Below are 96,475 nucleotides of genomic sequence, written 5' to 3' on the forward strand. Positions count from 1 at the left end.
CGGCTGGGCTCCGGCGAACGGGAACTGCACGGCGGCGTCCGTGCGGTTGACGAAGGTCTGGCGGGCCCCGGTCGCCTCGGCGGAGACCGCGCCCAGCGCCTCGAGCGCCGCGCCGGCGGGGATCGGGGAGCCCGTGCTCGACAGGCGCTGCACCGAAGCGGCGCTCCAGTCGTCCTCGCCCGCGGCGCCGGTGCCGGGGAGCGCGATGGTCAGCACCAGGCCGCTCGCGCAGAGGATCGCCGATGCGGACGCGATCACCCGACGCGCCGGGGGAGTGCGCGATTCCGGCGCCGGACGCGGCAGGCTCCGCACTGCCCTCGGCGGCGGTGGCGGGACGGTGCTCGGAAGCACTGAGAACCGAGGATCCGCCCGCTCGCCCGAGGTCCGATCCTCTGCCTCGCGCAGGCTCCGCCGGGACGGATACACGCGCTCGCGCGAAGCATCACCTTGGAGCATTCGGGCCCTCTCGACGGACGGTGGTCGGGCCGATCCCCGCGGAGGATCCCGGGGCGGCCGGAGGAAGAATAACGAATACGTTACAGCCTCGCCGTCCGCGGGACAACCCGTGCGCGCACGGGGAGCCTCCGCGGGTCATTCGGGCTCCCGTTCGCCGACGGTCAGCGACGCGTCGCCGGACGCGGCGCGATCGGGGCGTTCGGGCCCCCTCGCCTGGATCCGCCCCGGCTCGAGGGTGCGGCGCACGTCCGAGGGGGAGACCTGCTCGATGGGCCCGGTCGTCGCCTCGACGTACCACTCGGTGAGATTCGGATCCTCGCTGTCGAAACCGGCCCCCGCGCCCTCGTCGGAGGGGACCTCGCTCGTGCCGAAGACGAAGTCGTCGCCGTACTCGTCGATGCCACGGCGCACGCCCTGCGCGATGGCCGCGCGCGCGTACTTCCGACGGATCGTATAGGGGTCGGTGCGCAGGTCGCGCGACCAGGCGATCATGATCCCGATGACCACGAATGCGAACGGGAGCGCCGAGACCACCATGATGGACTGCAGCCCCGAGAGCGTGTCCCTGCCGCCCGCGAGCAGCAGCGACACCGCGATGAGGCTGAGGAGCAGACCCCACATGATGGTGACCCATTTTGAGGGCTCCGGCCGGCCGCCCTGCGACATGGAGGCCATCACGATGGATGCCGAATCGGCCGCCGTGACGAAGAAGACCACGACCGCGATCATGGCGATGATCGAGGTGATGAACCCGAAGGGCAGGCGCTGCAGGACCTGGAAGAGCACCTCCTCGCCCGAGCCGCCGGACTGCAGTTCCGCGCCGCTCATCGTCATGTAGATCGCCGTGCCGCCGTAGATCACGAACCAGCCGACGACGATCGCGGTGGGGACGAGCACCACGGCGGTGACGAACTCGCGCAGTGTGCGGCCGCGAGAGATCTTCGCGATGAACATGCCGACGAACGGCGTCCACGACACCCACCAGGCCCAGTAGTACGTCGTCCAGGTGGCCAGGAACTCGGAGGCGCTCTCGCCCTGATTGGGGTTGCGGGCGAGCATCGCGGGGAGCTGCTGGAAGAACTCGATCACCGAGGCGGGGAGGTAGTTGAGGAGGAACACGGTCGGGCCGACCACGAGGACGAACAGCGCGAGGCCGCCGGTGAGGAACATGTTGAGGTTGGAGAGCCGCCTGATGCCGCGCTTCACCCCGGACACCGCCGAAGCGATGAACGCCGAGGTGAGCAGGGCGATCGCCCCGATCAGGAAGGCGTTGCCCATCGGCCCGAGCCCGGTGACCAGCCGGAATCCGCTCTCGATCTGCAGCGCACCGATCCCGAGGGAGACCGCGGTGCCGAACAGGGTGACGACGATGGCGAAGATGTCGATGATCCTGCCGAGCACCCGGTTGCTGCCGCCCGGGAAGACCGGTTCGAACAGGGCGGAGATGAGCGGGGCGCGGCCGCGCCGATACGCGCTGTAGGCGATCGCGCCGCCGACCAGTGCGTAGAAGGCCCAGGCGATGGGGCCCCAGTGCAGCAGCGTCTGCGCGAACGCGGGCAGAGCGGCCTCGGCCGACCCGGGCTCCGCCGAGACGCCCGGCGCGGGGGAGAGGAAATAGGTGAGCGGCTCGAGCGGCCCGTAGAAGAGCAGGCCGATGCCCAGTCCGGCGGCGAAGAGCATCGATATCCAGGACGGGGTCGAGAACTCGGGCTCCTCGTCATCGGCGCCGAGACGGATGCCGCCGGTGCGGCCGTAGCCCACCACGAACATGAAGACGGCGACCGCCACCGCGAGCGAGCCGAACAGCCAGCCGAAGTTGGTGCTGACCCAGGCCAGCGACGCGGATCCGACCGCGGAGAGATGGTCGGGCGCGAGGAACGCCCACAGGATCACGCCGATGGTCAGCGCGGCCGCCGTCCCCAGGACCAGCCAGTTGGTCGGGAAGCTGACGCCGGTCCGCTCGACGCCGATGCCGGGGATCAGGCCGGGGTGCGGGGGAGGGGCGGGAATCCGTTTGGCGAGGTCTCGTGGATGGGTTCTGTGTGGCATTGCCGAATCACTCCTGGAGATTGCGCACGACGTCGGTCGCACCCGAACTACCGTAGCAACACCCTTCCCGGCGGCTTCGCGGAGTGCTATCTTTCTCGTGGATGTGACCGCTTCGGCGGCTTCGGACATTACTGAGCATGATCGACGATTCCGACGAGCAGGTGTGGGAGCGCGCACGCAGGCATCATCCTCCCGCCTTCGGCCTGATCTGGGACCGGCACCATGCCCGGGTGTTCCGGCACCTCGTCGCCGCCGGGCAGACGGCGCACGAGGCGGAAGATCTCACCGCGACCGTCTTCCTGGAGCTCTGGCGCCGGCGGTCCGCGGTGCGCTTCGTCGACGGATCCGTGCTGCCGTGGCTGATCGTGACCGCACGTAACGTCGCCCGCAACTCCGCCCGCGCTCGACGCAGGTATCGCCGCTTTCTCGCCGCGCTTCCCGCGCCCGAACCGTCTCCGGATCCCGCGGAACGCATCGCGGAGGCCGATGACCCGAGAATCGCCGGGCTCAGGCGGGAGCTGTCCGGGTTGCGGCCTGCGGAGAGCGAACTGCTCGCGCTGACGGCGCTCGAGGGCTTCACCGTCCGCGAGGCGGCGGCGGCGCTGGGGATCTCCACCTCCGCGGCGAAGATGCGCCTGTCGCGTCTGCGGTCCCGCCTCGCTATCGCGATCGATCCCGAGACCGTCCCCGAAGGGAGACCGAGATGAACGTCTACCATCCCGAGCGTGCCGCTGCGGTGAGAGCGCAGCTGATCTCGCATGCGTCCGCGCGGCGGAGGTTTCCGAACGTCCTCCTCGCGATCCTCCTGGTCGTCTCAGGAGCGCTGGGTGGCGCCGGCGTGGCGGTCGGCGCGTACGCCGTGAGCGGCGGGATCTCTCCCGAGCTCGCCGCGGAACCCTCTACGGATCCCGATCGCGTCGACGGGCTCGACGCACCCGGGGGCGTCATCCCGGGCACGCCGATCATCTCCCTGCTGGGCGAGCCCCAGAGCCACACCTTCGATGATGAGGATCTCGAGATCGATCTGCTGCCAGACGCTCCGCACGGTGCGACGCACGCCCGCGTCACGCTCCAGGGCACCGCGGCCGGGACGGTGGCGTTCGGCGTGGACCCCGGAGGCGACAACCCCTCGGCGAGATGGGACGCGACGGACATCGGGAATCCGCGCTCTTCCGCCTGGGAAGACATCCTGCTCGACCGGGACCGGCGGATCCTCTACCTTTCCGCCGCTGGGGCAGCGGGAGTGGCGACGATCCAGTTCGTGAGCCACGTGCCGACCGAGCTCGGGGTGAACGCCAGCGGCGAGACCTACGGGGTCGGCGACTTCGCCGAGGGCGAGCCCGATCTGGTCGCGGTCACCGGCGTCGGGCCTGACGGGGGAGCGGTGCTCGGCTACGCCCGCGCCACGGATCTGGAGGCGTTCAGCCCCGATCATCCGGGCCTTCCCTCCGATCCCGACCAGGCGACCGCGTGGCAGGCGGAGCGGGACGCGAAGTATCCGAACGGATGGGAGGTGCCCGTCTACGAGTCGGATGGCACCACCGAGATCGGATCCTTCCGCGTCGGATGACCTCGCATCCGGCGCGTCGTCGGCGGAGGCGTGCGGTCACAGCCCCCGGCGCTAGTCTGGACATCGTGCCGCTCCGAGGTGGACCCGCTCGCGCAACGGCTCCTCCGACACGCCGAAAGGATCGACAGTGACGCACGCAGTGATCGTCTCGCAGGGAAGAGTCGCGGATCGCACCGCCGGAGCGCTGACCGGCGCACGCCTCACGGGGGAGGCGCTCGGAACGTACCTGGGCGTCCGCCCCGTCGTGATCGGGAACCCGAGCGCGCCACAGGAGGACCGGTGGGAGGAGAGTCTCCCCGCCGCGAAGCCGGTGCTGGACGGTCTCCGGAAGGCGCTGAGGGCGGCGCTCGACGCGGGGGAGACCCCCGTGCTCGCCACGAACACCTGCGCGGCCAGCCTCGCGACCCTGCCGGAGGTGGCGAGCCGCGAACCCGAGGCCGTGGTGCTGTGGATCGACGCGCACGGCGACTTCAACACGCCCGAGACGACGGAGTCCGGGTATCTCGGAGGCATGGTGCTCGCGGCTGCGTGCGGACGGTGGGAGAGCGGACACGGCGCCGGACTCGACCCGAAACGCGTGGCCCTGGTGGGGGCGAGGGACATCGACCCGCAGGAACGACGTCTGCTCGACGACGCCGGCGTGCGCATCCTCGGCCCCTCTGAGAGCACTCCGCAGAACGTGACCGAGTTCGTCGACGGCCGACCGGTCTGGATCCACGTGGACTGGGACGTGCTGGAGCCCGGGTACGTTCCCGCGGCGTATCGGGTACCCGAGGGGCTGTTCCCGCATCAGGTGGCCGAGCTGTTCGCCGCGATTCCTCGCGAGCTGATCCGCGGCGTCGAGTTCGCCGAGTTCGAGGCCGTCGAACTCGACGACGTCGGCCTCAACGGTGCCGGCCTCGACGGCGGCGTACCTCAGCATCTCAGCGTCGAGCTGATCCTCGAGACCTTCCAGCACCTCGTCGCCCCGAGGTAGACGGGGAGCGGGGCGGCCGATCCCGGCCCGAGTGCTGAGTCGTGCAGGGTGCGCAGTGTCGCAACCGTGCACGACTCAGCACTCGGCGGCGTCGCCGACGATAACTGACATAATATAGATTATCCACGCACCGCGGTGGAGCCGCGGCGCGGATGGTCTCCGCCGGATGCCCACGGGCGGCGGCCTGGATAACCGACGGGCATGGAGCGAGCGACGAAGAGTCGGGCGCACGGCGGGAGATCTCAGGAACAGCGACGGGATCGCCGCGCCGAGAACCGACTCGGAACCGCTACCTGGCCAGGGCCGAGAAGACCGTCGCGGTGAGCGCCGCGGTGCCGACCAGGGCGACCTCTCCGGCGGCGAGCAGCAGCGAGTCCGAGCCCAGGTTCGCGGCGACCAGGCTCAGCACCAGACCACCGAGCACCAGGACGACTCCGGTGACGCCCAGCGCGGCACCGATCACGCGATTCGCCGCCATGGTCCCGGATCCCGGGTCGCGCGAGCCGCCCCGCCCGCGCGGGCGCAGCGCGGCGGCCAGCGAGAACGCGAGCAGCGCGAGCGCGAGCGCGCCGATGACGTCGCTCGGCCGGTGCCAGCCGTAGTGCAGAAGCTGCCAGGCGACGACCCCCATCAGCGTCGCGGCGCCGATGGCCGTGACCCCTTTCAACCTCGCGGGAACCGCCCAGATGAGCGCACCGCCGAGCGCGGCGAACACGGCCATATGTCCACTCGGGAATGTGTTCACGGCATCGAACTCGAAGAGGTCCGGGCGCACCAGCACCCGCTGCTTGAGCAGCTGGGACGCGACGATCGTCGCCACCGACACGCAGAGTATCGTGAAGGCCCGGGCGAATCCCCGAGCCGCCCAGGCGAGCGCGCCCAGCGCGACCAGTGCGATCAGCACCGCGGGGATCGACACCAGTCCGAGCGGCGCGGGAGGATCGTAGGTGAACTCCGCGGCGTCCAGCACGCTCGCCTCGGCCCGCTGGCCCAGGACGCTGCCGACGCCCAGAGCGTAGGATCCCCAGCCCGCCGCCAGCGCCAGCAGGGCGCACAGAACCGCCCGCCCTCGTCCGCTGCTGCGCTCGCTCATATCCCGATCCCCCGCATGCCGCGGTCTCGCCTCGTAGTCGTCCTGTCGAGCCTAGACCCGGCGGCTTTCATCACCCTGAACGCCCGGACCCCGCCCGATCGCCGGCGCGCACCGCCCACAGCGCGACCGCCGCGGCGGTCGCCACGTTGAGCGAATCCACTCCGTGATCCATCGGAATCCTGACGCGCCGCGTCGAGGACGCGAGCGCGCGTCGAGAGAGCCCGGCGCCCTCGGTGCCGAAGAGCAGCGCCAGTCGTTCGGGAAGCGAACCGACGAAGTCGGCGAGGTCCTCGCTCTCCTCCCCCAGCGCGAACGCCGCGAGCTCGTATCCCGCCTCCCGGATCAGCGGCCCGGCCGACGGCCAGTCCGGCAGCCTCGCCCAGGGGATCTGCAGCACCGCCCCCATGCTGACCCGGACCGCCCGCCGGTAGAGCGGGTCGGCGCACGCCGGGCTCAGCAGTACGGCGTCGGCGCCCAGCGCGGCGCACGACCGGAAGATCGCTCCGACGTTCGTATGGTCGGCGAGGTCCTCGAGCACCACCACACGACGCGAGGAGCGCAGCAGTCCGAGCGGATCGCGCTCCGCGGGACGATGCATCGAGGCGATCGCCCCGCGGTGCAGATGGAAACCCGTCAGGGCCGAGAGCTGCTCGGCCTCCCCCACGTACACCGGCACCTCGGGATGCGCCTCGAGCAGCCCACCGATCTTGGGCAGCCAGTCCTCGAGCAGCAGGACCGAACGCGGCAGATGCCCGGATCCCAGTGCTCGCTCGATCACCTTCGGCGACTCCGCCAGATAGAGTCCCTCCGCCGGCTCGCGCACGCGTCTGAGCTCGACATCCGTGAGCTGCGTGTAATCGGCGAGCGCGGGGTGCTGGAGATCGTCGATGCGGACGATCCTCATCCGGCGCCCCCGGAACCCGCGCGCAGGAAGACCGTGATCTCGTCGGCGGCGTCCTCAGCGGCCTCGTAGTGGATGAGATGCCCCACACCGGGCGCGATGCGCAGGCGGGAACCGGGGACTCGGTGCTGCAGATCGAGCTGAGCCGTCAGCGGCGTGATGTCGTCGCGGTCGCCCGCGATCAGCAGCGTCTCCGCGGGGAGGGAGGCGGCGTACTCCCCCACCGTGTGCGACACCGAGGCGCGGAACGCCTCGAGCAGCGTCGTCGTATCGGCGAAGGAACTGAAGTACCGGCCGTGCTGGTCGTGGATCCAGGCTCGGAGCTCCCGATCCCCCGTCTTGGCCATCACCGCGCTCATCGCGCGGACGATCAGCGGATGCCCGAGAAGTCCCCTCGCCGCGCGCTCCGGCAGTGCCTCTGCCGCCCGGTAGTAGAGGGTGGCGAGGGCGGTCAACAGTGCCTGCGGACCTTCGAGCGCCGGAGAGGAGATGGGATTGACGAGGATCACCGAGTCGGGATCCAAGCCGCCCGCGAGCGCATTCGCCACGACGAGGGATCCGAAGCTGTGCCCCAGGACGCCCGTGGATCCGGGCGCCGCGCGCGCCGCGAAGAGACGCAGCCACTCCCCGTAGAGCTCGAGATCATGCGGCCTTCCCGGAACCGCGGGGGTCGCGCCGAACCCGGGCAGGTCGGGGACGAGAACCTTGAGCCCGGGTCGGCGCGCGGCGATCGCCGACGCCAGCTTCTCCAGTCCGTGATGATCGCCGCGGAAACCGTGCACGAGGACGAGGACGGAACCGTCCGGATCGCCGTACTGCCACGTTCGGGTGCCGATGCCGAGCGTCTCGATCACGAGGTCCGGGGGCGCTGCGGTCATGCCCCGATTCTACCGGCGGCCGACTGCGCGGCGGCTCAGCCGTCGCTCCCGGTGCGGCGCAGTAGGCTGGAGCCGACGAAAGGAGCCCACGTGACCCCAGCACTCCCCCTATGGGCCGAGCACCTGGCGGTCTTCGACACGGAGACCACCGGCGTGGACACCTCCCAGGCCCGTATCGTGAGTTCGACCATCGCGCTCCTCGGCAGCAACGGCGAGGTGCTCGAGCGCTACGATTGGCTCCTCGACCCGGGCGTGGAGATCCCGTCGTCGGCTTCCGCGGTGCACGGCATCACGACGGAGGTGGCCCGCGCGAGCGGGGTCGAGGCGCCGGTCGGCATCGCTCAGATCCTCGCCGGCGTGGGCGACATGCTGGAACGGGGGTTCCCCGTCGTCATCTACAACGCCCCCTACGATCTCACACTTCTTCACGCGGAGACGGTGAGGCACGGGCTGAACTGGCCCGGCGCGCTCTCCCCGATCGTCGATCCGCTCATCATCGACAAGCAGCTCGACCGGTACCGCAAGGGCAAGCGCACGCTCACCGCGGTCGCCGCCCACTACGGGATCGGGCTGGAGGCGGCCCACGACGCCGGAGAGGACGCTATCGCCGCGGGCCGGGTGGCGCAGGCGATCGCGCGTCGCTACGGTCAGCAGCTCCCCTCGGATCCCTCTGAGCTCCATGCCGCGCAGATCGGCTGGGCCGCGGCCCAGGCGGAGAACTTCCAGGAGTACATGCGCCGGGTTCGCGATCCCGGCTTCGTCGCTGACGGCGCCTGGCCGCATCGGTGACGCCTGCGACGGCTCCGCTCGGGCACGCCCTCCGGGCAGGCCACGGATCCGGGCGAACCGCACCGGAGAACGCGAAACGGCGGGCGGCCCGAAGGCCCCCGCCGCTTCACCGAACGTTCCAGAGGTTCAGGCGCCGAAGCCCTTGAAGCGCTGGTTGAACTTCTCCACGCGACCGGCGGAGTCGAGGATGCGCTGCTTGCCCGTGTAGAACGGATGCGAGGCGCTCGAGATCTCGACGTCGATCACCGGGTAGGTCTCGCCGTCGAGCTCGATCGTCTTCTCGCTGGTGAGCGTCGAGCGGGTCAGGAAGGTGGTTCCCGAGGCCAGGTCGCGGAACACGATGGCCCGGTACTCGGGGTGAACGTCGGTCTTCATGGTGGATCCTTCAGAAATCGTGGGGTCTCGCGACGCGCACGCGATCACGCGCCGCCGCACCGAAGGAATAGTCTATCAGATCGCTCCGGCGCTGTCTGCCCCGTCGGCGGCGCCCCGGGCGACTGCGGCGTAGCGTCCGCGGCTGCGGCTCAGCTCGAACGGCAGGCCGAAGGTCGCCTCCAGGTTCTCAGCGGTCAGCGTGGACTCGAGCTCTCCGGCGGCCTGGATCTCGCCCTCGCGGATGAGGAGCGCGTGGGTGAAGCCGGGAGGGATCTCCTCGACGTGGTGCGTCACCATGATCATGGCCGGAGAGCTGGACGACTCCGCGTAGCCCGAGAGCAGCCGCAGCAGCCGTTCCCGCGCCCCGAGGTCCAGGCTGGCGCTCGGCTCGTCGAGGAGCAGCAGCTCGGGGTCGGTCATCACCGCGCGGGCGATCGTCGCCCGCTTGCGCTCGCCGTCGCTGAGCGTGCCGAAGCGGTGCTCGGCGAACCCTCCGAGCTCCCACTCGTCGAGGATGCGATCCGCCTGCCGCAGGTCGATGCGATCGTACTCCTCGTTCCATCTGCCCTCGACCGAGTAGGCCGCCGTGAGCACGACGTCCCTCACGGTCTCCCCCGCGGGGATCCGCCGAGCGGTCGCGGACGAGGCCATGCCGATGCGGTTGCGCAGCTCGAAGACGTCGACCCGGCCGAGGGTGCGCCCGAGCACGGTCACCGTGCCCGACGTCGGGAACTCGCCCGCCGAGGCCAGCCGGAGCAGAGTCGTCTTGCCCGCGCCGTTGGGGCCGAGGATCACCCAGCGCTGATCCTCCTCGACCGTCCAGTCGATGCCGTTCAGGATCGGTCGGCCGTCGCGCACGTAGGAGACGTCGGAGAGGCTCAGCACATCGCTCATGCGCCCAAGCCTACTGAACGGATCCGCCGACGGAGGCACGTATCGCGAGGTGTCGGCCCCGTAGACTTGGCGCATGAGCCGTTCCCCCGCCGTGCGCCCGCTCGTCGTCCTCGACTGCGACTCGACGACGATCCAGGATGAGGTGATCGAGCTGCTGGCCGACGCGGCCGGCACCCGGGAGCTCGTCGCCGAGGTGACCGAGCGGGCGATGCGCGGCGAGCTCGACTTCGCCGACAGCCTGCGCGAGCGGGTCGCGACGCTCGCCGGAACCCCGGAATCGGTGTTCGAAGAGGCATATCGGCGGGTGCGCCTCTCCCCCGGCATCCGGGAGCTGATCTCGGCCGTGCGGGGCCTGCACGGCCGCGTGGGCGTCGTCTCCGGCGGATTCCACGAGGTGCTGGATCCGATCGCGCGCGATCTGGGGCTCGACTTCTGGCGTGCGAACCGTCTGGAGGTCGACGCGGGCGTGCTCACGGGACGGGTGCGCGGCCCCATCGTCGATGCCGAGGCGAAGGCCGAGGCACTGCGCGAGTGGGCCGACGAATCCGGTGTTCTGTTGAGTGCGACGGTCGCGATCGGCGACGGGGCGAACGATCTGACCATGATGTCGATCGCCGGGCTGAGCGTCGGATACAACGCGAAGCCGATCGTGCGGGAGCGCGCCGACGTGTCGATCGAAGACGATCTGGCGCGGGCGATCCCCCTGCTCGACCGGCTTCCGGCCTGAGCGGACCCTCCCGGTCGCGGGAGCCTCAGAAGTCGTTGAGCTTCTCGGTGTCCTCGGGGATCGCGCCGTCGGCGAGCAGCGACTCGCCGAGCCGCTTCAGCGCGGTCAGCGCGACGTTCTGCGTCATCGGCCCGTAGGAGATGCGCGCGACGCCGAGTGCCTCGTACTCGGCCGCCGTGAGGGCGCCGGGCAGGCCGATCACGCTCAGCTTGCCGGCGCCGAGTCCGTCGACGAGCGTCCTGGTGTCTTCCGCGTCGAGCACGCCCGGGACGAACACGCTCTGCGCACCCGCCTCGAGATAGGCCCGGCCCCGCTCGATCGCGTCGGCGAGGCTCTCCGCACGCGGACGATCCCCCGCCTTCACGATGGCGTCGGTGCGGGCGTTGAGCACGAAGCGCACCCCCTCGCGCTCACCGGCCTCGATGGCGGCTCGCACGACAGCGACGGACTCGTCGAGCGGACGGAGCCGATCCTCGATGTTGGCTCCCGACACGCCGACGCCGATCGCGCGGCGCACCGTCTCGCCGGTATCGCCGAATCCGCCGTCGAGGTCCGCCGTGACGGGGAGGTCGGTGGCGGCGACGATGCGCTCGATCGCGGCGATCAGCAGGTCGAGGGGGATCTTCTCGCCGTCGGGGTAGCCGTGGGAGGCGGCGATGCTGTGCCCCGCCGTCGCGATGGCCTGCGTGCCGGGAAGCTGCGCGACGAGGCGCGCGCTGACGGCATCCCATACGTTGACGAGGCGCAGGATCTCCGGCGCTTCGTGCAGCTCGGCGAGCTTCACGGCATCGACCGCGACGCGGGTGGTGGACCTGGGGTGCTCGATCGAAGTCATGCCGTCCAGCCTACGCGGGACTCGCCGCCGCGAGAAGGGGTCGCCGCACTCGCACACCGCATTCGGAGCATCGGCACGGAGTTCTCAATGCCCCATGCCAAGGCCCCCGTCGACCGGGATCACGGCGCCGGAGATGTAGGCGGCGTCGTCGCCCGCCAGCCAGGCCGCGGTCGCGGCGATCTCGTCGACGCGGCCGAAGCGACCCGCGGGGATCGACGCGAGGTAGGCCTGCTGCTGCTCCTCCGGCAACGCGGCGGTCATGTCGGTCTCGATGAAGCCGGGGGCGATGACGTTGGCGGTGATCCCCCGCGAGCCGAGCTCGCGCGTGAGCGACCGCGCGAAGCCGACGAGCGCGGCTTTGGAGGAGGAGTAGTTGATCTGTCCCGGGGAGCCGTACAGCGCGACCACGCTGGAGATGAGGATCACCCGACCGAAGCGGCCCTTCAGCAGCCCTTTGGCCGCCCGCTTGACGACGCGGAAGGTGCCGGTGAGGTTGGTGTCGACGACCTCGGTGAAGTCGTCCTCGCTCATCCGGAGCAGGAGGGTGTCCCGCGTGATGCCGGCGTTCGAGACGATCACCTCGACCGGTCCCAGCTCCTGCTCGACCCGGGCGAAGGCCGCGTCGATCGACGCGGCGTCGGTCATCTCGGCCCGCACGGTGAGCGTGCCCTCCGGCCCCTCTCCCGAGCGCGCGGTCACCGCCACGCGGTGCCCCTCCGCGACGAGTCGTGCGGCGATGGCGGCGCCGATGCCGCGATTGCCGCCGGTGACGAGGACGGTGCGGGAGGTGGTCATCGGGGTTCCTTTCGACGAGTATCCCCAGCCTATAGCCCGGCCGCAGGAGTAGTCTGGTCGGATGGCCGAGCAGTACGACGTGACATCCGTCGGCGCGAGTCCGGCCGAGGATCGCGCCCACCGTATGCGCGTCTACTTCATCGCCATGAGCATACGGGTGGCCTGCGTCGCCTCGCTCTTCTTCGTGCGCGGATGGTGGATCCTCGTGGTGGGCGCCGGTGCGGTGCTCCTCCCCTATTTCGCGGTGCTCTTCGCCAATCAGGCCGCGCACGGCGGCGGGCGCACGCCCGAGGCCCCCGCGCCGCTCGAGCTCACCGGAGCGGATTCCCCGCCCACCGGCGGCGCCTCCGATCCGGCGGCGCCCGGCCCCGCTGGGTCGGAGACCCTTCTGGTCGTCGATGTCCTGGCGGAGCGGCGGGCGGCGGACGAGGATCCGCGGTGATCGGCGTGCTGTCCGGCTCCCTCGGCGCCGCGCCCGCCGAGCGACATCTGTGCAGCCGTGCCGGATGCCCGGAGACGGCGGAGTGGGCGATCGAGTGGCGCAACCCCAAGATCCACGCGGAGGATCGCCGCAAGACCTGGCTCGCCTGCCCGGAGCACCTCGAGTTCCTGCGCGACTTTCTGGCGCTCCGTTCCTTCCCGCTGACGGTGCGACCGCTCGAGTCCTCGGAGGCGTCGGCATGAGCCTCACGACCTCCGCCCCGTCCGAGAGCGTCGCTCCCCCGCAGGACGCCGCGCCGGTGCCGGTGGGGTGGAGCTTCCTGCGCAGCCGCCGCTGGCTGGGCTATTCCGCTCTGCTCGTGGCCTTCTCCCTGGCCTGCGCCTGGTTCGGCAACTGGCAGTTCGACCGCAGGGACGAGGCGCAGGCCGAGATCGCGCGCATCGATCTCAATTACGACGCCGCGCCGGTGCCGCTCGGCGATGCGCTGACGGATCGTGCGGGCTTCGACGAGGATCGGTTGAAGTGGCGCACGGTGGAGGTCGTGGGCGAGTACGTCGGCGATCCCGTCCTCGCCCGGAACCGCCCGGGCAATGGAAGCGTGGGTTCCGATCTGATCCAGGCCCTGGAGCTGCCCGATGGGAGCGTCTTCTTCGTCGATCGCGGTTGGATCCCCGTGTCGGGGACCGACGATGCGCCGGAGACGCTTCCGACTCCGGCAGCGGGCGAGGTGACGGTGCTCGCGCGGCTGCGGGCGAGCGAGCCGGGCATCGCGGGGCGCGAGGCCTCCGGGAGTTCGGTGCCCAGCATCGACGTGCCGCTCCTGGCCGGGCTCACGGGGGTGGGAGATCGCGCGTATCTCGGCGCATACGGCCAGCTGGTTGCGGAGACGCCCGCTGGAGAGACGGGGGTGCTCGCGGTCCGGCCCGAGCGCGACGAGGGACCGCATCTCTCCTACGCGCTGCAGTGGTACGTCTTCATCCTGATCGCGATCATCGGCGTCGGATACGCGGCGCGGCAGGAGTACCGCGCTCTCAACCCGGAGAGCGACTCGGTGCGGCGGGAGGATCGGAGGCGCGAGGCCCGGAGCCGGCGCCGCGGCCCCAGCGATGCCGAAGAAGAGGACGCTCTCCTCGACGGGTGAGCGCACGAACCGTTGCGCCGCAGCTCTGCGAAAGCGGATCCTGTGCACGAAACCGCATCGTTTGCACCGCGCACAGGATCCGCTCTCGCGCACAGGATCCGCACTCGCGGGTGTGCAGCGATAGGATCTCACGCGTGCAGTCTCGAACGGGTTCGCTCACCGCAGCCATCGCGGTGATCCTCGTGTGCCTGCTGACCGGATGCGCGCCCGACCCCGCCCCCGAAGACATGCGCGAGTCGCTGATGGAGGTCGTGGAGGATCCGACTCCGCCGAAGGCCGCGGAGACCTACGACGCGCGGCTTCATCCCGATCCGATCGCGGATCCGGTCGAGTGCGCGCCGTATCTGGTCGTGACGGCGAGAGGCACCGGCGAGTCGTCCGAGGAGCACATGCTGTCGCCCCTCACGCGCGTCGTCTCGGATGCGCGCCCCGGTGAGGTGCTCACCCTCGATCTCGACTATCCGGCCGATTCCGATATGAACGAGGGCGGCACCCGAGGCGTGCGGCTGCTCATCGACACCCTGGGCGTGCAGGCCGAGGCCTGCGCGGAGCAGCGTTTCGTGCTGATCGGCTACTCCCAGGGGGCCATGGTGGTCGGGGATGCGCTCGCCGCGCCGGCCACGAGGCTGGTGGGCGCCACGACGGGCGAGCTGGCGCCCGGGGTCGCGGATCGGATCCTCGCGGTCGTGCTCTACGGCAATCCCCGATTCACCAGCTCGGAGACCTACAGCTTCGGCACCTTCGACGCCGGGGTGGACGGACTCCTGCCGCGCCAGGCGGGAAGCCTCGCCGGGTTCGCGGATCGCCTGCGCGACTACTGCGTGGCCTGGGACTTCGTGTGCCAGCGCAGCCTCGATCTCGACGGCGGCGCCCACGGCACCTACTACGACAACGGCATGCTGCTCGACGGCGCGGCCTTCGTCATCGTCCGCCTGCCGCTCCTCGATTCTGCCCCCTCGGCGGCGGACCGAGCCGAGCCGCGAGATCCCGGATGAGCGCTTCGCGCTCGATCGGCCGGCGCGGCGCCGCTACGCCAGCTCGATGAGCTCCAGGTACTCCTTCGACCAGTGATCCTCGGTGCCCTCCGGCATGATGAGCACGCGCTCCGGGTTCAGCGCCTCGACGGCCCCGGGATCGTGCGAGACGAGCACGACGGCGCCGCTGAAGTTGGCGAGCGCGTCGAGCACCTCCGCCCGGCTGGCGGGATCGAGGTTGTTGGTGGGCTCGTCGAGCAGCAGCACGTTCGCACTCGACACCACGAGCATCGCCAACGCGAGCCGGGTCTTCTCCCCGCCCGAGAGCACGCCCGCAGGCTTGTGCACGTCGTCGCCGGTGAAGAGGAAGGACCCGAGCACCTTGCGCGCCTCGGTCTCCGTGAGATGCTGCGACACGGCGACCATGTTCTGCAGCACGCTCGCCGAGACGTCCAGCGTCTCGTGCTCCTGAGCGTAGTAGCCGATCTTCAAGCCGTGCCCGGCGACGATCTCGCCCGCATCGGCGGCGTCGATCCCGGCCAGCAGCCTCAGCAGCGTGGTCTTGCCCGCGCCGTTGAGCCCCAGCACGACCACCTTCGCCCCCCGGTCGATCGCGAGATCGACCCCGGCGAAGATCTCCAGCGAACCGTAGGATTTCGACAGCCCCTCCCCCATCAGCGGGGTCTTGCCGCAGGGCGCCGGATCCGGGAACCTGAGCTTCGCGACCCGATCCGACTGGTGCTCGTCCTCGAGGCCGGCGAGCATCTTCTCCGCGCGCGCGACCATCTGGTGGGCGGCGGCCGCCTTCGACGCCTTCGCGCCGAAGCGAGCTGCCTGCTGCTGCAGCGCCGACGCCTTCTTCTCGACGTTCGTCCGCTCCTTGCGGCGGCGCTCCTCGTCCGCCGCGCGCTGGCGCAGGTAGAGCTTCCAGCTCATGTTGTAGACGTCGATGACCTGACGGTTGGCGTCGAGGTAGAAGACCCGGTTCACGGTCTCGCCCACCAGGTCGATGTCGTGGCTGATCACGATCACGCCGCCCTTGTAGGCCTTCAGGAAATCGCGCAGCCAGACGATGCTGTCGGCGTCGAGGTGGTTGGTCGGCTCGTCGAGGATCAGCGTGTCCGCATCGCTGAAGAGGATCCGCGCCAGCTCGATTCTGCGCCGCTGCCCGCCGGAGAGCGTCTTCAGGGGCTGGTCGAGCACGCGATCCGGCAGGCCGAGGTTGTTCGAGATCGAGGCCGCCTCTGCCTCGGCCGCGTACCCGCCGAGCGCGTGGAAGCGATCGGTCAGCGTGCCGAAGCGGCGCATCGCCTTCTCGGCGATCCGAGGATCCTCGCTCGCCATCTGCTCCGTCGCCCGCGCGATGTCGGCGGTGAGGGTGCCGAGCCCGCGCGCATCGAGGATGCGGTGCCGCGCGATCTGCTCCGGATCCCCCGTGCGCGGATCCTGGGGCAGGAAGCCGAGCTCGCCGGCCACGACGATCCGGCCCTCCGCCGGCTGCAACTCGCCCGACAGCGTGCGCGTCAGCGTGGTCTTACCCGCGCCGTTGCGCCCCACCAGGCCGACCTTGTCGCCCGGGTTGACACGGAAGCCCACCCCGCCCATCAGCCGGCGCGCGCCCACATCGATGGCGAGGTCCTCTACGGTGATCACCGTCTATCCCTCAACTCTGCAAAAAATATCAGCGCCGCCTACCGGCGGGGCGCTTGGTTGAAACAGCCCACTGGGCTGTTTCCGATCGCGATATGAGAGCCAGGCTCTGCACCCACGAGTTTGTGCATAATCTCAGCGCCGCCTACCGGCGGGGCGCTTGGTTGAAACAGCCCACTGGGCTGTTTCATTGCGATCTGAGCCGCAGGCTCAGATCGCAAACCCAAGCGCCCTCATCATATCGCGGCCGTCCTCGGTGATGCGCTCCGGCGTCCACGGCGGCATCCACACCCAGTTGATGCGGAAGGCCCGGACGAGCCCGTCGAGCGCCTCGGCGATGTCGTTCTCGATCACGTCGGTGAGCGGGCACCCCGCGCTCGTCAGCGTCATGCTGACCACGAGGGCGTCGTGCTCCTCGTCGAAGGCGAGGTCGTAGATCAGGCCGAGATCGACGATGTTGACGCCGAGTTCGGGATCGCTGACATCCTTCAACGCCTCGAGCGCCTGCTCGCGGAAGTCGGGGTCGATGGATACGACGTTCACGGTCTCGTTCATGATGGCCAGTCTACGCCGCGTCGCTCAGAAAGCGATCGTAGCCCTCCTCCTCCAGCCGGTCCGCGAGCTCCGGCCCGCCCTGCTCGGCGACGCGCCCGTTCACGAACACGTGCACGAAATCGGGCTTGATGTAACGCAGGATGCGGGTGTAATGGGTGATGAGCAGGAGACCGAGCCCCGTCGTCTCGCGCGCGCGGTTGACGCCCTCGGAGACGATCTTCAGGGCGTCGACGTCGAGACCGGAGTCGGTCTCGTCGAGCACCGCGAACTTCGGCTTGAGCAGTTCGAGCTGCAGGATCTCGTTCCGCTTCTTCTCGCCGCCCGAGAACCCCTCGTTCACATTCCGCTCGGCGAAGGAGGCGTCCATCCGGAGGTTCTCCATGGCGCCCTTGACCTCCTTCATCCAGGTCCGGATGGCCGGGGCCTCGCCGTCGATCGCGGTCTTCGCGGTCCGCAGGAAGTTGGCGTTGGTGACGCCCGGGATCTCGACCGGGTACTGCATCGCGAGGAAGAGACCGGCCTGGGCGCGTTCATCGACCTCCATCTCGAGCACCTCCTCGCCGTCGAGCAGGATCGAGCCCCCCGTCACCTCGTAGCGCGGATGTCCCGCGATCGCGTAGGCGAGGGTCGACTTGCCCGAGCCGTTCGGCCCCATGATGGCGTGCGTCTCCCCCTGGCGGACCGTGAGGTCCACGCCCTTCAGGATCGGTTTGGAGCCCTGCTCGGTCTCGACGCTAACGTGCAGATCCTTGATCTCGAGAACGGAAGTCATGCGGCAATCTCTTTCGTGACAGTGGGGTCGATGTATACGTCGTCGCCGTCGATCTCGACGACGAAAACCGGGACCGGCTCATAGGCCGGAAGGTTCTGCGGGATGCCGGTGCGGAGCGAGAAGGCCGATCCGTGCGCCCAGCATTCGAGGGTGTCGCCCTCGACGAATCCCTCGGAGAGACTGATCTGGCCATGGCTGCAGGTGTCGCCGATCGCGTGCACCTCTCCGTTCGAGTCGAGCACCACGGCGATGGGCACCCCCTCGAGCTCGACGCGCACGGCCTGGTCCTGCACCAGATCGCCGAGCGAGATGGCCCTGATCCGCGCCATCAGCGAGCGGACGCCGACGATGAGGCGAGTTCGGCTTCGACGGCCTCCTGCAACCGCGCCTCGGTCTCGGCATGGCCGATATGCGCGATCACCTCGAGGAGGAAGCCCCGCACCACGAGCCGACGCGCCTCCTCCTCGGGGATGCCGCGGCTGCGCAGGTAGAAGAGGTGCTCGTCGTCGAAGCGGCCGGTCGCACTCGCGTGCCCGGCGCCCGCGATGTCCCCGGTCTCGATCTCCAGGTTGGGGATCGAGTCCGCCCGGGTGCCCTCGCTGAGCACGAGGTTGCGGTTCTGCTCGTAGCTGTCGGTGCCCGTCGCGGTCTGCCGGATCAGGACGTCACCGATCCAGACGGTGCGCGCGCCCTCGCCCTGCAGCGCCCCCTTGTAGGTCACGCGGCTGCGGGTGTGCGGCGCCTGGTGGTCGAGATAGACCTGGTGCTCCAGGTGCTGACCGGCGTCGGCGAAGTAGGCGCCCAGAGCCTCGCCGTTGCCGCCCTCGTGATCGAGGTGGATCGACGGGTTCACCCGCACGACCTCGCCGCCCAGCGACACGGTGATGTGCGTCAGCGACGCGTCGCGGCCCACCGTCGCGTAGTGGCTCGCGAGATGCCTGGCGCCGTCATCCCACTGCTGCACGCTCACCACGGTGAGCTTCGCGCCGTCGCCGAGTACGATCTCGACGTTCTCACTCAGCTGGGCCGAGCCGCGATTCTCGAGGATCACCAGTCCCCTCGCGTGGGGCTTCGCCTCGATCACGGTGTGGGCCGCCCGGGGCGAATCGCCCAGACCGTCCCGGGTCACCGCGACGGTCACCGGCTCTTCCGCGGCCAGCGTGACGAGGTGCGCCTCGCCGAAAGCCGACCAGGCCGCTGCTGCGCCGCGCTCCTCGGGAATGCCCGCTCGTCCGATCCGCGCGTCATCCCTCGGGATCCACTCGGCGGTCACTCCGTCAGCCGGACTCGTCTCGACCGGCGTCCGCGATCCATCGAGCTCTCCGTGCAGCAGTGCATCGAGCTTGGCGACGGGACTGAACTTCCAGACCGCCTCGCGCCCGGTGACCGCCGGAAAATCGTCGACCTCGGTGCTCTTCGGCCGCTCGGATCGGGTCTGGACCGGAACCCGGTTCGCCCAGTCGCCGTCCGAGTGCGCGCGGAGCCCGTGCTGGTCCGTTCCGCCAGGGGCGGCCTGATTCTCTGCGACAGCCTGCGACATTATCCGACGGATCCTTCCATGCCCATCTCGATGAGCTTGTTCAACTCGAGCGCGTATTCCATCGGCAGCTCGCGTGCGATGGGCTCGATGAAGCCGCGCACGATCATCGCCATCGCCTCCTCCTCGGCGAGGCCGCGGCTCATGAGGTAGAACAGCTGCTCCTCGCTCACGCGGGAGACGGTCGCCTCGTGCCCGAGCTCGGCGTCGTCGGTGCGGATGTCGATGGCCGGGTAGGTGTCGCTCCGCGAGATCGTGTCGACGAGCAGGGCGTCGCACACCACCGAGTTCGCCGCGTGATGAGCGGTCGAGTCGACGCGCACCTCGCCCCGGTAGCCCGTCCGCCCGCCCCCGCGCGCGATGGACTTCGCGAGGATCGACGACTTCGTGTGCGGGGCCAGGTGGATCATCTTGGCGCCGGTGTCCTGGTGCTGGCCGGGGCCGGCGAAGGCGACCGAGAGGGTCTCGCCCTTCGCGTGCTCGCCCGTCAAGAAGATCGACGGGTACTTCATGGTGACCTTCGAGCCGATGTTGCCGTCGACCCACTCCATGGTGGCGCCCTCCTCGGCCATCGCGCGCTTGGTCACCAGGTTGTAGACGTTGTTCGACCAGTTCTGGATCGTCGTGTAGCGCACGCGCGCGCCCTTCTTCACGATGATCTCGACCACGGCGGAGTGCAGCGAGTCGCTCTTGTAGATCGGCGCGGTGCATCCCTCGATGTAGTGGACGTAGCTCCCCTCATCGGCGATGATCAGCGTGCGCTCGAACTGGCCCATGTTCTCCGTGTTGATCCGGAAGTAGGCCTGCAGCGGGATCTCGACGTGGACGCCCTTCGGCACGTAGACGAAGGATCCGCCAGACCACACGGCGGTGTTCAGCGCGGCGAACTTGTTGTCGCCGGACGGGATCACCGTGCCGAAGTACTCCTCGAAGAACTCGGGATGCTCCTTGAGCGCGGTGTCCGTGTCGAGGAAGATGACGCCCTGGGCCTCCAGATCCTCGCGGATCTGGTGGTAGACCACCTCGGACTCGTACTGAGCCGCGACGCCGGCGACGAGGCGCTGGCGCTCCGCCTCGGGGATGCCCAGCCGCTCGTAGGTGTTCTTGATCTCCTCGGGGAGTTCCTCCCACGTCGTCGCCTGGCGTTCCGTGCTCCGCACGAAGTACTTGATGTTGTCGAAGTCGATGTCGCTCAGGTCGGCGCCCCAGCCCGGCATGGGCTTGCGGTCGAAGATCTGCAGCGCCTTCAACCGGCGCTGCAGCATCCACTCCGGCTCGCTCTTCAGCCCCGAGATGTTGCGCACGACCGACGCGTCGAGACCGCGCTCGGCGGAAGCGCCGGCCTCGTCCCGATCGTGCCAGCCGAACTCGTATACTCCCAGACCCTCGAGCTCGGGCCGGTCAATCAGTACCTCTGGCATCGTCCCTACCCCTCTTTCGTCCCGTCGCGGGGAATCGTCGCGCATGCGAAAAACGCACATGCATCCGATTCCCTGCAGCGGTGCAGTAGTGTGGGCGTCGAAGCGCCCGTCCGCTCGCGCACGCGGCGCTGAGCTACAAAGTCCCAGTCTACAGCCTCCTCCCGGAAATGTCAGCGACGGAACGCACGCATCCGTGGGGCGGCCCGAAAGGAAACCGTTGTCTGACGGAAACAGCCCCGACGGTACCGGTACCGAACGCGAGCGCCTGCCGCGTCTCCTGCCGGTGGCGGCCTGGGCGTCATTCGTGCTCAACGTCCTCATCATCGGCACCGGGGGCGCCGTCCGTCTCTCCGGTTCCGGTCTCGGCTGCTCCGACTGGCCCCTCTGCACCCCGGAGTCGCTCTTCCCCACGCCCGAGCAGAGCTATCACAGCCTCATCGAGTTCGGGAACCGCACCATCTCCGGACCCATCCTCCTCGCCGCGGTGATCGTGTGGATCCTCTCCTGGCGCCTCCGCCGCGAGCGGCGAGATCTCCCGGTGCTCGCCTCCCTCGTGCTCGGCGGAGTGCTGCTGCAGGCGCTGATCGGCGGCATCGTCGTCTGGATGCACCTCAACGCGAACCTGGTGGGCGTCCACTACTTCCTCTCCGTCGTGCTCGTCTGCCTGACCGCGGCGTTCCTCGCGCGCATGCGCGAGGAACCGGGTCCGCGCATCCGGTCGGCGCCGAAGCCGTTCGTCATCCTCACCCACGCGACCAGCGCGGTGCTCGCCGTGACCGTGATCTTCGGGATCCTCACCACGGGCGCCGGGCCCCACTCGGGCGATGTGGGCATCGAGCGCGACGGCTTCGACGCCACGCTGCTCTCGCACATCCATGCCTGGCCGGGCTACCTCTTCGCCGCGCTGATCCTCGTGCTGCTCGTCTGGGCGGCCAGAGCTCGTCTGCGGCCGCTGCCGTGGCTCGTCGCGCTGCTCTGCGTCACGGTCGTGCAGATCGTCGTCGGCGTCTGGCAGGCCCGAGACGGCCTGCCGGAGATCCTCGTCGGCATCCACATGGTGCTCGCGGCGATCAACGCGGCGGCCATGACCGTCGTGATCCTGCGCCTCAAGCGCCCCGCGCCCGCGCCGGCGCCGGCACAGCCGTCACCGATTCCCCATACCACCTGAGACCCACCAGAGGAGATCAGCATGTCCGATCACATTTCCGCCGACTTCGCGACGCTCGCGCCCCTGAACAAGCAGCGTATCCAGCTCGCCCTCGACCGTCAGGAGGTGACCCACGGCGTCGACGACGACGGGGACATCGTCGCCGCGTTCGACAGCGGCATGTTCTGGTTCGTGACGCTCGGCAACGAGGGAGAGATCTTCGTCTCCCGCGCCGCCTGGCGGGCCTGGGTCCCGGGCACGCTCCGCTTCGAGGCTCTGGAGGCCGTCAACGAGTGGAACGACACCCGGCTGTTCCCCGCCGCGAGCACCTCGGTGGACGACGACGGCGACGTCCAGTTCTCGGCCGTGCGCACCACCGACATGGAATACGGGATCACCGACGAGCAGCTGCGCCACGAGGTGCACACGGCGATCTCCGCGTCGCTGCAGTTCTTCGAGTTCCTGGAGGCCCGCTTCCCCGGCGCCGTGGAGCAGGCCGAGGCGTACCGGCGCGCTCAGGAGGAGCAGGAGGACTGAACCTCCCGCTCCCCCGTGCGGCGCAGTGCGCTCAGTGCTGCACCGGCGGCTCCGCGCCGTAGCCGGTGAGCGCGCGAACCTCCATCTCGGCGGCCAGCCGCTTCGATTCCTTGCGATGATCGAGCAGCGAGCCGAGCCAGGCCAGCAGGAAGCCGACGGGGATCGAGACGATCCCCGGGTTCTTCAGCGGGAAGAGCGCGAAGTCGATCGACTCGCCCAGCACCGCCGTCTCGTTTCCCGAGACCACCGGCGAGAAGACGATCAGCACGACCGCCGTGGTGAGGCCGCCGACCATGCTCAGCACGGCGCCCCGGGTCGTGAACCGGCTCCAGAAGAGCGAGAACAGGATCGTCGGCAGATTGGCGGACGCCGCTACCGCGAAGGCCAGCGCGACGAGGAACGCCACGTTCTGCCCCTGCACCCCGATGCCGCCGAGTATCGCGATCGCACCGATGACGAGGGTCGTGATGCGAGCGACGCGCACCTCCTGCTTCGCCGAGGCGCCGCCCTTCTTGATCACGCTGTTGTAGATGTCGTGCGCGAAGGAGGCGGAGGCCGTGATGGTGAGCCCGGCGACCACCGCCAGGATCGTCGCGAAGGCGACCGCCGAGATGAAGCCCAGCAGCAGCGGCCCCCCGAGCTGGAAGGCCAGCATGGGCGCCGCGGAATTCTGCCCGCCCGGAGCCGAGGCGATCGTGTCGGGCCCGACCATCGCGCCGGCGCCGTAGCCGAGCACGAGCGTGAAGAGGTAGAAGATCCCGATCAGCCAGATGGCCCAGACCACCGATCTGCGCGCCTCCTTCGCGGTCGGAACCGTGTAGAAGCGCATGAGCACGTGCGGCAGCCCAGCCGTGCCCAGCACGAGGGCGAGCGCGAGCGAGACGAAGTCCAGCGGGTTCGAGCCGTACTGCAGACCCGGCGCGAGGATCGCGTCGCCGTTGGCGTTCTCGGGGTTGTTCACCGCGGAATCGAGCAGCGCGGCGAAGTTGAAGCCGTTGAGCGCGAGCACCCACACGGTCATCACGGCGGCGCCCCCGATCAGCAGGACGGCTTTGATGATCTGCACCCAGGTGGTGCCCTTCATCCCGCCGATCAGCACGTAGAGGATCATCACCACGCCGACCACGACGATCACGAGCGACTGCCCGAAGCCGTCGTCCACGCCGAGGAGCAGCGAGACGAGGCCGCCGGCGCCGGCCATCTGCGCGAGCAGGTAGAAGAACGACACCGCGAGGGTGGTGAGGGCCGCCGCGACCCGCACCGGGCGCTGCTTCAGCCGGAAGGAGAGCACGTCGGCCATCGTGAACTTCGCGGTGTTCCGCATGAGCTCCGCGACGAGCAGCAGCGCCACCAGCCAGGCGACCAGGAAGCCGATCGAATAGAGGAAGCCGTCGTAGCCGTTGATCGCGATCGCTCCCACGATGCCGAGGAACGAGGCGGCGGAGAGGTAGTCGCCGGCGATGGCGATGCCGTTCTGCCTGCCGGTGAAGGAGCGTCCGCCCGCGTAGAAGTCGGCAGCGCTCTTGTTCGTGCGGCTGGCGCGGATCACGATCACCATGGTGACGGCCACGAAGGCCAGGAAGATCGCGATGTTCAGCACCGGGTTCTGCTCGGCGGAGGCGGTGTTCTGGAGGATCGGCAGGCTCATCGTCCGTCGCTCCCCTCGTCCGCGGCGGACCGCTCCTGCTCCTCGAGCTCGGCGCGCAGAGCGCTCGTCCTCGGATCGAGTCTCCGATTCGCGAAGGAGACGTACCACATGGTGATTCCGAAGGTGGTCACGAACTGCAGCAGCCCGAGGAGGATGCCGAGGTTCACGAAGCCGGGGACCGGTGCGGCCATCACCTGCGGGAAGAACGCGCCGAGGACGACGTATGAGAGGAACCACAGCATGAACGCTGCGGCGAGCGGGAACACGAAGCGCCGATAGCGGCGTTTGAGATCCTGGAACTCCGGCCTGGCGCGGAACTCCTCGTAATCGATTGGCGAGCGAGCATCGTTGCTCATACGACCTCCTTGTCGTGGCATCGCCGACTCGCGGGCACGAGTCGATCACCGAGAAGTCTGAAGGATATATTTGGGATCTGTCAAGATATATTTCAAAGATCGCCGCGTCGCAGCCCGCCCCCGAGCCGGCGCCTCCCGCGGGTCAGCCGCCCCTGCGGCACACTCCGGCCCCGGCGCGGCCCGGCCGCCCGGGTCGATCAGAACGGGAGCAGCGGGTCGATCGCGATCGCGATCGACAGCACCGAGAGATAGCTGATACTGCCGTGGAAGACGCGCATCGGGCGGCCCTCCCGGCCCCGGATCGCGCTGCCGTAGAGCCGGTGCGCCTCGACGATGAACGCTGCGCCCACCACGAGCGCGGTGACCGTGTAGACCCACCCCATCTGCGCTATGGGGACGAGCAGCAGACTCGAGGCCACCGTGGCCCAGGTGTAGAGGATGATCTGGAGACCGACCGTCGTGCGCCCCCGCACGACCCCGAGCATCGGCACGCCGGCGGCCGCGTAGTCGTCGCGGTACTTCATCGAGAGCGGCCAGTAGTGCGCCGGGGTCCAGAGGAAGATGATGAGGAAGAACACCCAGGCCGGCCAGTCGAGCGATCCGGTCACCGCGGCCCAGCCGATCAGCACCGGGAAGCAGCCGGCGATGCCTCCCCAGATGATGTTCTGCTCGCTGTGCCGCTTCAGCAGCATGGTGTAGACCACGACGTAGAAGAAGATGGCCGCGGCGCCCAGGACGGCGGCCAGCCAGTTCGTGGTCGCCCACAGCCAGATCACGGAGAGAAGGCCCAGCACCCAGGAGAAGATGAGCGCATTGCGGTCGGAGATCTCGCCGGTGACGAGCGGACGGCCCTTGGTCCGCTGCATGCGGCGATCCATGTCCCGGTCGAGGTAGCAGTTGAACGCACCGGCGGAACCGGCGCTCATCGCCCCGCCGAGCAGCGTCGCGAGCACGAGCCACAGGTTCGGGAAGCCCTGCTCGGCAAGGATCATCGCCGGAACCGTGACCACGAGCAGAAGCTCCATCACGCGCGGTTTGGTCAGCGCGACATAGGCGCCGACGGTGCGCCAGAAGCCTGCGCGCTCGGGACTTCTGGGAACCGTGGTCAAAGCATCGGACTGAGCGGACATCGCCTCCCATCGTACCGTAGGCTGGTGTTCGATGCGCGGGCGGACCGCCCGCCCGAACACTCCGCAAGAGAGGCTGGGTCTTGGCTGACGAACTGCAGTGGAACGAACTCGACGAGAGGGCCGTCGATCTGGCGCGAGTGCTCGCGGCGGACGCGGTGGAGAAGGTGGGCAACGGCCATCCCGGAACCGCCATCAGCCTCGCCCCCGCTGCCTATCTGCTCTACCAGAAGATCATGCGGCACGACCCGGCCGATCCCGACTGGATCGGCCGCGATCGCTTCATCCTGTCGGTCGGTCACAGCTCCCTGACCCAGTACGTGCAGCTCTACCTGGGCGGTTTCGGGCTCGAGCTCGAGGATCTCCAGGCGCTCCGCACCTGGGGATCCAAGACTCCGGGGCACCCCGAGTACGGTCACACCCGCGGTGTCGAGATCACCACCGGCCCCCTCGGGCAGGGCCTCGCCTCCGCGGTCGGCTTCGCCTATGCGCAGCGCTACGAGCGCGGCCTGTTCGACCCCGATGCGGCGCCGGGCACGAGCCCCTTCGACCACTTCACCTACGTGCTCGCGGGCGACGGCGATCTGCAGGAGGGCGTCACGAGCGAGGCCGGCTCGCTCGCCGGGCACCAGGAGCTCGGCAACCTCATCGCGATCTACGACTCCAACCAGATCTCGATCGAGGACGACACCGACATCTCGTACAGCGAGGATGTGAGGCTCCGCTACGAGTCATACGACTGGCAGGTCCTGGAGGTCGACTGGCGAGGCGCCGGTCAGCAGGACGCGGCCGGCTACGCAGAGGATCTGCCCGCGCTGCACCGGGCGATCCGGGAAGCGCAGGCCGAGACCTCGCGCCCCACGCTCATCATCCTGAAGACCATCATCGGCTGGCCCTCCCCCGGCAAGCAGAACACTGGGGGCATCCACGGCTCTGCCCTCGGCGCCGACGAGCTGGCCGCGCTCAAGGGCGTGCTCGGCTTCGATCCGGAGCGCAGCTTCGACGTCGCTCCCGAGCTGATCGCGCACACGCGGGAGCTCGCCGACCGCGGCGCGGCCTCCCGCGCGCAGTGGCGGGAGTCGTTCGACCGCTGGGCCGCGGATCATCCCGAGCGCAAGAGCCTGCTGGATCGTCTCGAGCGCGGCGAGCTGCCCGCCGAAGCGCTCGCCGCCCTGCCGCGCTTCGAGGCCGGCACCAGCATGGCCACGCGCGCCGCGAGCGGCAAGGTCATCAACGCGCTGGCTCCCGTGCTGCCCGAGCTCTGGGGCGGATCCGCGGATCTCGCCGGCTCCAACAACACCACCATCTCGGGCGCCGCCTCCTTCGTCCCGGCCCGCCGTTCGACCAAGGCCTGGCAGGGCGATCCCTACGGGCGCGTGCTGCACTTCGGCATCCGCGAGCACGCGATGGCGGCTATCCTCAACGGGATCCAGCTGCACGGCCTCACCCGCAGCTTCGGCGGGACGTTCCTGCAGTTCGCCGACTACATGCGCCCCGCGGTGCGACTCGCCGCGCTGATGAACGTGCCCAGCATCTTCGTGTGGACCCACGACTCCATCGCCCTGGGCGAGGACGGTCCGACGCATCAGCCGATCGAGCATCTGGCGTCGCTGCGCGCGATCCCCAATCTCGCCGTGGTGAGGCCCGCCGACGCGAACGAGGTGTCGGTCGCGTGGCACGAGATCCTCAGCCGGCACGGCGGCCCCACCGGGCTGGCTCTCACGCGTCAGAACGTGCCCGTGTTCCCGCGCGGCGACGGCCCGGCGGCCGGAGACGCCTTCGCCTCGCCCGAGGGCGCGCGTCGGGGCGCCTACGTGCTCGCCGAGTCCCCGACCGGGACCACGGACGTGCTGCTGATCGCCACCGGCAGCGAGGTGCAGCTCGCGGTGGAGGCCCGTGAGCGGCTCGCGTCCGAGGGCATCGGCGCACGGGTCGTCAGCGCGCCGTGCCTCGAATGGTTCGCCGAGCAGCCCGAGGACTACCGGGAGCAGGTGCTCCCCCGCGAGGTCACCGCGAGGGTCAGCGTCGAAGCCGGGCTCTCCCTCGGGTGGAGAGAGTTCGTCGGTGACCGCGGACGCTCGGTCTCCATCGAGCAGTTCGGCGCCTCGGCCGACTACCAGACGCTGTTCCGCGAGTTCGGCATCACCACCGAGGCGGTCGTCGAAGCCGCCCGCGCCTCCCTCGCGAACTGACCGAGAACGAGAGAAGGGCCCCCACCATGAGCAACGCACGCACCGCAGAACTCAGCGCGGCGGGGGTGAGCATCTGGCTCGACGACCTCTCCCGGCCGAGGATCGAGAGCGGTGAACTCGCCGCCCTGATCGGTTCCCACGACGTGGTGGGGGTGACCACCAACCCGACGATCTTCGCGGGAGCCATCGGACGTGGCACCGGCTACGGGGAACGGATCGCGGAGTGCGCGCGCCGCGGCCTGGCCGCCGAGGCGACGATCGAGGAGCTCACCACCGCCGACGTTGCCGACGCCTGCGACATCTTCGCGGAGGTGTTCGAGCGCAGCGGCGGTCGCGATGGGCGCGTGTCGATCGAAGTGTCGCCCGAATACGCGCACGACACCGCCGCCACGATTGCCCAGGCGCGTGCCCTGTGGGAGCGCATCGCGCAGCCGAATCTGATGATCAAGATCCCGGCGACGGTGGCGGGGCTCGAAGCGATCAGCGCGGTGATCGCCGAGGGCATCAGCGTCAACGTGACGCTGATCTTCAGCCTGGGACGCTACCGCGAGGTCCTGAACGCCTACCTGAGCGGTCTCGAGCGGGCGCGCGCCGCCGGTCTGGACATCTCGCGGATCCACTCGGTCGCCTCCTTCTTCGTCTCCCGACTCGACACCGAGATCGATCGACGGCTCGGCGACATGGGCACCCCGGAGGCCCTCGCTCTGAAAGGCCAGGCCGGGCTGGCCAACGCCCGCCTCGCCTACGACGTCTTCGAGCAGTCCCGGACGAGCGAGCGCCTGCGGCTGCTGCTCGGCCTGGGCGCGAACGCCCAGCGCCCGCTCTGGGCGTCGACCGGCGTGAAGGACCCCTCCCTGCCCGACACCCTCTACGTCACCGAGCTCGTCGCGCCGGATGTGGTGAACACGATGCCCGAGGCGACGCTGCGCGCGCATGCCGACCACGGCGAGGTGCGCGGGGACACGATCACCGATCAGTATCTCGAATCGAACCAGCTCCTGAACGCCATCGACGGGCAGGGCATCGACTACGCCGAAGTCACCGCGCAGCTCGAGGCCGAAGGCCTGCAGAAGTTCTCGGCGTCCTGGGACGAACTGCTCTCGACGGTCGCCTCGGCGCTGGAGGACGCGCGATGACCGCGACGGTTCGCCTCGAGCCGGGCCGCGCGTTCGACGCGGGCCGGCGAATCGATGAGCTCGTGCGCGATCGCGCCGCCTCGCGCCTCTTCTCGCGCGACGCGACCCTCTGGGGCGCGGAGGCCGAGGCGGAGTCGAGCCGGCGTCTGGGATGGGTCGACCCGCTCCCCCTGGCGGATGCGCTGGTGCCCGAACTCGACCGTCTGCGGGAACGGCTGAACTCCCTCGGGCAGGACCGGGTGGTGCTGTGCGGGATGGGCGGCTCGAGCCTCGGGCCGGAGGTGATCGCCCGGCGCGACGACGCCCCGCTGGTGCTCCTCGACTCGACCCACCCGGACGACGTGCGGGCCGCCCTGCGGGAACTCGACCGCACGGTCGTGGTCGTCAGCTCGAAGTCCGGCTCCACGGTCGAGACCCGCAGCCAGCTGGCCGCGTTCGAGTCCGCCTTCGCCGCCGCCGGCATCGATGCGGGCGGCCGCGTGATCGTCGTCACCGACCCGGATTCAGCGCTCCACGAGCACGCGCTGCAGAACGGGTATCGCGTGTTCCTCGCCGACCCGACCGTGGGCGGCCGGTACTCGGCTCTCACCCCATTCGGGCTGGTGCCGTCGGTGCTCGCCGGAGCGGACGGCGCAGAACTCCTCGACGAGGCCCGGGCCGTTCTTCCCGCTCTGCGCGCGGACACGCCGGAGAATCCGGCGATCGCGCTCGCCGGAGCGCTGGCGAGCAGACTGCCGCAACGCTATGCGGCGCTGACCTTCGAGGATCCGGCGAAGAGCATCGGCCTGGCCGCATGGATCGAGCAGCTCGTCGCGGAGAGCACGGGCAAGCAGGGGCTCGGCCTGCTGCCGATCGAGGTGCCGGCCGATGCCCCGGAGCTGACGGACGGGCTTCCGTCCAGCGCCTTCGCCGTCGACCTCTCCGACGGCCGGGCCGGGACCATCGCCGCCGACGAGACGATCCGGGTGCTCGCCCCGCTCGGCGCGCAGTTCGTGCTCTGGGAGACGGCGACGGCGCTGCTCGGCCGCCTCGTCGGCGTGAACCCCTTCGACCAGCCCGACGTCGAGTCCGCGAAGGCCGCCGCCCGTGCGCTGCTCGCCGATGCTGGGAGCGACGGGCGCGCGACGCCGTCGCTCACCCCGGAGGAAGTGGCGGCCGAGCTGCGAGCACGGGTCGAGGAGCACGGTTACGTGGCGATCCAGGCATATGTGAGCCGCGCGGCCGGAGCGCCTCTGGCCCGCCTGCGCGCCAGGCTGAGCGAGACGCTGCGCGTGCCCGTGGCACTGGGCTTCGGGCCCCGCTACCTCCACTCCACCGGGCAGTTCCACAAGGGGGGCCCCGCACTCGGGGTGTTCCTGCAGATCGTCGATGCGTCGGCGACGGAACTGGCGATCCCCGGCTCCGACGCCGGTTTCGGCGCGCTCATCGCCGCTCAGGCCCGCGGTGACCGAGCGGTGCTCGAGGGCAACGGTCGGCCGGTCCTCGTGCTGGACCGGAACGACGCGGAGGCGCTGCTCGCCGCCTGGTGAGGCGTCTCCGGGCTTTCCGAGAGGCGAGAAGCGGCACCCCCCCCCCTGGATCAGGAGGAGGCGGGCTGGGCCTGACCGCGCCGTGCACGAAGCTTCTGCAGCGCCTGCTCGAGCAGCTCCTCGGCCTCCTCGGGCGTGCGGCGCTCCTTCACATACGCGAGGTGGGTCTTGTAGGGCTCGTTGCGCAGGAGCTGGGGCGGATTGCTCCGGTCCCGGCCGGCCGGCAATCCGCTCTGAGGAGAGTCGATCTGCTCCGGGATGTCCTCCTCGGGCACGTCCGCGGCGAAGTATCGCACCGTCTCGTTGCCCAGTGCGTCCCAGTAGGAGATCTCGATCCGCTCGGCGCGGATCCCGTGATCCTTCTCCCCCATCGGCCCCGAGCCGACGCGTGCACCACGAATAGCGTTACTGCCAGACAAGCTGGTCCTCTCTAGTTATGCGATCCCGACGATTCCGAACCGATGGGTCGACGATCTCCCCGGATCGGGTTCAGACGATCGAGAACCGTGCGATGAGCCCGAGGCCCACGATCGAGGCGAACCATACGAGCGAGACGACCACGGTCAGCCGGTTCAGATTGCGCTCGGCCACTCCGGACGAGCCGAGGCTCGAGGTCACTCCGCCCCCGAACATGTCGGAGAGCCCGCCGCCCCGGCCCTTGTGCAGGAGGATGAACAGCGTGAGCAGAAGGCTCGTGATCACCAGCACCACGATCAGGGCGATCTTCAGAATAAGCACGGAGTGAACCTTTCGGGGGTCGGAAGCCCGTGAGGGCCGAGGACTATGCTATCAAACTCCGCCGCAGTCGACGGCCCGACAGCGGTCATCCGGCGATGACGTGCTTCTTGAACTGCACGATGCGGCTGAACTCGTCGGCGTCGAGACTCGCGCCGCCGACGAGGGCGCCGTCGATGTCCGGCTGCCGCAGGAACGCGGCGACGTTCTGGGAGGTCACCGATCCTCCGTACAGGAGTCGCGTCCGGGCCGCGGCGTCGTCGCCGTGAGACTGCCGCACGCGAGCGCGGAGCTCCCCGATCACCTCCTGCGCCTGCTCCGGGCTCGCCGGCTCACCGCTGCCGATCGCCCAGACCGGCTCGTACGCCACGACGAACTCGGCGCCCGCCTCGAGGGAGGAGAGTGCGACGTCGAGTTGCGCGAGAGGCACGGCGGCCGCGCCGCTGGCCGCCCGATCCTCGGCGGTCTCTCCGACGCAGATCAGCGGCGCGATACCGGCCGCGGCGGCGGCGCGCGCCTTGGCCGCGACCGTCGCGTCGTCCTCGCCATGCCCCTGACGGCGTTCCGAGTGCCCCACGATCACGTAGTCCGCGCCCAGCTTCGACAGGAAGGAGGCCGCGACGTCGCCGGTGAAGGCCCCCGGTGCGTTCGGCGACACATCCTGAGCGCCGAGTCGCAGTGCGAGTCGATCGGCCGCGAGCAGGGTCTGGACCGAGCGGAGATCCGTGAAGGGCGGGAACACGGCGACCTCCACGGTGCCGTAATCGTGCTTGACGTCCTTCAGCGACCATGACAGTTTCTGCACCAGGGCGATCGCCTGAAGATGATCGAGGTTCATCTTCCAGTTGCCCGCGATCAACGGAACCCGTTCGACGACGACGGGCGCCGGGACCTCCGGCTGCGCGGACTGCGCCGATTGCTCCGCCTGCTCGGGGACGGCCGGGGCGCTCGCGGTCTTCTTCGACTTCTTCCCGAAGCTCATGCCAGTACCTCCAGTCCGGGCAGCGTCTTGCCCTCCAGATACTCCAGGCTGGCGCCGCCTCCCGTGGAGATGTGGCCGAAGCTCTCGTCGTCGAAGCCGAGCGAGCGCACCGCCGCAGCCGAATCCCCGCCGCCGATCACGGTGAAGCCGCCGGTCCCGGCGAGTGCCTCCGCGACCGCGCGGGTGCCCGCCGCGAAGGCCGGGAATTCGAACACGCCCATCGGCCCGTTCCAGAACACCGTCGCGGATTCGCCGATCGCTTCGGCGAAGGACCGAGCGGTATCGGGTCCGATATCCAGGCCGATGCCCTCGGCCCCGAAACGGCTCGACTCGAAATCGTCCGCCGGCACCACCTGGTGCTCGGCGTCCTCGGCGAAGGACGCGGCGGCGACAACGTCGCCGGGCAGCACGATCCGAACTCCGCGTCGCTGCGCCTCGGCGAGATATCCGCGGACGGTCTCGATCTGGTCCGCTTCGAGCAGGCTGCGCCCGACTCGGTGCCCGTTCGCCGCCAGGAAGGTGAAGAGCATGCCTCCGCCGATCAGGAGGGTGTCCACGCGCTCGAGCAGATGCGCGATGACTCCGAGCTTGTCGCTGACCTTGGAACCGCCCAGCACCACCGTGTAGGGCCGCTCGGGATGCTCGGTCAGACGCCGGAGCACCTCGAGCTCGGCGGCGACCAGTCTTCCGGCCGCGCTGGGCAGGGCCTCCGCGAGCTCGGTCACGCTGGCCTGCCGCCGGTGCACCACCCCGAAGCCGTCCGAGACGAACGCGTCAGCGCCGCGTGCGAGCTCCGCGGCGAAGGCGCGCCGCTCGGCCTCGTCCTTGCTCGTCTCCCCGGGATTGAATCGCAGGTTCTCGAGCAGCAGCACCTCGCCGTCGCGGAGCGCGGCACGAGCGCGCTCCGCCTCGTCTCCGACGGTCTCTCCGACGAAGCCGACCGGAGCCCCGAGCAGCTCCTCCAGTCGCGCTGCGACCGGGCGCAGGGAGGCGTCCGGATCCGGTGCACCGCCGGGACGCCCGAGGTGGCTGACCAGGACGATCCGCGCCCCCGCCTCCCGCAGCTCGCGGATCGTGGTGAGCGAGGCGCGGATGCGCCCCTCGTCCGTGATCTCTCCGTCGCGCAACGGCACGTTGAGATCGCAGCGAACGACGACTGATTTCGAGCGCAGATCCCCCAGGGATTCGAGTGTGCGCACGGGCGGCCTCCTTCGGCGTGGTGACATGCCGGGCGGGCCGATCCTCCTCCGGATCGGCCCGCCGCGAGTGGAATCGGTCAGATGAGACCCGGCGTCTGGGTGCGCGCGGCCTCGAAGCGCTTCGCGACGTCCTGCCAGTTCGCGATGTTCCAGAAGGCCTTGACGTAGTCGGCCCGGACATTGAGGTAATCGAGGTAGTAGGCGTGCTCCCACACGTCGAGCTGCAGCAGCGGGATCGTGCCGGCAGGCAGGTTGCCCTGCTGGTCGAACAGCTGCACGACGTTCGCGCGCTGGCCGAGCGCGTCCCAGGCCAGCACCGCCCATCCCGAGCCCTGCACGCCGAGCGCCGTCGCGGTGAAGTGCGCCTGGAACTTCTCGAAGGAGCCGAAGAACTCGTCGATGGCGGCCGCCAGCTCGCCCTCCGGCTTGCCGCCGCCCTCCGGGGACAGGTTGCTCCAGAAGATGGTGTGGTTGACGTGCCCGCCGAGGTTGAAGGCCAGGTCCTTCTCCAGCTTGTTCACCGCGGCGAGGTTCTCGCCGTCGCGCGCCTCGGCCAGCTGCTCGAGGGCGGTGTTCGCACCGGTCACGTAGGCCTGGTGGTGCTTGTCGTGGTGAAGCTGCATGATCTTGCCGCTGATGTGCGGCTCGAGCGCGGCGTAGTCGTAGGGCAGATCGGGCAGGGTGTAAGCGGTCATGGAGTTGCTCCTTCGGGTGCGTCGATGAGGATCTTCACTTCACCCACCAGTCTATTCGTCGCGGGTGAAAGATTCATGGTCGTCTCGCTGGGTTACATGCCCGAGTACTCGTCGGGGAGGCCCGCCTCCGTGTCGGGGATGCCGCGTTCCCTCGCCGCCTTGTCCGCCATCGCCAGCAGGCGCCTGATGCGCCCCGCGATGGCGTCCTTGGTCAGCGCGGGGTCGGCCCGTGCTCCCAGTTCGTCGAGACTGGCATCGCGATGGGCGAGGCGGAGCTCGCCGGCATAGCGGAGATGCTTGGGTATCTGCTCGCCGAGGATGTCGAGCGCGCGCTCCACCCTCGCGCACGCGGCGACGGAGGCCTGCGCCGATCGACGCAGATTCGCGTCGTCGAAGTTGACCAGCCGATTGGCCGTGTTGCGCGTCTCGCGCGCCTGCCGCAGGGATTCCCATTCGCGACGGGAGGCCGGAGCCCCCATCGCGTCGAGCATCGCGCCGATCGCCTCGCCGTCCCGGATGAGCACCTTCTGCTGCCCGCGGATCTCGCGGCTCTTGCCCGCGATGCCGATGCGGGAGGCGGCGCCGACGAGGGCGATGGCTGCCTCGTTGGTCGGGCACACCACCTCGAGGCTCGCGGATCGGCCCGGGGGCGTGATCGAGCCGCGCGCGAGGAAAGCGCCGCGCCAGATCGCCGAGAGTTCATGGGGCGCTCCGGTCGTGAGCCGATTGGGGAGACCTCGGATCGGCCGACGGCGCTGGTCGAGCAGCCCGAGCTGCCTGGCGAGCGTCTCGCCCTCGAGCACGCGCACCACGAACTGAGGGGCGCCGGGCCGGGTGCTCGCCGCCGGCATCTGCTTCGCCTCCGCGCGGACGCCGTAGATCTCCGCGAGATCACGACGGACCCGCTGCACGATGGCGGGGGTGTGCAGCTCGGCTTCGAGCGCGATGCGCCCCGAGATGGTGTGGAGCCCCCCCGCGAGCCTCAGAATCGTCGCGACCTCAGCGACGCGCTCCCCGGTGTCGTTCGTGGCGACGCGGACGAGCTCCTTCTTGACGTCTGGGGTCGAGGGCACGGATATCCTTTCTGGCATGGGCGGGCTACTCGCGGCCCAGATCTCGGTGACGCAGGCTGACGCTGACGCCGGGAAGAGCCGCCAGGCGATCGGCGAGTTCGCGCGCCATCGCCACCGAGCGGTGCTTGCCGCCGGTGCAGCCCACCGCCAGCGAGACGTGCCGCTTGTTCTCCCGCTGGTAGCCGGCGAACACCGGTTCGAGCGCTCGCACGTAGTTCTCGAGGAACTCTCTCGCCCCCTCACGGCTGAGCACGAAATCCTTCACCTCGGCGTCCACCCCGTTCAGCGAGCGCAGCTCCGTCTCCCAGAACGGGTTGGGCAGGAACCGCATATCGGCCATGAGGTCCACGTCGGTGGGAACGCCGTACTTGAACCCGAAGCTCTGCACGGACAGTTGCAGCCCGGGCGTCTCGTCGTCGCTGAAGAGCTCGCGCGTCGCGGTCGAGAGATCGTGCACGTTGTAGCGCGAGGTGTCGATGACCACGTCGGCGGACGCTCGCAGCTCCTGAAGCCTCTCGCGTTCGAGGCGGATGCCCTCGAGCAGCGTTCCGGCGGCCTGCAGCGGATGCGGCCTGCGGACCGATTCGTAGCGGCGCACCAGGATGTCGTCGGTCGCATCGAGGAACACGACGCGGACCGAGGCGCTGCCGCGCAATTCGGACACCGTCTCCTGGATGTCGGCGAACAGGTCGTGCCCGCGGATGTCCACGACCGCCACGATTCTCGGCAGGGCGCCACCCGAGCGGTCGGCCATGTCGGCGAGCGTCTTGAGCATGGGCAGGGGCAGGTTGTCGACCACATACCAGCCGAGGTCCTCGAGCGCGTTCGCGACCGTGCTGCGCCCGGCTCCGGACATGCCAGTGACGATCAGGATCTCCTGCCCCGCCGTGCGTTCAGCCACCGACCGCCCCTTCCGCATCCGATCCGCCCTCTTCCCCCTCCAGCTTAGCCGTCGGAGCCGACGATTCGCGCGGCTCGGAACTCCGGGCGGCCCGGTCGAGATGTGCGCGGACGGTCTCGGCGAGAGCCGGCCCCACGCCCGGTGCCGCGGCGATCTCCGCCGTGGTGGAGGCCCGCAGTCGGGAGACGGAGCCGAAGTGGTTCAACAGGGCGCGTACCCGCTTGGGGCCGAGGCCCGGGACCTCCGCGAGTTGAGACGCGATCGCCGTGCTGCGCCGCTGCCTCTGGAACGTGATGGCGAAGCGGTGCGCTTCGTCGCGCAGCCGCTGCACGAGGAAGAGGGCTTCGCTTCCTCGCGGGAGGATGACGGGGAAGTCGTCTTCCGGGAGCCAGAGCTCCTCCAGACGCTTGGCGACACCCGCGAGCGCGACGTCGTCGATCCCCGCCTCGACGAGCGCGCGTCGCGCGGCCGCGACCTGCGGAGCACCGCCGTCGACGATCAGCAGCTGCGGCCGCTCGCGATACCGGCGCAGGGGCGGCGTCTGGCTCCCGTCATCCGACCGGGCCGCGTCCCGCAACTGCGCGGCTCGCCGCGAGACGACCTGGTAGATGCTGTCGGTGTCGTCGCTGGTGCGCTCGATCCGGTACTTCCGGTACTCCCCCTTGGCCGGGAGCCCGTCCTCGAAGACCACGAGCGAGGCGACCACGTCGCTGCCGTGCAGATGGGACACGTCGATGCACTCGATCCGCAACGGCGCATCGGTCATGCCCAGCGCGCGCTGCAGCTCGGCGAGCGCATCGGTGCGGGCCGTCACGTCCGCCGCGCGCTTCATCCGGTGGCGCAGGAGATGCTCGCCGGCGTTCAACGTGGCGCGCTCCATGAGCTGCGCCTTGGCACCGCGCTCCGGCACCCGCACGCGCACACGGCCGCCGCGCGGGCGGCGTGCCCTGAGCGCCGCTTCGAGCGCGGCGGAGCCCTCCGGCAACGTCGGCACGAGGATCTCGGGAGGGGGTTCGCGCTCCCCCTCGTACGCGCTCTGCACGACCTGTTCGAGCAGCGTATCCGGCGCGCCGTCGAGTTCGACGTCGACGATCCAGCTCCGCTCCCCCCGGATGCGCCCACCGCGAATGATGAACTGGTGGGCGGCAGCGCTCAGCTCGTCGGATTTCAGGCCGAAGACATCGAGGTCGACGTCGTGCGGGAGCGCCACCGCGTTCCGCTCCATCACGTGCTCCACGGAGGCGGTCTGGTCCCGCAGTCTCGCGGCGTCCTCGTAGCGCTGCTCGGCGGCGGCGGTCCGCATCTCGCGCTGCAGGGCCCGCAGGTAGGAGACGTCGCCGCCGCTCAGGAACGACACCAGCTCGTTCACCCGTTCCCGATGCGCCTCGACGGAGATGCGCCCGCTGCACGGCCCGAGACAGCGACCGATCTGTCCGGCGAGGCAGGGACGGCCCGTCTGCACGGCGCGCCGGTAGTCGGCGTCGTTGCAGGTGCGGATCGGGAACACCTGCTGCAGCAGCGCGGCCGTCTCGCGCACCGCCCACACCTTGGGGTAGGGGCCGAAGTAGCGCGCCCCCCGGATCTTCTCGTTCCGGGTGACGAGCAGTCTCGGGGCTTCATCCCGCAGCGTGACCGCGAGATAGGGGTAGGTCTTGTCGTCCTTGAACTGGACGTTGAACGGCGGCTGGAACTCGGTGATCCAGGTGTGCTCGAGGACGAGGGATTCGGTGTCGGTCGCCACGACCGTCCAGTCCAGCCGGGCGGCGAGCATCAGCATCCGCTGCGTGCGCGGGGCGATGGAGCGGAGGGGCTGGAAGTAGTTGCTCAGTCGGGCCCGCAGGTTCTTCGCCTTGCCGATGTAGAGCACCCGTCCGTGGCGGTCGCTGAAGCGGTAGACCCCCGGGCTCGTGGGGATCTCGCCCGGCGCGGGGCGGAACGAGCTCCGGGGGTCGTCCTCGGACATCAAGACGGCGACCGCCCGGCGACCGCCGTGCCGCTCGTGCGGCGCGAGGCCGTGCGCTTGGCGGGCGCGCGCTTCGCTGCCGGCCGCCGCTGCAGCGCCTCGGCGAGGAACTGCCCGGTGTGGCTCTCCGCGACCTCGGCGAGCTGCTCGGGGGTGCCCGTCGCGAGCACGGTGCCGCCGCCGCTGCCGCCCTCCGGACCGAGGTCGATCACCCAGTCGCAGCTGCGGATGACGTCGAGGTTGTGCTCGATCGTGATCACCGTGTTGCCCTTGTCGACGAGCCCGTTCAGCACGAGCAGCAGCTTGCGCACGTCCTCGAAGTGCAGACCGGTGGTCGGCTCGTCGAGCACGTAGATGCTGCGGCCGTTCGACCGCTTCTGCAGTTCGGTGGCGAGCTTCACGCGCTGCGCCTCGCCGCCGCTCAGCGTGGTCGCGCTCTGCCCCAGCCGGACGTAGCCGAGGCCCACGTCCACGAGGGTCTTGAGATAGCGGTGGATGCTCGAAACCGGCTCGAAGAACTCCGCCGCCTCGGCGATGGGCAGGTCCAGCACCTCGCTGATGTTCTTGCCCTTGTAGCGGACCTGCAGCGTCTCGCGGTTGTACCGCTTGCCCGCGCAGACCTCGCAGGCCACGTACACGTCCGGCAGGAAGTTCATCTCGATCTTCAGCGTGCCGTCGCCCGAGCAGGCCTCGCAGCGCCCGCCCTTGACGTTGAAGCTGAAGCGCCCCGGCAGGTAGCCGCGCACCTTCGCCTCGGGGGTCTCGGCGAAGAGCGTGCGGATCTTGTCGAACACCCCGGTGTAGGTCGCCGGGTTGGACCGCGGCGTGCGCCCGATCGGCGCCTGATCGACGTGCACGACCTTGTCGAGATGCTCGAGGCCCGTGATCCGGGTGTGCTTCCCGGGCACGAGGCGCGCGCCGTTGAGCTGGTTCGCGAGCACGCGGTAGAGGATGTCGTTGACCAGCGTGCTCTTTCCGCTGCCGCTGACCCCCGTCACCGCCGTCATCACGCCGAGCGGGAAGGCGACGTCGACTCCCTTGAGATTGTTGGATCGCGCGCCGACCACCTTCAACTCGCGGCCGCGCTGCCGCTTCCGGCGCTTCGCGGGGGTGTCGATGGCCCGGCGTCCCGCGAGATAGTCGGCGGTGATCGACGATGCGTTGCGGAGCAGGGCCGCGTAGTCGCCGGAGTGCACGACCGTCCCGCCCTCGACCCCGGCGCCCGGTCCGATGTCGACGATCCAGTCGGCCGCCTCGATCGTCTCCTCGTCGTGCTCCACCACGATCAGCGTGTTGCCGAGGTTCCGCAGCTTGACGAGCGTCTCGACCAGGCGTCGGTTGTCGCGCTGGTGCAGGCCGATGCTGGGCTCGTCGAGCACGTAGAGCACGCCCGTGAGGCCGGATCCGATCTGGGTGGCGAGGCGGATGCGCTGCGCCTCGCCGCCGCTGAGCGTTCCCGCGGCGCGCGCGAGCGTGAGGTAGCCCAGACCCACTTCGATGAGGAAGTCGAAGCGCAGACGGATCTCGCGCAGCACCTGCGCGGCGATCCGCGCCTCCCGCTCGGTGAGCTCGACCTCCTCGAAGAAGCGCTGGGCGTCGAGCAGGCTGAACTCCCCGACCGAGGCGATCGACTCGCCCTTCACGGTGATGGCGAGCACTTCCGGTTTGAGCCGCTGCCCGTGGCAGGCGTGGCAGGGCACCTCGCGGAGGAACTCGGCCCAGCGTTCGCGCCGGTTGTCGCTCTCGGCCTCGGCGTACTGGCGCTCGATGAAGGGGATGACGCCCTCGAAGCCGCTCGTGTACTTCACCTCGCGTCCGAAGCGGTTCTTCCAGCGCACGTTGACCGTGAAGTCGTTGCCGTAGAGGACCGCCTGGCGGACGTCCTCGGAGAGATCCCGCCAGGGCGCCTTCAGGGAGAAGCCGAGATCCTTCGCCAGACCGCGCAGCAGCTTGGCGTAGTAGTTGTAGAGGCTCTTGCCCTGGCTCGTCCAGGGGACGATGACGCCCTCCTCGATGCTGAGCTCCGGATCCCCGAGCACGAGATCCTCGTCCACCGACATGCTGGTGCCGAGGCCGGAGCACGCCTGGCAGGCGCCGAAGGGGGCGTTGAACGAGAAGGTCCGCGGCTCGATCTCGGTGAGCGACACCGGGTGCCGGTTGGGGCAGCTCAGGCTCTCGCTGAAGGTCCGGGTGCGATCCGATGCGGTCGCCTCGAGGTCCACGAAGTCGACGGTGACGATCCCTCCGGCGAGCTTCAGCGCGGTCTCCAGGGAGTCGGTGAGGCGCCCGAGCGTGTCCGGCCCGGCCACCAGCCGGTCGACGACCACCGAGATGTCGTGCTTGACCTGCTTCTTCAAGGTCGGCGGATCGCTGAGCGAGACGGTCTCGCCGTCGACGATCGCGCGGCTGTAGCCGCTTCCGGCGAGCTCCTGGAAGAGATCGACGAACTCGCCCTTCTTCTTCGAGACGACCGGGGCCAGCACCTGGTAGCGGGTGCGCTCCGGCAGCTCCATCAGGGTGTCGGCGATCTGCTGCACGGTCTGGGAGCGGATGGGCTCGCCGCAGACCGCGCAGTGCGGCACGCCGATGCGCGCCCAGAGCAGACGCATGTAGTCGTAGATCTCGGTGATCGTGCCCACCGTGGAGCGGGGGTTGCGGTTGGTCGACTTCTGGTCGATCGAAACGGCCGGGCTCAGTCCCTCGATGAAGTCGACGTCGGGACGGTCGACCTGGCCGAGGAACTGCCGGGCGTAGGCGCTCAGGCTCTCGACGTAGCGGCGCTGCCCCTCCGCGAAGATCGTGTCGAAGGCGAGGCTCGACTTGCCGCTCCCCGAGAGGCCGGTGAACACCACCATCGAGTCGCGCGGGATCTCGAGATCGACGTCTCTCAGGTTGTGCACCCGTGCCCCCTGCACGCTGATGCGCGTGTGCGAGGCTGAGGATCTGGCCGGCGCGATGCTCTTCGAAGTCACCGCTTCATCCTACCCTCGATTCGCTGAGCATTCGAACATATGTGCGAGTGTCTGCGGCAGCGGATCGCGTCGGCGCCGCGCGCGGCGCAGACGGATCTACACTGGCTTGCGTGCGTGTTCTCCTCGGCTGCCTCCTCGTGTTCTGCGGCGGCGCGATCGGCACGGGGCTGCGGGCGGCCCTCGGCCTCGTCGGCCCGGGCGCGGGCTCCGGAGGTGCCGCCGCGATGCTGCTCGCGATCAATCTCTGCGGGGCGTTCGCCCTCGGCCTGCTCGGCTCCGCGCCGACCTCCTCGCCCCGGCACGAGCGTCTGCGGCTGTTCCTCGGCACGGGACTGCTCGGAGGGTTCACGAGCTACAGCGCCCTCATCCTCCTGGCGCTGCCGCAGGGGGGCGAGTGGCCGTCGGGGCTCGTCCTGGGCGCGGCGACGATCCCGCTGTCGATCGTCGCCGCGAGCGTCGGCCTCCGGGCGGGGCGAGGTCTGCGGGACGGCGAATCCCGGGGCCGCGCGGGAGGATCGCGGTGAGCCCGCTCGGCTGGTCGCTGCTGCTCCCCGTCGCCCTCGCGGGCGGGGCCGGCGCGGTGCTGCGCTACCTGGTCGATCTGGGGGTGCGGCGGAGGTACGCCGGCGGGCCGCTCGGCATCTTCGTCGTCAACGTCACCGCCTGCGCGGCGCTCGGCTGCGTGGCCGCGCTCGCCGCCGCGGCGTGGCTCGACGACCGCTCGGGACTGATCCTCGCGACGGGATTCGTCGGCGGGTACTCCACGCTCAGCACGGTGGCGGTGGACTCGGCGCAGCTGTTTCGGACGCGGCGCCGCGCGTGGCTCGCGCTGAACACCGTCGGCCTGTTCCTGGTCTCGCTCGGAGTCTGCTGGCTCTCCTGGAGCCTCGTCTCGGGCCTTCCCGGCCCGACCGGCTGAGCGGCAGCGGCCGCCGAGCGGCTCCCAGCCGGCATCGAGAAGAGGGCGATGCCGCGTTCCGGAGTTCCACGTGGCGTCCGCGAGACCCGAAGGCCTCGGACCGTGCCGACGCTCAGGCCTCGGGCAGGACGGACGGCAGCGGATCCGCCGCGGCCTCGGGACGCAGTCCGCGGCGCGCGATCGCGAGCTGACGCCGCCACACCCCCGGCAGCCCGATCTGGTCGAAGCCCACCAGCGAGACGAGCGCCGTCGGCACCATCACGAGATCGTTGGCCGTCACGTCGGCGGCGAGTGCGCCGTCGGCCTCGGCCGCGGCGCGCAGCTCTTCGAGCAGCTCCTCGAGTCGCGGATCCACCGTGCGCGCCGGGTGCAGCGCGAGACCGCGGGCGGCGAGCGCGGGATAGCAGGGGTGCCGCATGAACGCGGTCGTCAGCCCCTCGAGATAGGCGTCCAGGCGATGCTGCGGAGAGCCCTCGCTCGACTCGAGGATCGCGATCGCGGCGCGCTCGACGGCCGAGACCTGTTCCTCGTAGACGGCGATCAGCAGCGCGTCGCGCCCCGCGAAGTGCCGGTACAGGCTCGCGATGCTCACGTCGGCCCGCACGGCCACGTCCTTGAGCGGCGCGGCGACGCCCTGCTCGTCGAACACCTCGACCGCGGCCTGCAGCAGTCGCTCATGATTGCGCCGCTGATCTCGGCGACCTCCGGGTCGCGGCGCAGAGTCGGGAGTCGAAGCCATAGGAGCGAGCATAGCCTGGTGCGTACGCGTCGCCGGCGCGCCGGCTCAGCGGTGCCCGGCTGCGTCCATGCTGCGCAGCTCGCGCTTGAGCTCGGCGACCTCGTCGCGCAATCGGGCGGCGAGCTCGAACTTGAGCTCATCGGCGGCGGCGAGCATCTGCTCGGTCAGCTCGGCGACCAGCTCCTCGAGCTTCGCCGCGCCCTCGGCCCCGATCGCGCCGGCGCGCGCCGCAGCCTTGCCCTTCGCGCGCTGAGGCGAGCCCTTCTGCGCATGTCGAGAGCCCCGCGCGCCCAGCACCTCGTCGGTGTCGGCCGCCTCGCGGGCCAGTATCGCCGTGATGTCGCCGATCTTCTTGCGCAGCGGCTGCGGATCGATGCCGCGCTCGGCGTTGTAGGCGATCTGCTTCTCCCGGCGGCGGTTCGTCTCGTCGATCGCCGCTCGCATCGAACGGGTGACCGTGTCGGCGTACATGTGCACTTCACCGCTGACGTTGCGGGCGGCGCGGCCGATGGTCTGGATCAGCGAGGTGCTGCTGCGCAGGAACCCCTCCTTGTCCGCGTCCAGAATGCTCACCAGCGAGACCTCCGGCAGATCGAGCCCCTCGCGCAGCAGGTTGATGCCGACGAGCACGTCGTACACACCGGCGCGGAGCTCGGTGAGCAGCTCGACTCGGCGCAGCGTGTCGACGTCGCTGTGCAGATACCGCACCCGCACTCCGGCCTCTTCCATGAAGGTGGTGAGCTGCTCGGCCATCTTCTTCGTGAGCGTGGTCACGAGCACGCGCTCGTCGCGCTCGGCGCGGAGCCGCACCTCCTCCAGCAGGTCGTCGATCTGCCCCTGGGACGGCTTCACGATGATCTGCGGATCCACGAGCCCCGTGGGCCGGATGATCTGCTCGACCACGCCGTCCGCGCGATCCAGCTCGTAGGCGCCGGGCGTGGCCGAGAGGTAGACCGTCTGGCCGACGCGCTCGGTGAACTCGCTGAACTTCAGCGGACGGTTGTCGAGCGCGCTGGGGAGGCGGAAGCCGTGCTCGACGAGCGTGCGCTTGCGCGAGGCGTCTCCCTCGTACATCGCTCCGATCTGCGGAACCGTGACGTGGGATTCGTCGATCACGATGAGGAAGTCGTCCGGGAAGTAGTCCAGCAGGCAGTGAGGCGCTTCCCCCGGGGACCGCCCGTCGATATGGCGGGAATAGTTCTCGATCCCCGAGCAGAAGCCGATCTGCTCCATCATCTCGAGATCGAAGGTGGTGCGCATCCGCAGCCGCTGCTCCTCGACGAGCTTGTTCTGCTGCTTCAGCTCCTTCGTGCGCCGGTCCAGCTCCTCCGAGATGGTGCCCATCGCGCGGTTCATCACCTGACGGCTGGCGACGTAGTGGGATCCGGGGAACACCGAGACGGTCTCCACCCGCTTGATGACCTCGCCGCTCACGGGGTGCAGGTAGTAGAGGGCCTCGATCTCGTCGCCGAAGAACTCGACCCGGATCGCCAGCTCCTCGTACATCGGGATGATCTCGACCGTGTCGCCGCGCACCCGGAAGTTGCCCCGCACGAACTCGATGTCGTTGCGCTGGTACTGCATGTCCACGAATCTGCGCAGGAGCACGTCGCGGTCGAGGCGGTCGCCGACCGCCAGCGGAACCATCGCCTCGTAGTACTCCTCCGGCTTGCCCAGGCCGTAGATGCACGAGACCGTCGAGACGACCACCGTGTCACGGCGGCTCAGCAGCGCGTTGGTGGTGGAGTGGCGCAGGCGCTCGACCTCGGCGTTGACCGAGGAGTCCTTCTCGATGAAGGTGTCGGTCTGCGGCACGTACGCCTCGGGCTGGTAGTAGTCGTAGTAGGAGACGAAGTACTCGACGGCGTTGTTCGGCATCAGCTCGCGGAACTCGTTGGCCAGCTGCGCCGCGAGGGTCTTGTTGTGTGCGAGCACGAGAGTGGGTCGCTGCACCGCCTCGATGAGCCAGGCGGTGGTCGCGGACTTGCCGGTGCCCGTCGCGCCGAGCAGCACGACGTCGGTCTCGCCCGCGTTGATCCGCTGCGCGAGCTCGGAGATGGCCTGCGGCTGGTCGCCGCTCGGCTCGTACTCGCTGACCACCTCGAAGGGGCGTACGCTGCGCGTGGGTTCCATGGGTTCGACACTACTCCGCACCACCGACACGCGCGCCTCGTTTCGCCATCGGCGCATCGTCCTGGCGATGCATCGGCCCTCGATGGCGGGCCGGTGCCCGCACGGATGCACCCGAACTGCCCTTCCACGCCCACGAAGGGGCACTCGGGGCCCACGCGATGCGCCCGAACCCCGACGCACGGGCCGCGGCAGCCCTCCGGCTCCACAGCGCGGGGCGATGACGACCGGCCCGCGGAGCGCCTGCCACACTGGTCTGCGTGGATCGCTCCTTCTTCCAACCGCCGGCGCTCGAGGTGGCCCCGAGGCTGCTGGGCGCCCGGCTGACCGTGCGCGCCGAGGGCGTGGAGGGCGACGCGGCCGCGGTCACCATCCGCATCACCGAGGTCGAGGCCTATCACGGCGTGGGGGTGCCGGGGCCCTACGACGCCGGCTCGCACTCGCGGGACCGCAGGACCGAGCGGAACGCCTCGATGTTCGGGCCTCCCGGCCACGCCTATGTGTACCTGAGCTACGGCCTCCACTTCGCGCTCAACCTGGTCTGCTCGCCGGCGGGCACCGCATCGGGGGTACTGATCCGTTCGGGAGAGGTGATCGACGGACGCGGGGCCGCCGAGCTGCGCCGGGCGCCGGCACGCGGATCCGCTCCGGTGCCCGCGCACCGTCTCGCACGCGGACCGGGAAACCTCGCGCGCGCGCTCGGCATCACCCGGGAGACCCACGACGGCCGCGATCTCTTCGACTCCCCGTTCCACCTGCACGGGGCCGGACCCGCAGACCTCCGGAGCGCGATCGCGAGCGGCCCCAGGGTGGGGGTGAGCGGCGAGGCCGGAGGGCCCGCGTTCCCCTGGCGCTTCTGGATCTCGGGCGACCCGACCGTCTCCGCCTTTCGTCGCGGACGAGGGGCGCCGCGTCCGCCGGAACGATAGGCTCCGATCCGAGACCGTTACATCATGTAATTAAGTGATAATGTAACGACTGTGACCGGAAGCCCGACCACCCTCGACCGACTGCTGGCGCTCGCCTCGCTGTTCCAGCAGGACATGCGGCGCTCGTTCGCGGGCACCTCGCTGACCGAGACCCGGCTGCATGCGCTCTGGGTGCTGCATCACGGAGGCGCTGCCACCCAGCAGGCGCTCTCCCACGCGCTCGGGATCACCCCGCGCAGCGTCTCGGCGCTCGTCGACGCACTCGTCGGCACCGGGTATGCCGAGCGTCGCGCCCACCCGACGGATCGCCGCGCGGTGCTCGTCACGCTGACGCCCGCCGCCCAGCGCACGATGGCCCGGATGGCCGAGGACCATCGCCGCCTCGATCAAGAGCTCGTCTCCGCGGTCGACCCCGCCGACCTCGAAGGGTTCGAGCGAGGCCTCGAAGCGGTGAGGAACCGCCTGGAGCGGTTGATGCGCGACGAGTCGGTCGACTACTCCGAGATCGAGCGCGATCGGGCCGAACCGGAATGAGCGCCCCGCCCGCGGCGGAGCGCCCCGCATCGTTCGGCGCACGACTGCGCGACCTCGCGCGCCGTGCGCTCCTCATGGAGCTCCGGGTCTACGAGAGCCTGTGGCGCGCGATCGCACGCAGGCCGAAGTTGGCCGCGGGATCGATGGGCTTCCGATATCACCGACCGGTTCTCACCGCGCTCATCGTCTTCCTGGTGCTCTCCGCCGTCGAGATCCCGATCATCGACATGATCGTCCACCGCTGGGTGCCGGTGCGGATCGGCTTCCTGATCCTCGGGATCTGGGGTCTCACCTGGATGGTCGGCCTGCTCTGCGCCTACCTCACCCGACCGCACGCCGTCGGCGCCGAGGGCATCCGCGTGCGCGAGGGACTCGAACTCGACCTGCTCGCGCCCTGGCGCGAGGTCGCGGAGATCAGAGCGCACCGCACGAGCCGGGATCCGAGCGATCCCGACCGCGAGCGCGGTCGCGTGTTCGACGAGGACGGGAGCCGCGTCTGCGCGATCCGGATCGGGAACGAGACCAATCTCGAGATCGTCTTCGAGCGGCCCTTCGAGGCGCACCTGCCCGGGCTCCCGCCGAAAGGGGGCCCGCAGCCGATCGACCGGCTGCGCTTCTGGGCCGACGATCCGGACGGGCTGCTCCGGGCCGCGGGCGAAGCCGTGGACCGGTGAGGAGCACGGGCGACGGTCCTGGTGCCGGGGCACCGGATGTGCTTTCATGAGTGCATGGTCGCCACTCCCCCACGTGGATGCGCGGTGGCGCTCGCAGCGGTCCTGCTCCTCGGCGGCTGCGTCGACGCCTCCGCTGAGCAGGCGCCCCCGGGCTCTGAGGAATCCGAGTTCGGCACCGCGATCCTGTCCGCGCTCGAGGACTCCGGGATGCCGGGCGGCGCGGTGGCGCTGGTCGAGGGCGACGACCGGGGAGAGTTCCACGCCTTCGGCGATGCCGCGCCCGGGCTGACCGCCGATGCGGACACGAGGTTCGCCTACCGCAGCATCACCAAGTCGTTCGTCGGCACGGTCGTGCTGCAGCTCGCCGACGAGGGGGCGATCTCGCTCGACGACACGGTGTCCGACCACCTCGACGACGTGCCCGGCGGCGACGCGATCACCCTGCGGGAGCTCGGGACGATGCGCTCCGGGCTGCCGAACTACTCCGCCGCACCCGGCTTCGCCGCGGCCTTCGGCCCCGACCCGGAGCGCGAGCCCGCCACCTCGGAACTGCTCGCCATCGCCTTCGCCGAACCGTCGTCCTTCGAGCCGGGGCGCGCGTATCAGTACTCGAACACGAACACGCTGCTCCTCGGAGAGATCATCGAGAAGGCGACCGGCAGCTCGTGGCAGGACGAGGTGCGGCGACGGATCGGCGAGCCGCTCGGCCTGACGAGCCTCGAGTACGGCTTCGCGACGCCGACGGCGGATGCCTCGGGATTTCAGATCGGTGGCGCCCCGGCCCCCGAGGAGCTCCCGGACGTGGCACCGGGGTGGTTCGGCGCCGCGGGCGGCATGACCGGGACGGTGAGGGATCTCGCGCGATGGGGAGAGGCGCTGGGCAGCGGCGAGCTGCTGAGCGAGGAGGCTCAGCGCGAGCGCCTGAAGACCCTCGGGTCGACGTCTGACGATGCCGACAGCCCGGTCTACGATCGCTACGGCTTCGCGCTGGGCGAGATCGACGGCTGGGTCGGCCACACCGGTGCCGGTCTCGGTTTCCAGTCGCTGGTGATGTACGACGCGCAGACCGGCCGCACCGTCGCGATCCTCCTCAACGGCACCGGCGAGAACCAGGATCTGCCCGCCGAGATCTTCGCGCGGCTTCTCGAAGACGCCCGTTAGCGGCATGTCGAACGGCACTCCGCGTCGCAGGGATCTGCGCCTCGGCGCAGCCCCTACAGTAGATGGCATGCCCGCGAACGCGCTCCCGAACGACACGATCGCCGCCGGCGCGGACGGCGCGCCCGCCGGCGTTCGGGATCTCGCGCGCCGGATCGCGGTGTCCCTGGGGCGGGTGCTGAACGGCAAGCCCGATGTCATCGAGACCACGATCACCACGCTCCTCGCGGGCGGGCATCTCCTCCTCGAAGACGTGCCCGGCGTCGGGAAGACGACCCTGGCGACCGCGCTCGCACGGTCGATCGACGTCGATGTCCGCCGCATCCAGTTCACCTCGGACATGCTTCCCACCGATCTGACGGGCCTGTCGATCTACGATCAGGATCGGCACGAGTTCCGTTTCCATCCCGGTCCCGTCTTCACGAACATCGCGATCGGCGACGAGGTGAACCGCGCGACGCCCAAGACGCAGTCGGCGCTGCTCGAGGCGATGGGCGAGCGCAGGGTCACCGTCGACGGGCGGACCCATCAGCTGCCCGAACTCTTCATCGTCATCGCCACGCAGAACCCCCAGGACATGGAGGGCACCTTCCCGCTGCCCGAGGCGCAGCGCGACCGCTTCATGGCCAGGATCTCGCTCGGCTACCCCGATGCGGTCTCGGAGCTGTCGATGCTCAAGGCCCGCGGCGGCTCCGATCCGGCGGCGTCGGTCTCGCCGATCGCCACCGCCGCGGAGGTGCTCGCGGCGCAGCGCGCCGTATCGCGCGTGCATCTCGCCGACGCGGTGGGCGCCTACCTCGTCGCAATCGTCTCCGGCACGCGGACGCACCCGGGCATCGCTCTCGGCGGCAGCCCGCGGGCCACCCTGCATCTGGCGAGCATGGCCAGGGCCAGGGCGGCCGTGCGCGGACGGGATTTCGTCTCCCCCGACGACGTCGCCGCGCTCGCCGGGACGGTGCTGCCGCATCGGCTGGCTCCGAACGGCCGATTCGCCTCCGACGGCGACGCCCACGCCGCGGCGACGAGCATCGTGGCCGAGATCGTCGCTCGCACCGCCGTCCGATGACCCTTCCGATCGCGCTCACCCGCAGGGGATGGGGTCTGCTCATCGGCGCCGCCGCGCTCTGGGCGGCCTGGCTCGTCATCGGGATCCGGGATATCTGGTACCTCATCGCGATGCTCGTCGCGCTGCTGCTGCTCGGGATCTCCGCGGCCCTCGTCCTGCCGGCGCTGGCGAGGTTCGAGGTGGCGCTCTCCCCCACGGACCCCACGCCGACCGCGGGCGAGACGGTCCGGCTCACCGCCCTCGTCAGGCATCGCGCCCGCTCGGCTCTGCGGTGCCGAGCACTCTGGTCGATCGCGGGGCGACGAGACGCGACGCCGCTGCAGGTCGATCCCGGGGAGCCTGCTCTCGCGCAGCGCGGATGGGAGGCGATCGGCCGCGGTCCGGTGCGCGCACGGGTGTCCGCCATCACCGTGTTCGACCCGCTGGGCTTCATCGCGAGGAACGTGCGCGCCGGGGCCGAGACCGAATTGCTCGTGCTGCCGCGGACGCTCCCCGCGCTCTCCGAACTGTTGAGGGACGCGGGCCGGGTCTCCGGCACCGGGTCGTCGAGCGGCACGCGGATGTGGAGGAGCGACTCCGGTGCGCCCGCGGGTTCCGTCCGCGACTACCGCAGCGGCGACTCCCTCCGGCAGATCCACTGGAAGCAGACCGCGCGCCAGGGCGAACTGCTCGTGAAGCTGCACGAGACCGCGAGCAGCGCATCCCGTTCGCTGCTCCTCGTGACCGCGTCCGACGCCTACGCCGATGACGACGACTTCGAGCTCGCCGTCGCCGCCGCCGCGACGCTCGGATCGCTCTGGCTCCGCGACGGCCACCTCGTGGAGCTCCGTCTCGAGGCCGGCCGGCCGCTGCTCTGCGCGAGCGAAGGAGAACTGCTCCGCGCGCTCTCCCACGTCCAGCTCCGGCACGACGACCGGACCGCGCCGGCCTCCGATCTGGCGTCGGCGCCGCAGGCCGTCGTGACCGGGGAGCTGGATGAACGACTCGCGCTCGAACTCGCACGGCTGGGCCGCGGCGGGCTCCTGCTCGCCAGACGGCGCCGGATCGGGGCGGCTGCGCCGATGGAGTGGTCGTTCATCGGGATCCCCGGCCCGGCGGCCTCCGCAGAGCGGGCGGCCGAGGCAGCGGAGGCGCCGGAGGGATGACCGCGCGACGGAGTCCGGCGCAGCGGCGAGGCGCGGGGCGTGCCCATGGAGCCGAGCGCTCCGGCGCTCCCGACCCCGGCGGTTCTGCCCTCCCCCGGGCCGTCGGCCGGCTCGTCCTCGGCGGGGTGCTGGTCGTGCTGCTCTGGACGCTCGTCCTCGCCGCGTTCATGCGGATCTTCGCCGCGGGCCCCTGGTTCTGGCAAGCCTGGTCGATCAGCGCAGCCGTGCTCCTCGCGGCGTCCCTCGCGCGCGCGGCGCGCCCCGGCGCGCGCACCGCCGCCGCGCTCGCGGGATCGGTCGCGGGGGCGGCCGTCTGGTCGCTCTGCTTCGCCGCATCCGGTCGTGCGCCGGCCTGGTTCCGGGATCCGCTCGTCCTCGTCGAGGAGATCCGGATCGGCATCATCTCCGGCGCGGCTCCGCTCGATCTCGACGGTCCGCTCACCGATGTGCTTCTCCTCGTCGTGCTGCTCGTCTGCATCCTGACGATGCTCGTGCTCATCGGTCTCGGAAGGCCGCTGGCCGCCGGCGTGCTGACCGCTCTGCTCCTGCTGATCCCGTCCATGGTGACCGGTGTGCCCGCGAGCTGGCCCGTCCTGCTCGGCGGCGGTCTCCTGCTCGCGCTGCTCGCCTGGCTCGGCTCCCCCGCTCCCAGCAGAGCCGGGCTCATCGCCGCCGCGACGGCGATCGCGGTGGCGGCCGGCCTGGTGGCGCTGGTGCCGCAGGGCCGGGACCGCGTCTGGAACGAATCGCTGATCCTCGGACCGGTCTCCGACACCGTGCCCGATGTGACGATCGCGCTCGCCGATGACCTCCGTCAGCGCAGCAACGCACGGGCCTTCACCTTCACCTCGGCCGAGTCGGGGTCGCACCGCCTCGTTCTGGCGACGCTCTCAGACTTCACCGGCGGGCGCTGGCTGCCCGGGGAGGATCTGGACCCCGACGGCCTCACGGTCGACGCACCGCGCTCGCCGACGACCACCCCTCCCACCGCTTCCGACGGCCCGCAGGAGACCGGAGCGGCCTCTGTCACCGTGAAGATCGAGGGCCTCCTGAGCTCTTGGCTGCCGCTCCCCCAGTCGTCGCGCAGCGTCGTCTCCCCGGAGAACTCCGATTTCGATCCGTCCGAGTGGCGCTGGGCCGCGGATGCGGCGACGGCGAGATCCGAGCAGAGCCTCACGCGACGGGGCGACCGGTACACCGCGTACGGCGATCAGCTCCTCTCCGACGGGGATGCGTCGTATTGGATCATCGATGATGCGAGCGAGGGGCAGCGGATCGCCGCCGGGTCCGCGAGAGTGTTTCCGCGCAGCGCGCTCGAGCTGATCCCCGACCCCGACGAGGCCCCCGCCCATCTCGCCCCGTATCTCGACCTGCCGGACGGCATGCCCGCCGAGGTGCTCGAGGCGATCGACGGGTTCGGGCCGGCCGAGGGGCCTCCGGAGCCCGGAGCGGACCGGTACGAGATCGGGGTCGCGCTCCAGGCCTGGTTCCGCAGCGGCGAGTTCTCCTACGACGAGGCCGCGCCCTACGAGCCCGGTGCGGATCCCGGCGATCCCTACGCGGTCATGACCGGGCTGCTGGAGCAGCGAACCGGCTTCTGCGTCCACTACGCCTCCACCTTCGCCGTGATGGCCCGAGCGCTCGGGGCGCCGACGCGCATCGCGGTCGGATACGCGAGCCGGGCCTCCGGCGGCACGGAGACGGTCGTGCAGGGGCGCGATCTGCACGCCTGGCCCGAGATCTACCTCGACGACATCGGATGGATGGCGTTCGAGCCGACGCCCGGCGGAGCCGGGTTCCGCGCCGACACCGATCAGCAGCCGTCGGAGGGGCCGGAGGAGTCCCCGAACGAGACGGACCCGGCGCCCGAACCCGATCCGGAGGAATCACCGGACCCGGAGGAGACGCCGGAGGAGCGAGCAGCCGTCGACGAGGAGAACCCGGCCTCGGACGCCGCCTCGGAGCGGGGCGCTGCGACGCGGATCGTCCTGTCGTGGGCGGCCGTCGCACTGATCGTCGGCCTGCTCCTGACCCCCGCGACGGCCCGTCTGCTCCGTGCACGAGTCCGGCGCAGGAGGATCGCGGCCGGAGATGGAGCGGCGCAGCACGCGTGGAACGAGTTCCTGGACACGGCGGTCGACCTCGGCCTGCTGGAGAGGAGCGCCGACCGGCGCGCGCCGCGCGCGCGGACCGCCGAGGCGCTGATCGAGCACCTCGAGTCGGGCGGGCGTCTTCCAGGAGACGCCGCCGGAGCCGCGCGCGCACTGGCCGACGCGATGACGGCCGAGCGCTACGCCGCCGCCGCGGAACCGGCGGACGGCACCGTCAAGCGGCTGCTCCAGGCCTCGCGCGGGCTGCGGACGGGGCGCACCCGCTGGGCGCGGCTCCGGGCGCTGCTCCTCCCCCGCTCGGTGCTCAGGCACCGCGGTCGCGAGCGCCGCGAGAGCGTCTGAGTTTCGCGAGAGCGCATGAGTTCGACGGTGCAATGCATGCACTCTCGTCAAAGAGATGCTCTCTCGCAGAGGATCACGACGGAGCCGCAGCAGGCGCGGCGATCCGCTAAGGGGCCTCGAAACGGGGCGGAAGCGGGAGATTGCCGATTCCGCTGACGCGCACCGCCCCCAGACCCTGCCAGGCGGCGGCCCGTCGCAGCAGTTCAACCGCCGCCTCCGCGGTGCGCGCCGGAGCGCGATCCTCGCGCCAAGCCGCCTGCACCAGCAGTGCGCGTTCGGCGCGATCGGCCTTCAGGTCGATGCGTCCCGCGAGCCGTCCTCCGACCATGAGCGGCAGGCAGTAGTAGCCGTAGCGGCGCTTCTGCCTGGGAGTGTAGATCTCGATGCGATAGTGGAAGTCGAACATGCGCTCGGCCCGCGGCCGGAACCAGACCACGGGATCGAAGGGGGTCAGCAGCGCGTCGGGCGCGAGCCTCGCGGGAACCCGCGCGTCGCGGTGCAGCCACGCCTCCTGCGGCTTCCCCGCCGGAGTGAGCCATCCCGACACCCGGACGGGCAGCAGGATCCCCTCGTCCTCGAGCACGCGAACCGCCGCGCGCGCCTCGGCGATCCTGAGCCGATGATAGTCGGCGAGATCGGCCAGCGTCCCCACGGCGAGCGATCGCGCCGCGCGCTCGACCAGCGCGCGCTGCGCGGCCGCGCGCGGAACCGGGACGAGCGCCTCGGCGGGGAGCACCTGCTCGGCGAGCGCGTAGCGGCGCTGGAACCCCTCGCGCCCCGCCGAGACCACCTCTCCCAGCGCGAACAGCATCTCGACGGCCTGCTTGGTCTCGCTCCAGTCCCACCACGGCCCGCGCGACTCCCGCGGGCCCGTCTCCAGCTCCCGCAGGAGCTGGGGGCCGGCGTCGGCCAGCCGGGCGCGCACCCGCTCGGCGGTCTCGGCGAGCGCGGCGCTCCGGCCCTCTGCCGCGTAGCGCTCGCCGAAGTCGGCCATGCGCCACGCGAACAGCGGCCGATCCGCGACCGGGATGAACGCGGCCTCGTGGGCCCAGTACTCGGTGAAGCCGCCTCCCGCCCAGAGCTGCCGGTCGAGCGCTCCGGTGTCGTAGCCGCCGTGCCGCGAGAACACCGGCAGGTAATGGCTGCGCGCGAAGACGTTCACCGAGTCGATCTGCAGCACGTGCAACCGGTCCAGAGCCGCGTCGAACGGCCGTCTCCGGCGCAGCCTCGGCGCGTTCGCGAAGCCCTGCGCGGCCAGGAGGGCGCGCCGCGCCTCGGCGGCGCTCAGGCTCTCGGGCGCGGTCGTCATCGTAGCCTCCCGCCGGGACGCGATCGGTGACCGGGCAGTCGACAGGCCGGTCGACGATCGCCGATCAGTCGAACCAGAGGGCGAGCTCGCGCTCCGCGCTGAGCGTGCTGTCGCTGCCGTGGACGAGGTTCTGCTGCACGCTCAGGCCCCAGTCCCTCCCGAGATCTCCCCGGATGGTGCCGGGTGCCGCGAGGGTGGGCTCGGTCGAGCCCGCGAGGGAGCGGAATCCTTCGATGATCCGATTGCCTCTCGCGCGGATCGCGACGATCGGCCCGGAGCTCATGAACTCGAGCAGCGGCTCGAAGAACGGCTTGCCCTGATGCTCCTCGTAGTGGGCTTCGAGCAGCTGGCGCGGCGCCTCCACCAGGCGGATGTCCACGAGCTCGTACCCCTTCGCCTCGACCCGGCGGAGGATCTCGCCGGTCAGCCCCCGCTTCACGCCGTCGGGCTTCACCAGGATCAACGTCTCTTCTGCGGACATGCACGCTCCAATCGCGGGATGGTCTGACTCCGCCCTTCAGTCTAGGGGCTGGGCGGACTCCCAGGCAGCGCGCTCCCGATCGATCCGGGAGCCTTTGACCATGCAGTAGATCCAGGTCGCGGTGAAGGCGATCCCGATGATCAGCGACATGGGCAGGATGACGGCGCTCAGCAGCATGAGGCCGTGCACCGCCCAGCCGATGACGATGCCGGTGCGGCCCAGCCGCATCGTGGCGAGCGCGACGAGGATGACGCCGCACAGCGCGAGGCCGCCCCAGATGCCGAGTTCGGCGGGGTCGAGCAGCGAGAGGCCGAAGATCGTCATTCCCATCAGGAAGACCACGATCAGCTCGAAGCCGAGCACGATGGAGGCCAGCGCCCGCTGCGTCCGTCCCGGGCCGGCGCTCCCGGCATCCGGATGGGAGGCTCCGGAGATGCGCATCGCGGCGTCATGCGCGAAGCCCTCCGAGGGCGACAGCTTCAGCTCGGGCTCCTCGGAGCCGCTCGGCGCGGGCGATCCGGGGGTCATGCGCTCCCCCAGCCCTCTGCGCGCGCATGCGCGATGGCCTCGCCCGCGAGCAGCACGGAGCCGGTCACGAGCACCGCCCGGCCCTCTGCCCGACCGGCCCAGTCCCGGGCGACCTCGAGCGCCTCGTGCACCGTTTCAGCTCGGGCGACCGGGAGGTCGGGAATCCGATCCTCCGCGATCTCCGCGAGTCGTTCGACGGGCAGCGCGCGCGACGACTCGACCGGGACGAGGGTGACGGTGTCGGCGATCGGGGCGAGCGCCTCGAGCACTCCTCCCGCGTCCTTCTCGCCGAGGAGCCCGACCACGAGCGCGAGCTCGGAGAAGGCGAAGGACTCGGCCACCGCGCGCGCGAGGGCGTCGGCGCCGTGCGGATTGTGGGCGGCGTCCACGTAGACCACCGGATCGCTGGCGATCAGCTGCAGGCGACCCGGCGAGCGGAGCTGGCCGAGCCCCGCCTCCAGCACCTCCTCCGGAAGCGGACGGTCTCCCCCGAAGAAGGCCTCGACGGCCGCGACCGCGAGCGCCGCGTTCTCCGCCTGATGGCTGCCGTGGAGGGGCAGGAAGACGGGATCGTAATCGTGACCGCTCGGTCCGCTGAGCGTGATCTGACGCCCGCCGACCGCGAGCCGGTCATCCCGGAGAGCGAAATCCCGGTCGGCGAGGAGCAGACCCGCACCGTTCCGCTCGGCTGCGACGGCGAGTTCGAGCAGAGCCTCGCGCCGCTGTCGGGCGGAGACCACCGTGGATCCCGCCTTGATGATCCCGGCCTTGGTGCGGGCGATCGACTCGACGTCCGGGCCGAGGATCGCGGTGTGATCGAGGTCGATCGGGGTGAGCACGGCCACCCTCGCGTCGGCGATGTTGCTGGCGTCCCACTCGCCGCCCATTCCCGTCTCGATGACCGCGACGTCGACCGGAGCGTCGGCGAACAGCGAGAATGCGAGGACCGCGATCGCTTCGAAGAAGGTGATGGGGCTCTGCGAGTCCGCTGCGAGTTCGGCGTCCACGACTTCGAGCGGAACCACCAGTTCGTCCCAGGCGTCCGCGAGCTGATTCCCCCCGACCGGTTCCCCGTCGATCTGGAAGCGCTCGGTGACGTCCACGAGGTGGGGGCTCGTGAAGAGTCCCGTCTTCAGCCCGTGGGCCCGCAGGAGCGACTCGGCCGCGCGCGCGGTGGAGGTCTTGCCGTTGGTGCCTGCGATCTGCATGACGGGATAGGAGAGCTGCGGCGATCCCGCGAGCTCGGCGAGACGGCGCACGGGTTCGATTCTCGGGCGGGGGTGCGCCTCGCCGACGCGCTTCAGCAGTTCCTCGTAGACGCGCTCGGCGGCGCGCTCGGCGGCGGTCATGCCAGGTGTCCTCTCGCATCGATGCGGATCTCCAACGCGTCCTTCGTCGTGCCGAGCGCCTCGGCCGTCGTGCTGAAGACGCCCTGCCCGTCGACGATCTCCGGGGTCGAGCCCGATGCGCCCGTCCCGGAACTGCCCGGGGAGAGCGGAGCGAACGACAGCTCGACCGCGAGGGTCTCCGCGGCGATCAGCTCACGGTGCGTCTGCAGCGCCCCGACGTGCTCGGGATCGGCGCTCAGCCGCAGCGCGATGCGGTCGCTCACCTCGAGACCCGCGTGCTTCCGAGCCTCCTGCACGGCACGGATCGCGTCTCGCGCGGTCCCCTCCTCCTCGAGCTCCAGGGTGGTCTCGGTGCTGAGCAGCACGAAGCCGCCGCCGGGGAGCAGCCCCAGTGCGAGGCCGCTTCCCGAGCCAGCCTCGGGATCGGAGCCGTCGCCGACGCTCAACGCGAGTTCGTACTCCTGCGGCTCCAGCGCGATGCCGCCGGCGATCACGACCCCGTCCTCCTCGCTCCAGTCCCCGCTCTTGGCGGACCTGATGGCCTGCTGCACCTGCTTTCCGAGCCGCGGACCCGCTGCTCGGGCGTTCACCGCCAGCGTGCGCACGATGCCGTGCTCCTCGGCGCTGCGCTCCGTCTGCTGCACCAGGCGCACCGACTTCACGTTGAGCTCCTCGCGGAGGATCCCCGCGAAGGGCTCCAGCGCGCCGGGCCGCGGGGTCACGACCGTCAGCTCGGCGAGCGGCAGCCGGACACGCAGGCGCCGGGCCTTGCGCAGCGCCAGGGCCTGCGAGGTGATCCGGCGGACCTCGTCCATCGCGTCGACCAGTTCGGGGTCGTCGGGGAACTCCGCGGCGTCGGGCCAGTCCGTGAGATGCACCGAGCGGCCTCCCGTCAGGCCCCGCCAGATCTCCTCCGTGACCAGGGGCGCCAGGGGCGCCGCGACGCGCGAGACCGTCTCGAGCACGGTGGCGAGCGTGTCGAAGGCCTGCCGGTTCTCCGGTCCGCCGCCGGTCCCGTGGACCCCGGCCCAGAAGCGGTCGCGGGATCTGCGCACGTACCAGTTGGTCAGCACCTCTCCGAACTCACGCAGATCCTCGGCGGCGCTGGTGGTGTCCAGTCCGTCGAGATGCCGCTCCACGTCGCGGATCAGCGTCCCGGTCTTCGCCAGGATGTAGCGGTCGAGAGGATCATCGCTGTCGGTGCGCCGAGACGCCTCGGTGCCGTCCGCGTTCGAGTAGAGGCCGAAGAAGTACCAGGTGTTCCACAGCGGCAGGATGAACTGGCGGACCCCCTCGCGGATCCCCTCCTCCGTGACGACGAGATTGCCTCCGCGCACGACCGGCGAGGCCATCAGGAACCAGCGCATCGCGTCCGAGCCGTCGCGGTCGAAGACCTCGTTCACATCGGGATAGTTGCGCAGCGACTTCGACATCTTGTTGCCGTCGCTGCCGAGCACGATCCCGTGGCTGATCACGCTCCTGAAGGCCGGCCGGTCGAACAGCGCCGTCGCGAGCACGTGCATGACGTAGAACCAGCCGCGGGTCTGCCCGATGTACTCCACGATGAAGTCGGCCGGCTGGTGGGCGTCGAACCACTCCCGGTTCTCGAAGGGGTAGTGCGCCTGCGCGAAGGGCATCGACCCGGAGTCGAACCAGACGTCGAAGACGTCCGCGATGCGGCGCATGGTCGATCGGCCCGTGGGGTCGTCGGGGTTCGGCCGCGTGAGGCCGTCGATGTAGGGGCGGTGCAGATCGATCTCGCCGGCCTCGTTCACCGGGAGGGATCCGAAGTCCCGCTCCAGCTCCTCCAGCGAGCCGTACACGTCGACGCGCGGATGCTCCGGGTCATCGCTCTTCCACACCGGGATCGGGCTGCCCCAGTAGCGGTTGCGGCTGATCGACCAGTCGCGGGCGCCCTCGAGCCACTTGCCGAACTGGCCGTGCTTCACGCCCGCCGGCACCCATTCGATCTGCTCGTTCACCTCGAGCAGGCGATCCTTGATCTCGGTGACGCGCACGAACCAGCTCGAGACGGCCCGGTAGATGAGCGGGTTGCGGCAGCGCCAGCAGTGCGGGTAGGAGTGCTCGTAGCTGGCCTCGCGCAGCAGACGGCCCTTCGCCTTGATCAGTCGGATCAGCGGCCGATTCGCCTCGGACCAGAGTTGACCGGCCACGTCGGCGACGGAGGGCAGGAACCGGCCGCCGTCGTCGAGGCTGACGATCACCGGGATGCCCGCCGCCGCAGTGACGCGCATGTCGTCCTCGCCGTAGGCGGGCGCCTGATGCACGATGCCGGTGCCGTCGCCGGTCGTGACGTAGTCGTCCACGAGGATCTGCCAGGCGCGCTCCGTGCCCCACACCTCGGCGTCGGCGTAGTAGTCGAAGAGCGCCTCGTAGCGCACGCCCGCGAGCTCGGCGCCGCGGACGACGCGCGCGACCGCGGCCTGCGCCTCCTCGGCCGAGGCGTAGCCGAGCTCCTTCGCGTGCGCGCCCACGAGGCCCTCGGCGAGCAGGTATCGTGCGCCGGACCCCGAGCCCGTCGGGGGCTCTCCGCCGTCGGCCGCGCCGGACGGCCCGGCCGGAACCACCGCGTAGCCGATCCCCGGGCCGACGGCGAGTGCCGCATTGGTGGGCAGCGTCCAGGGCGTCGTGGTCCAGGCGAGGGCCCGCACGCCCTCCAGCCCGAGTTCTGCGGCCCGCTCCCCCGCCAGCGGGAAGGCGACCGTCACCGAGGGATCCTGCCGCATCTGGTACACGTCGTCGTCCATGCGCAGCTCGTGGTTCGAGAGCGGCGTCTCATCGCGCCAGCAGTACGGGAGCACGCGGTGCCCCTCGTAGGCGAGGCCGCGCTCGTGGAGCTGCTTGAACGCCCAGAGGACGCTCTCCATGTAGCCGAGGTTCAGCGTCTTGTAGTCGTTCTCGAAATCGACCCAGCGCGCCTGCCTGGTGACGTACTCCTCCCACTCACGGGTGTACTGCAGCACCGACTCGCGCGCCTTCGCGTTGAAGGCCGCGATCCCCATCTCCTCGATCTCGCGCTTCTCGGTGATGCCGAGCTGCTTCATCGCCTCCAGCTCGGCCGGCAGCCCGTGGGTGTCCCAGCCGAAGCGGCGCTCCACCTTCTTGCCGCGCATCGTCTGGAAGCGCGGGAAGACGTCCTTGGCGTAGCCCGTGAGCAGGTGCCCGTAGTGCGGCAGGCCGTTGGCGAAGGGTGGTCCGTCGTTGAACACCCACTCGGGCGCGCCCTCGCGCTGCCGGATCGACTCGCGGAAGGTGTCATCGTCCTTCCAGAAGGCGAGCACCCGCCGCTCGATCTCCGGGAACGAGGGCGACGGCTGAACGGCGGCGGGCTCGGCGGACGCGCCGTCCCGCGCTCCGGTCGACGGCTTCGGGTAGATCATGGGCGCTTCCTCGGCTCGGATTCGTCTTCGTGCCGGGACGGGCTGCCGATCCTTCTCGTCCGCCCGCGGTACCACCCTGCTTGCCGCGATCCTGCGCCGTCTCCGGCGAGGAGCCCGGCCACCTCGTTCGGCTGTGACGGGCCGTCCCCGTTCGGCTCTACTGAGCGGCTCGGACGCTCCCGATCAGATCGTCCGCTCTGCTGTTCTTCCGAAGACTCCCCGGTGATGGCCGGATCGCAGTCGCTGCATACGATTCTACACGCATTCGGCGCCCCGAGGACGAGCGATCCGAACCCGGGAGCAGCTCCGGCGGCGAATACCGTTCGGGAGGAGCCGAACAGGCGCGGATCTCCTCCCGAAGCGCACGCTCCGCCGGAAGCGCCCGCCCTTGCGACGGGAGAACAGCCGTGCTCCCACTCGGATAAACTGTTCTGGTCCACCATCAGGCACCAGAACCGCGGGCAGCCGCACGGTTCGACGACGCGGTGCCGCCCATAGCGAAGACGGAGCCCAGATGAGCGCGACCCCCCGCGAGACCACCCCCCGCGAGATCCCGGACAAGCCCCAGCTCGAAGGGCTCGAGGAGAAGTGGGGGCCGATCTGGGAGCAGCAGGGCACCTATCGCTTCGACCGCGACGAGGCCGCCGCCGCCGGGCGCGACGCCGTCTACAGCATCGACACGCCGCCGCCGACGGCCTCGGGCTCCCTGCATGTCGGTCACGTCTTCAGCTACACGCACACCGACACCGTCGCCCGCTACCAGCGCATGCGCGGCAAGCGCGTGTTCTACCCGATGGGCTGGGACGACAACGGCCTGCCGACCGAGCGCCGGGTGCAGAACTACTACGGGGTGCGCTGCGACCCCTCGCTCCCCTATCAGCCGGACTTCGTTCCTCCCCATGAGGGCGGCGACGGGAAGAGCGTCAAGGCGGCCGACCAGCAGCCGGTCTCCCGCCGCAACTTCATCGAGCTCTGCGAGCGGCTCACCGTCGAGGACGAGCGGCAGTTCGAAGATCTCTGGCGCGCACTGGGCCTCTCCGTCGACTGGGGCCAGAGCTACCGGACCATTGCCGACGATTCCTTGCGCGCCTCGCAGCTCGCCTTCGTGCGCAATGTGCGTCGGGGGGAGGCCTATCAGGCGCAGGCCCCCACGCTGTGGGATGTGACGTTCCGCACCGCGGTGGCCCAGGCCGAACTTGAGGATCGCGATCAGCCGAGCGCCTACCACACCCTCGCCTTCCACAAGAGCGACGGCTCGGGCGACCTGCTCATCGACACCACGCGTCCCGAACTGCTCCCCGCCTGCGTGGCCCTCGTGGCCCATCCCGACGACGAGCGCTATCAGCCGCTCTTCGGCAGCACCGTGCGCACCCCTCTGTTCGATGTCGAGGTGCCGATCGTCGCTCACCGTCTCGCCCAGCCGGACAAGGGAACGGGCATCGCCATGATCTGCACCTTCGGCGATGTGACGGACGTGGTCTGGTGGCGCGAACTCGACCTGCCCACCCGCGCGGTGCTCGGCTTCGACGGCCGCATCGTGTCCGAGGCGCCGGAGGCGATCACCAGCGCCGCGGGGCGCGAGGCCTATGCGCAGCTGGCCGGCAAGACCGTGTTCAGCGCGAAGCAGGCCGTCGTCGAGATGCTCGGCGAGTCGGGCGAGCTCGTCGGAGAGATCCGCAAGATCACGCACCCCGTCAAGTTCTTCGAGAAGGGCGACCGGCCGCTCGAGATCGTGTCGACCCGCCAGTGGTACATCCGCAACGGCGCCCGGGACGAGGGGCTCCGCGAACGCCTGCTCGCCCACGGCCGAGAGCTGCGGTGGCACCCCGATTTCATGCGGGTGCGCTACGAGAACTGGGTCGAGGGACTCTCCGGCGACTGGCTGGTCTCGCGCCAGCGCTTCTTCGGCGTGCCGATCCCCGTCTGGTACCCGCTCGATTCCGACGGCAATCCGGTCTTCGACCGCCCGATCCTGCCCGCCGAGGATCAGCTGCCCGTGGATCCCTCGAGCGACGTGCCCGCCGGCTATTCGGAGGAGCAGCGCGGCGCCCCCGGCGGCTTCCGGGGCGAGGTCGACGTCATGGACACCTGGGCCACTTCCTCCCTCACGCCGCAGCTCGCGGGCGGCTGGGAGCGCGACCCCGCGCTCTTCGCGCTCGTGTACCCGTTCGATCTGCGCCCGCAGGGGCAGGACATCATCCGCACCTGGCTGTTCAGCACCCTGCTGCGCAGCGAGCTCGAGGCGAAGACGCTGCCATGGCGGCACGCCGGCATCTCGGGCTGGATCCTCGATCCCGACCGCAAGAAGATGTCGAAGTCGAAGGGCAACGTGGTGACGCCCGCGGGCCTGCTCGAGCAGCACGGCTCGGACGCGGTCCGCTACTGGGCGGCGTCGGCCAAGCTCGGCACCGATGCCTCGTTCGATCCGCAGAACCCGACGCAGATCAAGATCGGTCGCCGGCTCGCCATCAAGCTGCTCAACGCCGCGAAGTTCGCGCTCGGCTTCGACGCCGGGGGCGCGGGCGCGGTGACCGAGCCTATCGATCGCGCGATGCTCGCGGCGCTCGCCCGGGTCGTCGAGCAGGCGACTCAGGCCTTCGAGGGCTACGATCACGCACGGGCTCTCGAACTCTCGGAGAGCTTCTTCTGGACGTTCTGCGACGACTACCTCGAACTCGTGAAGGAGCGCGCCCACTCGGGCCGGGGTCAGGCCCAGGCCTCCGCGGTGACCGCTCTGCGCACGGCGCTGTCGGTGTTCGCGCGCCTCTTCGCCCCGTTCCTGCCCTTCGCCGCGGAGGAGGTCTGGTCGTGGTTCGGCGAGGGCTCGGTGCACCGCTCGAATTGGCCGGTCGCGCAAGAGCTCCTTCCGCTCGCGGGCGACGACGCGGATCCCGAGCTGCTCCGTCTGGTGGGCACCGCGCTCGTCGGGATCCGGGGCGCCAAGACCGCGGCGAAGGCCTCCCAGAAGACGCCGGTCGAGCTGGCGGTCGTGCACGCCCCCGCCGAGGACCGGGAGCGGCTCGCCCTTGCCGCGGACGACCTCGCCGCGGTCGGGCGCATCGCCGAACTGCGCTTCGAGGGGGCGGACGTCGAGAACGTGACCGTCGCGGAGATCCGGCTCGCGGATCCGGAGGCCCGGCCCGCATCATGAGCACCACCCGGGGCGCGGGCTCCGCCCGTATCGCGAGCGCAGGCCGAGCATGAGACTCGGATCGCGCTGGCCGGTGGGCGAGCCGCCGCACCCGAGCGTGCCCGCGGCGCTGCTTCCGGAGATCGCCGCCCAGGAGGCGGCGCATCCCGGCGCCCGCTCCTGGACGCTGACCTGGCTCGAGGGCCGGCCGCACTGCGCGCTGGACGACGCGGTCACCGTCTCGCTCGGCCCGAACGGCGCAGCAACCGTGTCCTGGCGAGCGGGCTCGGATGAAACGTTCCATCCCGAACTCCCCGATGACGCGGACGATGGCTGGCTCGGCTGAGGGTCGCACTCCTCCTGAGGCGCCCGCAGCCGCACCTCCCGCTCATCCTGCGGCCGCGCAGCGGATCGCGGGATCTCCGCCGCCACATGCGGTGGCCTGATCGGGCGACGAGAACACCCCATCGTGACGAGAATGCCGCTCTCCCCTGCTGCACAGGGTGATCCTCGTGCGGGAGCGCCATTCTCGTCGCATGACTCGCAGCCGCCGCGGCGACGCCCACGCGCAGCGCAGGCTCAACAGCGACCCCACGACCCAACGACCCCATTCAAGAGGATCGTGCTGTCGATCGTCGGCGCCTGCGAACATGAAGAGAAGTGCTGGAGTGAGCGCGAGGAGTGCGTGAGGGCGGTGCGGTCGGGGAAGAGATACACCGAGCGTGTAGGCTGCAGTTCGGGGTCCGAATCGGATCAGCTGACGCCGAATGGCAGGATCGCGCTGACCCACGCGAGTTCGTGCCCGGGCGTCGCAGACGATTCGCGGTCCAGGAGGCCGAGGACGGGATCCGGTCGGCGCCGGACGAGATCGGCAGGACGTGAGGACACAAGATGCTCCACTACGAAGCAATGAGAGTCTCGACGAGAGCACTGACCGGGATCGGTCTCTCCTTCGCGCTCGTGCTCGCGCTCGCCGGGTGCGGACCGGAGCCGGAGGCGGAGCAGCCGGCGGGATCGAGCGACGTCTCCGAGGCCAAGCAGCGCGCCGAGTCCGGTGAGAGCGGCTCGGAGCGCGAGCAGGAAGATGCGGAGTCGCTGAAGAGCACCGAGCTGCCGGAGGGGTTTCCCGAGGCGCTCTTCGCGCTCCCGGAGGACGCGATCATCGACGACGCGGGATCGCACGAGGGCGGCACCTGGTTCGTCGTCCTCCGCGCCGCTGACCAGGAGCAGGCGGATGCCTGGTGGGACGAGGTGTCGAGCCGCAACAGCCTGACGGCGCACCGCGAGGAGGCCGACGAGGAGGGACGGTCCGCGGTGCTCTCGAACGAGGAGCTGACCGTCGACGCACTCACCATACCGGAGGATGACGGCGGCGTCCTGCTGAGCTACGACCTGAGCGAGCTCTGACGCGAACCGGCGGAGGGCTCTCGCACCCTAGGCGCTGCGCTCCGCTCCGCCCGCGGCGCCGAGGACCCGCGGCGGAGCCTCACCGCGCACCGACTCGCGCGTCACGATCACCTTCGTCACCTCGTCGTTCGACGGCACGTCGAACATGATCGGTCCGAGCAGATCCTCGAGGATCGCCCGCAGCCCGCGGGCGCCGGTCTTGCGCTCGACCGCGAGTTGCGCGATCGCGCCGAGCGCGGCGTCTTCGAACTCGAGTCCGACTCCGTCGATCTCGAACATGCGCTGATACTGCTTGACCAGCGCGTTCTTGGGTTCCGTGAGAATGCGCACCAGTGCCGATTCGTCGAGCGGGTCGACCGTCGCCACCACGGGAAGACGACCGATGAACTCGGGGATGAGACCGAACTTGTGCAGATCCTCGGGCTGCACGTCGGCGAGCAGCTCCGGCTCGTTCCGCGTGCTCGCGACCGGGGCGCCGAAGCCGATGCCGCCCCGTCCGAGCCGCTGGGCGATGATGTCCTCGATCCCGGCGAACGCGCCGGCGACGATGAAGAGCACGTTCGTCGTGTCGAGCTGGATGAACTCCTGGTTCGGGTGCTTGCGGCCGCCCTGCGGAGGGATCGAGGCGACCGTGCCCTCGAGGATCTTGAGCAGCGCCTGCTGCACGCCCTCACCCGAGACGTCCCTCGTGATCGACGGGTTCTCGGCCTTGCGCGTGATCTTGTCGACCTCGTCGATGTAGATGATGCCGGTCTCGGCGCGCTGCACATCGAAGTCCGCGGCCTGCAGCAGCTTGAGCAGGATGTTCTCGACATCCTCTCCGACGTACCCGGCCTCCGTCAGCGCCGTCGCGTCGGCGACCGCGAACGGGACGTTGAGCTGCCGGGCGAGGGACTGCGCGAGATAGGTCTTGCCGCAGCCGGTGGGGCCGAGCATCAGGATGTTCGACTTCGCGATCTCGACGTGATCGTCCGCCTCATCGGCGCTGGTCAGCGCCCTCCCCGCCCGTACGCGCTTGTAATGGTTGTAGACGGCGACGGAGAGCGACTGCTTGGCCCGTTCCTGGCCGATCACGTACTGGTCGAGGAACGCCGCGATGTCGCGCGGCTTGTGCAGCGTGAAGTCCTCGGATTCCGCGACCGGCTGGTTCTCGGCGAGCCGCTCCTCGATGATCTCGTTGCAGAGCCCGACGCACTCGTCGCAGATGTAGATCTGCGGGCCGGCGATGAGCTGCTGCACCTGCTTCTGCGACTTGCCGCAGAACGAGCACTTGAGCAGTTCGCTGCTCTCCCCCATCTTCGCCATGCGTACCCTCTCTGCGTACGGACCTCAGTGGCACTGAGCCTAGCCCGATCCCCCGACAAATCACTTTACGGCACGCCCAGCCGCGCGATGTCGGCTGCTATGTGGAGAGCACCGGCTGCGGGTTCTTGCGGCTGGTGAGCACCTGATCGATCAGGCCGTACTCCACCGCCTCCGCGGCGCCGAGGATCTTGTCCCGGTCGATGTCGCGGTGCACCTCCTCGATCGAGCGGTTCGAATGCTTCGAGAGCGTCTCCTCGAGCCACTCGCGCATGCGCAGGATCTCGGCGGCCTGGATCTCGATGTCGCTGGCCTGGCCGTGCCCGGCCTGCCCCGTCGAGGGCTGGTGGATCAGCACCCGCGCGTTCGGCAGCGCCAGGCGCTTGCCCGGCGTGCCACCGGCCAGCAGCACGGCCGCGGCCGAGGCCGCCTGGCCCAGGCAGACCGTCTGGATGTGCGGCTTGACGTACTGCATCGTGTCGTAGATGGCCGTCATCGCGGTGAACGAGCCGCCCGGCGAGTTGATGTACATGATGATGTCGCGCTCGGGATCCTGGCTCTCGAGCACCAGCAGCTGGGCCATCACGTCGTCGGCCGACGCATCGTCGACCTGCACGCCGAGGAACACGATGCGGTCCTCGAAGAGCTTCGCGTAGGGATCCTGGCGTTTGAAGCCGTAGGCGGTGCGCTCTTCGAAGCTCGGCAGGACGTAGCGTGCCTCGGGGAGGGAGATGTTCATGGGTGTCCGTTCCACTTTCTGTCGCCTACTTATCGGTTCCGCCGCCGCCGACGACGTCGCGCGCGGAGTCGCGGATGTAGTCGACGAAACCGTACTCGAGCGCTTCCTCGGCCGTGAACCAGCGGTCCCGATCGCCGTCGGCGTTGATCTGCTCGACGGTCTTGCCCGTCTGCGCGGCCGTGATCTCCGCGAGCCGGTTCTTCATCGACACGATCAGCTGGGCCTGGGTCTGGATATCACTGGCGGTGCCGCCGAAGCCGCCGTGCGGCTGATGGAGCAGCACCCGGGCGTTCGGCGTGATGTACCGCTTGCCCTTGGTGCCCGCCGTCAGCAGGAACTGGCCCATCGACGCGGCCATGCCCATCCCGACCGTCACGATGTCGTTCGGCACGAAGCTCATCGTGTCGTAGATCGCCATACCGGCCGTGATGGAGCCGCCGGGAGAGTTGATGTAGAGGTAGATGTCCGCGTCCTGATCCTCCGCTGCGAGCAGCAGGATCTTCGCGCAGATCTCGTTCGCGTTCTCATCGCGCACCTCGCTGCCGAGCCAGATGATGCGATCCTTCAGCAGTCGCTCGAACACGCTGTTCTGCGGCGTGGGTTCTGCCATTGCGGCGCTCCTATTCCTCGGGGTCTGTAACGAGGTTATCGACTCGCGCCACCGTGCGCGGCTGTGTTCGCCGTGGGCGTGGAGCGCGCGCCCGGCGACGGTCCGGCAGACGGCGCGGAGAAGCGATCGAGCCCCCACCGGGAGGCAGGGGCTCGATGGAGCCCGGGCGCGGCGCGCCGGGCGGACCGGACGGGGTGTCAGCCGTTCTTCTCGGTCGTCTCCGCTTCTTCGACGATCTCCTCGGCCTCGTCCAGCACCTCGGCGACCTCTTCATCGTCGATGGCGGTGAACTCGCTCAGATCGACCGGGTTGCCCTGCTGATCGACCACTTCGGCCTTCGACAGCGCGATCGCGAGGGCCTTGTTCCGGGTGACCTCGCCGACGACCACGCCCATCTGGCCGCCCTGGCTCAGCGCCTGCAGGAACTGGCCCGGCTCCATGCCGTACTGCTGCGCCGACTGGAAGATGTACTGGGAGAGCTCGTTCTGCGTCGGGGTGACGCCCTCGGCCTCGACGATCGCGTCGAGCAGGAGCTGCAGCGCGAGCTGCTTCTCCGCGGACTTGCGGACCTCCGCCCGATGCTCGTCGTCCTCGAGACGGCCCTCGCCCTCGAGGTGGCGGTGCACCTCCTCCTCGACGAGCTCCTCGGAGACCGGAATCGCGGCCTGCTCGATGAGGGTTTCGGTGAAGAGATCGCGCGCCTGGCGCCCCTGAGCGAACACGGCCGCCTGGCTCACCTGCTGGGAGAGGCTCTCGCGCAGCTCGACGATGGTGTCGAACTCGCTCGCGAGCTGGGCGAACTCGTCGTCCGCCTCGGCGAGCTCGCGCTCCTTGACCGCGGTGATCTCGACCTCGACCTCGGCGTCGCGGCCCTCGTGCTCGCCGCCGAGCAGCTGCGAGGTGAAGGTGGTGCGCTCGCCAGCGGTCAGCGTCTCGACGGCCTCGTCGAGCCCCTGCAGCATGTTGCCGGCGCCGACCTCGTAGGAGACGCCGTCCGCCTGGTCGACCTCTTCGCCGTCGATGCGCGCGACGAGGTCCAGCTCCACGAAGTCGCCGGTCGCGGCGGCCCGCTCGACCGTCTTCAGCGTGCCGAAGCGCTCGCGCAGCTTCGTCAGCTCGTCCTCGACCGCGGCCTCGTCGACGACCACGTCGTCGACGACGATCTTCAGCCCTTCGTACTCGGGCAGCTCGAACTCCGGCTTCGCCTCGACCTCGAAGGCGAGGAGGATCTCGCTCGACGGGTCCTTCACGTCGAGCCACTGCTCGACATCTGCGGTCGGGCGGCCCATCGGCACCGTGCCCGTCTCCGCGAGCGCGGCCTGGAAGAAGTCGTCGAGCGAGGAGTTGACGGCCTGCTCGACGACCGCCTCGCGGCCGAGTCGCTGATCGATGATCGGCGCGGGCACGTGCCCCTTGCGGAAGCCGGGGATCGACACCTGCTCCGAGAGCGTCTTGTAGGCCTGCGCGAGATGGGGTTCGAGATCGTCCAGCGTCAGTGCGACGGTGAGCTTCACCCGGGTCTCGTTCAGCTTCTCAGCGTTGGTCTTCGGCAATTTGACCTCTCAGTATCAGGTTCGGTGCTGCGTGCACGATGATCGGCGCGCCGGGTTTGTCCGGCACGTGTCGGGGCGACAGGATTCGAACCTGCGACCTCCCGCTCCCAAAGCGGGCGCTCTAGCCAAGCTGAGCTACGCCCCGCGAGCAGACAACCCTGCAAGTCTAGCGGAATGCGGCCGCGGCGCGCGCAGCTCCGACCCCAGCGGCGCGCGCGGCCGCCGGATCTCAGTGCCTCGGATCGCGGATCGCGGCGTAGAAGAGCGGCCACTCGCTCTCGGCGTGGCCGATCGTGAAGAGGAAGGGCCGGTCGAAGTGGACGGACGCCTCGGTCGCCGGGGCGGACTCCATATGCACTCCGAGCTCGGTCACCGCCGCGGCGACCGTGCCCTCCTCGTCGACGCGCAGCACCGCCTGCTGGGCGGCCTGCTCCAGGCAGAGATCCCCCGGCTCGAGTGCGATGCCCGAGAGGTCGGCCTCACCGCTGCTGCAGAGGGTCGAGTCGATCCCCAGATCCGCGATCAGCCCGCTGTCGATCAGATCGAGCGGCTCATCGCCCGAGATGTCGAGGGTCGGAAGAGTGAGATCGAGCACGATGGGATCCGCGGCGCCGAGCGCCCGCGTCGCCTGGGCCAGTAGCTCGGGCGACGCCTCCGAGGGATCGGTTCCCGCGGGCGGCAGCAGCAGGTCGGCGTGGGCGCCCTCCTGGTAGGGCAGCCGCACGCCCACCCAGCCGCCGTCGAGCTCCGCATAGGCGAAGGGCGCCTCGTCGCTGCCCATCGTCTCGACCTGGATCATGCTGCCGTCGGCGAGCGTGAACGCCTGGTCCCGGGTGAGCGTCGAGCTGAAGGGCGTCTGCCACCGCGCGGCGAGGAGGATCGCATCCTGCAGCACGACGCGGAGAAACGGGTGCGGCTGTATCGCCGATTGCTCGATCAGCCCGCCCGTGTGATGCTCCACCCACTCGTCGAGCACCGCCTTGCCCGCGTCGGAGGTGAGATCCGCCTGCTGCACGCCGGCGTCGAAGCCGTCGGCGAGCGCGTCGAGGTAGCTCTCGTGCACCTCGAACCCCTCGTGCACCACCACGTTGTTCGCGAGGTGGAGGATCGGCCGTTCCGGCAGTTCCTCTGCGGTCGCCTCGGCGGGATCGCCGTCGAGCTCGAGCACCGATCGCTGCAGCGCGGCGAAGGCGTCGCGCCGGTCCTCTCCGCTCGCTCCGAGCGCGTCCTCGAGTTGCTGGAGGCTCTTCGCCCTCGCTCCGTCGGAGAGCATCGCGAGCGCCGTGGCGAGGCTCGCAGGGGATACCACGACGTTGCCGTCCTCTGCGCCGGCCGAGAGGGCGGCGAGGCCGATCGCGCTCGTCGCCGCGACGACGTCCTCCACGGCGTCGGTCTCGTCCAGGTCCGTATCGCGCATCGACACTCCCTCGGCTCGCACGGCGCCCGTGGCCGCCGGGTCGGCGCCGGGCGCGGCAGCGCACGCGCTCAGAGCGAGCAGCGGCACGAGCAGGACGAACGTCAGTGGTCGTCGAGCGCTGAACGGCAGCGCCGTCCGCCCGGCCGAGCGCGCTTCGAAGGCGAGTGCTCTCCTGTTTCGCATGGCGATCATCCCCGATTCTCGGTCGTCGGGAGTCATCATTCGCCCCCACTCAGTAGTGTCCGCGCCCGCTGAAAACGTCTCAGCTTTGCGGTCCGGGGGCTGTGACGCGCACGGAGGCCTCGGAACGGAGTGGAGGGGCTGACGGGAATCGAACCCCGCTCGCGCGCTCGGAGCAAAGCGACGCATTGCGCGCGCACGGCGCCGGACGCGGTGACGTGCCCGGTTCCGGGTTCACGATGGGCCGGGAAGCCCCGAAGCGAGGAAAGCCGACGGCTTTCCGAAGTGGAGGGGCTGACGGGAATCGAACCCGCGTAACCAGTTTGGAAGACTGGGGCTCTACCATTGAGCTACAGCCCCGCGACCGTCCGGGGACGGCGTGGGTGTTCGTCGGTCTCACTGCGAAAACCCTCACATGAGATCGATGCTCCGCCGATCCGTCTGAGGACTCCGCTCCCCCGGCTGGGCTCGAACCAGCGACATCCTGATTAACAGTCAAGCGCTCTGCCAACTGAGCTACAGGGGACCATTGCACGGCGACACGAGTCGCGCGTTTGCAACGCCGATCAGCCTACCAAAACAGCACGCCCCCGACAAATCTCGCCGCCGCGCGCGTCGTCGTCAACCGCCGCTCGGAAGAGGACGGGAAGGAGGTATCGGGCGCGTGCGCGCGGAGCGGAGCGGGCGAATCCGATACGGGGCTTCGACGGATCAGGCTTCGGCGACCTCGTCGTAGGCGGTCGCGCGCAGGGCCTGGGCGAGCTGCCGCACGTAGCCGTGGTCGGCCTGGCGGAAGATCTCGTCGATGTCCCCCTCGCCGACGACGCGACCCTGCTGCATCACGAGCACCTTCTGGCCGAGCGCTTCGAGCATCCCGATGTCGTGGCTCACCAGCACGAGGGTCGCACCGGAGCGCTCTCGATACCAGCCGAGCAGGTCGACGATGCGGGGGCGGTTGTTGGCGTCGACCCCGAGCGTCGGCTCATCGGCGAAGTAGACCGCCGGGCCGAGGATGATGGATCGCATCACCGCGACGCGCTGACGCTGCCCTTTGGAGAGTTCGTAGGGGTACTCCTGGAGCTTGCTGAGCGGCAGGCCGACGATGTCCATCATCTCCGCGATCTGCTCGCCCAGCAGTTCCCGGTCGAAGCGCTTGTTGCGTTCCACGATCGGCGAGAGCAGAATGTCGCCGACGTTCAGGTCGGGCGCCAGCGTGGCCCCGGCATCCTGTGCGAGGTGCCCGACGTGGGCGGTCAGTCTCGTGCGAGCACGGCGTCCGATCCCGCGCAGCTGCACGCCGAGCACCTGGGCCTCGCCGCCGTTGACCCGGATGCGGGAGGCCTTCTCGCCGGCCTCATCGCCTCTGCCCGCGAGGAATCGGGTCAGGGTGGATTTTCCCGAGCCGCTCTCGCCGAGCAGGGCGAGCACGCTCCCCTGCCGGATCTCGAAGCTCACTCCCTCCACGGCGGTGAAGGCGCTGCCGCCCGAGTGGGCAGGGTAGCCCAGGGACAGGTCCGAGACGGCGATCGACGGATCGGCGTCTCGTGCGGGATCGGCCATGGCGCGCTCCTCGTGCAAACTTCAAGGTGTTGTTCAACCTTAATCCACGCGCAGCGCTCGGCGCGCGGATTCGAGCGCGGTGAGTTGCTCCTGGATGCGGCGCGACCCGGGATCGCCGGGATCCCCGACGCGCTGCATGCGTGCGACGAGTTCGTTCTTCAACGCGAGGAGATCCCGATCGAGCAGCGAGACCACCACGCCCCGGGCGTAGCCCGCGAGCCGCTCGGGGTTCTGCCTCGGCACCGGCATGGGCGCGAGACCGAGTTCTCGGACGAGTCCCCGGTGCGATTCCGGGGTCGCCGCGAGCACCCGCTCGAACCAGCCCGGCTGGTCGAGTCCCGGCAGCGCCCCGGCCACCGCGTCCCGCGCCACGCGGAGCGAGGGGTCTCCGATCTCCGCGGTGACCGCCTGAGCCATCAGCTCGGCGCCCACCCGCGGACCCTCCTGCAGCATCGCCATGAGCGCGTCGCGTTCCAACCGGACCGACGGATGATCCGGCAGGGAGGACAGGCCGATCCTCGGAGCGGCCGGCGCGGCGGGATCCGGCTGCGCTCCGGAGGCGGCGCGCGGAGCCGGGGGCGGCGGCCCGGGCGCGCTCCCGCGGGCGGCCGCCGCCCGGACCGCCTGCTGCACTTCAGCGAGCTCGGTGCCGAGCATGCGGGCGAGCTCGCGCGTGTACCCCGGGCGCACCGCGGGATCCTTGATCTCGGCGATGATCGGCGCCGCGGCCCGCAGCGCCGAGACCCGGCCCTCGACGCTGTTGAGATCGAAGCGCCCGACCGCCTGGCGCAGCGCGAAGGCGAAGAGCGGCACCTTGCGGGTGAACAGCTCGCGCACCGCCTCGTCGCCGCGGCGCAGGCGCAGATCCGCCGGATCGAGCCCGTCGGGAGCGACCGCCACATAGGTCTGCGCGCTGAAGCGCTTCTCCTCGGCGAAGGCGCGCAGCGCCGCCTTCTGCCCGGCTTCATCGGGGTCGAAGGTGAACACCACCTCGGCGGCCGCGTCGTCGCCCATGATCCGGCGCAGCACCGTGATGTGCTCCTTGCCGAAGGCCGTGCCGCAGGTGGCGACGGCGGCCTCCTCCCCCGCCAGGTGGCAGGCCATCACGTCCGTGTAGCCCTCCACGACGACCGCCCGGTGCCCGCGGGAGATCGCCTTCTTCGCCAGGTCGAGTCCGTAGAGCACCTGCGCCTTGCGATACACGGGGGTCTCGGGGGTGTTGAGGTACTTGGGCCCGTTGTCGTCGTCGTAGAGCTTGCGCGCGCCGAAGCCGATCGTCTGCCCGCTCGTGTCGCGGATGGGCCAGAGGATCCGCCCGCGGAAGCGGTCGTAGACGCCGCGCTGCCCCTCGGAGACGAGACCGGCGGCCACCAGCTCCTGTCTGGTGAAGCCCTGCGCGGTGAGGTGCTTGCTCAGGCCCTCCCATCCGCGCGGGGCGTAGCCGACGCCGAAGCGGGCGCAGGCCTCGGCGTCGAAGGCGCGCTCGGCCAGGAAGGATCTCGCGCGCTCGGCCTCCTCCCCCGCGAACTGCTCAACGAAGAATGCGGCGGCGGCCTGATTCGCGGTCAGCAGACGGGCGCGGTTCGGCCCGTCCTGCTGGCGGCGATCGCCGCCCTCCTCGTAGGTGAGCACGTAGTTGATCCGCGCGGCCAGCCGTTCGACCGCCTCCGCGAAGGTGAGGTGATCCATCCGCTGCAGGAAGCTGATGGCGTCGCCCGACTCGCCGCAGCCGAAGCAGTGGTAGTAGCCGAGCGCGGGCCGCACGTGGAAACTCGGGCTGCGCTCGTCGTGGAACGGGCACAGCCCCTTCATCGAATCGACGCCGGCGTTCTTCAGGCTCACGTAGTCGCCGACGAGATCCGCGAGGTTCGTGCGGCTCTTGACCTCCTCGACGTCGCTCGCCCGGATCCGCCCTGCCATAGCGGAAGTCTACTGCGCCGCCGCGAGCGGGACCCGGCTTCGCGAGCGGGACCGTGTTTTACGGCGTGAAGGGGGTGTTTTCGCGAAAGAGAGTCCCGCTCGCGAATCAGGGCTCGCGCAGTAGACGCAGGATCTGCGAGACATGCCCTAGACGAGCGGCACGGCGCAGAGGCGGTCGTACCAGGCGATGGCGCTCTGGTCGGTGAGCGAGGCGAGCTGATCGACGACGGCGCGGCGGGCCTCCGCCTCGCCCTCGGCCGCGCGGAAGTCGGCGGCGAAGGCCGGCTCCAGCTCGGCGCCCTCGCTCCGCCACAGCGCCTCGAGCAGTTCGGTCAGCACCTCGCGCTGGCGCCGATAGATGGGTTTGCGGGCGTCGATCTCCATCACGAAGGCCGCGACGATGCCCTTGAGCACCGCGATCTCGGCGCGGATCTCGTCGGGCACCACGACCTCGGCGCCGTAGCGCGCCAGCGGCCGCCCGTCCGCCTGCTCGACCGTCGCGCGGATCGCGGCGCGGGCGAAGCGGCCGATCATCTCGCTGGTGAAGTTCTTCAGCCGCGCCTGATCGCGCCGCGATCCGTCCCAGCTCGTCAGCCAGGTCTGCGCCTCGGCGATGCGGTCGTAGGCGGCGCCCAGCTGATCGGCGGAGAACGATCCGTTCGCCCACGCGCTCACCTTGCGGATCAGCGAGTCGTGACCCTGCCGCGCGGTCAGCATCTCGGGGTCGATGAACTCGCCGACGACGGCGTCCTCGAAGTCGTGCACCGAGTAGGCGATGTCGTCGCTGAGATCCATCACCTGGGCCTCGACGCACTTCCGGCCCGCGGGCGCGCCGGCCCGCAGCCACCCGAACACGGGCTCGTCGTCCTCGAAGGCGCCGAACTTCGCCCGCCCGGGCCGAGCGTACTCCGGCGGGGCGTCCGCGAGCGACCAGGGATACTTGCAGCTCGCGTCGAGCGTCGCCCGGGTGAGGTTCATGCCGACCGAGCGGCCGGATGCATCGAAACGCTTGGGCTCGAGACGGGTGAGGATCCGCAGCGTCTGAGCATTGCCCTCGAAGCCCCCGAAGTCGGCGATCCACGTGTCGAGCGCGCGCTCACCGTTGTGCCCGAACGGCGGATGACCGAGATCGTGCGCGAGGCAGGCGGTGTCGACGACGTCCTGCGCGAGGCCGAGGGACACCGCCAACTCGCGCCCGATCTGCGCCACCTCGAGCGAGTGCGTCAGCCGGTTGCGGGCGAAGTCGACGCCGGAGGTCGGGCTGAGCACCTGCGTCTTGGCCGCGAGCCGCCGCCAACCGCTGGAGTGCAGCACGCGGGCGCGATCCCGGGCGAAGTCGCTGCGGTGCCCGCCGTGGTGCTCGGGAACGATGCGCTCCACATCCTCGGGCCCGTAGCCGGGCGGGAGCGAGGCCGCCGAATCGGCCGGGCGCGCAGCCGCGCCGGCGGCCTGCCGCTCAGCCGCCACCGTCGTCCCGCTCCGCCTCGGCCAGCTGCGCGTAGTCGAGCCCCGCGCTGCTGCGGTCGCGCAACCAGCCGTCCGGCAGCATCGGACGCTTCGGGCTGCCCGCTCGACCGCGCGGCCCCTCCGCCCCTTCGCCCGGGTAGGGCTGCGCGCGATCCATACCGGCGAAGATCGCGTCCATCTGCGCGAGCGACTCCACCATCGCGAGCGCACGCCGGGTGTCGCCGCCGATACCGTAGCCCTTGAAGTACCAGGCCACGTGCTTGCGGATGTCGCGGCAGGCGCGATCCTCCTCCTCGAAGAACTCGACCAGCAGCTCGGTGTGGCGCCGCATCGCGTCCATCACGTCGCCGAGCGGCGGCCGCACGTTCTGCGCCGCGGCCTCCGCCCGGCTGATCTCGCCGGCCTCGGCGCGGAACGCGGCCTGCAGATCGGCGAAGAGCCAGGGCCGCCCCAGGCAGCCGCGGCCCACGACAACGCCGTCGCAGCCCGTCTCGCGCACCATCCGGATCGCGTCGTCGGCCGACCAGATATCGCCGTTGCCGAGGACCGGGACGCTCGTCACCGCCTCCTTCAGCCGCGCTATCGCCGACCAGTCGGCCTGTCCGCTGTAGAACTCGCTCGCGGTGCGCCCGTGCAGGGCGATCGCGGCGACGCCCGCGCCCTCCGCGGCACGAGCCGCGTCGAGGAAGGTGAGGTGATCCGGGTCGATGCCCGTGCGCATCTTCACCGTGAGGGGGACCTCGCCCGCGGCCCGCACGGCGCCCTCCACGATCGCGCGGAAGAGGTCGCTCTTCCACGGCAGCGCCGCTCCCCCGCCCTTGCGGGTGACCTTGGGCACCGGGCAGCCGAAGTTCAGGTCGATGTGGTCGGCGCGATCCTCGTCCACCAGCACGCGCACCGCCTCGGAGACGGTCTTCGGATCCACCCCGTAGAGCTGGATGCTGCGCGGGGTCTCGCTCTCGTGGTGCCGGATCAGGCGCATCGTGGCGGGCGTGCGCTCGACGAGCGCGCGGGTGGTGATCATCTCGCTGACGTACAGCCCGGCGCCGTACTCCCGGCACAGCCGCCGGAAGGCGGTGTTGGTGATGCCGGCCATGGGTGCGAGGACGACGGGCACGTCGAGCGCGAGAGGCCCGATGCGCAGTCGGGTGTCGCTGAGGGTGGCAGGCATGATGTCCCATTCTCTCACCTCCGCGCCCCGCTCCCGTCCCGGCTCCCCCTCCCGTCCCGCGAGCGGACGCGTCTTGCCCGTTCGGGCACCGGCGCCGGGCAACTCGGGCCCACCCGAGGGCCCGCCCCGCTGCGGAGGGAACCTCCTGTTCGAAGGCCGAGGGGACCGGGAGCCGAGACGACTAGGAGCCGGGCTGGTCGACCGCGCCGCCGAAGCGGCGGTCGCGATCCTGGTAGATCCGGATCGCGCGCCACAGCTCTCCGCGGTCGAAATCCGGCCAGAGCGTGTCGAGGAAGACCATTTCGGCGTAGGCCGACTGCCAGAGCATGAAGTTGCTCGTGCGCTGCTCCCCCGAACTGCGCAGGAAGAGATCGACCTCCGGCAGCTCGGGCACGTAGAGGTGCCGGGCGATCGTGCGCTCGGAGATGCCGCGCGGAGAGAGCCGCCCGGCCGATACCTCCTCGGCGATGGCCCGCACGGCATCCGTGAGCTCGTTGCGACCCCCGTAGTTCACGCACATGGTGAGGGTGAGGCCGGTGTTGGCGGCGGTGACCCGCTCCGAGGTCTTGAGTTCGCTGATGACGGAGCTCCACAGCCGAGGCCGGCGCCCCGCCCAGCGCATGCGCACGTTCCAGTGGTGGAGCTGCTCGCGGCGGCGGCGGAGCACGTCGCGGTTGAACCCCATGAGAAACCGCACCTCGTCCGGCGAGCGCCGCCAGTTCTCGGTGCTGAAGGCGTAGACGCTGAGATGGGTGACCCCGGCCTGGATGGCTCCCGCGACCACGTCGAGAAGCGCCTGCTCCCCCATCCGATGCCCCTCGACACGCGGCAGGCCGCGACCGTTGGCCCAGCGCCCGTTGCCGTCCATCACGATCGCGACGTGTGCGGGCACCGGGCCGTCGAAGGCCGGCGGCTGCTCGCCGGTCCAATCCACCGGAACGATCTCCGTGGGCGCTCGCCGCATGCTCACTCGTTTCTGATCGGGATGACTCACCCTATCGCTCGGTCCTGCATCATCCTGCGCCGAGTGACCTCAGTCCGCGCTCGAGGTGCCACTGGGTGTAGGCCGCGACGATGCCCGACGCCTGATTGCGCTCCCGCTCGGACGAGGCCTGCGACGTCTCCCAGTCGCCCGACAGGAGCGCGCGGAGGAGAGCCACCGCCCCCTCGTCGAGCCGCGGGATGCCCGGAACGCGGCAGTCCTCGCAGACGACCCCGCCGAGTTGCACGGCCATCAGCGTGTGCGGACCGGGGGCGCCGCAGCGGACGCATTCGTCCAGCCCGGGCGACCAGCCGGCGGCGGCGAGCGCGCGGAGCAGGTAGCCGTCTCTGACGAGCTCGACGTCCACCTTCGCCGCCGCCAAGGTGCGCAGGCCCCCCACGAGCAGCAGGTACTGCTCCGGCGCCGGCCCGCCCTCGCAGAGCCGCTCGGCCGTCTCCACCATGACGCTGCCCGCCCGATAGCGCTCGTAATCGCCGCTCACGTGCGGCCCGTAGGCCCCGAGCGTCGCGGCCTGGGTGATGGTGTCGAGGCTGCGCCCCTCGAACAGCTGCAGGTCCGCCACCATGAACGGCTCGAGGCGCGCGCCGAACTTGGAGGAGGTGCGGCGAACGCCTTTCGCCACGGCCCGGAGAACGCCGCGACCTCGGGTGAGCAGCGTCACGATGCGGTCGGCCTCGCCGAGCTTGTGCGTGCGCAGCACCACGCCTTCCTCACGATAGAGCGGCATCTTCCCAGTATCCCCCCGGCGGGCGCCGGAACGCCTCAGCCTCGCGGGCCGCGCCGCTTTCCCGCGCGACGCTCCGCCTCGCGCCAGGCCCGCAGCGCCGGCGTCTCCGCGAGCCCGTCCCCTCCTCGTGCGCCATGACGTGCGGCGCCGGCGCGCCCCAGCTGCCAGGCGTGCGCGATCGCGAGCGCGAGGGCATCGGCGGCGTCGGCGGGCTTCGGGGGTGCGCCGAGCCCGAGCAGCCGCGTCACCATCGCGGTGACCTGCGCCTTGTCGGCGCTGCCGTAGCCGGTCACCTGGGACTTGACCTCGTTGGGGCTGTAAAGCCCCACGGGGATATCGCGATGCGCCGCGAGGTACATGACCACCCCGCTGATCTGGGCCACTCCCATGACGCTCGCCACGTTGTCCTGCGCGAAGACCCGCTCCAGCGCGATCGCGCCGGGCCGCTGCCCGTCGAGCAGGCGCTCGATGCTCGACCCGATCTGGTGGATGCGCGCCGCGGGCTCCGCATCCGCGGGACTGCGCAGCACTTCCACGTGCTCGAAGGCGACGCTCCGCCCCGGACCCGCCGCGATGATGCCGATTCCGCAGCGGGTCAAACCCGGGTCGATCCCGATGATTCTCATGGTGCGAGCCTTGCGTCGTCAGCCTTCCCAGCAGCCGTCACCGGCTGCTGCACATACGGCGCGCAAAGCGGTGCTTTGCTCCGAGCGCCTTGGTGCAGGTCGATCCCGATGATTCTCATGGTGCGAGCCTTGCGTCGTCAGCCTTCCCAGCAGCCGTCACCGGCTGCTGCACATACGGCGCGCAAAGCGGTGCTTTGCTCCGAGCGCCTTGGTGCCATGGTCCTCACATTCAGTCGTCCTGAGCGAGTTCGGCCTGGACCTCCGGGGTCAGATCGAAGTTCGAGAAGACGTTCTGCACGTCGTCGCTGTCCTCGAGCGCGTCGATGAGGCGGAACACCTTTCGCGCGGTGTCGGCGTCGATCTCCACCTTGAGGTTGGGGACGAACTCTGCGTCGGCGGCGTCGTAGTCGATGCCCACATCGACGAGGGCGGTGCGCGCGGCGACCAGGTCCGCGGCGTCGGTGAGCACCTCGAAGGACTCTCCGTTCGGCGTGGGCCGGACCTCCTCGGCGCCGGCGTCGAGCACCGCGAGGAGGATGTCGTCCTCGCTCGTGCCCTCTGCGTCCACGGTGATGACGCCCTTGCGCGCGAAGTTGTAGGCGACGCTCCCGGGATCCGCGAGGGTGCCGCCGTTCCGGCTGAGCGCCGTGCGGACCTCGGCCGCCGCCCGGTTCTTGTTGTCGGTGAGGCACTCGATCATCAGCGCGACGCCGTTCGGGCCGTACCCCTCGTACATGATGGTGGTGTACTCGACGGCGTCGCCGGTGAGCCCCGCACCGCGCTTGATCGCGCGGTCGATGTTGTCGCCGGGGACCGAGTTCTTCTTCGCCTTGTGCACCGCGTCGGCGAGCGTCGGATTGCCGGCTACATCGGGGCCGCCGATCCGCGCGGCCACCTCGATGTTCTTGATGTACTTGGCGAACGCCTTGGCCCGCCGCGAATCGATGATGGCTTTCTTGTGCTTCGTGGTCGCCCATTTGGAATGACCTGACATGACCTGTCCTTACTTCATAGCTCCGATCTACAACCCTATGCGGTGCGGGCACCGCCCGGCGCAGCTATGGCTCGGGCCAGGCCGAAGCGAGACGGTCGCGGACGTCTCCGAGCAGCTGGGGCAGCGATTTCGTCTTGGCGATGATGGGGAAGAAATTGGCATCCGCGGCCCAGCGCGGCACGATGTGCTGGTGCAGATGCGCCGCGATCCCCGCGCCGGCGATCTGCCCCTGATTCATGCCGATATTGAATCCGTGGCACCCCATCGCTCCGGTCAGCACCCGCATGGCGATCTGCGTGAGCTCCCCGATCTCGGCGACCTCCTCCGCGTTCGCCTCGTCGTACGTGGATATGTGCCGATACGGGCATACGAGCAGATGGCCATTGTTATAGGGGTAGAGATTGAGCAGCACATAGGCGGAGCTCCCCCGGTGCACGATCAGCGACTGCTCGTCCGGGTACTCCGTCGCATGGCAGAACGGGCAGTCCCGCTCATCCGGCTGATGGGTATCGGCGATGTAGACCATCCGGTGCGGAGTCCAGAGGCGCTGCAGCTCATCCGGCACGCCGACGAGGCCGCTGCTCTCCAGCGGCTCGGCGCCGGAGGGCCCTACCGCTCCCACGCCGTGTTCACCTGCTCACGGGTCTCGATCGCCCGCGCGATCCGCTCGATCGCCTCCGGGACGGGCACACCGTTCAGCTGGGTGCCGTCGCGGAAGCGGAAGCTGACCGCGCCGGAGGAGCGATCCTCCTCGCCCGCGATCAGCTGCAGCGGCACCTTCGCCTTGGTGTGCGTGCGGATCTTCTTCGGCATGCGGTCGTCGCTGTGATCGACCTCGGCGCGCACGCCCCGGGTGCGCAGCTCGGCGACGATCCCGTCGAGGTACTCGCCGTACTGTTCGGCGACCGGGATGCCGACGACCTGCACCGGCGAGAGCCAGACCGGGAACGCTCCCGCGTAGTGCTCGAGCAGGATCGCGAAGAAGCGCTCGATCGATCCGAAGAGCGCGCGGTGGATCATGATGGGCCGGTGCTTCTCCCCGTCCGCGCCGGTGTACTCGAGGTCGAAGCGTTCGGGCAGATTCGGATCGACCTGCACCGTCGAGAGCTGCCAGGTGCGCCCGAGGGCGTCTCGGGTCTTGAGGTCGATCTTCGGCCCGTAGAAGGCGGCCTCTCCGGGGATCTCGGTGAGCTTCAGACCGCTGGCCCGGGCGACGTTGCGGAGGGCGTTCGTCGAGTAGTCCCAGAACTCGTCGCTGCCGATCCACTTGGATTTCTCGTCGTCGCGCATCGAGAGCTCGAGCTCGAAGTCCTCGAGGCCGAAGTCCCGCAGCATCGAGATGACGAATTCGAGCACCCGGGTCGCCTCGGATTCCAGCTGCTCGGACGTGACGAAGAGGTGGGAGTCGTCCTGGGTGAACCCCCGCACCCGGGTGAGCCCGTGGAGGGCCCCGGAGAGTTCGTTGCGGTAGACCGTGCCGTTCTCGGCGAGGCGCATCGGCAGCTCGCGGTAGCTGCGCGCCCGCTCCTTGTAGATGAGGATGTGCATCGGGCAGTTCATGGGCTTCAGGTAGTAGTCCTGGCCCTGCTTGACCACGTGCCCGTCGTCGTCCAGCACCTCGTCCATCCGGATCGGCGGGAACATGCCCTCGCGGTAGGTGACGAGGTGGTTGGACCGGAGGAACAGCTCGTCCTTCGAGATGTGCGGCGTGTAGACGTAGGTGTATCCGCCCTCGATGTGCCGCTTGCGCGCGTGCTGCTCCATCTCGCCGCGGATGATGCTGCCCTTGGGGTGCCACACCGAGAGGCCCGAGCCGATCTCCTCCGGGAAGCTGAACAGATCGAGCTCGACGCCGAGCTTGCGATGGTCGCGCTTCGCCGCCTCCTCGAGACGGGTCTGGTACTCGCGCAGTTCGTCCTTGGTGGGCCAGGCGGTGCCGTAGATGCGCTGCAGCATCGGGTTCTTCTCGCTGCCGCGCCAGTAGGCGCCCGCCGCGCGCGTGAGCGCCCAGCCGTTGCCGATCAGCCGGGTGCTCGGCAGGTGGGGCCCGCGGCAGAGATCCTTCCACTGCACCTCGCCGGTCTTGGGGTCGACGTTGTCGTAGATGGTGAGCTCGGCGCCGCCGACCTCGACCCCTTCGTTCTCCTTGCCCTGATCCGCGCCGCCCTTGAGCCCGATCAGCTCCAGCTTGTAGGGCTCTCCCGCGAGCTCGGCCCGCGCCTGCTCCTCGGTCACGACGCGGCGCACGAAGCGCTGGCCCTGCTTGACGATCTTCTGCATCTCGGACGAGATCGCCTTGAGATCCTCGGGCGTGAACGGCTGCGCCGGGTCGAAGTCGTAGTAGAAGCCGTCGACGATCGGCGGCCCGATGCCGAGCGTCGCCTCGGGGTTGAGTCGCTGCACGGCCTGCGCCAGCACGTGCGCCGCGGAGTGGCGGAGGATGTTCAGGCCGTCGGGACTGTCGATCGTCACCGGCTCCACCGTGTCGGACGTCGTGACGTCGGCAGCCAGGTCGCGCAACTCGCCGTTCACCCGCATGGCGACGACGCTGCGATCGGTGAACAGGCTGAAACCATCTGCCACGGGGTGCTCCTTCAAGCGCGGAACCGGATCGGTGAAACGCGTCAATCCTATCGCCGCGCACCGACTCCGTCTTTTCGCGCAACGGCGCGCGTCTCCGAACCACGCGTCTCGATCGACCGTTCCGCGAAAACCTCGCTACGTTGGTCAGGAATACCGCTGCTCGCGCGATAACCCGGTTGACAGTTCCGATGAAAGGGGTTCCCAGTGCCTTCCCGCAGACGCTTCGCACCGACGATCGCCGCGTGTCTCGGTTTGGCGCTCACCGTCTCCGGGTGCGCCTCGCCGATCGAACCCGAGCAACCGGGCGGGTCACCGACCCCGTCGGGTGCTGCGGACGGGCTGCTCACCACCGCGCGCCCCGTCACCGTGCTGGACGACGGCTCCGGCGCGGAGCTGTGCCTGGGCGGGGTGGCCACTTCGTATCCTCCGCAGTGCGGCGGACCGGTGCTGGAGAGCTGGGACTGGGCGGACCACAAGGGGGACTTCGAGGAGGCGTCGGGGGTCCGCTGGGGCGATTTCATCATCGCGGGTCACTACGACGGGGAGTCGGGCACCTTCACGCCCACGGAGGTCTCTCCGAGAACGGACTACGACCGGGAGAAGGTCGAGGACACCCACGACATCGACTTCTCCGCACCGTGCCCCGCGCCCGAGGGCGGGTGGCGAGTGCTGGACGAGGAGCGCACCACCGAGACGACGATGGACCGCGTCACTTCTGCGGCCCGAAAGCTGGACGGATACGCCGGTCTCTGGCTCGACCAATCGCCCAATCCCAGCGACGGCGATCCCGAGCAGCCCGAGGAGGCGATGAACGATCCCCGCCTCACGATCATCAATGTCCGAGTGACCGGCGATCCCGCGGCCGCCGAGGCGGAGCTGCGCAAGGTGTGGGGAGGGATGCTCTGCGTGACGAAGGCCGAGCACACCAGCGCCGAGCTGAGCACGATCCTGGACGAGATCATGGATCTGCCGGAGGTGAACCCGCAGGAAGGCGGCATCCGTGGCGCGCACAGCATGCTGCACAGCGGAGTCGATGAGGTGACGGGCGTCATCGAACTGGGCGTGATCTACGATGACGGTTCTCTGCAGCGGGAGTTCGATGAGCGCTACGGCGCGGGCCTCGTGCGGGTATCCTCCGAGTTGCGGCCGGTGTCGACGTGATCTCCCTCGGCGCGCTCAGGTTCGCCCGGTCGGCTGCTCCCGCTGCCAGATGATCTCGTCTTCGCGCTCGCTCCGGGTCCAGCGGAGGGGTTCGTCGATGAGCCGGACGGTCGAGGAGAACCAGTAGCTGCGGTCGGGATCCCATCCGGCGATCACGGTAGCCGTATCCGTGCCGACCGGGATCGCGGACCCGGCAGCCGAGAGATAGGCGCCGACCTGCAGGTGCACGGCATCGTAGTGCTCGGCGACTCCCGCCCAGTCCGGCATCACCCAACGGCCGGCGCGCCCGGTGGCGCGGAACCAATCGTGACGCTTCTGCGCGGTCACCTCGAGCGGGAAGCGCGAGCACAACCCCGCCCAGGTCTCCGCCGCCTCGATCTCGAGCGTGCGGAGTCCCGCAGGCAGGCCGAGCCGGGCCGTCCAGGCGTTCTCCCAGTCCCAGGAGTCCTCGACCAGCCACAGGCCGGCCGGAGCACCGTCGAACAGCGCGCGCGAGGACGAGGGTATCCCCAGCGGCGGTCGCGACCACCACTCCCCGCTCCAGTGTGCCGTCGGATCAACGGGCCGTTCGCGCCGCGCGGCCAGCTCCTCGCGGATGAGAAGCTCACGCTCGGAGCTCAGCAGCTCGTGCGCTCCCCCGCCGATGCGCTCCGGCGGATCATCCCACTGCAGCACCCACTGCGTGCGATGATCCACGGGAGACCACCACCAAGCGGCCGCCGGAGACGCCGCGATGTGCTCGGCGACCCGACTCAACTCCGCGCGCATCTCCGCGGAGGCGGCGAGCACATCCGCTCCGTCCGGCTCCTCCCAGTACCGGGCGGCCTCGACCGATTCCGCCAGGCACTCCCTCAGCAGTCCTGGAGAGGCTTCGAGAAGCGGCACCGTCGAGAGCTCCGCCGCAGCGTCCGCGGGCGCGGGGATGGTCCGCTCGGCCTCCTCAGCCCACGGCCCGAACACGACCCTCGAGGTCCGCTTCCCCGGGTCGAGGTGGTACGAGGCGAGGAACACGGTCTCGAGGAGCGAGGCACCGCGATCCTGCTCCTCGACCGCCCGCGCCGAAGCGAGGGCGAACTCCAGCAGCAGCCGTCTGCCTCGCGGTCCGCGGAGCAGCATCTCGGCGGGCACCGGCACCGATCCCGCCTCAGGCACGCGGCACCCCCCAAGCCGGGTAGGTATGATCGCCGCGCTCGACGCGCTCCCGCTCACCCACCACCAGCTCGATCCGCACGGTCCGATTCTACGGAAGCCCGCACGCTCGAAGACGGCTCTCGCTCGCAGGCCCCGTTCCCGCGCACGAGCCGCCCGACCTGGTCCGTTCGGTATCCCGCTCCAGTGGGCCTTCCCAAGCGATTCTCAAACAAGCGTCCGGCCCTGAAATCGTTGATTTCCCGTGTTCTCAAGGGCTCTGAGCGACGCGGACCGCGGAACCGAACCCCTAAGAGACACGATTCGCGAGGCGCAGTCGCGAAGAATCCGGCGAAGTCTCAAACACGTTTGACCCCCGAGCGGCGTGCGGAACTAGTGGCCGATTACGAAGCCGGGGTTCCGGTGAAGGCTATAGCCGCGAAGCATCGCGTGCATCGTGGAACGATCCCGAAGATCGTCCTCGGTGCAGGTGTTCCGCTGAGAGTGCCCGGTCTGAGCGATGCCAATCGTTCTCAAGCGCTGGCTCTTTACGAGGCTGGTTGCACTTTGCAGGAGATCGCCAGCCGGCTCGGCGTGGATGACAAGACAGTGCGCAATGCGGTTGTGGCGTTGGGGGGAACAGTCCGAGCGCGTGGACGTCGAACGAGATTTGATGTGTGAGTGCGAAAATGGAGGTGAGGGATCAGCCAACGCAGCGGAACGGAGCGATCATGGATGTCAACACACCCACGTCGATGACCCCGTGGCTTCATCCTGTCGCTGATGATTCCGTTCCCGTTCTGACCGACGAACTACTCACGGTGGGTGAGGTTGCTTCCTTGGTCGGAGTCAGTGTTCGGGCTTTGCACCACTGGGATGAGGTCGGGCTTGTGCGACCGGAGTCTCGCACGGTGAGCGGGTATCGGGCGTACTCCGGGGCGGATGTAGCTCGTATCCATCGTGTGCTCGTCTATCAAGAGTTGGGGTTCAGTCTGACTCGTATCGCGGCGATCTTGGATGACCCGACTGTTGATGAGACGGAGCAGCTGAGGCATCAGCGCACGTTGCTCGAAGGTCGCATCGGGCGTTTACGGCAGATGGCTGATGCAATCGATCGGGTTCTGTCTTCTCAAGCGTCTGGTACGCGCTTGACCGCGAAGCAGCAGGCCGAGATATTTGGGCAAGGTTGGCGCGAGGATTGGGCGGATGAGGCGCGTCAGCGCTGGGGAACATCTGAACAGTGGTCGCAGTTTGAGGAGAATGCGGTTGCATTCTCCGAGGCGGATCGCATCAAGATGCAGGAGCACGGTTCTGCGCTCTATGCCGAGTTGGCGCAGGCGAAGCGTGACGGCGTCGCTCCGGGCACTGATCCCGCGAATCTGCTGGCCGAGAAGCACCGATCTATGGTCAGTCAGCTGTTCGAGTGCACCCACTCCATGCAGGTATGTCTTGGTCAGCTCTATGTGAGCGATGAGCGGTTCTCAGCGTTCTTCGATGAGCGCGAACCAGGCCTCGCGAACTGGCTCGCGGCGGTCATCAACGCGAACGCCCGCACCCACGGCATCGATCCTGATACTGCTGTGTGGGAGTGACCTCAGCGCTTCTGGTTTGACCCTCACGTCGCGTGAGGCCGCACGCTGGTGCGTATGTCCTCACGCACTCTCACGATCGAAGCGGCTGCGCACAGCGACGCGCAACCGATCGATAGTGTGCGTCATCCTGTCGCGCGTCGGGTAGCCGACGTGCTGCGCAATCGGTCGGATAAGCCCAGGGTCATCGTGATCGATGACGCAGAGAACATCGCACAAGCTGCCAGCTCAGGTATTCGAGTGGACAGCCTGTACGCTACCCGTTCCGCTGTATCGGACCTGACCTCCCTAGTGCAGGTCGCCGATGATGTGCCTCACCACATTCTCGAAGATCGTGTCGCAGGCGAACTCTTCGGCGAGCAGAAGCGCGCCCGAGCATTCGCACTGGCACGCGCGCCCCGAGCGCCGCTGCTCGCTGATCTGCGTGAGACCAGCGGAGACCTTGTCGTACTCGACGGTGTGCGGCTCGTCGGCAACATCGGCGCAATCGCTCGCACGGCGTGCGCGCTGGGAGCAGCGGGGATCATCCTGCTTGATAGTGGCCTTCGCACGACCTACGACCGTCGGTTGATCCGCGCCAGTCGAGGGTTGGTCTTCTCCATTCCCATCGTTCTCGCCGAACGAAGGGAATGCATCGAGTTTCTGCGACACGAGCAGGTCAGCATCGCCACGTTGTCCGCAGAAGCCGAGAGCCCTTTGCACGCGATCCGGTCGGTCACGAATCGGCTCGCCGTGGTGCTTGGAGGCGAACGCGATGGCGTCTCGCAGGACCTCAGCTCTTTGGCCGACCATCACTACTCGATCTCGATGGCACCAGAGGTTGAATCGCTGAATGTGTCGGTGACAGCCGGGATTGCTCTTTACGAGCATGGTGCCGGATCAGAAGCTACGCCAACAGATACGGGCTGCCTTCGTGCCGATGCGTCCGCGGTCAGGAAAGAGAACGACTAACACGCGGCAGTTCTCCCCACTAACGGCCCTGACGCGAACCCACCATCGGCCAGTTGAGCCGGTGGCGTTCGATTGCCTGAAACTCATTGTCGTTCGATCAGGCAGTGCGTTGATATTCAGTGAGGTCGGCACCCGACACGTAAAAGTCGGGGATGTCGTTCTTCTCGCCGCTCAGACACTGTGTGGCGCCGAGCCTGAGAGTAGCGTCACGACGACGACGATCTACCTCGACTGTGACTACGTGATCGATCAGGTGTTCTGGCAGTACGCAGCGCGGCTTCGCAACCGTGAAAACGCCCGCGACTTCTTTGATGCTCACTACTCGACTCCCGCACAGGTTGTCAGGATCGGCGAGGACCGGGCCGGGGTACTCATGCCTTGGCTGGATGAGCTCGCCGCTCTGAGCCTGGATGGGCCGCGTCAGGAACGGTTCCTTCGGGTGCAGGCGCTGCTGTTCTCGGTGCTCGACATCATCGTGCCTTTCGTGACAACGACAGCAAGTACGGCGAGTGCTGGTCGGGCCAGCGCCGTGGTGCCTGCTGCTCCACGCCATCGGCAGTTCAGGCCGCTTCGCGTCGAAGCCCAACACGTCGCGCAGCTCCTACGGGATGATCCGGCACGCCGATGGACTGTCCAGGAGTTGGCAGAGAAAGCGCACTTGTCGCAGTCGCAGTTGAGGCGTGTGTTCGTGGAAGCGTTCGGGAAGGCACCTATCGCTTACCTGACGATGGTGCGCACCGAACGTATGGCGAATCTGCTTCGCTCGACCGAGCTGCCGGTCAAGAAGATCGCAGCGCAAGTGGGGTGGACGGATGCCGACTTCGCTGCCCGCCAGTTCCGTCGAGGCCTTGGGGTACCGCCGAGCGCATACCGTCGGTACGTCTGCGGTTCCGATCCGCCAGATGCTGCATAGCGGACAGAGGACCGTGTGCGTCCGCTGTTGGTGAGCTGACGGGGCATCCTGCGAGCGGTCAACAGCGTTGAACTCAAGGAGTGAACTTCGCCAATACTGCGTCAGGCTTCTATTGCCAACCCGTCGGCTGGCCTGTCTTCGAGTAAGGCAGGCATGAATCCGTACCGTCCAACGTCGACCCGCTTTGTGAAGCGGATGTCGAGTGCGTCATGCCCGAGAGGGTCCAGCGGATCGGTGTTCTCCATGACGATTACCTGGCCATCAAAGCTGTCCTGAATGTCGCGATAGAAAGCTCGGACGACGCCTTCTGGCGGCTCATCGCCCGCCTCTGCGGACTGGTCCGGGGGACGGTAGGTGACGAGCGGCGAGTCGAGTACGACGAATCCAGGGTGCGGTAGGTCCCGATCAAAGCAGTACTGGGCGAGGGCGAGTGTGAATGCGGCATGCAGGACAGCACGTACCCCCTTGCCGTGGGCAGAGCGTCGTTGATCGCCGGCGATGATGTCAAGTTCGTTGCGGTCGTAGCGGACGCTCGTCGCGGATGGGTAGTCCCACTTTTCGAGGCGTTTGGATATCTCGGCTGAAAACTCTCGCACGGCGGTGAGACTCAACCCTGCAACTGCTGTTGCGACTTCCGCTTCGGTCTCGTCTGCTATCCGGCGAATCATGTCCTCGAAGGTCTTGACCTGCTCATAGAGACCCAGGTTCTTCTCGATCTCGCTACGCTTGGCAAGAAGCTCGCGGAGATTTCCCTTCTCTGGGTTCATCTTGGCCTCGAGCTTGCCGATGCTCTTCTGAGCCGCCACGACGTCGCGACGCGTTGTGCGGATTGATGCGCGAAGGACCTCGGCCCGCGCGTCCAGACTCTCGATCGTCACGAGGAGGTCATCGAGAAGGCCCTGAGTTTTCTGAGTCTCAGATTCGACTGAGACACCAAAGCTAGTGGTATCTCCTTCGCAGTCCAGATTGAGATGTTGATTGGCCGGTTCAGCACCGCAGAACACACAGGTCCCGCTTCGGAAGTATCCAAGCAAGCTCCCGGCTTCTGCGATCATTTCAAGGCGCGCCAAGTCGCTCTCGTACTGCTTCTGCAGAAGCGTGAAGCGTTGCCGGAGGGCCGCCGCATCCGAATATTCGGACCGTTGAGTGCTATCTGCGGATTGAAGCTCGTTGTGTTGCCGGAGCAGTTGCCCGCGCTGTTCTGTGAGACTCCCGATCATGGCGCTGTGTTGATCAATCGTGTGGTTCAGCTTGCCGAGCTGTGTCTTGAGTTCTGCCGGCTCTGCAACGTCTTGGAGCTGCGATTCAAGCTGACTGAGCATTCTCTCAACGACTTCCTGACGAGCACCGCGCAGCCGCTTCTGATCCTGCGCTGAGGGAACCGCGGTCAGCGCGGAGTCATCTTCGCCCGAGAGGAGGAGCTTGAGGACCGAGACTTCCTTGGTCTTGTTGACCGGGTTGCCGCTGAGGCCAGGGGCTTCTTCGGCCTGCATCTCCGTCTCACCAACGAGGCATAGGCGGGTGAGGTCTCGGAAGCTAAGCATGTGGGTTTCATTCCGCGCGTTCTTCCTGACCTGTTTCTCATCGAGGCCGACTTCGTTGAGGAGGAACCTGGAAACGTTCTTCGTGCTCGCTGCGCTGTGTTTCGCAGCAAGCGTCTCGTCCGGAGGAGTCGACGGCTCGACGCGAACGTCGGCTCGGTAAAGAGAAATACTGCCGCCGTCCACCGAGCGTGCGAGCGTGACGCGTTCGCCAGTGGCGAGTTCAAAGCCGAGCAGGATGCGGCTATACCCTTCGCGTTCGGGAATCTCCTTGAGTTCCTTGGCGCCGAGGACAAAGTCAATCGCATCAACGATGAACGATTTGCCCGTATCCGAGGGGCCGTGGATGACGGTGACGTGTGGACTGAAGTCGACCGATGCTGGTTCTACATTCGTGCCAGTGAACGTCAGATGCGAAAGCGTGAGTCGTCCCATCAGATATCGTTCCCGCTCTCCTGCTGGATGACCTCAAACTCCTCGGACCAATGGGAGGAGACCTCCCTCATGCGCTCCCGGAGGCGCGCATCATCAACGGTGCCAAGCTCTTCAACTACCCAGTGTGCGCGATCGTGCAGGGCGTGCGCATAGTCGCTTTCGAGCAGCTTTAAGAAGCTCTCGGAACCCTCATTAGCCCAGAACTCGATGCCGCTGTCTTCAGCCGACATTTCGGCGAGTCCTGCCCGGATCATGACGTGAAGACCGTCTTCGATGTGCTGTCGCTTCATCCCGAGCTCGCCGACTCGTACTGGGATCGGCGGATGGAGGCTCTCGGGCCCGTCGAGATCCGCGCTGTGCAGCAGTCCGTGGTCGAGGAGCACCAGTCGGTTGATATCGAGATGTGCGGGGAAGGCCTCTACCAGAATCATTAGGACACGCATGCCCACTTCGAGAGGGCTGTTAAGGGGGTTACTCATCAGCGGCCACCCACGTCAGTTTGTCTGCGTTGGCAAGTTGGTGACAGATACCTTGACGATCCTTGAGGTTCGACATCGAGATGAGTGTGTGGGCACCCAAGTCGAGTTGGCCGGACTGCGTTAGAACTGCTCGGAGTCGATCGAGGCCGCTGGGATGATTAGCCTCTGCCGTATCGACTACGCCGGTGTAGACGTCGTCCTGCAGCAGCTCATACGTACCCTCAGGAACTGAATCCCTCGCGTACAGCCTGAATGCTTCCGCGGAGTAAAAGGCCTCGCGTTGCCTCTGGAGGTGCGGACCGTGCTTGGGATGAGCGGAAGCTGACTCAACATCGGAGGAGGTCGCAGGGGCTTGCTCGTGGTAAGCGTCCACGAGCTTCTTGACATAGATCGCTTCACTTGGCGCAGGGGCGTCCGGGGTCTGTCCAACGGGTGGCCGCGCAGGCAGAGATGTTCCGAACCTGGCGGCGTAGTACGGAGTCGTGCGATGTACGTCGAGCATCTCGTTGAGTTCAAGAGATTGGAAGATTGAGAAGTCCGACGATTCGGCAAGTTGACGGATGGACTGCAGAGTTTGCGCGTCATACAGCCGCGTGGCGGCAGCTTCCGCATCAAGCAGTTCGAGGAACTTCTTCTGAAGTGCCGTAGGTCTGCTGAGCAGCCGATTCAGTGAAGCGCCGCATCCCTTGGGGGCGACGAATACGTAACGATCTGGCAGGCGATAAAAGGCTTCCGTAACACCGTGGAAAACCTTCAGCATCTCCGGGAACGCGTCCGACATGCTGAGCGATCCGGCATAGTGCTTGGCTTGGAAGCAGTCCCATGCATCTTCGAGTCCACGATCCGTTTTGAAGGCAGCGATGTCGACGCCCCGATCGCCGGAACCACCAAGCTGCTTGATCTGTCGATACGAGACCGCGACTCCGGTTGCCCACTCGGCGATGAAGGTTTCCCACTCACTTGATGAGTAGAAGTAGATGCGGTGAGCTGGCGGTACGGGCGGTCCAGGCAGCGCCGGTGTTGGTGAACCGACCAGGCTAGGGGAAGGAAGGTCACCCATCTCTGGTGCGCCGCCGCCCTCACTAAGCTGGGCCGAAAGAGACACGGGCACCTCCTCGTTCCGATCTCATCTCGTTCAATTCTATGAGATGACGTTCACACTCTCCGTGATCGTTCGAAGGCGGGTCGACAGTCAGCCGAAGCTATTGGGTTTCGGGCAACCGCGGTCGTCGCGGTCGTCTTGATCGTCAGTGAGAGATCGGTGGCGGCAGCGTTGGAACGAGGTGGAGAGTTTCGGCCGAGCGTCAGGCACCCGCAAGGATGCTAACGGTCCCACAAGTGAGTAACGGGGGTCACACAGAATGATGTCGTGAAGCTCTGACAGCTGCCGCACCTAGAGCAAGTTCAGCACGGTAGGTCCTAGAGGGTTGAATGCGAGTTCGAATTCTACTTGCTGCCCCTTCGTGAGACGCCGACCTCCGATTCGAAAACCAGGACAAAAGACATCCCCCACTGTCTCAGTCTCGATGAAAGCAAAAGTAGGAGAAGCTGCGCTCACCACCCCAGAAACCTTGGTGGGTACCCCATCGAGTAGCGGCTTGTAGACTGGGCGTTTCTGATCGACCGGCGAGAAGCCGCGCTGTTTAGCACTCTGCCAAACGCTCGCGGCTTCTTCAAGTTCGCCATTTAGCGCGAGCATTCCACCAAACGTCGCTACGAACAAGGGATCCCTCAGCCCCGTAGTGGTCGCCAGCCGCATCGCGGCCACGGACTCTCCGAAACCTCGGCCTGCTTCGCGTAGAGCATGAGCGTAAGAAGTTGCGATTCTCGGGTCGTCAGGGTACATCTCGAGACCGTCATGCAGCACCGTCACTGCCTCGGCGGTTTGTTTATCGAAACGTAGAGCGTTACCAAGCATGAAGCGCACTATTCCGCTGGTGGGCGATTCCTCCAAAGCCGTTCGCAGTGCCGTGATTCTCGCTGGTGTGTCCCCAAGAACTCGTTGAATCTTGCTCTCAACGATGTACAAGCCTTCGAGTACGACTGCCTTGTCAAGCCCGCGCACAACCGTTTCCTGCGCTTTCGTGAGGTAGTCAACGGCCTCACGTGGATTCTCGACCTTTCCGGCCCAATCTAGGTAGAGTTCCGCGAGCGACTGATAGCCGTACTCGTCGCGCGGGTTCATGCGAATAGCAGTCTCGAACGCCGCCTCGCTCTGAGTGAGCCACCGTCTCGCGACCTCCCGTGACTCTGCATCGATCGCAAGATCACGAAGGATGACCCCACGGGTATGGTGCAGGCTTCTATGTCCGCCGGCTGTTGCGATTGCGCTTTCGATCTGGGCCAAGGCCAAGTCGAGCTTGCGCTCCCGTCGAAGCATGCGTGCATAGTGCTGCTTGACGAAAGGACTGCCGGGGTCCTTTCGCGTTGCTTCTTCGAAGAACCTCGTCTTGGCGTCGATTGTCTGAAGACTGTCAACAGCAACGTCATCTCTCGTGAACTTCTCGAAGGCTTTGGCATCCACGCCGTGCGTGAGATTCAAAGCTTTCATCGCCCCGATCAAGGTTCTCTCACGCCGTACTTGGTCGAGACAACGGTCCCATACGATGTCCGCAATGATCTGATGTCGTGCGCGAAGGCCATCAATGCCACGGGAATAGTCGACCGTCTCCCAGATGACGGTTCCCTCCAAGTAGTCGTTCATTACCCGGTACATGGTGCCGTGATCCAGTTGAAGTGCGTCGCTGATCAACAGATCGCGAGCAAGCGCTCGAACTCGGGAGAAAGCGCAGACTAGAGCATAGATGTCTGCTGCGTGCTCGTTTTGCAATCCGCGAAACTCGTCTTCGATAATTGCGTCGAATGATTTTCCCTCGGTGACCTCACGCATGGTGACCAAGAGTTCTTGCTGGTTCCGGGTTTTCACTGCGCTGAACCGTAGTTCAGGGGTCAGCTCCGCTAGCTTTCCCAGAGCCGAGGCATTCTCCAAAGAGGTAAGCAGGCGATCGATCTCGAGATCCGAAAGCGGATCAATCTGAAACTCGACGCCACCCAGCTTAGGGTGACTACCCCGCCATTCGTTGAGCCGCTCACCTAGCAACAGATATGCGGGTGACTCAATTGTGCGAAGTAGGCTCTTGGCGTCGTTAAGCGCGGGCAAGTGATCTGCGGCATTGTCCACCACGAATATGACTGGGCCCGGAAGATTCTTGACAGCGAACTCAACGTCACCGTCGCTTATTTCAGCACCAGCTTTAAGTAGCAGAACTGTGGATGCGTGCGCACGCACGTACCATGCCGATACGGCTCTCAGTAGGGTAGATACTCCGTAACCTGCCGAGCCGAGAACTGTTGCTACTCGCAAGCCCTTTTCAGGTGAGGTATAGAAGTCCAGCAGATCGTCGACTATCGGCTTTTCGATATCGCGTTCGAAATTTATGCCTGCACCAATGACACCCCAGTTCGGCCTATTTCCGTTGTGAAATGATCGAGTATTCGGTGTTTCGGAAAAGTCGGCTTGGTTGACGTACTCCCAAGACACGAGTAAACGAGCCAGCGGTGCAGGCTGCGCCTCGAATACAGCATGCAGTTGGCTAGGTACCTGAGCTTTCAGTTTGTCAAGGCTGCCTGGCTGCACACGCAAATCTCCGAACCTGGAGACGACGGCAGCTCGCAGGTCGGATACCGTGCCATCTATAGTCTCGATACCGTCGTGCGCGAGAAGCTCCCGGTCTAGTTCCGGGGTGCTTGGCGCCAAGCGGTATGACTTCGGGGGAACTCCCGGCGAGAACTGTGCTCGAAGCTCGGTTGTTACTTCGGCCCAATTTGTGTCTTCATTACTGTATCCGACGTAGAGAATCGGAGTGTCCGGGTACTCGGTGCGGAATAGGTTGAAGAGCATCTCTCTTTGCGATCGGTGCGTTGCATAGTCTTTTTGAGTGAGCAGAAGGTTGTCTCCCGCCGGACTCGTTTCTAGAGCGCCGTGCAAGTGGACAAGGGGAACCTCATGCGTGGGTAACCAACTGCGAACCTCAGAATTAGTTGTCATGACGACGGGGTTCTGCATGTTATCCGAGCTCGTTCGATAGCAGCGTTCGATGTAGTCGTCGTAGTTAGTTGTGTAGATCGCTTTCCAAGTCATAGAGAACAACCAGCGAATATCGTCATTTGGCTCGTAGCCTGCGAAGAGTTCCTTAATCGCTCGAACAGTCCGTACTCGGCCGACGCGGATCTCCGCAAGTTGCGCGACCTTTGCTAACGATGACGTATCGGAGATATCAAGCTTGAGAGCAGAAGCGAGGCGTTCTGCGAGTCCAGCCCCGTCTGGCATGGTTTCGCCGTCGGCGTTAATCATGTAATGGCCGATGCCGGACCCGAGGAATAGGACGACATTCCCGGTTTCAAGAGCGCCTTCGAGACCAAGCGGCAAGTCCATCTTTGCTACCTCCTACAGGCGACCTCTCGGATGTCTGTTCGGATTCTATCGTTCATCGCTCTGGCAGCTCGAAGTGCCAGGACACGTCGGTACTCGTTGTCGACGTCATCTAGGTAGCGTCATCAGGCTTCGCGCCGCGGCAGTCAGCCTCGACCGGACCGCATCGTCCTCTGTTCCATCGTTCCTTCGACTACGAAGCGTGTATGGGCGAGGTAAATCAGGCTGACCGGTCCCATGATGATGAACTTCATGGTGTTCCACAGGCAGAGGAGGACGAGGAGGTTGAGCCATTCGGGTCCGCCGTTTGCGATAAGGGTGGTGAAGGAGCTCGCCGCGAGGAGGTAGGGCACGGCGAGCAGCATCGTGGGGACGCCCCATTTCAGTCCTCGGCGGGTGCGTATGGCGTCGAGGAGGATGTTGGTGGGCATGTAGCGGCGCAGGAATGCGCGGGTGTGGACGCTGAGGGTCCAGAGTTGGCGGATCATGACGAGGGTTCCTCTCACATGCACGACGGATCGTCGGAGGCGGTGCGTGTGTGAGTGGCCTTGCGGCCTGCCCCGAGGAGCGTCATATCAAGGAGAAATCCGCCTCACCTACCAAGATACGACGCACCGGTGATATTCGGAAGAGCAATCGGTCACAGGCGCCGGCTCGCATCCTCCCGCTGCATCGTCCGCGAAGGATCATCGCTGCCATCGACGCTGGCGAGGTCGCGGAGCCTTGCGAGGGCGGCTTTCGCTCGTGCCGCGTCAATCTTCTGTGCGTCGCTGTCTGGTGCCGGGCCAAGCGGTGTCCGCGTGGTGATGCCATAGCGGTCGCGGTATGCGGCCACCGTGTGCGCGTGTCGCCGCCATGCTGCTGCGGCTTTTACCTCGGTGGGTGCGTCTCCGAGTGCGAGCGCCCATTCCTGCCGCTCGCTGAGGGCTTGGTCGAGGACGGCTTCGGCGCGCTGCTGGATCAGTTCGCGGTGTTCCGTGAGCGCCTTCTTCATCTCGGCGCTGATCGGGCCGGTGGCTTCGGAGATGAAGCCGACGATTAGGCGGGGTGCCTTGCGTGTGCGGCCGGAACCGGCGGGGCGTGCGGTTGCGCGGGCGAGACGGTGGTGCAGGACGGAGGCGATGTCGTCGGCGTCCTCGAAGCTGCGGGCGGCGACCAGGCGTGGCATGAGCGCGTCGATGTTGTGGTGGTTCGCCTCCGCACGCCTGAGCTCGGCGGCGAGTGCCCCGAAGGTGTCGGATTGGATCGCGTCTTCTGCCTCGTCCGGGGTGAGGCCGGATTGGCGGATGAGGGTGGCGAAGCGGTCGTGTTGGGCGGCTTGCGCGATCGTCTCGTACTCTGCCGCGAGCTGCGCGATCGACCCCCATGCTTCCTGTTCGGCGGTGATCGTCTCGTGCGCGGAGAGTTCCGCGCCGACGTGCTGCAGCACCCCGTAGAGGACACTCCGTGCGGTCGCTGCCGGGTCGTCGGCGGGGTGTGGGGTGGTGTGGTTGTGTCGCGCGTCAGACTATGTGGCAGGGCTGTTAGTTGAGTCCTGAACGGAGAGTCCGACATGGGAAGACCACCCCAGATTCCGGTGGAGAAGAAGACAAGGATCGTGCTGAGCGTCCTTGCCGGTGA

87 protein-coding genes and 3 tRNA genes (1 of these 90 cut by a window edge) are annotated in these 96,475 nt (G+C 68.8%); 31 read left to right on the forward strand and 59 right to left on the reverse strand.

Annotated features, from left to right (window positions below):
* Together J4H92_RS11490 and J4H92_RS11495 are read right to left on the reverse strand one after the other, a co-directional pair.
* Positions 1 to 258, reverse strand: partial view of a peptidoglycan DD-metalloendopeptidase family protein gene (locus J4H92_RS11490; protein WP_208098329.1) — the start only. Its footprint begins 387 nt before the window's first position; 258 of the gene's 645 nt are visible here — the first part of the coding sequence; it begins with the start codon at positions 256 to 258; its stop codon lies beyond the left edge, outside the window.
* A gap of 333 nt (positions 259 to 591) precedes the next feature.
* Positions 592 to 2,505 carry a BCCT family transporter gene (locus J4H92_RS11495; RefSeq protein WP_208098330.1) on the reverse strand — a complete coding sequence of 638 codons (1,914 nt, stop codon included), beginning with the start codon at positions 2,503 to 2,505 and terminating at the stop codon, positions 592 to 594.
* 137 nt (positions 2,506 to 2,642) lie between these two features.
* On the opposite strand from J4H92_RS11495, the gene J4H92_RS11500 reads away from it, so the two are divergent.
* The 3 genes from J4H92_RS11500 (at position 2,643) to J4H92_RS11510 (ending at position 5,051) form a co-directional block, all read left to right on the forward strand.
* Positions 2,643 to 3,212 (forward strand): RNA polymerase sigma factor, encoded by a 570-nt coding sequence (locus J4H92_RS11500; protein ID WP_208098331.1) that lies wholly within the window; start codon positions 2,643 to 2,645, stop codon positions 3,210 to 3,212.
* Positions 3,209 to 4,075 (forward strand): hypothetical protein, encoded by an 867-nt coding sequence (locus tag J4H92_RS11505; protein ID WP_208098332.1) that lies wholly within the window; start codon positions 3,209 to 3,211, stop codon positions 4,073 to 4,075. The genes J4H92_RS11500 and J4H92_RS11505 overlap by 4 nt, the downstream gene beginning before the upstream one ends.
* Before the next feature lie 127 nt (positions 4,076 to 4,202).
* Positions 4,203 to 5,051, forward strand: a complete 849-nt coding sequence (locus J4H92_RS11510) for an arginase family protein (RefSeq protein WP_208098333.1) — start codon at positions 4,203 to 4,205, stop codon at positions 5,049 to 5,051.
* Between the two features lie 289 nt (positions 5,052 to 5,340).
* Here J4H92_RS11510 and J4H92_RS11515 read toward each other — a convergent pair whose 3' ends face one another.
* The 3 genes from J4H92_RS11515 to J4H92_RS11525 form a co-directional block, all read right to left on the reverse strand.
* Positions 5,341 to 6,144, reverse strand: coding sequence for a phosphatase PAP2 family protein (locus J4H92_RS11515; protein ID WP_208098334.1), 804 nt, complete (start codon positions 6,142 to 6,144; stop codon positions 5,341 to 5,343).
* Positions 6,145 to 6,214: 70 nt separating this feature from the next.
* Positions 6,215 to 7,048 carry a TrmH family RNA methyltransferase gene (locus J4H92_RS11520; protein ID WP_208098335.1) on the reverse strand — a complete coding sequence of 278 codons (834 nt, stop codon included), beginning with the start codon at positions 7,046 to 7,048 and terminating at the stop codon, positions 6,215 to 6,217.
* Positions 7,045 to 7,923, reverse strand: a complete 879-nt coding sequence (locus J4H92_RS11525; protein ID WP_208098336.1) for an alpha/beta fold hydrolase — start codon at positions 7,921 to 7,923, stop codon at positions 7,045 to 7,047. The genes J4H92_RS11520 and J4H92_RS11525 overlap by 4 nt, the downstream gene beginning before the upstream one ends.
* A 90-nt stretch (positions 7,924 to 8,013) precedes the next feature.
* On the opposite strand from J4H92_RS11525, the gene J4H92_RS11530 reads away from it, so the two are divergent.
* The gene (locus J4H92_RS11530) at positions 8,014 to 8,712 is read left to right on the forward strand and encodes an exonuclease domain-containing protein (protein ID WP_208098337.1); all 699 of its coding nucleotides are present in this window, start codon (positions 8,014 to 8,016) and stop codon (positions 8,710 to 8,712) included.
* Between the two features lie 126 nt (positions 8,713 to 8,838).
* On the opposite strand, the gene J4H92_RS11535 is transcribed toward J4H92_RS11530, so the two are convergent.
* Both J4H92_RS11535 and J4H92_RS11540 read right to left on the reverse strand, forming a co-directional pair.
* Positions 8,839 to 9,087 (reverse strand): type B 50S ribosomal protein L31, encoded by a 249-nt coding sequence (locus tag J4H92_RS11535; protein WP_208098338.1) that lies wholly within the window; start codon positions 9,085 to 9,087, stop codon positions 8,839 to 8,841.
* Between the two features lie 75 nt (positions 9,088 to 9,162).
* Positions 9,163 to 9,981 (reverse strand): ABC transporter ATP-binding protein, encoded by an 819-nt coding sequence (locus tag J4H92_RS11540; RefSeq protein WP_208098339.1) that lies wholly within the window; start codon positions 9,979 to 9,981, stop codon positions 9,163 to 9,165.
* 73 nt (positions 9,982 to 10,054) lie between these two features.
* On the opposite strand from J4H92_RS11540, the gene serB reads away from it, so the two are divergent.
* Positions 10,055 to 10,708, forward strand: coding sequence for a phosphoserine phosphatase SerB (gene serB, locus J4H92_RS11545; RefSeq protein WP_208098340.1), 654 nt, complete (start codon positions 10,055 to 10,057; stop codon positions 10,706 to 10,708).
* Positions 10,709 to 10,733: 25 nt separating this feature from the next.
* On the opposite strand, the gene J4H92_RS11550 is transcribed toward serB, so the two are convergent.
* Positions 10,734 to 11,543: an isocitrate lyase/PEP mutase family protein gene (locus J4H92_RS11550; protein ID WP_208098341.1), complete on the reverse strand. Its 810-nt coding sequence runs from the start codon at positions 11,541 to 11,543 to the stop codon at positions 10,734 to 10,736.
* 84 nt (positions 11,544 to 11,627) lie between these two features.
* Complete coding sequence (gene fabG / locus J4H92_RS11555) at positions 11,628 to 12,338, reverse strand: 3-oxoacyl-ACP reductase FabG (RefSeq protein ID WP_208098342.1); 711 nt, start codon at positions 12,336 to 12,338, stop codon at positions 11,628 to 11,630.
* Positions 12,339 to 12,399: 61 nt separating this feature from the next.
* Here fabG and J4H92_RS11560 point away from each other — a divergent pair, with 61 nt between their 5' ends.
* The 4 genes from J4H92_RS11560 to J4H92_RS11575 all read left to right on the forward strand — a co-directional run bounded on the left by J4H92_RS11560 (position 12,400) and on the right by J4H92_RS11575 (position 14,916).
* On the forward strand, positions 12,400 to 12,780 hold the full coding sequence (locus tag J4H92_RS11560; RefSeq protein WP_208098343.1) for a DUF3099 domain-containing protein: 381 nt from the start codon (positions 12,400 to 12,402) through the stop codon (positions 12,778 to 12,780).
* Positions 12,777 to 13,022, forward strand: a complete 246-nt coding sequence (locus tag J4H92_RS11565; RefSeq protein WP_208098344.1) for a hypothetical protein — start codon at positions 12,777 to 12,779, stop codon at positions 13,020 to 13,022. Before J4H92_RS11560 ends, J4H92_RS11565 begins: the two co-directional genes overlap by 4 nt.
* Positions 13,019 to 13,921 carry an SURF1 family cytochrome oxidase biogenesis protein gene (locus J4H92_RS11570; protein ID WP_208098345.1) on the forward strand — a complete coding sequence of 301 codons (903 nt, stop codon included), beginning with the start codon at positions 13,019 to 13,021 and terminating at the stop codon, positions 13,919 to 13,921. The genes J4H92_RS11565 and J4H92_RS11570 overlap by 4 nt, the downstream gene beginning before the upstream one ends.
* A 134-nt stretch (positions 13,922 to 14,055) precedes the next feature.
* Positions 14,056 to 14,916, forward strand: coding sequence for a cutinase family protein (locus J4H92_RS11575; protein ID WP_341783085.1), 861 nt, complete (start codon positions 14,056 to 14,058; stop codon positions 14,914 to 14,916).
* Between the two features lie 33 nt (positions 14,917 to 14,949).
* Here the strand turns inward: J4H92_RS11575 and J4H92_RS11580 are convergent, their stop codons facing one another.
* The 6 genes from J4H92_RS11580 to sufB form a co-directional block, all read right to left on the reverse strand.
* A complete protein-coding gene (locus J4H92_RS11580) occupies positions 14,950 to 16,548 on the reverse strand; it encodes an ATP-binding cassette domain-containing protein (RefSeq protein WP_208098346.1) in 1,599 nt (532 codons plus the stop codon).
* Between the two features lie 207 nt (positions 16,549 to 16,755).
* Complete coding sequence (locus J4H92_RS11585; RefSeq protein ID WP_208098347.1) at positions 16,756 to 17,100, reverse strand: metal-sulfur cluster assembly factor; 345 nt, start codon at positions 17,098 to 17,100, stop codon at positions 16,756 to 16,758.
* 10 nt (positions 17,101 to 17,110) lie between these two features.
* Positions 17,111 to 17,872 carry a Fe-S cluster assembly ATPase SufC gene (gene sufC, locus J4H92_RS11590; protein ID WP_208098348.1) on the reverse strand — a complete coding sequence of 254 codons (762 nt, stop codon included), beginning with the start codon at positions 17,870 to 17,872 and terminating at the stop codon, positions 17,111 to 17,113.
* The gene (locus J4H92_RS11595) at positions 17,869 to 18,201 is read right to left on the reverse strand and encodes a non-heme iron oxygenase ferredoxin subunit (RefSeq protein WP_208098349.1); all 333 of its coding nucleotides are present in this window, start codon (positions 18,199 to 18,201) and stop codon (positions 17,869 to 17,871) included. Before J4H92_RS11595 ends, sufC begins: the two co-directional genes overlap by 4 nt.
* Complete coding sequence (gene sufD / locus J4H92_RS11600) at positions 18,201 to 19,412, reverse strand: Fe-S cluster assembly protein SufD (RefSeq protein ID WP_208098350.1); 1,212 nt, start codon at positions 19,410 to 19,412, stop codon at positions 18,201 to 18,203. The genes J4H92_RS11595 and sufD overlap by 1 nt, the downstream gene beginning before the upstream one ends.
* On the reverse strand, positions 19,412 to 20,830 hold the full coding sequence (gene sufB / locus J4H92_RS11605) for a Fe-S cluster assembly protein SufB (RefSeq protein WP_208098351.1): 1,419 nt from the start codon (positions 20,828 to 20,830) through the stop codon (positions 19,412 to 19,414). Before sufB ends, sufD begins: the two co-directional genes overlap by 1 nt.
* Before the next feature lie 217 nt (positions 20,831 to 21,047).
* Between sufB and J4H92_RS11610 the strand changes: the two genes are divergently transcribed.
* Both J4H92_RS11610 and J4H92_RS11615 read left to right on the forward strand, forming a co-directional pair.
* Positions 21,048 to 21,998, forward strand: a complete 951-nt coding sequence (locus J4H92_RS11610) for a COX15/CtaA family protein (RefSeq protein ID WP_243752290.1) — start codon at positions 21,048 to 21,050, stop codon at positions 21,996 to 21,998.
* A gap of 21 nt (positions 21,999 to 22,019) precedes the next feature.
* Complete coding sequence (locus J4H92_RS11615; RefSeq protein WP_208098353.1) at positions 22,020 to 22,514, forward strand: YbjN domain-containing protein; 495 nt, start codon at positions 22,020 to 22,022, stop codon at positions 22,512 to 22,514.
* Between the two features lie 31 nt (positions 22,515 to 22,545).
* On the opposite strand, the gene J4H92_RS11620 is transcribed toward J4H92_RS11615, so the two are convergent.
* The 3 genes from J4H92_RS11620 to J4H92_RS11630 all read right to left on the reverse strand — a co-directional run bounded on the left by J4H92_RS11620 (position 22,546) and on the right by J4H92_RS11630 (position 25,648).
* Positions 22,546 to 24,162 carry a solute symporter family protein gene (locus J4H92_RS11620; protein ID WP_208098354.1) on the reverse strand — a complete coding sequence of 539 codons (1,617 nt, stop codon included), beginning with the start codon at positions 24,160 to 24,162 and terminating at the stop codon, positions 22,546 to 22,548.
* The gene (locus J4H92_RS11625) at positions 24,159 to 24,518 is read right to left on the reverse strand and encodes a DUF485 domain-containing protein (RefSeq protein ID WP_208098355.1); all 360 of its coding nucleotides are present in this window, start codon (positions 24,516 to 24,518) and stop codon (positions 24,159 to 24,161) included. Before J4H92_RS11625 ends, J4H92_RS11620 begins: the two co-directional genes overlap by 4 nt.
* A 197-nt stretch (positions 24,519 to 24,715) precedes the next feature.
* On the reverse strand, positions 24,716 to 25,648 hold the full coding sequence (locus J4H92_RS11630; protein WP_208098356.1) for a heme o synthase: 933 nt from the start codon (positions 25,646 to 25,648) through the stop codon (positions 24,716 to 24,718).
* An 80-nt stretch (positions 25,649 to 25,728) separates the two neighbouring features.
* On the opposite strand from J4H92_RS11630, the gene tkt reads away from it, so the two are divergent.
* From tkt to J4H92_RS11645, 3 genes are read left to right on the forward strand one after another with little or no spacing between them, the layout of a single operon-like run.
* Complete coding sequence (tkt, locus tag J4H92_RS11635; protein WP_208098357.1) at positions 25,729 to 27,837, forward strand: transketolase; 2,109 nt, start codon at positions 25,729 to 25,731, stop codon at positions 27,835 to 27,837.
* 26 nt (positions 27,838 to 27,863) lie between these two features.
* Entirely contained in the window at positions 27,864 to 28,973 is a 1,110-nt protein-coding gene (gene tal, locus J4H92_RS11640) for a transaldolase (RefSeq protein ID WP_208098358.1), read from the forward strand.
* Positions 28,970 to 30,502, forward strand: coding sequence for a glucose-6-phosphate isomerase (locus tag J4H92_RS11645; protein WP_208098359.1), 1,533 nt, complete (start codon positions 28,970 to 28,972; stop codon positions 30,500 to 30,502). Before tal ends, J4H92_RS11645 begins: the two co-directional genes overlap by 4 nt.
* Positions 30,503 to 30,552: 50 nt before the next feature.
* On the opposite strand, the gene J4H92_RS11650 is transcribed toward J4H92_RS11645, so the two are convergent.
* From J4H92_RS11650 to uvrA, 9 genes are all read right to left on the reverse strand, one after another.
* The gene (locus J4H92_RS11650; protein ID WP_208098360.1) at positions 30,553 to 30,921 is read right to left on the reverse strand and encodes an RNA polymerase-binding protein RbpA; all 369 of its coding nucleotides are present in this window, start codon (positions 30,919 to 30,921) and stop codon (positions 30,553 to 30,555) included.
* A gap of 70 nt (positions 30,922 to 30,991) precedes the next feature.
* Complete coding sequence (secG, locus tag J4H92_RS11655; RefSeq protein WP_208098361.1) at positions 30,992 to 31,240, reverse strand: preprotein translocase subunit SecG; 249 nt, start codon at positions 31,238 to 31,240, stop codon at positions 30,992 to 30,994.
* 85 nt (positions 31,241 to 31,325) lie between these two features.
* Positions 31,326 to 32,219, reverse strand: a complete 894-nt coding sequence (gene tpiA / locus J4H92_RS11660; protein ID WP_208098362.1) for a triose-phosphate isomerase — start codon at positions 32,217 to 32,219, stop codon at positions 31,326 to 31,328.
* On the reverse strand, positions 32,216 to 33,445 hold the full coding sequence (locus tag J4H92_RS11665) for a phosphoglycerate kinase (protein ID WP_208098363.1): 1,230 nt from the start codon (positions 33,443 to 33,445) through the stop codon (positions 32,216 to 32,218). The genes tpiA and J4H92_RS11665 overlap by 4 nt, the downstream gene beginning before the upstream one ends.
* A gap of 50 nt (positions 33,446 to 33,495) precedes the next feature.
* Positions 33,496 to 34,113, reverse strand: a complete 618-nt coding sequence (locus tag J4H92_RS11670) for a superoxide dismutase (protein WP_208098364.1) — start codon at positions 34,111 to 34,113, stop codon at positions 33,496 to 33,498.
* Between the two features lie 92 nt (positions 34,114 to 34,205).
* A complete protein-coding gene (gene whiA, locus J4H92_RS11675; protein ID WP_208098365.1) occupies positions 34,206 to 35,186 on the reverse strand; it encodes a DNA-binding protein WhiA in 981 nt (326 codons plus the stop codon).
* Positions 35,187 to 35,211: 25 nt separating this feature from the next.
* Entirely contained in the window at positions 35,212 to 36,087 is an 876-nt protein-coding gene (rapZ, locus tag J4H92_RS11680; protein WP_341783086.1) for an RNase adapter RapZ, read from the reverse strand.
* Entirely contained in the window at positions 36,080 to 38,050 is a 1,971-nt protein-coding gene (gene uvrC, locus J4H92_RS11685) for an excinuclease ABC subunit UvrC (RefSeq protein ID WP_208098367.1), read from the reverse strand. Before uvrC ends, rapZ begins: the two co-directional genes overlap by 8 nt.
* On the reverse strand, positions 38,050 to 41,022 hold the full coding sequence (gene uvrA / locus J4H92_RS11690; RefSeq protein ID WP_208098368.1) for an excinuclease ABC subunit UvrA: 2,973 nt from the start codon (positions 41,020 to 41,022) through the stop codon (positions 38,050 to 38,052). The genes uvrC and uvrA overlap by 1 nt, the downstream gene beginning before the upstream one ends.
* A gap of 110 nt (positions 41,023 to 41,132) precedes the next feature.
* Between uvrA and J4H92_RS11695 the strand changes: the two genes are divergently transcribed.
* Positions 41,133 to 41,546 carry a CrcB family protein gene (locus J4H92_RS11695; RefSeq protein WP_208098369.1) on the forward strand — a complete coding sequence of 138 codons (414 nt, stop codon included), beginning with the start codon at positions 41,133 to 41,135 and terminating at the stop codon, positions 41,544 to 41,546.
* Positions 41,543 to 41,941 carry a CrcB family protein gene (locus J4H92_RS11700; RefSeq protein WP_208098370.1) on the forward strand — a complete coding sequence of 133 codons (399 nt, stop codon included), beginning with the start codon at positions 41,543 to 41,545 and terminating at the stop codon, positions 41,939 to 41,941. The genes J4H92_RS11695 and J4H92_RS11700 overlap by 4 nt, the downstream gene beginning before the upstream one ends.
* Positions 41,942 to 42,053: 112 nt before the next feature.
* On the opposite strand, the gene J4H92_RS11705 is transcribed toward J4H92_RS11700, so the two are convergent.
* Both J4H92_RS11705 and uvrB read right to left on the reverse strand, forming a co-directional pair.
* On the reverse strand, positions 42,054 to 42,680 hold the full coding sequence (locus J4H92_RS11705; RefSeq protein ID WP_208098371.1) for a TetR/AcrR family transcriptional regulator: 627 nt from the start codon (positions 42,678 to 42,680) through the stop codon (positions 42,054 to 42,056).
* Positions 42,681 to 42,725: 45 nt separating this feature from the next.
* Positions 42,726 to 44,813: an excinuclease ABC subunit UvrB gene (uvrB, locus tag J4H92_RS11710; RefSeq protein ID WP_208098372.1), complete on the reverse strand. Its 2,088-nt coding sequence runs from the start codon at positions 44,811 to 44,813 to the stop codon at positions 42,726 to 42,728.
* Positions 44,814 to 45,070: 257 nt separating this feature from the next.
* Here uvrB and J4H92_RS11715 point away from each other — a divergent pair, with 257 nt between their 5' ends.
* From J4H92_RS11715 to J4H92_RS11745, 7 genes are all read left to right on the forward strand, one after another.
* Positions 45,071 to 45,739 (forward strand): DNA-3-methyladenine glycosylase, encoded by a 669-nt coding sequence (locus tag J4H92_RS11715; RefSeq protein WP_208098373.1) that lies wholly within the window; start codon positions 45,071 to 45,073, stop codon positions 45,737 to 45,739.
* 51 nt (positions 45,740 to 45,790) lie between these two features.
* Complete coding sequence (locus J4H92_RS11720) at positions 45,791 to 46,273, forward strand: MarR family winged helix-turn-helix transcriptional regulator (RefSeq protein WP_341783087.1); 483 nt, start codon at positions 45,791 to 45,793, stop codon at positions 46,271 to 46,273.
* Positions 46,270 to 46,947, forward strand: coding sequence for a hypothetical protein (locus J4H92_RS11725; RefSeq protein WP_208098374.1), 678 nt, complete (start codon positions 46,270 to 46,272; stop codon positions 46,945 to 46,947). Before J4H92_RS11720 ends, J4H92_RS11725 begins: the two co-directional genes overlap by 4 nt.
* A gap of 84 nt (positions 46,948 to 47,031) precedes the next feature.
* Positions 47,032 to 48,108 (forward strand): serine hydrolase, encoded by a 1,077-nt coding sequence (locus J4H92_RS11730; RefSeq protein WP_208098375.1) that lies wholly within the window; start codon positions 47,032 to 47,034, stop codon positions 48,106 to 48,108.
* 67 nt (positions 48,109 to 48,175) lie between these two features.
* Positions 48,176 to 49,171, forward strand: coding sequence for an AAA family ATPase (locus J4H92_RS11735; RefSeq protein ID WP_208098376.1), 996 nt, complete (start codon positions 48,176 to 48,178; stop codon positions 49,169 to 49,171).
* A complete protein-coding gene (locus J4H92_RS11740) occupies positions 49,168 to 50,316 on the forward strand; it encodes a DUF58 domain-containing protein (protein ID WP_208098377.1) in 1,149 nt (382 codons plus the stop codon). Before J4H92_RS11735 ends, J4H92_RS11740 begins: the two co-directional genes overlap by 4 nt.
* Complete coding sequence (locus J4H92_RS11745; protein WP_208098378.1) at positions 50,313 to 52,769, forward strand: transglutaminase TgpA family protein; 2,457 nt, start codon at positions 50,313 to 50,315, stop codon at positions 52,767 to 52,769. Before J4H92_RS11740 ends, J4H92_RS11745 begins: the two co-directional genes overlap by 4 nt.
* Positions 52,770 to 52,875: 106 nt before the next feature.
* On the opposite strand, the gene J4H92_RS11750 is transcribed toward J4H92_RS11745, so the two are convergent.
* From J4H92_RS11750 to ileS, 5 genes are all read right to left on the reverse strand, one after another.
* On the reverse strand, positions 52,876 to 54,078 hold the full coding sequence (locus J4H92_RS11750; RefSeq protein ID WP_208098379.1) for a winged helix-turn-helix domain-containing protein: 1,203 nt from the start codon (positions 54,076 to 54,078) through the stop codon (positions 52,876 to 52,878).
* 64 nt (positions 54,079 to 54,142) lie between these two features.
* Positions 54,143 to 54,559, reverse strand: a complete 417-nt coding sequence (gene ndk / locus J4H92_RS11755) for a nucleoside-diphosphate kinase (protein ID WP_208098380.1) — start codon at positions 54,557 to 54,559, stop codon at positions 54,143 to 54,145.
* Between the two features lie 36 nt (positions 54,560 to 54,595).
* Complete coding sequence (locus J4H92_RS11760) at positions 54,596 to 55,087, reverse strand: DUF4233 domain-containing protein (RefSeq protein ID WP_208098381.1); 492 nt, start codon at positions 55,085 to 55,087, stop codon at positions 54,596 to 54,598.
* Entirely contained in the window at positions 55,084 to 56,436 is a 1,353-nt protein-coding gene (locus J4H92_RS11765) for a bifunctional folylpolyglutamate synthase/dihydrofolate synthase (RefSeq protein WP_208098382.1), read from the reverse strand. Before J4H92_RS11765 ends, J4H92_RS11760 begins: the two co-directional genes overlap by 4 nt.
* Positions 56,433 to 59,837 carry an isoleucine--tRNA ligase gene (ileS, locus tag J4H92_RS11770; protein ID WP_208098383.1) on the reverse strand — a complete coding sequence of 1,135 codons (3,405 nt, stop codon included), beginning with the start codon at positions 59,835 to 59,837 and terminating at the stop codon, positions 56,433 to 56,435. The genes J4H92_RS11765 and ileS overlap by 4 nt, the downstream gene beginning before the upstream one ends.
* A gap of 514 nt (positions 59,838 to 60,351) precedes the next feature.
* Between ileS and valS the strand changes: the two genes are divergently transcribed.
* The 3 genes from valS (at position 60,352) to J4H92_RS11785 (ending at position 64,374) form a co-directional block, all read left to right on the forward strand.
* Positions 60,352 to 62,988: a valine--tRNA ligase gene (valS, locus tag J4H92_RS11775; RefSeq protein WP_208098384.1), complete on the forward strand. Its 2,637-nt coding sequence runs from the start codon at positions 60,352 to 60,354 to the stop codon at positions 62,986 to 62,988.
* A gap of 49 nt (positions 62,989 to 63,037) precedes the next feature.
* A complete protein-coding gene (locus J4H92_RS11780; RefSeq protein ID WP_208098385.1) occupies positions 63,038 to 63,313 on the forward strand; it encodes a Fe-S oxidoreductase in 276 nt (91 codons plus the stop codon).
* A gap of 563 nt (positions 63,314 to 63,876) precedes the next feature.
* Positions 63,877 to 64,374, forward strand: coding sequence for a hypothetical protein (locus J4H92_RS11785; RefSeq protein WP_208098386.1), 498 nt, complete (start codon positions 63,877 to 63,879; stop codon positions 64,372 to 64,374).
* Between the two features lie 27 nt (positions 64,375 to 64,401).
* Here J4H92_RS11785 and clpX read toward each other — a convergent pair whose 3' ends face one another.
* The 18 genes from clpX to thrS all read right to left on the reverse strand — a co-directional run bounded on the left by clpX (position 64,402) and on the right by thrS (position 82,181).
* Positions 64,402 to 65,679: an ATP-dependent Clp protease ATP-binding subunit ClpX gene (gene clpX / locus J4H92_RS11790; RefSeq protein WP_208098387.1), complete on the reverse strand. Its 1,278-nt coding sequence runs from the start codon at positions 65,677 to 65,679 to the stop codon at positions 64,402 to 64,404.
* Positions 65,680 to 65,776: 97 nt separating this feature from the next.
* Entirely contained in the window at positions 65,777 to 66,415 is a 639-nt protein-coding gene (locus tag J4H92_RS11795; protein ID WP_208098388.1) for an ATP-dependent Clp protease proteolytic subunit, read from the reverse strand.
* 25 nt (positions 66,416 to 66,440) lie between these two features.
* The gene (locus tag J4H92_RS11800) at positions 66,441 to 67,025 is read right to left on the reverse strand and encodes an ATP-dependent Clp protease proteolytic subunit (protein ID WP_208098389.1); all 585 of its coding nucleotides are present in this window, start codon (positions 67,023 to 67,025) and stop codon (positions 66,441 to 66,443) included.
* A 197-nt stretch (positions 67,026 to 67,222) separates the two neighbouring features.
* Complete coding sequence (gene tig / locus J4H92_RS11805) at positions 67,223 to 68,578, reverse strand: trigger factor (protein ID WP_208098390.1); 1,356 nt, start codon at positions 68,576 to 68,578, stop codon at positions 67,223 to 67,225.
* A 70-nt stretch (positions 68,579 to 68,648) separates the two neighbouring features.
* Positions 68,649 to 68,723: transfer RNA gene (locus tag J4H92_RS11810), tRNA-Pro, on the reverse strand.
* A gap of 84 nt (positions 68,724 to 68,807) precedes the next feature.
* On the reverse strand, positions 68,808 to 70,187 hold the full coding sequence (locus J4H92_RS11815; protein WP_208098391.1) for a serpin family protein: 1,380 nt from the start codon (positions 70,185 to 70,187) through the stop codon (positions 68,808 to 68,810).
* Positions 70,188 to 70,461: 274 nt separating this feature from the next.
* Positions 70,462 to 70,535: transfer RNA gene (locus J4H92_RS11820), tRNA-Gly, on the reverse strand.
* A gap of 93 nt (positions 70,536 to 70,628) precedes the next feature.
* Positions 70,629 to 70,701, reverse strand: a tRNA-Asn gene (locus J4H92_RS11825).
* Between the two features lie 185 nt (positions 70,702 to 70,886).
* Entirely contained in the window at positions 70,887 to 71,735 is an 849-nt protein-coding gene (locus J4H92_RS11830) for an ATP-binding cassette domain-containing protein (protein ID WP_208098392.1), read from the reverse strand.
* Between the two features lie 39 nt (positions 71,736 to 71,774).
* Positions 71,775 to 73,655: a DNA primase gene (dnaG, locus tag J4H92_RS11835; protein ID WP_208098393.1), complete on the reverse strand. Its 1,881-nt coding sequence runs from the start codon at positions 73,653 to 73,655 to the stop codon at positions 71,775 to 71,777.
* Between the two features lie 147 nt (positions 73,656 to 73,802).
* Positions 73,803 to 75,122 carry a deoxyguanosinetriphosphate triphosphohydrolase gene (locus J4H92_RS11840; protein ID WP_208098394.1) on the reverse strand — a complete coding sequence of 440 codons (1,320 nt, stop codon included), beginning with the start codon at positions 75,120 to 75,122 and terminating at the stop codon, positions 73,803 to 73,805.
* On the reverse strand, positions 75,112 to 76,293 hold the full coding sequence (gene dusB / locus J4H92_RS11845) for a tRNA dihydrouridine synthase DusB (RefSeq protein ID WP_208098395.1): 1,182 nt from the start codon (positions 76,291 to 76,293) through the stop codon (positions 75,112 to 75,114). Before dusB ends, J4H92_RS11840 begins: the two co-directional genes overlap by 11 nt.
* 181 nt (positions 76,294 to 76,474) lie before the next feature.
* Positions 76,475 to 77,257: an isoprenyl transferase gene (locus J4H92_RS11850; RefSeq protein ID WP_208098396.1), complete on the reverse strand. Its 783-nt coding sequence runs from the start codon at positions 77,255 to 77,257 to the stop codon at positions 76,475 to 76,477.
* A 49-nt stretch (positions 77,258 to 77,306) separates the two neighbouring features.
* Positions 77,307 to 78,023 (reverse strand): DNA repair protein RecO, encoded by a 717-nt coding sequence (gene recO, locus J4H92_RS11855; RefSeq protein ID WP_208098397.1) that lies wholly within the window; start codon positions 78,021 to 78,023, stop codon positions 77,307 to 77,309.
* A gap of 35 nt (positions 78,024 to 78,058) precedes the next feature.
* Positions 78,059 to 78,649 carry a crossover junction endodeoxyribonuclease RuvC gene (ruvC, locus tag J4H92_RS11860; protein WP_208098398.1) on the reverse strand — a complete coding sequence of 197 codons (591 nt, stop codon included), beginning with the start codon at positions 78,647 to 78,649 and terminating at the stop codon, positions 78,059 to 78,061.
* A gap of 229 nt (positions 78,650 to 78,878) precedes the next feature.
* Positions 78,879 to 79,643: a YebC/PmpR family DNA-binding transcriptional regulator gene (locus tag J4H92_RS11865; protein ID WP_208098399.1), complete on the reverse strand. Its 765-nt coding sequence runs from the start codon at positions 79,641 to 79,643 to the stop codon at positions 78,879 to 78,881.
* A 64-nt stretch (positions 79,644 to 79,707) separates the two neighbouring features.
* Positions 79,708 to 80,265 carry an HIT family protein gene (locus J4H92_RS11870; RefSeq protein WP_341783088.1) on the reverse strand — a complete coding sequence of 186 codons (558 nt, stop codon included), beginning with the start codon at positions 80,263 to 80,265 and terminating at the stop codon, positions 79,708 to 79,710.
* Positions 80,253 to 82,181: a threonine--tRNA ligase gene (gene thrS, locus J4H92_RS11875; protein ID WP_243752323.1), complete on the reverse strand. Its 1,929-nt coding sequence runs from the start codon at positions 82,179 to 82,181 to the stop codon at positions 80,253 to 80,255. The genes J4H92_RS11870 and thrS overlap by 13 nt, the downstream gene beginning before the upstream one ends.
* Before the next feature lie 249 nt (positions 82,182 to 82,430).
* Between thrS and J4H92_RS11880 the strand changes: the two genes are divergently transcribed.
* Positions 82,431 to 83,387 (forward strand): hypothetical protein, encoded by a 957-nt coding sequence (locus J4H92_RS11880; protein WP_208098401.1) that lies wholly within the window; start codon positions 82,431 to 82,433, stop codon positions 83,385 to 83,387.
* A 15-nt stretch (positions 83,388 to 83,402) separates the two neighbouring features.
* Here J4H92_RS11880 and J4H92_RS11885 read toward each other — a convergent pair whose 3' ends face one another.
* A complete protein-coding gene (locus J4H92_RS11885; RefSeq protein ID WP_208098402.1) occupies positions 83,403 to 84,539 on the reverse strand; it encodes a hypothetical protein in 1,137 nt (378 codons plus the stop codon).
* Between the two features lie 372 nt (positions 84,540 to 84,911).
* Here J4H92_RS11885 and J4H92_RS11890 point away from each other — a divergent pair, with 372 nt between their 5' ends.
* From J4H92_RS11890 to J4H92_RS11905, 4 genes are all read left to right on the forward strand, one after another.
* Positions 84,912 to 85,196 carry a helix-turn-helix domain-containing protein gene (locus J4H92_RS11890; RefSeq protein ID WP_341783089.1) on the forward strand — a complete coding sequence of 95 codons (285 nt, stop codon included), beginning with the start codon at positions 84,912 to 84,914 and terminating at the stop codon, positions 85,194 to 85,196.
* Positions 85,197 to 85,246: 50 nt separating this feature from the next.
* Positions 85,247 to 86,107, forward strand: a complete 861-nt coding sequence (locus J4H92_RS11895) for a MerR family transcriptional regulator (RefSeq protein ID WP_243752292.1) — start codon at positions 85,247 to 85,249, stop codon at positions 86,105 to 86,107.
* A 54-nt stretch (positions 86,108 to 86,161) separates the two neighbouring features.
* Positions 86,162 to 87,055 carry a TrmH family RNA methyltransferase gene (locus J4H92_RS11900; RefSeq protein WP_208098404.1) on the forward strand — a complete coding sequence of 298 codons (894 nt, stop codon included), beginning with the start codon at positions 86,162 to 86,164 and terminating at the stop codon, positions 87,053 to 87,055.
* A 61-nt stretch (positions 87,056 to 87,116) separates the two neighbouring features.
* Positions 87,117 to 87,968, forward strand: a complete 852-nt coding sequence (locus tag J4H92_RS11905; RefSeq protein WP_341783090.1) for an AraC family transcriptional regulator — start codon at positions 87,117 to 87,119, stop codon at positions 87,966 to 87,968.
* A 101-nt stretch (positions 87,969 to 88,069) separates the two neighbouring features.
* Here J4H92_RS11905 and J4H92_RS11910 read toward each other — a convergent pair whose 3' ends face one another.
* The 6 genes from J4H92_RS11910 to J4H92_RS11935 form a co-directional block, all read right to left on the reverse strand.
* A complete protein-coding gene (locus J4H92_RS11910) occupies positions 88,070 to 89,944 on the reverse strand; it encodes an AAA family ATPase (protein ID WP_208098405.1) in 1,875 nt (624 codons plus the stop codon).
* On the reverse strand, positions 89,944 to 90,423 hold the full coding sequence (locus J4H92_RS11915; RefSeq protein ID WP_208098406.1) for an ABC-three component system middle component 2: 480 nt from the start codon (positions 90,421 to 90,423) through the stop codon (positions 89,944 to 89,946). Before J4H92_RS11915 ends, J4H92_RS11910 begins: the two co-directional genes overlap by 1 nt.
* Positions 90,416 to 91,528, reverse strand: a complete 1,113-nt coding sequence (locus tag J4H92_RS11920; RefSeq protein WP_208098407.1) for an ABC-three component system protein — start codon at positions 91,526 to 91,528, stop codon at positions 90,416 to 90,418. Before J4H92_RS11920 ends, J4H92_RS11915 begins: the two co-directional genes overlap by 8 nt.
* A 288-nt stretch (positions 91,529 to 91,816) precedes the next feature.
* Positions 91,817 to 94,858 (reverse strand): P-loop NTPase, encoded by a 3,042-nt coding sequence (locus J4H92_RS11925; protein WP_208098408.1) that lies wholly within the window; start codon positions 94,856 to 94,858, stop codon positions 91,817 to 91,819.
* Between the two features lie 143 nt (positions 94,859 to 95,001).
* The gene (locus J4H92_RS11930) at positions 95,002 to 95,343 is read right to left on the reverse strand and encodes a sulfate permease (protein WP_208098409.1); all 342 of its coding nucleotides are present in this window, start codon (positions 95,341 to 95,343) and stop codon (positions 95,002 to 95,004) included.
* A gap of 152 nt (positions 95,344 to 95,495) precedes the next feature.
* Positions 95,496 to 96,284 carry a hypothetical protein gene (locus J4H92_RS11935; RefSeq protein WP_481817105.1) on the reverse strand — a complete coding sequence of 263 codons (789 nt, stop codon included), beginning with the start codon at positions 96,282 to 96,284 and terminating at the stop codon, positions 95,496 to 95,498.
* Positions 96,285 to 96,475: the final 191 nt, after the last annotated feature.

Source organism: Leucobacter weissii, from assembly GCF_017565745.1.
Taxonomy (GTDB): domain Bacteria; phylum Actinomycetota; class Actinomycetes; order Actinomycetales; family Microbacteriaceae; genus Leucobacter; species Leucobacter weissii.

What these genes read in the sequence shown, in the direction of transcription:
- J4H92_RS11495 (WP_208098330.1), bottom strand. Translation starts at nt 2,505, where the DNA reads ATGCCACACAGAACCCATCCACGAGACCTCGCCAAACGGATTCCCGCC.
- J4H92_RS11500 (WP_208098331.1), top strand. Translation starts at nt 2,643, where the DNA reads ATGATCGACGATTCCGACGAGCAGGTGTGGGAGCGCGCACGCAGGCAT.
- J4H92_RS11505 (WP_208098332.1), top strand. Translation starts at nt 3,209, where the DNA reads ATGAACGTCTACCATCCCGAGCGTGCCGCTGCGGTGAGAGCGCAGCTG.
- J4H92_RS11515 (WP_208098334.1), bottom strand. Translation starts at nt 6,144, where the DNA reads ATGAGCGAGCGCAGCAGCGGACGAGGGCGGGCGGTTCTGTGCGCCCTG.
- J4H92_RS11520 (WP_208098335.1), bottom strand. Translation starts at nt 7,048, where the DNA reads ATGAGGATCGTCCGCATCGACGATCTCCAGCACCCCGCGCTCGCCGAT.
- J4H92_RS11525 (WP_208098336.1), bottom strand. Translation starts at nt 7,923, where the DNA reads ATGACCGCAGCGCCCCCGGACCTCGTGATCGAGACGCTCGGCATCGGC.
- J4H92_RS11535 (WP_208098338.1), bottom strand. Translation starts at nt 9,087, where the DNA reads ATGAAGACCGACGTTCACCCCGAGTACCGGGCCATCGTGTTCCGCGAC.
- J4H92_RS11540 (WP_208098339.1), bottom strand. Translation starts at nt 9,981, where the DNA reads ATGAGCGATGTGCTGAGCCTCTCCGACGTCTCCTACGTGCGCGACGGC.
- serB (WP_208098340.1), top strand. Translation starts at nt 10,055, where the DNA reads ATGAGCCGTTCCCCCGCCGTGCGCCCGCTCGTCGTCCTCGACTGCGAC.
- J4H92_RS11550 (WP_208098341.1), bottom strand. Translation starts at nt 11,543, where the DNA reads ATGACTTCGATCGAGCACCCCAGGTCCACCACCCGCGTCGCGGTCGAT.
- fabG (WP_208098342.1), bottom strand. Translation starts at nt 12,338, where the DNA reads ATGACCACCTCCCGCACCGTCCTCGTCACCGGCGGCAATCGCGGCATC.
- J4H92_RS11560 (WP_208098343.1), top strand. Translation starts at nt 12,400, where the DNA reads ATGGCCGAGCAGTACGACGTGACATCCGTCGGCGCGAGTCCGGCCGAG.
- J4H92_RS11570 (WP_208098345.1), top strand. Translation starts at nt 13,019, where the DNA reads ATGAGCCTCACGACCTCCGCCCCGTCCGAGAGCGTCGCTCCCCCGCAG.
- J4H92_RS11585 (WP_208098347.1), bottom strand. Translation starts at nt 17,100, where the DNA reads ATGAACGAGACCGTGAACGTCGTATCCATCGACCCCGACTTCCGCGAG.
- sufC (WP_208098348.1), bottom strand. Translation starts at nt 17,872, where the DNA reads ATGACTTCCGTTCTCGAGATCAAGGATCTGCACGTTAGCGTCGAGACC.
- J4H92_RS11595 (WP_208098349.1), bottom strand. Translation starts at nt 18,201, where the DNA reads ATGGCGCGGATCAGGGCCATCTCGCTCGGCGATCTGGTGCAGGACCAG.
- sufD (WP_208098350.1), bottom strand. Translation starts at nt 19,412, where the DNA reads ATGTCGCAGGCTGTCGCAGAGAATCAGGCCGCCCCTGGCGGAACGGAC.
- sufB (WP_208098351.1), bottom strand. Translation starts at nt 20,830, where the DNA reads ATGCCAGAGGTACTGATTGACCGGCCCGAGCTCGAGGGTCTGGGAGTA.
- J4H92_RS11615 (WP_208098353.1), top strand. Translation starts at nt 22,020, where the DNA reads ATGTCCGATCACATTTCCGCCGACTTCGCGACGCTCGCGCCCCTGAAC.
- J4H92_RS11620 (WP_208098354.1), bottom strand. Translation starts at nt 24,162, where the DNA reads ATGAGCCTGCCGATCCTCCAGAACACCGCCTCCGCCGAGCAGAACCCG.
- J4H92_RS11625 (WP_208098355.1), bottom strand. Translation starts at nt 24,518, where the DNA reads ATGAGCAACGATGCTCGCTCGCCAATCGATTACGAGGAGTTCCGCGCC.
- J4H92_RS11630 (WP_208098356.1), bottom strand. Translation starts at nt 25,648, where the DNA reads ATGTCCGCTCAGTCCGATGCTTTGACCACGGTTCCCAGAAGTCCCGAG.
- tal (WP_208098358.1), top strand. Translation starts at nt 27,864, where the DNA reads ATGAGCAACGCACGCACCGCAGAACTCAGCGCGGCGGGGGTGAGCATC.
- J4H92_RS11645 (WP_208098359.1), top strand. Translation starts at nt 28,970, where the DNA reads ATGACCGCGACGGTTCGCCTCGAGCCGGGCCGCGCGTTCGACGCGGGC.
- tpiA (WP_208098362.1), bottom strand. Translation starts at nt 32,219, where the DNA reads ATGAGCTTCGGGAAGAAGTCGAAGAAGACCGCGAGCGCCCCGGCCGTC.
- J4H92_RS11665 (WP_208098363.1), bottom strand. Translation starts at nt 33,445, where the DNA reads ATGTCACCACGCCGAAGGAGGCCGCCCGTGCGCACACTCGAATCCCTG.
- J4H92_RS11670 (WP_208098364.1), bottom strand. Translation starts at nt 34,113, where the DNA reads ATGACCGCTTACACCCTGCCCGATCTGCCCTACGACTACGCCGCGCTC.
- uvrC (WP_208098367.1), bottom strand. Translation starts at nt 38,050, where the DNA reads ATGTCCGAGGACGACCCCCGGAGCTCGTTCCGCCCCGCGCCGGGCGAG.
- J4H92_RS11705 (WP_208098371.1), bottom strand. Translation starts at nt 42,680, where the DNA reads ATGGCTTCGACTCCCGACTCTGCGCCGCGACCCGGAGGTCGCCGAGAT.
- uvrB (WP_208098372.1), bottom strand. Translation starts at nt 44,813, where the DNA reads ATGGAACCCACGCGCAGCGTACGCCCCTTCGAGGTGGTCAGCGAGTAC.
- J4H92_RS11725 (WP_208098374.1), top strand. Translation starts at nt 46,270, where the DNA reads ATGAGCGCCCCGCCCGCGGCGGAGCGCCCCGCATCGTTCGGCGCACGA.
- J4H92_RS11735 (WP_208098376.1), top strand. Translation starts at nt 48,176, where the DNA reads ATGCCCGCGAACGCGCTCCCGAACGACACGATCGCCGCCGGCGCGGAC.
- J4H92_RS11740 (WP_208098377.1), top strand. Translation starts at nt 49,168, where the DNA reads ATGACCCTTCCGATCGCGCTCACCCGCAGGGGATGGGGTCTGCTCATC.
- J4H92_RS11745 (WP_208098378.1), top strand. Translation starts at nt 50,313, where the DNA reads ATGACCGCGCGACGGAGTCCGGCGCAGCGGCGAGGCGCGGGGCGTGCC.
- J4H92_RS11750 (WP_208098379.1), bottom strand. Translation starts at nt 54,078, where the DNA reads ATGACGACCGCGCCCGAGAGCCTGAGCGCCGCCGAGGCGCGGCGCGCC.
- ndk (WP_208098380.1), bottom strand. Translation starts at nt 54,559, where the DNA reads ATGTCCGCAGAAGAGACGTTGATCCTGGTGAAGCCCGACGGCGTGAAG.
- J4H92_RS11760 (WP_208098381.1), bottom strand. Translation starts at nt 55,087, where the DNA reads ATGACCCCCGGATCGCCCGCGCCGAGCGGCTCCGAGGAGCCCGAGCTG.
- J4H92_RS11765 (WP_208098382.1), bottom strand. Translation starts at nt 56,436, where the DNA reads ATGACCGCCGCCGAGCGCGCCGCCGAGCGCGTCTACGAGGAACTGCTG.
- ileS (WP_208098383.1), bottom strand. Translation starts at nt 59,837, where the DNA reads ATGATCTACCCGAAGCCGTCGACCGGAGCGCGGGACGGCGCGTCCGCC.
- valS (WP_208098384.1), top strand. Translation starts at nt 60,352, where the DNA reads ATGAGCGCGACCCCCCGCGAGACCACCCCCCGCGAGATCCCGGACAAG.
- J4H92_RS11780 (WP_208098385.1), top strand. Translation starts at nt 63,038, where the DNA reads ATGAGACTCGGATCGCGCTGGCCGGTGGGCGAGCCGCCGCACCCGAGC.
- J4H92_RS11785 (WP_208098386.1), top strand. Translation starts at nt 63,877, where the DNA reads ATGAGAGTCTCGACGAGAGCACTGACCGGGATCGGTCTCTCCTTCGCG.
- clpX (WP_208098387.1), bottom strand. Translation starts at nt 65,679, where the DNA reads ATGGCGAAGATGGGGGAGAGCAGCGAACTGCTCAAGTGCTCGTTCTGC.
- J4H92_RS11795 (WP_208098388.1), bottom strand. Translation starts at nt 66,415, where the DNA reads ATGAACATCTCCCTCCCCGAGGCACGCTACGTCCTGCCGAGCTTCGAA.
- J4H92_RS11800 (WP_208098389.1), bottom strand. Translation starts at nt 67,025, where the DNA reads ATGGCAGAACCCACGCCGCAGAACAGCGTGTTCGAGCGACTGCTGAAG.
- J4H92_RS11815 (WP_208098391.1), bottom strand. Translation starts at nt 70,187, where the DNA reads ATGATCGCCATGCGAAACAGGAGAGCACTCGCCTTCGAAGCGCGCTCG.
- J4H92_RS11830 (WP_208098392.1), bottom strand. Translation starts at nt 71,735, where the DNA reads ATGGCCGATCCCGCACGAGACGCCGATCCGTCGATCGCCGTCTCGGAC.
- dnaG (WP_208098393.1), bottom strand. Translation starts at nt 73,655, where the DNA reads ATGGCAGGGCGGATCCGGGCGAGCGACGTCGAGGAGGTCAAGAGCCGC.
- dusB (WP_208098395.1), bottom strand. Translation starts at nt 76,293, where the DNA reads ATGCCTGCCACCCTCAGCGACACCCGACTGCGCATCGGGCCTCTCGCG.
- J4H92_RS11850 (WP_208098396.1), bottom strand. Translation starts at nt 77,257, where the DNA reads ATGCGGCGAGCGCCCACGGAGATCGTTCCGGTGGATTGGACCGGCGAG.
- recO (WP_208098397.1), bottom strand. Translation starts at nt 78,023, where the DNA reads ATGCCGCTCTATCGTGAGGAAGGCGTGGTGCTGCGCACGCACAAGCTC.
- ruvC (WP_208098398.1), bottom strand. Translation starts at nt 78,649, where the DNA reads ATGAGAATCATCGGGATCGACCCGGGTTTGACCCGCTGCGGAATCGGC.
- J4H92_RS11865 (WP_208098399.1), bottom strand. Translation starts at nt 79,643, where the DNA reads ATGTCAGGTCATTCCAAATGGGCGACCACGAAGCACAAGAAAGCCATC.
- thrS (WP_243752323.1), bottom strand. Translation starts at nt 82,181, where the DNA reads ATGCGGGTGAACGGCGAGTTGCGCGACCTGGCTGCCGACGTCACGACG.
- J4H92_RS11895 (WP_243752292.1), top strand. Translation starts at nt 85,247, where the DNA reads ATGGATGTCAACACACCCACGTCGATGACCCCGTGGCTTCATCCTGTC.
- J4H92_RS11900 (WP_208098404.1), top strand. Translation starts at nt 86,162, where the DNA reads ATGTCCTCACGCACTCTCACGATCGAAGCGGCTGCGCACAGCGACGCG.
- J4H92_RS11910 (WP_208098405.1), bottom strand. Translation starts at nt 89,944, where the DNA reads ATGGGACGACTCACGCTTTCGCATCTGACGTTCACTGGCACGAATGTA.
- J4H92_RS11915 (WP_208098406.1), bottom strand. Translation starts at nt 90,423, where the DNA reads ATGAGTAACCCCCTTAACAGCCCTCTCGAAGTGGGCATGCGTGTCCTA.
- J4H92_RS11925 (WP_208098408.1), bottom strand. Translation starts at nt 94,858, where the DNA reads ATGGACTTGCCGCTTGGTCTCGAAGGCGCTCTTGAAACCGGGAATGTC.
- J4H92_RS11930 (WP_208098409.1), bottom strand. Translation starts at nt 95,343, where the DNA reads ATGATCCGCCAACTCTGGACCCTCAGCGTCCACACCCGCGCATTCCTG.